The following is a 115343-nucleotide window of genomic DNA, read 5'->3' as shown; positions in this document are numbered from 1 at the left end:
AGACGTTCGGCGAGGGGGTAGAACGTGCCGTCGGCAGAGCGGGTCTCGGTGAGCCCATCCGTGGTCAGCAGCAGCGTCGCACCGGGTGGGAAGGCGAACCAGTCGACGGTCGCGGGTTCGGCGGCGAGTTCGGCGAGACCGAGCGGGACGCCGGAGCCGAGAGCCGGCGTGATGACGGTGGCGTCGTGCAGCAGCTGCGGCGGAATGTGCCCACAGTTAATGACTTGTACCTCTTCGTGCGCGTCGACGTTGACGATGAGCGCTGTGACGAACCGTTCGTCGTCGCCGGTCTGTGCGGCGTAGGAGTTGTGCCGTACGACAGAGGCGTCGAGGGCGTCGACGAGGGCGGTCAGGGTGGGCTCTCGGTGGGCCGTCGCCCGGAAGGCGCCGATGACGGCGAACGCGGCGCCGACCGCGGGCAGGCCCTTGCCCTGGACATCGCCGATCAGAACCCGGGTACCCCACGGAGAGACGACGACGTCGTAGATGTCGCCGCCAACGAGCCGGTCCTCCTGGACGGGCTCGTACACGCCGTCGACCAGGACGTCGTCGGTGAGTAGAGGCAGGGGGCGCAGGATGTGACGCTGCATTGCGGCGGCGGTGGAACGCAGCCGCAGCATCTCGTTCTCGCGGTGGATACGGCTGCGGCACGCGTAGACGGAGGCCGCGCCCAGGGCGAGGGTGAGCAGCATCATGAGGATCCTGTCGAACCACCGCATCTCACCGTGCCGGACCAGCACGGTGACGATGACCACGAACGTGGTCCATGCAGCCACGAACTTCGTCTGGCGTACGGTGCACAGCGCGGACGCCGTCCCCGGCAGGAATACAAGGAGTCCGAGAAGCCACACCGGGGACTCGGACAGGGCACTGAGGGCCACCACCAGGACCGTCACTGACACCACGCCAATCATTACCTCGGCGTCGCGCGGTGGTTCGATGGTCTCGAAGGGATGCGTGAAACTCTTCGGATGCTTACGGGGCACGTGATCTCCCGGGCAGGTGGTGTACTCCCCGTACGGTAGGCAGGCACGGCCGTGGGTGAGCCGCGCCCCGCCGGACGATGTCCCCTGTGCGGTGACCAGCACTACATGCAGGGTCCGCGGCCCGTGGACTCCTTCGACCCGGTCGGATTCGATAACACGGGACCGGCGGACCAGCCGGTCACCGGCCTGGGGAGCGCGGAGTTGCAGCACTCCCTGACGAAGATCAGGCGGCAGGCCTACGCGGTGACCGTCGGCACCGTCTCGCCGGAGACGGCCGGACTGACGGCCCCGATCCGCGACGCGGTGGGCACCGCGGTGGCCGCCGTCGGCGTGGTGACGCCCGTCGAGACGTTCCGGCCGCTGCGGCTCGCGCTATGACGATCCGGGCGAACGGGGCACGATGTGGCTGCGCTTGGCGCCCACCTCGCTGACGGCCACGGACCTGAGCTACTCCGTCCGAGTGGAACCGTCGGCAGGCAGGCTCCGCCCTTCCCTCCGTCAACAACACGACTACGCAAAGGCCGATACTCACCGTTCCTTCTGCGGAACGACCCTCACTATGAGCGCAGGAATCCACGTAGCCATGGGTGAAGTCAGAAGGGGCGGAAAAGCGTTGCCTGTATCGACAACAGGCAAGACGATGCAAACAGACAAGATGACGCATCCGGAACCCAATGCTGAGACAGGGGTGCGCCGCGGGAGCCGAAACCCGGCGAATGCCACCGTCTCACTCTGCCCTGGAAGTGCTTCAAAAAGCTGTCGTGCGTCGTTAGCCCGCTCACGGGCTCGGGGAAGTCTGGAAGGTCAGCGAAATAGTCGGTAAGTCTGACCACGCGAGGGCCCGCTGCCTGAGCTGTCGCAGGGGGTGTCATCCTTCCCTCCGCCTGTCCGAACGCGCTCGCGATAGGCCGCCTGCCGACACGCAGACGAACAGAAGCGGCGAGGACACCCCACCACTTTCTGTGTGAACGGCGGAGAGGAACATCCTGTGCGCTCGCACCGGTGAACTGGTACTTCCGCGACGCCGGCCCACACCTCGGCACAGTGACGAGGGCCGGCGAGCTCCTGGCGCAGAGCGGGACCATACTTCGACGTTCGGAGTCTCTCCAGCAGAGCGGCGACCAGTGCTTGGAGTGTGGCTGCGCCCAGGCCGATTTCGATGGGAACGGTGTAACCCGGGTACGGCCCAAACCGGGGTGCCTCCACCGCCCGCCCCAGAGTCGCCGACCCAATCACGACGACGCGGTTGCACGGCGACCAGTTCCTTGAAGCCGTTTACTACGGTTCCGCTTGAAGTCGGACCCATTCCGAACGAGTGAACCAGAGAACAGAAAGAGCCTGATATCCGTCAGGATACTGAATATGCGAATACATTGAAATGGAGATGTTTGACGGTGGGTGAAGACTTAAGGAGCGAGCATGGCGGCGGCACAACAGGCCAATCCGATCACGCCTCAGGTGGCCATGACCCTGGCCGCCATCGCGGCAACTGGAGCGACTCCGCGTCCGTCGGGGGAGACCTTGCAAGCCCAGACCGAGCGGATCAAGCTCGGCATCACCCGGCAGTTCTCCAACTCCCCCCTGACGAAAAACTGGACACCGACGTGGCTCGCGCTGAGCCCGGAGAACGCGAACATGGCGTACATCGCCAAGAACAACGACGGTTCGAACCAGTTTGCCGTGGTCGTCCGCGGGACAATCGCCAGCGTGACCGACATTCTCGAAGACCTCGACGTCGGCACGGTGGTGCCGTTCACCGCCAGCGGGTCGACGTCCCCCATCTCCGTGTCGAAGGGGGCGATGGACGCCTTCACTCAGGTCGTCGACATGCGTTCGCTCGGCACCAGCTCCAATCTCGTGCAGGCGCTCGCCGGCCTCTTGACGGGGATTGCGCAGCCGACGGTCTACGTGATCGGTCACAGCCTAGGTGGTTGCGTCGCAAACATGGTCGCGCTGTACCTGAAGGCGCAGACCTGGCAGCAAAGCCAGCCGCAGTTCGGGGTGGTCACCTTCGCGGCACCCACCGCCGGTCTCGAGAGCTTCGCCGACTACCTCACCTCCCAGTTCGGGAGCATGAACCAGCGCTACGTCAACGCCTACGACGTGGTGCCGCTGGCCTGGGCCGATCTCCCCACCGCAGAGAGCTGGTACCCGGATCCCGGACCAGCGGCGACCCTCGACGTGAAGGGGCTCCTCGGGACGATCGCAACCCTGCGCGGAAACAATGTCTACGTCCAGCCGGGCACTGCCGTCAGCAAGAACACCGACTACATGATCCGCGACAACAATTTGGTCAAGGCCTCGGTTGGGGATTTCCTCGGCCAGGTCGGATTTCAGCACGCCAACTCCACCTACCTCAGACTGCTGGACGCGCCCGTCCTCTCCGAGCCGCCGACGGTGACCAGCGTGATCCCAAGCTTCGGCGCATCGGGCACACAGGTCACTATCAAGGGCCGCGACTTCAGCAAGGATTGCGACGTCGACTTCGGCCCCGTCCCGTGCCAGAAACCACCCACGTTCAACCCTGACGGCACCATCACTGCCGAGGTGCCCGACGGGACCGGCATCGTCAACGTGTACGTCACCAACCCCCTGGGCACCTCCCCGGCCGTCCCGCTCGGGCAGTTCGCCTACGGCGGGCCCGAACCCGTGGTGGTCACCACCATCACACCGGACAGGGGCAAGGCCAACGACTCGGTCACTATCTCCGGCGCGGGCTTCGCGAAAGGCGCCACCGTGCATTTCGGGAAGAACATCTCGCCATCCGTCCAGGTCGACTCGGACAAGATCGTCGCCAAAGCACCCCCATCGGGCAAGCCCACGAGCACAACCGTGGACATCACCGTGACCGTGAACGGCTACTCGTCCCCCACCGGTCCAGCCGACGAGTTCACCTACACCGGGTGACACCGGAGTCGGTCAGCCCACTGGATGCGGACAGCGATCGCCCCGCGGTCCGGGACCAAATCGCGTCCGTGAGCCCAGTGACCCGAACGCCGCTTCGCCATGAAGACGCACGCGGCCTGGGCCACACGCTCGCCCAGCAACTGGCCGACGCAGGCGAGGACGTGGCCGACGGGCCAGGAGCCGGGCCCGGCTCCTGGCCACCGGAGGAGACCGCAAGTGCACCGGACCGAAGGGCGATTCCCACCATTGGCCTCCACGCCCGCTGCCCCCACCGATCCGCCGCTGCGTTGTCAGCCTGGTGTTCAACCCCCCACCACCCTGGTTACACCGCTCGTTTGACAGACCCGCCTGCGGACGGCCGGGACGCCCTGCGCGGGATCGTTTACGGGCTCTACAAGGGCGCGGGCTGGGCGGATGTGCCCACGGACAGGGTCGGCCGCAGTGGGGTGACGTCCTGGCGACGTCTGCGCGACTGGACGGAGGCCGGTGTCCGGCCCCGTCTGCACGAGGTCCTTCTGGCGGAATTGCGGGCGGCGGGTCTGCCGGACATGGATGACGCGGCCGTGGACGGCTTGCACGTCAGGGCTCTCAGAGGGGGCTCACACCGGACCTTCGCCGGTCGGCCGTGCGCGTCCGGGCCGTACCACCTGATCACCGACCGGCACGGCTCACCCCTCGCGCCTGCTCATTCTCGACGGAGCCGCACCGCATCAGCAGGTGGACGAACCACCAGTCAGGCCCAGCGCGCGTTCGTTCCCGCCTTCACCGACCCCGGCCGGGCCGACGACGAGCTCGAAGTCGCGCAGCATCTGCTGTCCGGGCCAGGCCTGTACGGCGATGCGGGCAGCCCAGGCCGCCAGCCGGGCGACGCGTTAGGCTCATTTTGTAGGCACGCGTTGCGGCCGCGGAGGCGGCCATGGGCCAGAACGTCAAGTACCCGACGCCGTCACAGGCCGAAGGGGAGAGACTGGAAGGGAACACGGATCCCGCCGAGGCCGAGTATCCCGCCATGTGGCGCGCCCGGCCGTCCCAGGCGGAGGGTGAGCGCCTGGCGGGGCATACCGAGAGCTGACAGAGGCGGCGGCATACGGTAGGGATCCTTGCCGGTTCGCCCTGGCAGGGGCTCTGTGCGCCGCCCTGTTTCCCGTGCTCCGCCGCAGCGGAATCCGGTGAAGTCAGCGGCCTGAGAAAGGGGCGCTGCATTGCGCGACAGCGATCGGCACCCCGCCGCCCATGTGCTGTGCGCGGGGGGCCGGCCCGGACTGGCGGCCGTGACCGGCAAGGCCACCGTTCGCCAGGACGGTTCCGAGGCACTCGGGATGTGCCGGCGTTCGGTTGTCCACTTCGCGCGCCCGTACTCGAAGGAGGTGCGCCCGGTATGGATTCGGAACGTGCCGGCCGTTTGGTGTCGGCGCTTCGTGCCCGTGGCGTGATGGCCCATCTGGTAGAGGCGGGCGTCTACGAGTTCGGGATCCGGGTCGTCCTCGACGAGGGAATCGAGGCGCTGTGGGACGTCGACGGGGCCTCGGGACTCGACGCGGAAATCGTCAGCGACGGAGTGCTCATCGGCTTCGTACCTCATGTGTCCGGTTCGGAGAGCTTCACCGAAGAGCAGCTCGTGGAGAGCATCGCCACGACGCAGTACTCGACGGAAGGGCTCCGCCCGCCCAGCGACACGCCCGCCCCGACCCCGCCGCCGACCGGCGAGGCCGCGCCGTCGCACGGTCCAGCGGTCACCCCGCCAGTCGCCCGCTACCAGCGCCGGGCGCACTGGATCCGGCGCGGCAACAAGGACGGTCCTCGGCGCTGACCGGGGCACCTGGCGCATCGTCCGACGCGCCCGCCTGCGACGCGGTCGGCCGCCGTCTCGTCACAGCGGAGCTCACACCTCTTCGGCCGACGGCAGGGCGGGATGGCGCGAGGCGATCAGACCCGGCTGGTCGCTCACGACGCGGCCCGTCCCCGATTCGGCCCTCCTGGATCGCGCAGGTGTCGGATGACGGTGACTCCTCCACCCCGTGAACGGGGTGGAGGAGTCACGCTCTGGTACACGTCGAGCGCTCTGTGCAGCACGGCGCGTGCGTCACTGTCGCGGCCGGCGCCCATGAGCTTCTTGGCCACGGGCACCAGAGAGCGGGCGTAATGCAGTGTGTAGCGGGCCGGATCCGCGTCGGCTGCACGCTGATACGCCGCCGTCACGCGTTCGAGCATGGCCAGCGCCTCTTCATGCCGTTTGGCTCTGGCCAGGCGTTTGGCAGCCGTATTCAGCGCGAGTACATGCGGCCCGACGTACCGGGTGACGTTTCGCTCGGCGAGTTTTCCGTACGCGTCCGCCGCCCGCACGAAGAGGGACAGGGCTTCCTCGTCCCGTCCCGCCGCGGCCAGCGCATGCGCTCTCCTGACCAGTTTCGGGGCCTGCGAGACCAGCTCCGGGTCAGTCGGCGCGGTCAGTGCCTGCCCGTACGCGGTGACGGCTTGCTGATACGAGGTGAGCGCGTCCTCCTCCCGGCCCGCCTCGACATGGTTCTCCGCTTCGGACTCCAGGGCTTGCGCCCGCGCCGCCAGTTCCGGTTCCCGTGCGGCCGCCTCCGTCCGGGCGAAGGACGAGCAGGCTTCCTGATACGTCTGGAGCGCCTCGCGGACGTATCCCAGTCCGGCCTCATGGCGTGCCAGCATCACCAGATTCGTCGCATAGATATCCAGAAAGCTCGCTGGCCTCCTGACGGCGAGTTGCCGGCGCGTGACCATGGCGCTGCGCAGGACCTTCAGCGCGTCTTCACCTCTGCCTGTCTCGGCGTACCACTTGCTGAGCACGGTCAGGGAGTCGGCCAGGCGCAGACCGTACTCAGGCTCCGATCGGGTAGGCGGGCCGGTTTGCCCGGCCCGCCCCCACCACCGGACATGCGGGCCCGCATCCGGCGGTTCGTCCAGCTGATCTCAGGCGAGCTTCAGGCGGGACCACGAGCCCTTGAACGACTTGTAGCCCTGCGCATCCCAATAGGCTTTATTCATAGCGATTTCCAGTGGTTTCAGGTGGGAGGCCCGCCAGTATCGCTTGCGTTGCACTGCAACGCCTTGCTCCTGGTCTCCAAATTCGTAACCGAGCTTCTGGAGCATGGAGTTCTTGCGCTGACTGGTCTTCCACTGCACCCACTGGGCCTGCCGTAGCCTGCGGCGGGTCCAGTGATCAATCTCCTCGAAAACCCGAAGGCTGTCGGAGAGACTGAAGTAGGCCACCCAGCCGACCGAGAAACGGTTGAGTTTGTCCATCCTGTGGGCCATCGATACGCCCCACGTCCGGGAGGTGACTCGCCGAACGGTGGACTTTAGCCGTCTCACGGCCTTCCGGTCCACCCGGATCTTCACCTGCCCTTTGGCGAGGTAGTACCCGAATCCCAGGAGTGACGTCCACCAGATGGGGCACGCCTTCGACTTCTCACGATTCACCCTCAGTTTCAAGGTCTTCTCAATGAAGGCCGTGACCGAGGCGAGGGTCCGCTGCGCCGCTCGCTCGGACCGGACGAAAATCATCACATCGTCCGCGTACCTCACGAACCGGTGTCCGCGTTTGAAGAGTTCGCGGTCAAGGTCGTCCAGCATGATGTTCGACAGCAACGGGGACAAAGGGGAACCCTGCGGGGTCCCTTCCTCGTTCCTCACCATCACGCCGTCGCTCATAATCCCGGCTTCCAGGTACCGCCGAATCAACTTCAGGACCTTTCTGTCCCTCACCCGGCGAGCCACCCGCGCCATAAGCGCATCGTGATTCATTCGGTCGAAGAACTTGTCGAGGTCCAGGTCCACGGCCCAACGGTTTCTGTCCTGGACGGCCCGGCGACCAACCCTTACGGCTTGGTGGGCCGAACGCCCTGGTCGGAACCCGAACGACGCCCCAGAGAAGTGGGGATCGAAGACGGGCACGAGGGCCTGCGCAATTGCCTGCTGGATCAAGCGATCCAGCACCCGTGGGACACCTAGCATCCGCTCCCCACCATTCGGCTTAGGGATGGTCACCCGACGGACAGGAGCGGGCTTATATGTCCCCGCATCGAGCTCAGCCCATACCTTGGGCCAGTTCTGGGCGATCCATGGCCGGAGTTCATCCGTCGTCATCCCATCAACGCCGGGGGCACCCCGGTTTGCTTCGACGCGCCTGAGCGCCGCGAGAAGGTTCTCCTTCGAGAACACCGTCTCCCAGAGGGAGACCTCGCGGTGATTGTTGTCCGCGTGTAGCGCCGGCTGGTCACTGCGCCCCTTGGGCTGGGCGGTCGTATGCACCGACCCCGTCACCCCAGGGTCTGCCGGGGCAGATTTACGGCGGTCATCGTGACCTGCGCGAGCAGAACACCCTTCTTCCAATCCGCTAAACGTTCGGCCCTTCCCGAGTCCTTGTCGGCCTACTGCCTTCCCGTCTCGGTACTATGACCTCTGCTGACTTCTGTCCGGCAAACCAGTGCCATTGCTGGCATCGGTCGTCACAATCCCGGCCGACACACCGTTACAGGTGACACCCGGGCAGACCTCCCCGAATAAGAACAGCAACTTTCCCCGGATCGCCGCCGCATATACTCTGCGTCTTTCTTGGTGAGAACGGGCTTCGATGCAGTCAGCCACCTTGCCCAAGACGCCTAGCCTCAAATGCGGTTCTTGTACATCGGTACCCGGTTTTGCCTCCGGCTTCCTTCGGACCCCACCTCGCGATGACGCCCTTGCCGTTCGGCTAGCGAGTTAGTCTCACCTCTTCTCGTCGGGACTTTCACCCTTTAGCTGCTGCCCATGTCGGGCGTACTGACTCCTCCCCCACCTCAGGGGCGCTGCAAAGTCTCTTGATCTTGTGAGTGCGCCGGTCAGGCGATGCCCAAGAGGTCGAGTGGGCGGGTGAACGGTTCGTAGGAAGCGTGGCGGAGACCGGCGGCGATGTTGCTGTGCCCGGCGTCGCGGAGCGTGTTGATCGCCAAGTTCCGCAGGCTCGCCATGTTGTCGGGCCCGTGGCCGGTCCGAACCTTCGAGGCGTCCTCGCGGAAGGTGGTGTCGCGGACGAAGTGCAGCCGGTTCTCGATGGTCCACTGCGACCTGGCGAGTTGGCCCAGGCGTTGGGGCGAGGCTTGATGCGAGGTCAGGTCGGTGATCGCGTAGACGGTCTGGCGGGTGCACGCGCCGGTCTTGAGGTCGGTGCGGTGGCGCAGGATCCGCACGGCCTGGACGGCGTGGGGGAAGTCGAGTCCGAGGTCGGTGACCGTGAGGACCCTGGTGACGCGGGTCTCCTTGCGTCCGTGGCCCCTCTCGCGGTCGTAGCGGCGTGCGGTGACGTCCTTCCACGGCAGTGACCGCACCTGTCGGTGCAGACCGGGCTGGTTGGCCTTGACCACCAGCAGGTAGTGCGCGTTCTTCTCCTCGACCAGGAAGCGCGCGTGGGCGCGCTGGGTGTGCAGAGCATCGGCCGTGACGGTGACCCCGGTCAGGTCGTAGGGCTCCAGCAGGGCGGCGAAGCAGGTGATCTCGTTGGTCTTGTCGGGCACCCGCAGCTGGGTGACGGTCCGCCCCTGGTCGGTCATCGCGGCCAGGAGATGGGCGGCCGGGCTCTGGTCGTGACGCGACCCGCGGGCGGCCTTGCCGTCCACGGCCACCGACTGTGCGCCTGCGGGATCGGCGCCGGTCAGGTCGGCCAGGCCGCCCGGGCAGACACGGCCGAGGACCCGTCGGATCGTGGCAGCGCTCGGCGGAACGCGCACGCCCAGCGCGCCTACGGTCCGGGCGCCCAACCGGGCCAGCGTGTGCTGCGGGGCGCTGGTGGACCACTGCCCGATCGCCGCGTACGACCGGGCGCCTGCCACCACCGCCGAGGCAGCGACCAGCAGCACCGCCACGAACGGGTGACGCACACCGCGCCGGCGCCGGGGATCAGGCAGCAACCGCAACCGCTCCACCAGCGGAAGCACTGCGACACCCGCCAGGGTGGGCGGCTTGACCAGACAGACGGTGGCAGACTGACGACACATCGAAACTCCGGCGAAGCAGGGCGACTTGGGAAGGTCACCCCGTTCAACCGGAGTTTCGTTGCTTCCGTGACGGGTCACCCTCGACACCCTGCAGCACCATGACCTGCAGACTCACCTGATCATCGGGACTTTGAAACGCCCCTGTCCCCCACCTGAAGGACTCCGTTGGGGAATCCGCAAACTGGCTGTCGTGATCATGGTTAGGCGGCGAGTTCGAGGCGGGCCAGGTGTGAGGTTCTGGTCTGGCCGAGCGGGGTGCCGGTGAGCCAGGCGTCGAGTCGGATGATGTTGATCGCGGTGGCGGCGAACACGTTGCCGAGGTGCGTCTTGGGTAGACCGGTGTAGCGCGTGCGGCGGATGCCGGTGCGGCGGACGGTTTGGGAGATGGTGCCTTCGACACCTGCGCGGACGTCGTAGCGCTTCTTCCACTCCTCGGTCTGCTGTTCCCGGCGGCGCTGGGCCAGGACTTCTTGCTGCTCGCGGGGCAGGAGGGTCAGGCTGCGTCCCCACTTGCCGTTGGTGGCCGTGGTGCACCTGGCCCGCAGCGGACAGGCCGCGCAGTCGGTGACGGCGAAATGGATGCGGGCCAGCGGGGTACCACTGGCCTTGCGCTGGTCGGACCAGCTGACGCTGGTCGCGCCCCGGGGACAGGTGACCTGTCGGCGATCCCAGTCGATGGTGAAGGCGCTCTGGGCGAAGTGCTCTTCGCCTGACCGGTCATGGCAGGTGTCGAGTCCGACCGGGCCCAGCAGGTCGACGCCGTGGTCGTCGCGGGCGGTGACGATGTGGGCGGCGGTGACGTAGCCGGCATCCACCGCGTGCTCGTCCGGCGTCAACTCCCTTGTCGCCAGGCCCTGGTGGATGGAATCGGTCAGCTCGGTGTCTGTGACCGTGGCGTCGGTGGTGGCCACGTGGGTGATCAGGTGCGGGGCGTCGGGCTCACAGGTCTCGCTCAGGTGGGTCTTGTAGCCGCACCAGCCGGAGCCGCGCTTGGTCCCGTAGCGGGCATCGAGGTCGTAGGGCGAGGACAGGCGTTCTCTGCTCGGCGGGAGGTCCCTGCCCTCCCGCCAGCGCACCCCCTTCCCGTCGCGGTGGTACTGCTCGCCCCAGGCACGGCGCAGGACCTGGACGGCGGGGACCTCGCGCAGCCACGTCGGCGCCCCCGGCGCGTCGACGGTGTCCAGCACCGTGAACCCGTCCTGGCCGACCTGCTCGGCCCACTCCCGGCGCACGTTGTCGCCCTTGGGGAAGCGGTAGGAGTCGATCCGCGCGCCATAACGCTTGACCCAGCCGGCCGTGGCCAGCGTGGACAGCCACGCGGGGGCCGCTGCTGCCAGGGCCTCCAGGGCCGCGCGCAGGGTCTCGCCGACGAACTCCATCCGGTTCAGTGTCCGCACGGCGGCCAGGACATGGGTGGAGTCGGTGCGCTGACGGCCACCCGCGCGCAGCAGTCCGAGTGCGGAGATCCGCTCAAGGACCAGGTCCAGGACCTTCTCCTCCAGCCCGTGCTCGATCAGCCGGGCACGGAAGTCGCCCAGGACGGAGAAGTCGAACCCCGGGTCGTCCAGCTCCAGGCCCAGGAGGAACTTCCAGTCCATCCGGGCCCTCACCTGGTCGGCGGCCTGCCGGTCGGTGAGCCCCTCCGCATACTGCAGCACCGACACCAACGCCAACGCCCCGGGCGAGACCGCCGGCCGCCCCCGCTTCGGGAACGCCTCGGCGAAGGACTCGTCCTCGAACAGCGGACCGAGCGCCTCCCGGACCCGGACCGCCAGCACCCCCTTCGGGAACGACGCCCGCACCACCCGCGCCGTCAGCTCCGGCACCCCGCGATCAACCCGCGGCTCCAACGACATCCAGTCCCCGCCCTCGATCGATGAACAGGACGATCATGGCAGTCCAGGCAGCTCGTCATCACCGGTTTGCGGATTCCCCAACGGAGTCCTGAAGGTGGGGGCTTCTCGCTAGGCCGGTTGGGCTTCGCGACGGACCAGCCCGGCCCGTAGAACGTTCAGGGCGCCCACCGTGTCCGCGTGTGCCTGGTGGCCGCACGACACGCAGCGGAACTTCTGTTGTGTGGGCCGGTTCTCCTTGGCGGTGTGCCCGCATACGGGGCACCGCCGGGAGGTGTTGCGGGGGTCCACGGCCATCACTTCCCGTCCGGCGCATTCTGCCTTGGCGGTGAGGATCGTCAGGAACACCCCCCATCCGGCATCAGCGATCGAACGGTTCAGCCCGGCCTTGGCGACGGCCCCGTTGGGCAGGAAGCTGCCCGGCGTGGCGGGGTCCGGCTTCGGAGCCGGGACCTTGCTCATGTTGCGGATCCTGAGGTCTTCGTGCGCGATGAAATCGTGGTCACGCACCAGGTTCAGCGCGGTCTTGTGCGCGTGGTCCAGGCGCTGACGGCGGACCTTGCGGTGCAGCCGCGCCACAACCTCCACGGCCTTGCGTCGGCGCTTCGAGCCGCGCTTGCACCGGGCGAGGGCCTGCTGCGCGGCTTCGAGTTTCGCGGCGGCCTTCGCCCCGTGCCGGGGGTTGGGTACGAACTCGCCGTGGGAGTCGGCGAGGAAGTTCGCTATGCCCAGGTCGATGCCGACCATGCTGCCGGTCGCCGGTAGGGGCGCGGGCTGTTCCTGGTCGGCGGTGAGGATGACGTACCAGCGCCGACCTTCGCGCTTGACGCTGATCGTCTTGACCTTCCCGGCCACCGGCCGGTGCTGGTGCACCTTGACGTGCCCGACGCCCTGGAGGCGGACGCGGGTGACGGGGTCGTGCGGGGTGGCATCCCAGCGGCAGCCGTCGCCGTCCTTCGGGAAGTCCACGGTGTCGAACCGCTTGCCCGAACGAAAGCGCGGATACCCCGGTGCCTCTGCGGCCTTGACCCGACGGAAGAACGCGGTGAACGCCTTGTCCAGCCGTCGCAACGTCGCCTGCTGAGAAGAGAACGACCAACGTCCCTGACGTTCCGGGTCGAAGGCCCGGATGTCCTTGAGCTGGGCGGACTGCTGCCCGTACCGGACCGTCGTCTTCGAGCTGTGCCGGTAGGCATCGCGGCGTTCTTGCAACGCGCCGTTGTAGAGCGAGCAGTGATCCCGCAGCATCTCGGCGAGCGCGCCCTGCTGGCCCACGGTGGGCCGCATCAGGAACTTGTACGCACGGATCATCCGGCCCACCCCCTTCCTGGCCCGCTTCGGAGATCATACTACGCTTGGCGTGTGTCACCACGATGGGAACCAAACCCCGATATTCGTACCGGTCGCCACGTCGTCTCCCACCTCCATGCCCACTTGGTGTTCGTCACCAGGTACCGGCGCGGCGTGTTCGATGACGACATGTTGAAGCGGTGCGAGGAGATCATGCGCGAGGTCTGCGGCACGTTCGAGGCGGAGCTGCGGGAGTTCAACGGCGAAGCCGACCATGTGCACCTGCTGGTGCACTACCCGCCGAAGGTCGCCCTGTCGAAGCTGATCAACAGCCTCAAGGGCGTCAGCTCCAGGTACCTGCGAGCGGAGTACACCGGGCGAATCAACCGGATCGGCATGGGATCGGTGTTCTGGTCCCGCTCCTACTTCGCGGGATCCTGCGGCGGCGCACCGCTGACCATGATCCGCCAGTACATCGAAGAGCAGAAGCGGCCTGCCTGACCATCCCCCAGGCACAGCGAACTCCGGCGCTTCGCGCCTCCGGACCAAGGATGCGTTTCCCTCCCCGACTGAAGCCGGGGATACCCACGCAAGATCAGGGATGGCGGAGCACGGCTTCGGGTGGATTCCCCTGATGTGCTGTGCCGCCGGACTCGCTGTGGGAGCGGCATTCCTCCGCCGCCAGCACGGGGCCGCGAACCCGGTGATCGACATGATGCTGTTCCGCACGCGCCGGTTCAACGTGCCCCTGCTCATCGACGCGCTGGCGACGTTCGGACTGGTCGGCTTCAGCCTGTTCAACTGGCAGTTCATGCAACTCGTCCTGGGCATGGGTCCGTTGGAGTCGGCCGTGTGGTCCTTGCCCACCTTCCTCGTGATGCCCCTGGGTATCGCGCTGGCCACCGCGCTCGCCCCCCGCATCGGTAAACACAACGTGATCGCCGCCGGGCTGCTCGTGGCGACTGTCGGCTACGTCATGCTGGCCCTGCTCCAAGCCGATTCGGGAGTCGTCCACCTCGTCAGCGGCATGACCGTCGTCGCGATCGGCATCGGCGCCGTCTCCGCAGTCGTCACCGAGGTGATCCTGTCCGCCGCACCACCGGAGCGGGCCGGGGCGGCCTCAGCCATGGCCGAGACCTCTGCCGAGTTCGGCGGGGCGCTGGGCATCGCGCTCCTGGGCAGCATCGGCACCGCCGTCTACCGTTCGGAACTGGCGGTCAGTGCTCCTGACGACCTGACGTCCAAGGAGTTGGAGGCGGCCAGGAGCACACTCGGCGGCGCCGTCGAGACCGCCGCCGCCCTCCCGAGGGGCACCGCCGAATCCCTGCGGAACGCGGCCTTCGACGCCTTCGCCCGGGAGGCCAGGATCGCCTCGGTGGTCAGTGCCGTCCTGATGACGGGCGCGGCGGTTCTCATCGCCACCCTGCTCCGCACCGCACGCACACGCCCCGGACCCGAGGCCCCCAATCCGCAGCGGAGCACCATGACGGGGACCGGGCGGGGGACCTGCACTCCCGGGCAACCTCGTCCTGAGCACGGAGGGTGAGCCGTACGCGGGTGGAGACAGGGCTGGTGGTGGAGGTGCCGGCCAGGACGGGCCGCTCAGCCCGACCGGCGGTGTCAGTGGCTGCGGAGGGTTATTGTCTGGGATCCCAGACACTTGCCGGTTCGGGTGGGTGGCTGTGGGGCGGGGGCCTGGCAGAGCCTTGAACCATGACCGGCCGACCCGAAAAGCATTCGGCGGAACCGCGTGGGTCGCGGTTCCGCCGAGTGGTCGTGGTTGCGGGGCTAGTACTGATGGACCGGTTCCCTGTCGGGCTCGGTCCCCTTCGGGGCTTCGAGGGTTTCGGCCTCCGGTGGGCGGTGGCGCATACAGAGGTGGTACGCGCCCGTCATCAGCGCCAGCCAGACCACTCCGACGACGAGGGCGATCCTCGTGCTGTCCGAGAACGCGAGGAGCGCCACCACGCCGGCCATGAACACGATCGCGGCGATCTGCCCGTAGGGCCAGAAGGGTGCCGGGTACTTCAGCGTGGCGACCTCCTGCGGGGTCATCCTGCGGCGGGCGCTGACCTGGGAGAACAGGATCATGAGCCAGACCCAGACGGTGGCGAAGGTCGCGATGGAGGCGATGACGAGGAAGACCCGTTCGGGCATGAGGTAGTTGAGGAGTACGCCGCAGAGGAGTGCGCCGATCATGATGACGACGGTCAGCCACGGCACCCCGTTGCGCGAGAGCCTGCGCATGGCGGCCGGTGCCTGTCCCCGCTCGGCCATGCCGTACATGATGCGTCCGGCGGCGAAGATGTCGCTGTTGATCGCGGACAGTGCGGCGACGATGACGACGACGTTCAGTACGGCGGCCGCGGAGCTGACGCCGAGTCCGGCGAAGATCTCGACGAAGGGGCTGCCGCCCGAGCCGATGTGCTGCCAGGGGTCGAGCGACATGATCACGGCGAGGGTGAGCACGTAGAAGAGCACGATGCGGATGGGGATGGAGTTGACGGCGCTCGGGATCGTCTTCTCGGGGTCCTGCGCCTCGCCGGCGGTGACGCCGATGATCTCGGTGCCGCCGAACGCGAACATCACCACGGCCAGCGACATGACGATGCCCTGGATCCCGTGGGGGAAGAAGCCTCCGTTGCTCCACAGGTTCGAGACGCCCGCGCCGCCGTGGCTGCCGAAGCCGAAGACGATGATCGCGAGTCCGGCGAGGATCATCGCGATGATGGCGACGACCTTGGCGAGCGAGAGCCAGAACTCCAGCTCGCCGAAGACCTTGACGCTGAAGAGGTTCATGGCGCCGATGACGCCCACGGCCGCCAGGAGCCAGATCCAGCGGGGCACGTCGGGGAACCAGAAGCCCATGTAGACGCCGAGTGCCGTGATGTCAGCCAGGCAGACGAAGACCATCTCCAGCGCGTAGGTCCAGCCGGTCAGGAAGCCGGGCAGCGGACCGAGGTACCTGGTCGCGTACTCGCCGAAGGATCCGGCGCACGGCCGGCTCACCGCCATCTCGCCGAGCGAGCGCAGGACGAGGAAGACGGCGGCTCCGCCGATGAGATAGGCGAGCAGTACGGCCGGCCCGGCCGCCTTGATGGATTCCGAGGAACCGTAGAAGAGGCCGGTCCCGATGGCGGAGCCGAGGGCGATGAAGCGTATGTGCCGGGACTTGAGCCCGCGCTGCAGGGACGTCTTGTCAGTGGTCAACATGTCGGTGGTCAACGAATGCCCTCCTTGGGAACGGCGCGTTCCGGGCGAGATGGCGGGGCCGGATCGATGACCGGTGACGGCCTTCGGCACACCCGCACGACGAGGGAACTTGTATATTCCTGTATATACAGGAGCGTCAAGAGGTGGACCAATGGGTGAACGAGAGACGGCGTCGAGCGCCTCACCGGCCGTCGGACGGGCGCTGGACATCCTGCTGCACCTCGCCGGCCGGTCGGGCCCGGTCCAGGCCGCGGCCCTCGCCCGCGAACTGGGCATCCCGCGGTCGTCCGCGTACCACATCCTCTCCGTCCTGGTGGACCGCGGTTTCGTCACCTACCTGCCCAAGGAGCAGGCGTACGGGCTCGGGGTCGCGTCCTTCGAGATCGGCTCGGCCTACCTCCGGCACGAGCCCCTCGAACGGCTCGCGCGCCCCATCCTGCGCAGCGCGTCCAACCGCCTCGGCCAGACCGTCCACCTGGGCATCGTCCACGGCGCGGAGACGGTCTACCTGCTCAAGGAGCGTCCCCGGTCGCGCCCGTCAGGCGACGCCGACATCGCCCTCGTCACGGACATCGGGGTCCGGCTGCCCGCGCATCTGACGGCCAACGGGCGTGCCGTCCTCGCCCATTCCGCTCCGGCGCAGCTACGGGCCCTGTTCCCGCGCCGCGGCGACCTCATCACCCGTACCGGCAAGGGACCGCGCTCGCTGCCGGAACTGCTGTCCCTGCTGGCACAGGACCGTGAACGCGGCTGGTCGGAGGAGGTCGAGCTGGTCTCGGAAGGTTTCCGGTCGATGGGGATCGCGGCCTTCGACCACAACGAGCGGCCCGTCGCCGCACTCAGCAGCACCTGGCACCGGCACTACAGCCGGCACGAGCCCGACCAGGTGCGCGGCGTTCTCGAACAGTCCGCGGCGCGGCTGACCGCCGCGATGTCCGGCCGGCGACCGGCGGCGCAGCTGAGCCGCACCGCCGGACCGGGCGCCCCTGACGGTCACCGACAGGTCGGTGCACATGCAGGCAGGCGCACCGACAGCTCAGTGCGCGGCGAACGTTCCCTCGAGGCGGTACCGGGAGCCCGGGTGCAGCAGACGCGCGACGCTGACGACGGCGTCGCGCGACCAGGTGCGTCGCTGGATCAGCAGGCACGGCTCGGCCGGTGACACGCCGAGGATCTCGCACTCCTCCGCGGAGGGAAGTACCGCCTCGACGATGTGCTCGCCCTTGCCCAGCGGCGCGACCTCCGACAGGAACGTGAACGGTGTGCGTTGCGTGAAGTCCTGGTCGAGATAGCCGGGGGCGAAGTCCGGATGGACGTAACGGTCCTCCAACTGGACCGCCGCCCCGTCCTCGAAGTGCACGACGCGCGAACGGAAGGCGCTGCGCCGCCCGTCGAGGCCGAGCTGTGCGCTGATCTCGGGATCGGGGAGTTCCTCGCGCAGTGACAGCACCCTGGCCTCGTAGCGATGGCCACGGCCCCGGATCTCGTCGGCGATGTTGTGCACCTCGACCAGGGCGGAGCTGCCCTTGCGCCGTGCGACGAAGGTGCCCACTCCCATGACGCGCCGCAGCAGGCCGTCCGCGCTCAGCTCGCGCAGAGCGCGGTTGACCGTCATCCGGGACAGGCCGAGCGACTCGACGAGCTGGTTCTCCGACGGCAGTGCCTCGCCCTCGCGCCAGTGGCCGCTGACGATCTGCCGGGACACGAGGTCCTTGATCCGCTGGTAGGCGGGCGCGGAACCGGGTGTCTGCTCCGCGTAGAGCCTGGCGAGCTCCGAAGCCCCCACGACCAAGCCGTCCACCGTCCTCGTCCCCGTCGGTCGCCGCGCCGCCTGAGGTGCGGTCACGGTCACCCGAATTCTAGGCGAGACGCCTTTCAGGATGCTGGTCACGGCGGCCCCCGCCGTACGGGCCGGGCGCATCCCGTTCTCGGATCCGAGAACTTCGGGGCCCGCCGCTGGTTCCCGCCCGACCGGTCGCCTGTCATGGGGCACGCAGCAACTCCGTTACCCACCAGGAGAAGACCATGATCGGCGTTTCCCCCGCGGCCCGCCACATCCGCGCCCCGCGTGGCACCGAACTGAACTGCCTCGGCTGGCAGCAGGAGGGCGCCCTGCGCATGCTCATGAACAACCTCGACCCCGAGGTCGCCGAGCACCCCGAGAACCTGATCGTCTACGGCGGCACCGGCAAGGCCGCCCGCGACTGGGCCGCGTACGACGCGATCGTGCGCACGCTCAAAACGCTCAAGGACGACGAGACGCTCCTGGTGCAGTCCGGAAAGCCGGTCGGCGTCATGCGCACCAGCGAGTGGGCGCCGCGGGTGCTGCTCGCCAACTCCAACCTGGTCGGCGACTGGGCCAACTGGGAGGAGTTCCGCTCCCTCGAGGCGCGCGGACTGACCATGTACGGCCAGATGACCGCCGGCTCCTGGATCTACATCGGCAGCCAGGGCATCCTCCAGGGCACGTACGAGACCTTCGGAGCGGTCGCGCGCAAGAAGTTCGACGGCACGCTGGCGGGCACCATCACGCTGACCGCCGGACTCGGCGGCATGGGCGGCGCCCAGCCGCTCGCCGTCACCATGAACGACGGCGTCGCGCTCTGCGTCGACGTCGACCCCACCCGCATCGAGCGCCGTATCGCGCACCACTATCTCGACGTCGCGGCCGACGACCTCGACCACGCCCTGAGTCTCGCCATCGAGGCCAAGGAAGCGCGCCGCCCGCTGTCCATCGGCCTCGCGGGCAACGCCGCCGAGGTGTTCCCCCAGCTCCTGGAGATGGGCGCGCCGATCGACATCGTCACCGACCAGACCTCGGCGCACGACCCGCTGGCCTACCTCCCCGTCGGCGTGAGCGTCGAGGAGTGGCACGAGCAGGCCCGCAAGGACCCGGCGGACTTCACCCGCCGCTCCCGCGAGTCGATGGCCCGGCACGTGGAGGCCATGGTCGGGTTCCTCGACGCCGGAGCCGAGGTCTTCGACTACGGCAACTCGATCCGCGACGAGGCCCGCAGGGCCGGCTACCAGCGCGCTTTCGACTTCCCCGGCTTCGTACCCGCCCACATCCGGCCCCTGTTCGAAGAGGGCCTCGGCCCGTTCCGGTGGGCGGCGCTGTCCGGCGACCCCAAGGACATCGAGGCCACCGACCGGGCGATCATGGAGCTCTTCCCCGAGAACGAGCACCTCCACCGCTGGATCAAGATGGCCGGTGAGCGCGTCTCCTTCGAGGGCCTGCCCGCCCGCATCTGCTGGCTCGGCTACGGCGAACGCCACCGTGCGGGCCTGCGGTTCAACGAGATGGTCGCCTCCGGCGAACTGTCCGCGCCGCTCGCCATCGGCCGCGACCACCTGGACTCCGGCTCCGTCGCCTCCCCGTACCGCGAGACCGAGGCCATGCTCGACGGCTCCGACGCCATCGCCGACTGGCCGCTGCTCAACGCCCTGGTGAACACGTCGTCCGGCGCTTCGTGGGTCTCGATCCACCACGGCGGCGGAGTCGGCATGGGCCGCTCCATCCACGCGGGCCAGGTGTGCATCGCCGACGGCACCGAACTCGCCGCGCAGAAGCTGTCCCGCGTCCTGACCAACGACCCCGGCATGGGCGTCATCCGCCACGTCGACGCGGGTTACGAGTACGCCGGCACCGTGGCACGCGACCGCGGGGTACGCATCCCCATGACCGAGGGCGACAGCAAGTGAGCGCGGCGGGCACGATCGAACCCACGGACATGGCTGTCGACTGCGCTGTGGACGCGCCCGTCGACCTCACCGTGGACGTGGCTCCCGAGGCGTGGCATGGCCGGGACGACGGTCCCGGGAACGAACACCTGCGCTGGCACCACGCGATCAGCACCGACCCCGGGCAACCGGGGCCGTGGGACGCGGCGTTCGTCGGCTTCCGCAGCGACGAGGGGGTGCGCCGCAACAAGGGCCGCCAGGGCGCGGCGGGCGGCCCGCGCGAACTGCGTGCCGCCCTGGCGTCCATGGCACTGCCCGCACCCATGACCGTGCTGGACGCCGGAGACGTCGAAGTCCTCGACGGGGACCTGGAGTCGGGGCACTGGCGCCTGGGGCAGGCGGTCGGCGCGCTCGTCGACCGCGGCATTCCGGTGGTGGTGCTGGGCGGCGGTCACGAGGTGGCGTACGGGACCTATCTCGGGCTCGTCGGCACGCGCGCGGTGCGGGCGGGAGGGCGGCTCGGGGTGCTCAACCTCGACGCCCACTTCGACCTCCGGGACGACGTGCGGGCGAGCTCCGGCACCCCGTTCCTCCAGATGGCGCGGAGCGAGGAGCAGCGGGGCCACTGGCTCAACTACCGTGTGATCGGCATCAGTCAGCCGAGCAACACCGAGCATCTCTTCCGCACGGCCGACCGGCTCAAAGTGCGCTATCTGACCGACACCGAGTGCGGGCTCCTCGATCTGCCCGCGGTCGACGCGTTCGTGGACGAGTTCGTCGACGGCAGCGATGTCCTCCACCTCAGCATCGACCTGGACGTCCTGTCGGCCGCCGCCGCTCCCGGGGTCAGCGCCCCGGCCGCCCACGGCGTGCAGATGGAGGTCGTCGAGCGCGTCTGCGCCCGGGTGGCGGCGAGCGGGAAGCCGATCGTGGTCGATGTCGCCGAACTCAACCCGGACCTCGATGTCGACCACCGGACGGCGCGCGCGGGTGCGCGGTTGATTCACCGCGTTCTGACGACGCGTCGGGCGATGGCCGGCGTGGTCGACGCCACCGCGTCCGACTGACGGCGCGCCTGACAGACGGGCCGCCCCTATACCGGTCGCCAGGCCGTGAGAGCACGGACAGCCGCGGTCTGGCGACCATTGATTTTCCGGGGAGAGACGGGCTGCCGGGATTCATTCTCAGCGCCACGGACAGAGGGGCTCCGCAGCCGCGCTGAAATTCCGGGCGCGCGCCCGGGATCATCTGTCGTCCGCTCTCTGCCACGATCACCGACATATCGATAGCGGGCCCTGGGAGCGGCGGCGAACGCGGCACCGACCACGGAGGCCGCCGCTGTCGTCGGCGCCGTCGCCCTCTCCCTCCAGGAGTGGCGGGCGCGGCGCGGCGACCGTATCCGGCGGCAGCGCAGTACCGAGGAGGCACTGCCAGGCCGATGCGTCGTGCTCGGCCCGCCCGGCGACGTCCGGGACGCGGTGGTACAGGCGGCGGCCCGTCCGGCGGCTGCTCGACGTCGACCGACGTGAGCGTTGACTCTCACAAATTATGAGAGGAGACTCTCACGTCATGGACTCCAGTAATCGCCTGGGCGATATCGAGATCACCGACCCGCAAGCGATGCGGGCGCTGGCTCATCCGGTTCGGCTGGCCATCCTTGACCATCTCCAGCGGCACGGGCCGGCGACCGCGACGCAACTCGCGCCCGACGTGGGAGCGACCCCGACGGTGACCAGCTGGCATCTGCGCCACCTGGCAGGCTTCGGACTGGTCCGCGACAGCGAGCCCGGACCGGACCGCCGCCAGCGGCGGTGGGAGGCGGTGGCGCGCGGTTTCCGGTTCGAGGCGCCACAGGACCCGGCGGACGAGGAGGGTCGGTCAGCCGCGCGGGTGCTGTCGCGGCAGATGTTCCTGCACTGTGCAGACCTTCCGAGCCGGTGGGCTGCCGAGATCGAGCCCGAACTCGATCCGGCGTGGCGCAGACTGGCCGGGCTGGCCAACACCCGCGTCGTGGTCTCCGCCGAAGAACTCGCCGCCATCGAGGACGGGATCGAGCGCATTCTCGCGCCGTACGTCACTCGTGACCCGGCCGAGCGGCCTGCCGACGGCCGCGGCGTCCGGCTGATGCGCTACGTCCTGCCGGAAGGTGCCGACAAGCAGACCGGGCAGACGCCATGAACAACCCGGACCGCACCGCTGCGATATCGCTGTGGCGGGATCAACGGTTCCGCCGCTTCTGGGCCGGCCAGTCGGTCTCACAGTTCGGCGACCGGATCACCGAACTGGCCCTGCCCCTGATCGCCATCAGCGCCCTGAACGCTTCGGCCAACCAGGTGGCGTGGCTGACCGCACTCATCTGGACCCCGAACCTGCTCGCAATCTTCCTGGGGGCCTGGGTCGATCACCAAGCCCACAAACGCCGTCTGATGATCCTCGCCGACCTGATACGCGCCGCAGTACTGCTCAGCGTCCCGGCGGCCTACCTGTCAGGGATGGTGACGCTGGGACAATTGTATGCCGTGGCATTACTGATGGGCGCCGCCGGGGTGCTGTTCAACACCGCCTATCCCCCGTTCTTCGTACGCCTCGTGCCGCGCGCGTCCTACGTCGACGCCAACAGCAAACTCAGTGCCAGCCGGTCCGCATCGTATGTCGCCGGCCCGGCCATCGGCGGCGTTCTGGTCCAGGCGCTGACCGCACCCGTCACCATCGCCGTGGACGCCCTGACCTTCCTGGCGTCAGCGTTTCTGGTCGGCCGGGTCTCGGTCCACGAGTTGCCGACCGCATCCGGCAGCACAGCGGCACCCTCGCTGTTGCAACGTGCCCGAGAGGGACTGTCGTTCGTCGTCCGTCACCCAGTACTGCGGGCCACTCTCAGCTGCGCGGCGACCGTCAACTTCTTCACCTTTGTCGCGGGCAGTGGGCTGATCGTGCTGTTCGCCAACCGGAGCCTCGGACTGTCGGCAGGAGTGATCGGCATCGCGTTCGGGATCGGCGCGACCGGTTCCCTCCTTGGCGCGGCGTTCGCCCCGAAAATCTCGCGACGGTTCGGCGTGGGGCGCAGCATCGTCGTGGGCGCGGTGCTGTTTCCGGCGCCGATCGCCATCGCCGCCGCCGCAGACGGCCCGCTCTGGCTCCGTGCCGGAGCCTTGGCCGCGGCCGAGTTCCTGTCCGGCTTCGGCGTCATGCTGTTCGACGTCAACCTCAACTCCCTCCAGGCCGCTGTGATCCCCGATGGCATGCGCAGCCGCGTGGCCGGCGCGTACAGCACGATCAACTACGGCATCCGCCCCGTCGGAGCCATCGTCGGCGGGCTACTCGCTACCGTCATCGGCCTGAGGGCGACCCTCCTCATCGCCGCTGTCGGCGGAGCCCTGTCACTGCTCTGGCTACTGCCCTCACCGATACCCCACATTCGCTCCCTGGCCCCGAACAACACCGCGGATACAACGGGCGGCACGGACGACGACAATCGATCAGTACCTTGTTGACCCACCGGTAACGGTCCGACCCGGATCAGCGAAGGTGCGGGGATCACCGAGAAGGGTGGCGACGACCAGCGCCGCCGGAGCGGTGGCCGGGAAGACACGCTCCTGGTTCAGTAGCAGCCGGTACAGACCGCCCACCGCCCGCACCCGGCGGGCCTGGTCGTCGTCGAGCACACCGAGAAGGAAGTCCGGCGTGTCGGGCACGTTGTGCAGGCCCGTGCAGAAAATGGATGGCCGCGTCACTTGACGATGTCCAGCACCGCCATCATGCCCGCGTCCTCGTGGTTGAGAATATGGCAGTGCAGGACGGTCTTGCCGGTGTAGTCCTTGAAGCGGATCCGGATGACGAACTGGCCCTTGGCGGGAACGCTCGCAACGTCCTGCAAGCCGTGGCCCCGGTGCGGACGTCCGTTGATGCTCATCAGCTGGAAATGGTTGGTGTGCACATGGAAGGAGTGTTCTTCGTTGCTGTCGTTGCGCACGGTCCACTCCTCGACCGTGTTCAGCTTGGCCCGCATGTCCACTCGGTTCGGATCGAACTGCTTGCCATTGATGTAGAACTTGGTGCCGGCCTTGTTCTCGGAGAACACGACGGTGCGCCGCGCGGCGATCGGAGCATCGCTCAAATTCACGGTCGGCGCGAAGGACGAGGTGGGCAGCGTCGCCGGCTGCGCAGCAGGCCCTTCGGAGACCAGGGTGGCCAAGGTCGCCTCCGGGAAGGAATTGCCGCCCGGCCCGGTCTTGTAGGCGAGCGTCTGCAGTTGGGTGCGGCCGCCCGGACCGCCTTGGACGAGCACGTCGAAGCGGGCCCCGGCCGCCAGGAGCAGCGAGTCGGCTGTCCAGATGCGGTCAACGGGGGTGCCGTCATGGGCGATCACATGGAACTTCTGTCCTTTCAGATGGACCTTGTAGTAGATGTTGGCGCTGATGTTGGCCAGCCGCCACAACTGGGTCTCACCTGGCCGGATACGAACGGTCGGGTTCAGCTGGCCGTTGACGGTGCGATGGGTGGGCGCGCCGATGTGGAGATTCTCGGTCCTGATCGCGCCTCCCTGGACCTGGAAGTCCTTGAGCGCGATGACGTGCTCGGTGATGTGGCGCAGGTTCGCCGGAAGGTACTGCTGCAGGCTGTCGACGATGAGGATGCCCGACATGCCCCCGGCGACCTGCGCTGCGGAGGTGTGGTGCGGGTGCGGGTGGTACCAATAGGTACCGGCTCGCAGGGTGTTGGGGAACTGAAAGGAGTAGTGGAACGTCTGCCCTGGATCGATGTGGATGAAGATGTTGTCGGCGTTGCCGCTCGGTGACACGTGGAGTCCGTGGACATGCAGGTTGGTGACCTCGTTCAGCGTATTCTTCAGGTCCAGCTCCAGCTTGTCCCCCGGCCGGATCCGCAGCGTGGGCGGCATGTAACCACCGTTGTAGGTGAGAGCCCAGAACTTGTGGCCACCCAGGTCCACCCGCCTTCTCTCCACAGCGATCTCCGCCCGCAGCAGCCCGTTGTGGCTGACCATCTGGGCCGGTTCCTTGAGCGGAGAACCTTCCGCGAACGAGGGCGCCGGCGACGACGACCGGGACGGGTCGCCGGCGCAGCCGCTCATCAGGGCGCCGATGGACAGGATCAGGAGCATGGCAACGCGCGGCAGCACGAAACGGGATCGCATGACGCCTCCATTGACGGACATCCGCATCACGCGTAGCTGACCACCGGCAAGCACCCGAGCGAAGCCGTGCGCGCGCCGACTGGACCGTTCGAGCGACGAGCTACACCCCGATGCCACCCCTGGCTCACGCACTTTCTCACCGTCTCCGATGTGCCGCGCTCCCGGGCGTTCCACTCCGACGTGCTGGGCGGAACGGTGGTGCTGTGGGCCAGGCGACGGGTCTGCTCAGGGGCGAGCCGGCGCGCACCGACAGCCGTCCCCCCAGGCCCGCCAAGCGGTCGATGATGTGGCGGTCCTCCGGTACAGCGCGTGCCATAGTGCCGGGTCCGTCGTCCCGTACGGTCGCCGCAGCTCGTTGTCCGCGGCTTGCCAGCTGATGTGCACGCGGCTGACCGGGTCTGGTCCCGGGTCCGGTTCGTCCGGCAGGGCAGATACCCCGGATCGCGCCGTCGCCCGCGCGGTTTGGGCGATGTCGGCGGGCAGCAGCCGGTCGGTGCCTTCCTCGGTGCCGGGCGTTCCACAGGGGCTTCCGTCGTCTCCGCCGGAGGACGGCATCCTGAACGATCAGTTCGGCAGTGATCCGCTCCACTGTCGGGGCTCGACGGGCGCGGGGCAGGCGATGCCGCTCGAAGACTTCATCGCCCAGGCCATCGAGGGTCAGGGCGGTGCCGGTGGTGGGGGACGGCTTCAGTTGTGCAGGGGGACGACGGTGGCGCCCGTGCGTAGGCTTCGTTTTCGAGGGTGAGTTGCCTCGGGCCGCCTACGGCGCGGCGGGCCGCACCTGCTCGGCGCTCTCCTGCGGGTCCACCATGCGCATGACCTCGCCGGGCCCGCGCGAGGTGTGTTCCTCGGATCGGGTAGGCGGGCCGGTTTGCCCGGCCCGCCCCCCACACCACCGGACATGCGGGCCCGCATCCGGCGGTTCGTCCAGCTGATCTCAGGCGAGCTTCAGGCGGGACCACGAGCCCTTGAACGACTTGTAGCCCTGCGCATCCCAATAGGCTTTATTCATAGCGATTTCCAGTGGTTTCAGGTGGGAGGCCCGCCAGTATCGCTTGCGTTGCACTGCAACGCCTTGCTCCTGGTCTCCAAATTCGTAACCGAGCTTCTGGAGCATGGAGTTCTTGCGCTGACTGGTCTTCCACTGCACCCACTGGGCCTGCCGTAGCCTGCGGCGGGTCCAGTGATCAATCTCCTCGAAAACCCGAAGGCTGTCGGAGAGACTGAAGTAGGCCACCCAGCCGACCGAGAAACGGTTGAGTTTGTCCATCCTGTGGGCCATCGATACGCCCCACGTCCGGGAGGTGACTCGCCGAACGGTGGACTTTAGCCGTCTCACGGCCTTCCGGTCCACCCGGATCTTCACCTGCCCTTTGGCGAGGTAGTACCCGAATCCCAGGAGTGACGTCCACCAGATGGGGCACGCCTTCGACTTCTCACGATTCACCCTCAGTTTCAAGGTCTTCTCAATGAAGGCCGTGACCGAGGCGAGGGTCCGCTGCGCCGCTCGCTCGGACCGGACGAAAATCATCACATCGTCCGCGTACCTCACGAACCGGTGTCCGCGTTTGAAGAGTTCGCGGTCAAGGTCGTCCAGCATGATGTTCGACAGCAACGGGGACAAGGGGAACCCTGCGGGGTCCCTTCCTCGTTCCTCACCATCACGCCGTCGCTCATAATCCCGGCTTCCAGGTACCGCCGAATCAACTTCAGGACCTTTCTGTCCCTCACCCGGCGAGCCACCCGCGCCATAAGCGCATCGTGATTCATTCGGTCGAAGAACTTGTCGAGGTCCAGGTCCACGGCCCAACGGTTTCTGTCCTGGACGGCCCGGCGACCAACCCTTACGGCTTGGTGGGCCGAACGCCCTGGTCGGAACCCGAACGACGCCCCAGAGAAGTGGGGATCGAAGACGGGCACGAGGGCCTGCGCAATTGCCTGCTGGATCAAGCGATCCAGCACCCGTGGGACACCTAGCATCCGCTCCCCACCATTCGGCTTAGGGATGGTCACCCGACGGACAGGAGCGGGCTTATATGTCCCCGCATCGAGCTCAGCCCATACCTTGGGCCAGTTCTGGGCGATCCATGGCCGGAGTTCATCCGTCGTCATCCCATCAACGCCGGGGGCACCCCGGTTTGCTTCGACGCGCCTGAGCGCCGCGAGAAGGTTCTCCTTCGAGAACACCGTCTCCCAGAGGGAGACCTCGCGGTGATTGTTGTCCGCGTGTAGCGCCGGCTGGTCACTGCGCCCCTTGGGCTGGGCGGTCGTATGCACCGACCCCGTCACCCCAGGGTCTGCCGGGGCAGATTTACGGCGGTCATCGTGACCTGCGCGAGCAGACACCCTTCTTCCAATCCGCTAAACGTTCGGCCCTTCCCGAGTCCTTGTCGGCCTACTGCCTTCCCGTCTCGGTACTATGACCTCTGCTGACTTCTGTCCGGCAAACCAGTGCCATTGCTGGCATCGGTCGTCACAATCCCGGCCGACACACCGTTACAGGTGACACCCGGGCAGACCTCCCCGAATAAGAACAGCAACTTTCCCCGGATCGCCGCCGCATATACTCTGCGTCTTTCTTGGTGAGAACGGGCTTCGATGCAGTCAGCCACCTTGCCCAAGACGCCTAGCCTCAAATGCGGTTCTTGTACATCGGTACCCGGTTTTGCCTCCGGCTTCCTTCGGACCCCACCTCGCGATGACGCCCTTGCCGTTCGGCTAGCGAGTTAGTCTCACCTCTTCTCGTCGGGACTTTCACCCTTTAGCTGCTGCCCATGTCGGGCGTACTGACTCCTCCCCCACCTGAAGGTGGGGGCTTCTCGCTATGCCGGTTGGGCTTCGCGACGGACCAGCCCGGCCCGTAGAACGTTCAGGGCGCCCACCGTGTCCGCGTGTGCCTGGTGGCCGCACGAGACGCAGCGGAACTTCTGTTGTGTGGGCCGGTTCTCCTTGGCGGTGTGCCCGCATACGGGGCACCGCCGGGAGGTGTTGCGGGGGGCCACGGCCATCACTTCCCGTCCGGCGCATTCTGCCTTGGCGGTGAGGATCGTCAGGAACACCCCCCATCCGGCATCAGCGATCGAACGGTTCAGCCCGGCCTTGGCGACGGCCCCGTTGGGCAGGAAGCTGCCCGGCGTGGCGGGGTCCGGCTTCGGAGCCGGGACCTTGCTCATGTTGCGGATCCTGAGGTCTTCGTGCGCGATGAAATCGTGGTCACGCACCAGGTTCAGCGCGGTCTTGTGCGCGTGGTCCAGGCGCTGACGGCGGACCTTGCGGTGCAGCCGCGCCACAACCTCCACGGCCTTGCGTCGGCGCTTCGAGCCGCGCTTGCACCGGGCGAGGGCCTGCTGCGCGGCTTCGAGTTTCGCGGCGGCCTTCGCCCCGTGCCGGGGGTTGGGTACGAACTCGCCGTGGGAGTCGGCGAGGAAGTTCGCTATGCCCAGGTCGATGCCGACCATGCTGCCGGTCGCCGGTAGGGGCTCGGGCTGTTCCTGGTCGGCGGTGAGGATGACGTACCAGCGCCGACCTTCGCGCTTGACGCTGATCGTCTTGACCTTCCCGGCCACCGGCCGGTGCTGGTGCACCTTGACGTGCCCGACGCCCTGGAGGCGGACGCGGGTGACGGGGTCGTGCGGGGTGGCATCCCAGCGGCAGCCGTCGCCGTCCTTCGGGAAGTCCACGGTGTCGAACCGCTTGGCCGAACGAAAGCGCGGATACCCCGGTGCCTCTGCGGCCTTGACCCGACGGAAGAAACCGGTGAACGCCTTGTCCAGCCGTCGCAACGTCGCCTGCTGAGAAGAGAACGACCAACGGCCCTGGCGTTCCGGGTCGAAGTCCCGGATGTCCTTGAGCTGGGCGGACTGCTGCCCGTACCGGACCGTCGTCTTCGAGCTGTGCCGGTAGGCATCGCGGCGTTCTTGCAACGCGCCGTTGTAGAGCGAGCAGTGATCCCGCAGCATCTCGGCGAGCGCGCCCTGCTGGCCCACGGTGGGCCGCATCAGGAACTTGTACGCACGGATCATCCGGCCCACCCCCTTCCTGGCCCGCTTCGGAGATCATACTACGCTTGGCGTGTGTCACCACGATGGGAACCAAACCCCGATATTCGTACCGGTCGCCACGTCGTCTCCCACCTCCATGCCCACTTGGTGTTCGTCACCAGGTACCGGCGCGGCGTGTTCGATGACGACATGTTGAAGCGGTGCGAGGAGATCATGCGCGAGGTCTGCGGCACGTTCGAGGCGGAGCTGCGGGAGTTCAACGGCGAAGCCGACCATGTGCACCTGCTGGTGCACTACCCGCCGAAGGTCGCCCTGTCGAAGCTGATCAACAGCCTCAAGGGCGTCAGCTCCAGGTACCTGCGAGCGGAGTACACCGGGCGAATCAACCGGATCGGCATGGGATCGGTGTTCTGGTCCCGCTCCTACTTCGCGGGATCCTGCGGCGGCGCACCGCTGACCATGATCCGCCAGTACATCGAAGAGCAGAAGCGGCCTGCCTGACCATCCCCCAGGCACAGCGAACTCCGGCGCCTCGCGCCTCCGGACCAAGGATGCGTTTCCCTCCCCGACTGAAGCCGGGGATACCCACGCAAGATCAGGGATGGCGCTGACGTACCCCAGTGGCATCCGCAGTGCTCTGGTCGGCAGCGGTATGTCGAACCTGGCGTCGTGGGTGAGCACACAAACCACAGTCCTGGCGTCGGTCGGTGTCGCGGCGAGGTACCGGTGCGGCCAGTCCACCACTACGTCGTGGGCCGCGGGAAACCACCCCGGTGTGGCGAAGACCGGGCGGGCGTCGCACACGGTCACCCGGTAGCCGAGGAGGGCGCCCACGCGCGTGAGCGCGGCGGCGAAGTCGACGGCGGCGAAGGCAAGCAGCCCGGGCGCCGTCGTTTGCGACTCGACCAGCAGCGTTACGGTCTCGTCGCCGCACAGATGGTGGACGAGGCCCGTAACGCCCGCGCCCAGCAGGGCGCCCGCCTTGTGTGCGGCCCAGCGGTCGAGGCCTCCGCCGTCCAGAGTGCCCGGTGCTTCCCTGCCCTGCCGTACCAGCATGGCCCGTCCGAGCAGGTGGGAGGGGCCGGAGACCACCTGGGTGAGGGCGACGGACTCGCAGGCGACCGTCGCTGCCAGGGCCGCCGCGATCTCCGGCTGCTCGTCGGGTACGACGCGCTGCATAAACACGTCGAGGCGCCGCCGCAGGTGAGCCCGACGGCGAAGGCGTCATCCTCGGTGTACTTGAAGTGTTCCAGGGAGGGGCCGCGCCCAGCCGGCGCCTCCTGGCACAGCTCGTACACCGCGCCCTCGACGCAGCCGCCAGAGACGCTGCCGACCGCTTTGCCAACGGCGTCGACGGCCATGGCCGTGCCAGCCGGACGCGGCGCGCTGCCGCTGGTCGACACCACAGCGGCGACCGCGGAGGGTTCGGCTCGCACGCTTCATCCGGGCAGCGCCTCGGCTGCGATGTCCAGCACCTTTTTCCTCCGGGGCTTGGTGTCTTGTCCGGGCCGTGCCCGGAGCTCACATACGGGGATCCAGGAGTTTTTTGGGCGTGATCGGGAGGTCCCGCACCCGCCGCCCTGTCGCGTCGAACACCGCGTTGGCGACGGCCGCTGCGATACCCGTGGCGGACAGCTCCCCGATTCCCTTGGCGCCGAGCGGCCCGGCATGCGGATCGAACTCGTCGACGAAGGACATGTCGATATGGGATGGGATGTCGGCGTTCACCGGTAGGGGCACCCCGGCGAGGTCCTGAGACAGCCAGTGGCCCAGGTTCGGCTCGAAGTGGCTGGCCTCCATGGCTGCCATGCCCCAGCCCCACACCAGTCCGCCGATCAACTGGGAGCGGGCGGTGCGCTCGTTGACGACCGCGCCGACGCTGTAGACACCGGTCGCGCGGCGCAGCCGCAGCAGGCCGAGGTCCGGGTCGACACCTACCTCGATGAACATGGCGCCGAAGGTGCGCAAGGAGACACCAGGCGCTCCCGCGTCGGCGGATGCGCCGCCGGGCAGCACCATCTCGCCGTTGCCGACCACCTCGTCGAACTCAGCCGCGCGCAGGATGTCGGCGTATGGCCGACGCTGGTCGCGCCAGGTGAGGGCGCCGGAGTCGGCGCGCACCTCATCGGTCGGCCAGGACATCACGTCGGCGAGCTGGCGCAGGACGTCGTTGGCGGCCAGGTGGACAGCGGTGCCCATGGCGATCGTGGTGCCCGACCCGTAGGTAGGACCGGCGTACGGCAGGTCCGTGTCGCCTGAGATCCCCTTGACGGAACTGATGTCGATGCCGAGGGTCTCCGCGGCGATCTGCGGGAAGATCGTGGTGGAGCCCGCGCCGATGTCTGTGTAGCCGGCCTCGACCTTTGCGGTGCCGTCGCCCCGCATCCGCACCCGGGCGTTGGAGGTGAACCGGAACTGGCCCTGCGTGCAGTCGGCCATGCCGCAACCGATGAGCCAGTGCCCGTCGCGGGTGCCGCCCTTGGGCCGGTCCCACCAGCCGAAGCGGCGGGCACCCTCCTCGTACGCTTCCCTGAGCTTCTTCGAGGACCAGGGCGTGCCGTCGGCGGGGTAGCTCTCGGCGTAGTTGACCAGACGCAGCGTCAGCGGGTCCATGGACAGGGTGTGGGCCAGTTCGTCCATCGCGGAGCCGAGCGCCCAGGTGCCGGGGCCGTCGATGGGGGAACGCATGAACGACGACAGGTTGATGTGGCCGCGCCGCACCCGCTGGCTGGTGGAGATGTTCGGGGAGGCGTACAGCGCTTTGGAGGGCACGGAGCCGAACTCGACATAGTCGTCGGTGATGGCGGTGACGTTGTCGACTTCGTGGACGACCGCCTGGAGTTCGCCGCTTTCGTTGGCGCCCAGGGAGACGCGGTGCTCCATCAGCGGCTGGTAGCCGACGATGCTGTACATGTCCTGGCGGGTGAGCACCAGCTTCACCGGCCGGCCGACGGCCCTGGCGGCCTGGGCGGCGAGGATCTCGTGCGGCCAGATGAACGCCTTGGTACCGAAGCCGCCGCCGGTGTGCTGAGCGATCACCCGCACCTTGTCGGAGGCGATGCCGAAGGTCGCGGCCAGGGCGTCTCGCACCGCGTACACGTGCTGGACGGAGTCGTGGACTGTCAGCCGGCCGTCGTGCCACTCGGCGACGATTGCGCTCGGTTCCATCGGGTTGCCGTGCCGGGACGGCTGTGTGTAGGTGCCGGCCGCGCGCACGGGCGCCTCCGCGAACGCGCCGGCCGCGTCGCCCTTACGGAACTCCAGTGCGTCGAGCATGCCGTAGCCGCTCTCCGGCGATGGCGGTACGGCCACGGCCGTGTCTGGGTTGATGAATGGTTCCCGCTCGTACGACACCCGTACCCGCGCCGCCGCGCCCTCTGCCGCTTCCAGGGAATCGGCCAGGACCATGGCCACCGGTTGGCCCCAGTAGTTGACGACATCCCCCTGCATAGGGAGGAAACGGGTCGCGAGCGGAGGGCTCGGCAGGGCGGCGAACGCCTTGTCGACGGTGGGCAGCTCGGTCAGCACGTGGACGACGCCCGGCTCCCGCTGCGCCGCCTCGACGGCGTAGCCGGCGACCCGGCCTGTGGTGATCGTCGCGCCGACCAGGACCGCATACAGCTGGTCGGCGGCGTTGTAGTCGGCCGCGTACATCGCTGCTCCAGTGACCTTGGCGGGGCCGTCCTGCCTGGTCACGCCACGCATGCCGGTCATCCTGCCTCCAGGGCCAGTTCGAGGGCGCGCAGTGCGGTGTTGCGGGCGAGAGGGATCTTGTACGCGTTCGAGGACAGCGGGCGGCTGGCCGAGAATCCGGAGGTCACGGCGTCCATCACCTCGGGGCTACCGGGGCGCAGGCCGACCAGTGCCTGTTCTGCGTCGTACAGGCGCCAGGGACGCAGCGCCACGGAGCCGAGGGCCAGCCGTGCGCGGGAGATCACGCCGTCCTGGACCTCGACGACGGCGGCGGCCGACACGAGGGCGAACTCGTAGCTCTGGCGTTCGCGCACCTTGACGTACGCCGACTTGGGCGCGGGCGCGCCGATCTCAATGCCGGTGATCAGCTCGCTGGGGCGCAGCACGTTGTGCGCCGACGGGTCCTCGGCAGGCAGGGTGTGAAACTCGGTCGCCGGAATCCTGCGTCCGCCGTCCACGTGCTCGGTGATGATCTCCGCGTCCAGGCAGGCGAGAGCGACGGCGGGGTCCGAGGGCTGTACGGCCACGCAGTCCTCGGTCCATCCGAAGATGGCCAGCCGCTCGTTCGCGCCATGCAGAGCCGCGCAACCGGAGCCGGGGACACGCTTGTTGCAGGCCACCGGGCCGTTGGAGCGGAAGTAGGGACACCGGGTGCGCTGCACCGGGTTGCCGCCGATGGTGGCCAGGTTGCGCAGCTGCGCGGAGGCCGCCCTGAGGATGGACTGGGAGAGCACCGGGTACGAAGTCTCGACGCGCGGGTCCTGGGCCACGTCATTGAGCCGGGCCAGCGCGCCGATGTGCAGGCCGTCGCCGGTGGAGGTGATCTCGTGCAGCCGGGGCAGGCGGCCGATGTCGACCAGGTGGCTCGGCGACTCGATGCCGATCCGCGCCCAGTTGAGCAGTTCGGTGCCGCCGGCGAGGAACATGGTGTCCTCGGTACGCGCGCTGTCCAGGGCGCTGGGCAGGGACTCGGCTCGTACGTAGGTGAACGGGTGCATGTCACCGCCCCTTTCCGGCTGCTGCCTCGACGGCGGCGGCGATCTGCGGGTATGCGGAACAGCGGCAGATGTTCCCGCTCATCCATTCACGGATCTCATCGTTCGATCCGGTATGGCCCTCCTGAATACAGCCGACGGCCGACATGATCTGACCAGGTGTGCAGAACCCGCACTGGAGGGCGTCCGCGTCGATGAATGCCTGCTGGACGGGGTGCAGTTCGCCGTCCCGGGCGAGTCCTTCGACGGTTGTCACCTCGGAGCCGTCGGTGCTTGCAGCCAGCACCATGCAGGCGTTGACCCGGCGCCCGTCGAGGTGGACGGTGCAGGCACCGCACTCGCCCCGGTTGCATCCCTTTTTCGCCCCGGTCAACCGAAGCCGCTCGCGGAGAAGATCGAGGAGGGTCGTGCGCGCATCGCACGTCACCTGCGTGGTCGTCCCGTTGACCTGCAAGGTGAGTGTCGTTTCCGGGATGAGACTCTCATTCGGCATTGCATCGCTCCTGGGGAGGGCAGCAGATCTTAGGAAGGAAGCATTTTTCGCAACGAATGAGCAATATGCGCATATTATGACGGACTCGGATGCCGGTGACTCGCTGCCTTGCTGACATGTGGTGGTGTTTCGGCTGACGTGAGAGGACCGTTCTGCGGTTTCGCTGCTGCCACGAAGCCAGCAGACCGCAGCCCGGCCGTCGCGGCCCAGTAGTCACGGGTCCCGGACCGCTGCCCCTGACTTGACCGTACGCACCGGCGACAGTCGCAGGCCGCTCTACGGGGCCTTCGGTGAGGTGCCGACGCGCCCCGAGCTGGAGCGGTTCTTCTTCCTGGATGACGACGACCGCGACCTGATTGTGCTGCGACGGTCCGACGGGCACCGCCTGGAGGTGGCGGCGCAGATCGGCACCGTCCGCTACATCGGCACGTTGTCCCGGGTGCCGGTGAACCGGTTGAACACGCCGGCTCGGTACGGGCAGCTGAGCAAGGCGCAGACGATCGAGCGGGCGCCGGAGCCGCGGAAGACGGCGCTGCTGACGGCGGTGGTGCGCAATCGGGAGGCCCAGGCGGTCGAGGACGCGTTGGACCTGTTCGTGCTGCTGATGGCCACTCAGCCGACCGCCCGGCGCGGCGGGCGTCGGACAAGGAGCGCCTGGCGGTGCTGCCGCAGCTGGAGAAGGCAGCCCGCATCCTGGCGAAGGCGTCGAAGATCCTCGCCGAGGAGCTGGACCTGGTCGCCGAGCATGACGCGAACCTGGATGTCGCGGCGCTGTGGGCGGCGGTGGAGGAGGCCGTGCCGCGCGAGGCCGTGTCCGGCTCGGTGGCTTGGGTCGAGGCCCTGGTACCGGAGGACGACGGGTCGGCCGAGGCGGCGATGCGCGAGGAGCTGGCCCTGCGCTACAACACCGTGCGCCCGTTCGTGTCGCTGTTGGACGAGTCGAATGCGCTGGGCGCCGCCCTGGGCGGCAAGCGCATCCTGAAGGCGGTCCGCCGGCTCCCTGCGCTGTCGCGACGGCGGGTCAAGGAGCACGTTACGCCGAGAGCATCGCGGCAGGAGGCGCCGACGAGCCGCAGGGCGGGGCGCGGCGGAGCGAACTCTCCGAGTTGAGGTGCCGTTGACGAACGGCGAACCAATCGGCATGTGGCTGAACGCGATACTCAGACCGTGTCCTCCATGGCTATGGGCCGTTTTGAGGTGAGAGAACAGCCGGTCGCGAATGTTGGGGTGTACATGATGTCCATTTCCCCTCATCGGGAGCTGATTCGTGTCGGTGTCGTAGGGCTGAGCGCGAGCGGTGGTTGGGCGGCGACCGCGCATGTGCCGGCGCTGGCCGGGCTCGACGGATACGAGTTGCGGGCGCTGAGCGCCAGCAGCGCCGAGTCGGCGCGTGCGGCCGGCGAGAAGTATGCGGTGCCGCTCGCCTTCGGCAGCACAGAGGAGCTCGCCCGCAGTGAGGAGGTCGATCTCGTGGTGGTGACGGTGAAGGTTCCGCATCACCTGGAGCTCATCCGACCCGCGCTGGAAGCGGGGAAGACGGTGTTCAGCGAATGGCCGCTCGGTGCCGACCTCGCGCAGGCCGAGGAACTTGCCGACCTCGCGCATCGCAGGGGCGTGCTCACGGCTGTCGGCCTGCAGGCCCGGTCGGCTCCGCCGCTTCGGTATCTGCGCGACTTGGTCGCCGACGGCTACGCGGGGCGGGTGCTGTCGACCAGCATGCTCGGATCGGGCTGGATCGGGGGCGCCACTTACGACGACAGCCATGCATACGTGCTGGACGTCACGAGCGGCGCCACGCTGATGTCGATCCCCTTCGGGCACTCGGTCGACGCGCTGACCATGGTGCTCGGGGAGTTCCGCGAGGTGTCGGCTCACATCGAGAACCTGCGCCCGGAGGTCACCCACGTCACGAGCGGGGCGGTCGCGGCCAAGAGCGCAGAGGACCAGATCGCCGTCACCGGTGTGCTGGAGTCGGGGGCCGTGGCCACGATGCACATCCGCGGTGGGACGTCACGCGCCACCGCGTTTCATTGGGAGATCAACGGCACCCAGGGCGATCTCGTCGTCAAGGCCGACCAGGCTCTGTGGTTCCAGGGGCGGCTGCGGCTGTACGGCGCCCGAGGAGAGGACGGCGCCTTGGCCGAACTCCCGGTTCCCGCCCGCTATCAGCGGTCGCTGACACAATGGACCGAGCGATCCGCCGAGCCCGCCTGCAACGTCGCCCACGAGTACGCGCTTCTGCGCGACCAGATCACCGGGAGCCTCGCGCCGGACGAGGACGGCGTTCCCGACTTCCGGCACGCCGTCCGGCGACACCGCATGCTGGAGCGGATCCGAGAGGCGGCGCGCACGGGCCGAAAGGTCACACTCACAGAGCAAGGCGCGTAGACCCCGAAGCGAGTCAGGTCGTGAGCTCGACTGTTTCGCCCTCGGCGAGGATGCGGTAGGCCGTGGCGACCGAGGGGTGAGCAACTGTTGGCTTTCGAGGCCGTTCGAGTGTGCGTAACTAAGTTTGGTGAGTGCGTTGTTCAGGGTGTGAATCTGACGGAGTGGGCGAGGGTGCAGGGTGTGCATCCGCAGACGGCGTATCGCTGGTTTCGTGAGGGCACGTTGCCGGTGCCGGCTCAGCGGGTCGGGCCTCGGACGATTCTGGTAAATGTGGAGGCCGTTGCGGTGCCTGGAACGGTCGGCGGTGTCGGGTTGTGTGCCTGTGTCTCCTCGCGCGACCAGACGGGTGATCTCCAGCGCCAGGTGGCTCGGCTGTCGCGGTGGGCCGCGCAGTCGGGTCACCGGGTGGTGCGGGTGGAGTCCGAGATCGGGTCAGGTATGAATGGTTCCCGCGTCAGGGCCCGGCGTTTGCTGGCCGACCCGGACGTGACCACCGTGGTGGTCGAACACCGTGACCGGCTCGGCCGAATGAACACCGAGCTTGTCGAAGCGGCACTCGAAGCCGCGGACCGGCGTCTGGTTGTGCTGGATGACGGGGAGCTCGAAGACGACTTGGTGCGGGACATGGTGGAGGTGCTGACCTCGTTCTGTGCCCGCCTGTACGGGCGCCGTTCGGCGAAGAACCGGGCGAGGAAAGCCTTGGAAGCTGCCGAGCATGGCTGAGTCGAAGAACCAATTGCGCACCATCGCCCCGCCGTTCGTCGCCGTCGGACCCACAGGTGTGGCAATACGTGACCGGCTGGGGCACCTCACATCCCAGGACGGGAGAGTCCTCCGCGCGGTCGGTGAGCACCAAGGCCGTCTGTGTTCGCGTGATCTCAAGGAACGCTGTGCGGACGGCCACGATCACAGCGCTCGGACGTGGGCCACGCGTAAGCGGGACCTGACGCCGCTGTCGTCGTCGCGGATCGCGGGTGCGATCACCAAGGCCACACACGATCAGTGGGCGCTCGCACGCCGTTGCCAGGCAGCACACATCCAGACACTGGAAGCCGGGATCAGAACGCTGCGGCACCGCCTGTCCCTCCCGGTCGGGGCGCCCGGAACGAAGCGGGTCGCGGGCGGCTACCGCTCCCGGAGTGAGTGGTTCCACAAGTCCCGCCGTCTCGCGATGCTGGAAGATCGGCATGCTGCTGCTGTCGCCGAGTGGCAGGCCGGACGGGTTCGTGTGGTGCGGGGCGGCAAACGTCTCCTCAACACCCGCCACCACCTCACCCAGGCCCAGCTCACCGAAGACCAGTGGCGGGAACGCTGGGAGGCGGAGCGCTGGTTCATCGCTGCGGACGGTGAGTCGGGAAAGGGGTTCGGGAACGAGACGATCCGCGTCACCCCGGACGGCGAAGTCAGCATCAGGCTGCCTGCCCCGCTCGCGCACCTGGCCAACGCCGGGCACGGCCGCTACGTCCTCACCTCCACTGTGGCGTTCGCGCACCGGGGCGCGGAGTGGGCCGACCGCATCGCCGCGAACCGGGCCGTCGCCTACCGCATCCACCTCGATACGGAGCGCGGCCGCTGGTACCTCACCGCATCCTGGCAACGCCCCGTCGTGAAGACCATCCCGCTGGCCACCGCCCGCGCCCGGGGCATGATCGGCGTCGACACCAACGCCGACCACTTCGCCGCCTACCACCTGGACCGGCACGGCAATCCAGCCGGTGACCCGCGCCGCTTCCCTTACGACCTGTCCGGGACCGCCAGTCACCGCGACGCGCAGATCCGCCACGCCCTCACTCGGCTCATCCACTGGGCCAAGCGAGTCGGTGTCGCCGCGATCGGCATCGAAGACCTCGACTTCACCACCGAGAAGACCCGCGAGAAACACGGCCGCAGGAAACGGTTCCGGCAGCTCATCTCCGGCATCCCGACCGGGAAACTCAAGGCCCGGCTGGTGTCAATGGCCGCCGAACACGGCCTGAGCATTGTCGCGGTCGACCCGGCCTACACCACTTTGTGGGGTGGTCAGCACTGGCAGAAGCCGCTGGCCACCGCGCATCGAAAGATGTCCCGTCACGATGCCGCGGGCATCGCGATCGGACGACGCGCCCTCGGGCACCCGATCCGGGATGGGGTATCCCCTGCTCGAACGTAGTTGAGAGCTTGGGGAAGGACGGCACCGCCCCCGCACGACCGGAGCGATCGTGCAGGGCATCGGACCGTCCAGACCGATCAAGGTGACCGGGGGCGTGAGGGAACCCGCCCACCCACAACGGACCGGCCCCCTGGAGGGCCGTCGCCGAGCGGGAAGCGAACGCGGGAACCCAGTGCATCCAAAACCGTTCGGGATGCGCCCAGTACGCAGCAGTGGGTCCAGGACTCACTCATGCACACTGGCCAGGAACGGTGCTTGCCCTGGTTCTTGCCCGAGGTGATGACGAGCTGTACCTGGGCCTGGAGGTGTTCGCGAAGGTCGGCTTGTTCAGGCGTGAGTGAGTCCTCGGAGCGATGACCTCAGGTGAGAGGCCGGACCCGACCGCGCGGGCAGGACACCCACCTGCGAGGCCCCCCAGAGTGGACCTCGGCGACGGCACCACGCTGCCGGCCGACGTCGTCCTGGCCCTCGGCGCCGCGCCCGCGACCGGCTGGCTGGAAGGTTCGGGCCTGCGCCTGGAAGACGGAGTGGAGTGCGACGCGTATTGCCGGGCGGCACCCCGGATCTACGCCGCCGGCGACGTCGCCTCCTGGCCCAGTGCACACTTCGGCACCCGCATGCGGCTGGAGCACCGGATGAACGCCACCGAACAGGCCATGGCCGCGGCCGGCAACCTGCTCGGCGACGCAACTCCGTTCGCTCCCGTGCCCTACTTCTGGACCGACCAGTACGACATCAGGATCCAGGCGTACGGGATCTTCCCGCCGGACGCGGAGATGCAGATCGTCTACGGCGACCCGTCGGACGGCCACTTCGCCGCCGCCTACGGTCACCACGGGAGGGTGGTCGGCGTACTCGGCTGGAACGCCCCGCGCCAGGTACGCACGCTGCGCCGCCTGGTCGTCGAACGCGCATCGTGGGCCGCCTTCGCGGCCACACCCGCACTCAGCCCGGCAACCCTGAACTGACCCGCAAGCCGAGGTTCAGCAGGAGAGCGAGCCGATCGAGAGCAGTGGTGATCTGGCTCGTCCAGGCCCAGTGGCGGGCGAGGCCGATGATTGGCCAGCAGGTCGAGCGCGATCTGCACGGCACTGCCCAGACCTTGTTCTGGGCAGTGCCACGTGCGGGGGCAGGTTGCGCAGTCCCGTCGCGCGGGCGGCCAGGATCCGGTTCTAGGGGTGACGATGCTCGTGTTCCGCGATCGGTACCGGGACTGGCAGTCAGCCGCGGTCCCGGAGGCTGGCTTCTTCGAGGTCGAGTTCCCGCAGGATCCGACGCCGGGTGGCGTTGCTGATCTTGTTCGCTTCGTAGAGGCGCTGGAGCTCGGCCGCCTCAACGGCGATGAGTGTCCGACGTATCTCTCGGTAGGCATCGACAGGACGGGCGTCCGGGTCGCTGTAGTGGGCATCTTCAACCTGGTGGATACGCGCTTCCAAATGGCGACGGGCCTGCTTCAGGGCGGCATCGGCGGCTGCACCCAGATCCGCGAGCTGATCCAGATCGCCAAGCTGTTTGAGCTCTTCGAGAGCGGCCTCTGCAAGGTGTCGGCGGGTCCGGGCCTCCTCGCGCGCGGAGTGCTCTGGCTCCAGAGCGATGCCGGAGAGGCGGACGACAGGGGCGAGGGTGAACCCCTGGAAGATGAGAGTGAGCGCGACGGCCCCGGTGGTGAGCACGAGAATGAGGGCCCGGTGCGGCAGCGGCGCCCCTGTGTGGGTGGCCAGGGGGATGGAGAGTGCGGCGGCCAGCGGCATGACGCCTCGGGTGCCTGCCCAGGACAAGACGGCTGGAACGCGCCAGGAGAGGCGACCGTCACCCTCCCTGCGCCGGTATTGGATCAGGGCGGACAGCGGGAAGATCCACAGCAGGCGGATAGCCAGCAGAGCGAAGACGATCACCGGGACCCACAGCGGCCAGCCATGCTCGTCGTGCGCGAGCTGGCGGACCGCGGAGGGGAGCTCGAGGCCGATGAGAGCGAAGACAACGCTCTCCAGCAGGAAGGTCACGGTGTCGTAGACGGCGTGGACCTGGAGGCGGATGGGGGCGTTGCTGAGCTTGTGGCCGGCGCTGCCGAGGACGACCCCGGACACGATGACGGCAGTCACGCCGGAGGTATGCGAATCCTCCGCGATGACGTACGAGGCGTACGGAGTGACCAACGCGATGACGGTCTCCAGCACGGGGTCCTCGGTCCGTCTGCGGATGAGGGTCACCACTCCGGCGACGACTGCGCCGATGAGGGCTCCTCCGCCTGCAAGGATCAGGAACTGCTCGACGGTTCCGGACACGGTGAGGGCGCTGCCGGAAACCGCGGTGGCCACGGCGACCTTGTACAGGACCAGGGACGTGGCATCGTTGAACAGGCTTTCCGCCTGCACCATCACCTGCACGCGCGGTGGGAGAGACAGGCGCCGGCCGAGCGCGGAAACGGCCACGGGGTCGGTGCTGGCCAGGACAGAGCCGAGGATGAACGCGGTTGCGGCGGTGAGCGGTGTGATCGCTTGGGCGACGTACCCGACAGCGATGGCCGACGCGAGGACCAGCCCGAAGACCAGGCCGGTCACAGGCCGCCACACGGTGCGCAGGTCGCGGACAGAGATTTCCCCGGCCGCGGCGAAGAGCAGTGGCGGCAGCACCAGCACGTTGATCACATGAGGCGGCAGGCGAACCTCGGGAACCCAGGGCATCAACCCAACGATCAGACCGGCTATCACCAGGAGCGAAGGGGCGGGCATGCTCCAGCGCCGAGCACCGGTCGTCACGGCTGTGGCCAGGACCACGAGCAGCAGGATGACGGTCAGGCCGGTCACGGAACGCCCCCAGTGGGCTACGACTTGCTCCCTCTCTGACCAGGTGCTTTATCAACGTAACCGACCTCGAGCGGTGATGCAGCCGACATGCAGCCGCGACCGTCCAGAGCGCGGCAGTCGTTCCGGCGGCGCACCCGCCCCTGGTTCAGGCCCCGCTTTGAGGGGCCCGGAACTGTGACCCGTCCGCGGCGCGGTCGTCCAGGACCAGGAGGCCCGCGCAGCGCAGTTCGGTCAGCGCGGCGGAGTCGGGCGCGAGCGCGTCGACGACCTCACGGGTCCTGAAACCGACCAGTACTTTCGAATGCCCTGGTAGAGCACCCGCTCTCGGTGGGGCATGTCAGATCCTTTCGGAGCTGAACCGGTCATCCGATGATGCGCGACATTCACCTATCCCGGTCCTCGGGGCACCGGAAGGGATACGCGGCTGGCGTCGGATGGGCGGTGATCCTGCGAGTCTCCGTGAACGTCTCGAACCGGCTCTTCGAGGCTGCCGTCAGTCAGACTGAAATCCCGACGAAGGTGCCCACGAAGTGGAGTTCCGGTCGTGGCGGGTCCCGGTGCTCGGTTCAGGCGTTTGCTTCGACGTATGACGCCAGGTTGGCCAATGAGGAGGCGATCCCGGCTTCATGGGCCGCCTGGTTGATGCCTGGTGGCACGTCCGCCGCGGTGACCGTCACCTCGGTTCCCTCGCTGGAGGGGGCGAAGTCCCAGGTCATCGTCATGGTGCCCGCGTATGCGGGGTCGTCGGCCTCGAACACCGCCTGTTGCACTACACGCTCCGGTGGTACCAGCTGGGTGAATCTGACGTCGACGATGTCCTCCGCCGCCGAGGTCTTGCCGGGGCTGTCTGCGGGGTCGAGGTAAGTGAGGACCATCCGGAACCCACCACCGGGCCGGGGGTCCCACCGCTCGATGTGCCCGCGCATGCCGTCGGGCGGGAGCCATGCCTCGATGGCCTCCCGGTCGAGGAGGGCTCCGTAGACGGTCGCTGGTGGTGCCGCGAGAACCCGGCTGGCACGGTCAGTCCTGGCCATGGCGCGAGTCTATGGCCAGGAAGGGCCTTCTGCGTGCTCCACGGCGAGGGCGGCGTAGGTGCGCGCTCGCAACCGGATGACTGTCTCGATGCGCACAGAGGTGACCACGACCGCTTCGATAGGCGGTGTGGTGCTGGTGCCCTCGCTCGGTGCCAGAACCGTGGTCGACTATCGGGCGCGGCGGGTGAGGTGAGCGGCGTGGCGGGCTTCATGGTTATCCCTTGAAGACGGCGTACGCCGCCGGCCGGAAGCTCATCCCCCGCACCTCCCACCGGACCCTGTCCAACGTCCAAGATCCGCCGCATCGCTATGAGCGCAGAGTGGAGCCAGATCAACTTCTCATGCCCTGGAGCCACTTCCATTCCGTGCGGTGGAGCCCGAAGGAGGTTCTGGCACACATTCCGTGAAAGATCTTGCTGGTTCTCGCCAGCAGGAGGCGCGCGCGTCATGTGAGCTGCGCGGACCACGCGTCACCGGGGTCCGGTGAGGCCGGACTCGAGATCGCTCACGGAACGTGTGCCAGAACCCCAAAGAAGTGCTTACGAACACGCTGCGCGTCACCAGCATGGGTCACGAGCTGCGGGTCCGTTAGTTGAAGGGAACGGCGTCCGTCGGGGTCGTGTGCCAGTTGGTGACGATCGGGTGATCGACAGTGATGGTGCCGACCGGCAGGGAAACCGGGTTGGGGTCGTCGTCACCGACGGCGACGATGATGCTGTCCAGTTCCTTGCCACCGTTTGCGTTGGTGGTCTTCGGGTTCACCCCGGCGTAGGCGGTGGTGCTCCCGCTCAGCTTGATCTGCTTGCCGGAGGTCTGCTCCGCGGGACCCGCCTCGGTGCCGTCGGATCCGAACGCCACGGTCGGAAGCGCGGCGGGCAGGTAGCAGGTGATCCCCGACTTCGCCTTCGCGATGATCAGGATGTATCCGCCGGCCTGGGTCTCGGACCTGGTGCTCCAGGAGATGTCGTTGGCGCCGCAGCTCTGCCCGACCGGCTCCCGCTCGCCGTTGCCGGTGTCGGCGCCGGACCCGTCCGCAGTTCCCTTGCCCGTCGCGTCGGAGCCCTTGCCGGTGCCCTGGTTGCTGCCCGCGGTCGACGAGCCGGACGGGGTGACCGCGTTGCCGGCCGGAGTGGGGGACGAAGAACCCTGCGCAGCGCCGGTGTCCGTGGCCGCGTCCGAATCCTGGCACGCCGTCATCAGCATGGCGCCGCCGACGAGGACTGCGGAGACGAGAAAGGTCTTGCGACCGTTGCCGGACATGAAATCCCCTTGGTAATCAGTGGTTGAGGCCGAAGCGGTTTCGGCTTCTTGGTGCTTGCTTGATCACTATGAGGGGGTTGGGAGCCGAGGAGACCCGGCGTCTTCGTTCCAGGACATCGCTGTCGCAGACCGGTGACATGATCACGAAGTGGAAGAACCGGGGTCAGTCCAGTGCGGCCCGTTCGGTGGTCCTGGTGACAACACGCCTGCCTTGGTGACAACTATCGTGCTTCGGCTCAATTCTTTTACCTGGGCACTTCAGTTGGCGAGTTGAGTGTTGTGGTCGGCGAGCGAGCTGATGTCGTCCCCGGCACGGGGGCTCTCGCCGCCCGAATCGACCGAGACGCCACAGCCCCACCCACCCGGGGTCATGGCGGATGAGCAGACAGGGCTCACGTGTCGGGGTGTCGTTGAGGCTCCGCGTCAGGACGGGCCGAGGACGCAGAACTCGTGGCCCTCCGGGTCGGCCAGGCACGTCCACGGGACGTCGCCCTGGCCGAGGTCGAGGTCGGTGGCGCCGAGGGCCCGCAGCCGGGCCACCTCCACTGCTTTGTCGTCACCGGGGTACGGCAGCAGGTCAAGATGGACGCGGTCCGGCACGGTCTTCACGCCGGGGGTGCGGAGGAACTCGAGATACGGGCCGACACCCTTGGCGGAGCGCCATACCGCATGATCGTCAGTCACCTCGTGCAGAGTCCAGTCCATCGCCTCACCCCAGAACCGGGCCATGGCCCGCGGATCCACGCAGTCGACCACCACCGCGGCGATCGGCCCGGTGTCCCGGTAGATCTCCCGAGGCTCCAGCACGCAGAACTCGTTACCCTCCGGGTCGGCGAGGACCGTCCACGGCACGTCGCCCTGGCCCACGTGGGCGGGCGTCGCACCGAGAGCCTGAAGGCGCGCGACCAACTCCGCCTGATGGGCCGCAGAGGTGGTGGCGAGATCGAGGTGCACACGGTTCTTTGTTGTCGTCTTGGCTTCCGGGACGGCAACGACGTCGACGCAGACGGCCACCGGGTCCGGCCAAACGAAGCCGCCGCCGGGTTCAACGTTGGTCACGCCGGGTCCCTCGCTGGAAACACTCCAGCCGAGCGCCTCCGCCCAGAACCGGCCGACCGCCGAGTCATCAAGAGCCTTTATGTTCACCTGAACAGGTCGCAGTGCCATGCCGGCGATCCTATGCACCCGGTCTGCAACGACGCAGGAACCGTCGCCAAACAGAGATCAACTCTCTGACCAGCGCAGTGACTCCTCCCCCACCCGAAGGTGGGGGTTTCTCGCTGTGCCGGTTGGGCTTCGCGACGGACCAGCCCGGCCCGTAGAACGTTCAGGGCGCCCACCGTTTCCGCGTGTGCCTGGTGGCCGCACGAGACGCAGTGGAACTTGTCCTGGGTGGGCCGGTTCTCCTTGGCGGTGTGCCCGCATACGGGGCACCGCCGGGAGATGTTGCGGGGGTCCACCGTCATCACTTCCCGTCCGGCGCATGCTGCCTTGGCGGTGAGGATCGCCAGGAACACCCCCATCCGGCATCAGCGATCGAGCGGTTCAGCCCGGCCTTGGCCGCGGCCCCGCCGGGCAGGAAACTGCCCGTCGACGTCGCGGCCTGCTTCCGCCACACCGCCGCCCTGACCCTGCACGTCGGCTGACCCCGGCGGGGCGCCGCCGCTCCCTGCGGCGGCGCCCCGCACCCCGGCCGACAGGAGGGCTGCCTGCCATTGGGCGTGTCCGCCGGCCGTACGCCGCACCTTGGAGGGAAGGCTTCACGGATGCACGCCGTACTGCACGCACTGTCGATCACGGGGTCCATGACCTGGGAGATCACCTGGGCCCTGATCCTGGGTTTCGCCCTGTCCGCCGTCGTCCAAGCCGTGGTCCGCAAGTCCACCATCGTCTCTCTGCTCGGCGACGACCGGCCTCGCACCCTCGCCGTCTCCGCGGGCCTGGGCGTGGCGTCCTCGTCCTGCTCCTACGCCGCAGTGGCGCTGGCCCGATCGCTGTTCCGCAAGGGCGCGAACTTCACCGCCGCGATGGCCTTCGAGATCGCCTCCACCAACCTCGTCGTCGAGCTCGGTGTCATCCTGGCGCTGCTGATGGGCTGGCAGTTCACCGCCGCAGAGTTCACCGGCGGCCCCATCATGATCATTGTGCTGGCCGTCCTGTTCCGGCTGTTCCTGCGCACGGGGCTCCTGCGCCAGGCCCGCGAACAGGCCGAGCGGGGCCTTGCCGGGTCGATGGAGGGCCATGCCGCGATGGACATGTCCGTGCAGCGCAACGGCACCTTCACCCGGCGCCTGTTCTCCCGCGAGGGCTTCACCGCCACCAGCCACGTGTTCGTCATGGAATGGGCGGCGATCCTGCGCGACCTGGTCGTCGGTCTGCTCATCGCCGGCGCCATCGCCGCCTGGGTCCCGGACTCGTTCTGGCGCACCTTCTTCTTCGACGGCCACCCGCTCGCCGCCAAACTGTGGGGGCCCATCGTCGGCCCGCTGGTGGCGATCGCCTCGTTCGTGTGCTCCATCGGGAATGTGCCGCTGGCAGTGGTGCTGTGGAAGGGAGGGATCAGCTTCGGCGGCGTGGTGGCGTTCATCTTCGCCGACCTGCTGATCCTGCCGATCCTCAACATCTACCGGAAGTACTACGGCGCGAAGATGGCCGCCTTCCTCCTCGGCACCTTCTACCTCGCGATGGTCATTGCGGGATACATCGTGGAGTTCGCCTTCGGCGGCCTCGGTCTGATCCCCGACCAGGCCGACGCGAAGGTCCCCATGGAAGGCGTCAGCTGGAACTACACCACCTGGCTCAACATTGCCTTCCTCGTCCTCGCAGCCGTGCTCCTGGTGCGGTTCTTGCGGACCGGCGGGCTGACCATGTTGCACATGATGGGCGGCTCTCCCGACACCGGTCGGGGCCACGGCGACCACATGCAGCACTGACGTAGGGCCGTACGGACCGCTCCGGGTGCTGGCGCGGGGCGGTCTTCGCGGGCTTGGTTCGTAAAGTTCCCACTCCAAGTGGCGCTCGCCCGTGCCGTACCGGTCCTGCCTGGAATTCGAGGACGAAAGCGTCGATGGCCTTCTCCAGCGCCGTGGCGGTGTCGTCGTCCAGCACGTTCGTCTCGCGCAGCGTGTCGAGGATGGGTGTGGTGTGGCGGAGGTGGTCGAGCAGCTGGCGCTCGAAGCGCAGGATGCCCTCGACGGCGATCGAATCGAGCTTGCCGTGGGTTCCGGCCCAGGTGACTCCTCCCCGCCCTAAAGGGCAAGGCCGTGAAGTTATGGGCTGATCGGTGGTTGCAAGATGTTGATGCTGAGGGTGGCCGTGTAGGTGCGTCGGTCGACCCTGAGGCTTTTGTACGCGTATCGGGACAGGGGCCGTTTCACTGTGCGGGGGCTGACGCGGAGGCGGCGGGTGGGCATGAGTTGGTCCAGGACGGCTCGGCCGATCGTTCCGACGAGGTCGATCACGGTGTCGGCGATGATGCCCGCGGCCTGGACGATCTGATCGCGGGCGCATCGGAGCGCGATGCTGAAACTGCCCCGGTCCGGGTCCGCTCCGGGTGTGGTCCCGGTGGCGTCGGCGATCGCGATCCGCAGGACCTGGTAGGCACTCAGCAGGGAGTAAACCTCCTGGGCGATGCCGGCCCAGGTCTTCGAGCGCAGGACCCGTCGGCCCAGCATCGACTTCTTGATCGCGAAGTAGGCGGACTCCACTTCCCATCGCTCGTGATACAGGCTGACCAGGTCGGATGCCGGGTATCGGTGGTGGTCAAGGAGGTTGGTGGCCAGTCGGTAGAGCCCGGTCTGACGGCCCTGGCTGGTGGTGATGGTGATCTCGCACTCGATGATGCGGACCTCGGTGCTGCCGAAGCGGGAGAGGTAGGAGCCGTCGTCGAAGCGGGCCAGGACCGGGGGCTTGCGGGCGGCCGAAACACGAGCCAGGAAGGCGGCCTCGGTGGCGGCGACAGCGGCCAGGAACGTATTGCTGGAGAAGCCCCGGTCCAGCAGGACGATCATTCCGGCGTGAAGGGAGCGCGTCAGTCGCTTGCCGTAGACGGTCTCGCCGCTGGACCGGGGCCCGAAGGCGGCGTCCAGGACCGCCCGGGTGCCGCAGGCCACCAGCGCGGTCAGGCAGATCTGCGGGTAGCCGGAGGCCGCGTACTGGTTGGTGCCCTTGCCCAGGCGGGCCCGGTGCAGCGGACTGTCGGGGACGTCGAGGTAGGTGCCGTCGATCGCGACGGTCAGTAAGCCCTTGAAACGGGCGCCGACGGTACGGATCGCTGTGGCCGGCCCGCGCAGCCGGTCGAACAGGGCCCGCATGGGGCGGACACCGAGACGGGTCCGGGCGTCCCAGAGCGCCGTGCCGGTGACCTTCGCGACCGGTATCGCCTCCAGCGCGGCAGTGAGCTTGCGCCAGACGGCCAGGTAGCCGCAGTCCTCGAACAGGGCTGCGGCCAGCAGCAGGTAGACCACCACCCGGGCGGGGATCTTCCGCAGTCGTTGCTGGACGGCACCGGTCTCGGTGAGGGCCGCATCGACCATCTCGAACGGGACGATCTGGGTGAGTTCCCCCAGGTGCCCGGGGGCGAACAAGCCCTTGGCTACCGTGATTTCACGCGTGATGACACACTGATCGGACAGCGGAGCCTCCGGTGCTGTGAACGGCTGTCTTGGTCGACTGCCAGTTCTACCGGGGCTCCGCTTCTCACGTCAGGACTCACCGCAAATCAGAGCGCGCTTGCCAACGCCCCCAGAGTCATAACTTCACGGCCTTGCCCTAAAGGGACGGGGCTTCTCGCTGAGCCGTGTGGGCGTTGCGACGGACCAGCCCGGCCCGCAGAACATTGAGTGCTCCCACTGTGTCGGCGTGCGCCGTGTGGCCGCACGACTGACAGTGGAAGGTCTCCTGTGTGAACCAATTCTCCTTGGAGACGTGCCCGCATGCGGGGCAGGTCCGGGAGGTGTTGCGGGGGTCCACGGCGATCACTTCCCGTCCGGCGCTTTCGGCCTTGGCGTGCAGGATCGTCAGGAACACCCCCATCCGGCGTCGGCAATGCTGCGCAGCTCGGCCTCCTTGGCTGCGCTGCCCGGCAGCCGCAAGCCCGCAAGCTCCAGCGACCTACGTGTCAGCAAGTAGATCCATGACCACCGCATGAACCTCGATCATCCGCGGGCCGACACCGCTCCCGCAGAGAAATGCTCCAGCTCAGCGGCTCGAACCCGAGTTTTCACGCGGGACACGTTCCAGGCGTGCTGCGTCTGCACCAAGTCGTCAGGGAAGCAGGTCGCACCCATACCGGTATGAGATTGCTTGCTCGAATTCGGTGTCGACTCGGACGCTGCCGATCGTGCTGACCAGCCGTGGTTGTCCAGTGCCGGCGAAGCCCGATCGATTGCCATCGAGCATTGACGATCAGTAGGTTCGTGCCGTCGAAGCTTGAGCGGTATGGCGTTCTGGTGTGCCGGGGGCAGGGGGACTTGCGGATGCGTACGCGGATCTCGGAGCCTTCGACCCGGGCTTTCCGCAAGAGGCCGGACAGGTTCGGTGGTCGCTCGCGGTTTGCTGTGGTGTCCGCCGCTCTGCGCCGCCGCGCTGCCGCGGGCCTGCTCGCCATCGTGGTCGTGGTGGCCGCAGGGGCCGGGTGCGATGTCATCGAGGGCTCGGGCTCGGGTCCGTCCGCATCGGCCGAGGGCGGTGAGGCGACCCGCCGGGCCGAGGCCAGGGCGACGAACCCGCCACCGGGACTGCCCGCGGCCTTCACCGTCGGCCAGCGGCTCGACTGGTCGGCCTGCCCGGCACCGTCCGCGGCGCAGGGTGACGGTGACGTCCCGGGCGACGGCTGGGAGTGCGCCACGATGAAGGCGCCGTTGGACTACCGGCGGCCCGGCCGCGGCACGATCGACGTCGCCATGATCCGGAAAAGGACCACCGGAGGGGAGCGGAAGCGGATCGGGTCGCTCCTCCTCAACTTCGGAGGCCCCGGCCAGTCCGGCGTCATGGGGCTCCCCAAGTACGCGGGCGACTACGCCACGCTGGGCGAGCGCTACGACCTGGTCAGCTTCGATCCGCGAGGTGTCGGCAGGACCGCCCCCGTCAACTGCGGGGAGAAGAAGTTCGAGGGCAGCGACGCCTGCGAGAAGCACTCCGGTGGGCTCCTGCCGTACGTCGGCACCTCGCAGACGGCGCGCGATCTGGACCTGATGCGCTATCTCCTTGGTGACGAGAAGCTGAACTACTTCGGCGTCTCCTACGGCACCGAACTGGGTGGCGTCTACGCCCACCTGTTCCCGAAGAACGTGGGCAGACTCGTGCTCGAAGCCCCCGTCGACCCGACGCAGGATCGCCTGCTGGACAACCTCAGTCAGGTCAAGGCCGTCCAGCTCGCCTTCGACCGCTTCGCGCAACACTGCGCGAGCACTTACGACGACTGCCCCACAGGCAGCGACCCCGGGCAGGCCGGCCAACGCGTCATCGAGGTGCTGGCGAAGCTCGAGAAAGAGCCCGCCCCCACCGACGGCGGCGAGAAACTCGACAAAGATCTCGCCGCTCACGCCATCGCGAACTACCTGGACCTCGGCGAAGAAGGCTGGGGGCCGCTGGTGAAGGCGCTCGGCGAGGTCATGGAGCGGGGCACCGGCAGCAAGCTGCTCCAGAGGGCGTACGACCACGCCCCAGGCGCCCGGGTCCGGCCCTGGGCCGGCGGCAGCGCCCGCAGCGAGACCTCGGGCGGCAACGGCGTGTCCGCCTTCGTCGCGATCACCTGCGCCGACTCCAGCCTGCGCCCCGGATTCACCAGAGCCGAGGAAATGATCAAGCGGACCGAGGCGGCCTCCCCCGTCTTCGGCGAGGCATGGTCCCCGGGCGTCTACCTCTGCTACGACTGGCCGTTCAAAGGCGAGCGCGTCACCCCCGACGTCAGTGCGGACGGCGCTTCCCCGATCCTCGTCGTCGCCAACACCGGCGACCCGACGACGCCGTACACAGGCGCCAAGCGCATGGCGGGCGAACTGGGCAAGGAGGTCGGCGTCCTGCTGACAGTGCGGGCCGAGGGCCACGGGTCCTACCCCCACAACCGCTGCGCGACCAGGGCCGTCAACACGTACCTCCTCGACGGCACGCCCCCCAGGCACGACACGACGTGCTGGTAATACGCCCCCTGGGGCACGAGCGCTTGCCCCGTTCCCCTGCAGGCATGCATCTACGGCATACCTCCCCACCGCGTAAGCACCCACCCGGATCAGCTCGGAGGACCTCTGGTCTGCTCAGGCTCCGGCGGCACGCACTCAAGCTCCGGCGGGGATGCCAGACGCAGGCCGCCTGAGCCCGGACAAGTCGGTCACGACCCGCATGCGGCAGGTGTCCCGTGACAACGGACCTGGACTGTTGCCACCGATCCCCGCCGGCACCGGCCCCCTGGGACGCGCTGATGGAATGGTGAGCCCCGGCTCCGGACGACGCGCCGCACTCGATCATTTCGTCGCAGGTCGAGTACTGCCTGCTGGCCGGCCCTGGCTGGTTCGTTCAGGATCCAGTGCAGTTCCCGTTGCCGAGGGGCCAAGCCTCGATGTCGCGGTAGTGGATCGGTCCACGGCTACGGCCGACGTTGCTGCCGACCAGGTGCAGGCGTTCGGCAGGCCATCGGCGGCCGGTGAATCCGGCGAACCCTTCGGCGATTTCTCCTGCCGAGGACCGGTCTCCCCGGCGGGCACGGGCCAATGTCAGATGTGGGCGCAGGGGCCGATCCTCGAAGGCGACACCGCAGCTCTTGACCGCTGTACGCACATCGGCGGCGAGCCTGTGCAGCTCGTCGAGGTCTCCGTCGATTCCGCTCCACAGCACCCGGTCGTCGAAGTTTCCGCTGCCGCGCAGTGCCAAAAAGAATGGTTGGCGGTCCGCTGCCAGGCCGGCGAGAGGCGGGCGCAGGAGCGGAACTGTCCCGGCCGGCAGCTCCCCGAGGAACGCCAGGGTGATGTGCCAGTCCTCAATGCGGTTCCACCGCATGTGAGGGTGTGTGTCATAGGCGGGGCGCAGCTCCCGGGCCAGTTCCTCTTTCGCGTGATCGGGCGGGGCGAGGGCGATGAACACGCGAACGGTCGCGGGCTGAGTCTGTTCGTTCACACCGGACTTCGTACCGCATCGGGGCAGTGGACACGGCCGCCGGCCCAGTGGGCCGGCGGCGGTCGGGGGGCGGGAACGGTCCCCCTGGGTCTTCAGCTTTCCGGGCCGGTGGTCGCGGGCTCCGAGAGCGGCGCCGCGTCGAGCAGGACGGCCGCGGCGGCGCGGGCGGTGGTGGAGGCCGACGGGTCGCGGTCCATCCGCGCGGAAAGTGCGGCGCCGTCGTAGAGCAGGTGCAGCTGGCGGGCCAGCCCCTCGGGGTCGGCGTACCCGGCCTCGGTGGCCAGTTCGGTGAACAGGCCGCGCACCCAGGCCCGGTAGTCGTCGGCCGCGCGGCTGATCGAGCTGTCGTCCGGCGCCTCGGCGGTGGCCCGTACGAACGCGCAGCCGTTGTACTGGGGGGCGGTGAAAGACTCGCCTTGTGCGTCGAAGACGCCGAGCAGGCGTTCGCGGGGGGTCCTGAAGCGGGTCAGGGTCCGCAGGATCCGGTCCTGGATGCGCGTCTTGCGGGATTCCAGGTAGGCGCAGACCAGGCTTTCCTTGTTCCCGAAGGTGTTGTAGAGGGATGCCTTGGCGACTCCGGCATGCTCGATGATGCGGTCGATGCCGACGGTTTGCACGCCCTCGCTGTAGAAGAGCTCGTTGGCGGCCTCGAGCAGGCGCTCCCGTGCGGACGGCTTCGTTGCGGTCCTGGTCGCCATGACGATCACCCCTTCAGACAGATCAGTCTATTCTAGCCGGAGACGCTTTGCGGCACCCGTGCGGTCTGTGGTGCGGGTGCGGCCTCGGAGATGGGACCGGCTGCCGTCCGGAGCGCTGCCACCGGCTCCGCGCGGCGGCCGCTGAGCAGCAGGCCGACCAGCGCAGCGGCCGTCAGCACGATGACGGCGCTGCCGTACTCCCGGGCGGTCTGCAGCAGCCCGCCTCCGTGCACGACCAGCACGCCGCCGATCACTGCGGGTACGCCCAGGCCCAGGTAGGACACCACGTACAGCAGGGACAGCACGCCGGCCCGCTCGTGCGGCTCCGTGTGCGGCATCACCATCCGGATGCCGCCCTGGAACCCGCTGCCGAAGCCGAAGCCGGCGATCGCGCTGCCCGCGAAGAACCCGGTCGCGGCGGCTGCGCCGCCGGTGCCCGGGCCGATGGACACCAGGGTGATCGCCACACCGGCAATGAGTGCGCCGGCGCCGAGCAGCATCACCGTGCGCGTCGAGGTACCGCGCAGCACCAGGACGGCCAGGCCCGCGGAACCGGCGAGCACGAACAGCGGCAGCCCGCCCCACACGACGGAGGTGGAGTGCACCAGGGTCCGGATGATGGCCGGGCCCAGCGCGCCGTAGAAGCCGGCCAGTGCCCACACCGCGAACAGTACGGGGGCGGCGATCGCCACCGGGGTGCGGACGGCCTTGGGCAGCTTGATCTCGGGGGCCATGCCGGCCAGCGCGCCCGGCTTGCGGCTCACCGTCTCGCGCAGAGCGAGTACACCGAGTGCCTGCAGGACAAATATGCCGAGCAGTACGAAGTAGACGAGGCGGGTGGGCACGGGCAGGTACTGCACGATCAGCCCGGAGACCAGGGCGCCGCCGGCGGTGCCCACCGCGGGCGCGAAGGAGTTCAGGAATCCTCCCCTGCGCGGGTCGATGTCGAGCATGCCGGCGCCGATCGCGCCGAGCGCGGCGCCGGTGCCCACGCCCTGGACGACACGGGCGGCCAGCAGTGCGTCCACCCCGCCGGCGGTGGCGAAGACGACCATTGCCGCGGCCTGCCCGGTCAGCGCCGCCAGCAGGACCGGCCGGCGGCCGACGTGGTCGGAGATCTTGCCGAGGACCAGGAGCGAGACCAGCACAGCGAGCGCGTAGACGCCGAAGACGGTGGTGGTGGTGATCGGCGAGAAGCCCCAGCGCTGCTGGTAGATCGCGTAGAGCGGGGTCGGGGCGCTGGATGCGGCCAGCAGCGACACGACGATCGAGGCGAGCAGGGCAAGGGAGGCAACGGTTCCCGGGCCCCGTCGTCGCCGGTGGGCGGCGTACGCAGGAGACCGTCGTACGGGGCTGTTCGCACGGGCGGCGTAGCGCGCAGTCGGTGTCAGACTCATGGGTCACCCTCAGGTTTAGACAGGTCTGTCTAGTACAGGAAAAAGACTAGACAGATCTGTCTGATCTGGTCAAGCAGAAGGTTCATTCCTCAGGTCACGCGGCTCTACCGAGCGGTCTGATCCTTTTGTTCACACTCCCCTCTTTGCGGCCGCAGGAGGTGTCGGTGGACGGGACGGGCCCGAGCCCCGGGGCACCCGGCGAGCGGGCCGCCGGCCTTGGGCGACGCCGCGAGACGCCGCGTGCGTGGGGCGGGGCCAACGACGCCGCGAGCCCGGGCGGCGGCACACCGGCCCTTTTGCGGCTCTCCTGCCGTATGTGTGGGTCATCCTGGGGCGGGTTGGCGGCCTGGCAGTGTGGGGCCGTCGCCTGCGAGGGTGAGCATGACGAGGGCGATGATGGCGTCGGCGGTGTGGAAGCCGAAGCCGCGTCGGATGATCAGGCGGGTTTTGGTGTCCGGGCGAACCGGCACGCCCAGCTGACGGTGGCCGCCTCCCACCTGCCCTGCCCGGCACGACAGCCGCGATCGGGAAGCCTTCCCTCGCCATCTCGTATGACGACGGAGCGACCTGGCAGCGGCCCGGGCTGGACCGGGACGGCAGCGGATGGCGAACGGCCCTGCACGCGCCGAAGTCCGCCGGCTTCGTCACCCTCCGGGTCACTGCCCGGGACGCTGCCGGCAACAGCGTCTCGCAGACGATCACCCGGGCCTTCGGCCTGCGCTGACGTCACCTGACACAGCACCTGGGTGTATTGCACGAGTGGTGTTGACACTCATGACGAAGGCCTCCGGTGCGGTGGAGATGTCCGGTCTCCACCGCACACGGAGGCCTTCGTGTGTGCCGTCATGCCGCCGGCAGTTCAACGAGCACCACCACCCGCGGGCCGGGTGACACGACGGACAGGAACCACCAGTCGCCGCCCTGGACCTGCAACCCGACGAACTACCGGCCCGCCTCGGCGACACCACAACCCGCCTCGCCGCCGCGTCCGCCGCACCCCCGGTGTCACGGCGCGCCGTGTGGCGCGGCCGGCCCACCGCTGGTCAGGCCAGGGCGAGGAAGAGCTTTTCGAGTTCCTCTTCCGACAGGGGAGGTGCGTCGGCGGCGCTCTCGGCGAGGCACTGTCGCATCCCGCCGGCCACGATCTTGAAGCCGGCCCGGTCCAGTGCCCGGGAGACGGCGGCGAGCTGAGTGACGACGTCCTTGCAGTCGCGTCCGGCCTCGATCATCGCGATGACGCCGGCCAGCTGCCCCTGTGCGCGCCGCAGCCGGTTCAGGACGGGCCCCACGGCCCCTTCTTCCACCTGCACGGGAGTCCTCCTTCGCCCGAACCCGAGCTTCCATAATACCCCAAGGGGTATACGTCAAGGCTTTCCCGCGGTCGCACGACGGCGTGCCTTCGGCTCCGGCCGACCTCGCACGTCCGGCGGCGCCGGCAGTTGCGAGTCGTGCGAGCGATGCCGTGTCCGCAGGTCCCGCCGCACGCGCGCGGCGGCGACGGCGAGCAGCGCGGTGCCGATCCCGGTCCAGGTGGCGGGATGGGTCCAAACAGCCGTGTCGAGCTGCTGGCCGAGGACGAAGAGGCCCATGACGACGACGAACCATCCGAAGGCCTTGCGCAGGGTGTCCTGGGGGATGCGTCCGGCGAACCGGGCGCCGAGGACGCTGCCGGCGACGGCCGCGGCGGTGATGGCCAGCGCGAGGCCCCAGTCGATCTGCACGCCCGAGAGGTGCCCGGCCAGGCCTGCGAAGGACTTCATGACGATGACCAGCAGGGATGTGCCGACCGCGATGCCCATGGGCAGTCCGCCGAGGATCGCGAGCGCGGGCACGACGAGGAATCCGCCGCCGGAACCCACCAGGCCCGTGACGGCGCCCACGATCAGGCCTTCGACGGCGATGTGCTTCAGCGGCAGGTCGAGGCGCTGCGGCTTGGGCCTGTCCTGCCGGCGGGGCTTTCGGAGCATGGCCGCCGCCGTGGCGAGCATCATCAGGGCGAAGGCGACGAGGAGCACGGTGCCGGGGATGTACTCGGCGACACGCCCTCCGCCGTACGCGCCGACCATGCTGAAAGCGCCGAAGAGGAGGCCGGTCCTCCATCGCACCCGGTGGGCGCGGGCGTGGGGGACCAGGGCGGCCAGACTGGTGACGCCGACGACGAACAGGGAGGTGGCGATGGCTTCCTTGGTGTCCTGTCCGGCGAGGTACACAAGGATCGGCACGGTCAGGATCGAACCGCCGCCGCCGAGGATGCCGAGGCTGACGCCGACGAACAGGGACGCCGCGACGACGAGGGCGGTCACGGCTTGCCCCGCAGTTCCGTGATGACGGTACGGATGTCGACGCGCGGCCCCTTGTTGTAGGGGAGCTTGGACAGCAGGACGCCCATGGCGCAGGAGTTGCTGAGGGCCGCGTACGTCAGGCCGGCGCCGACCGCCGTACCGATCAGGTGCGCGCCGGGGACGAAGACGCCTACCAGGCCGGTGGCCAGCACGATCGAACCGGCGACGAGCCGGACCTGACGCTCCATGTCCCACCGGTCGGCGCCGCGGTTCGCGGGTGCGCCCGTCATCTCCCAGGCGTTCATGCCGCCCTGAAGGACGCGGAGGTTCGGCAGGCCGGCTTCGGCGAGTGCCTGTTCCGCCTGGGCGGCGCGGGCTCCCGAGCGGCAGACGAGTACGACGTCCTCGTCGAGGTGGGTCAGCAGCTCGGCCCGGTGCTCGCGCAGGGTGTCGAGGGGCACGTTGTAGGCGCCGGGGATGTGAACTGTGCGGAACTCGCCCGGCGTGCGCACGTCCAGGACGCGAGGTGCACGGTCTTCCTCGACCAGCCGGTGGAGGACGGCCGGGGCGATCGACGAGGTCTGGGCGGCGTTCTCGGTCATGAAGGGATCCAATCGAAAAATACCCTGGGGGGTATATGTGGGTGAGTGAGGGGCCCGGGGCGGCCCGCGGGGGGGGGGGGGCGCCCCTCCCCCGCGGGTATGCCGGGATGCTGTGGAAGGGAAGCGGTCAGGCGTTGGCGGGTTCGGCGGACAGGGCCCAGGCGGCGTAGCCGCCGAGGATGTCGGAGACGTCGGTGAAGCCGCGGTGGCGCAGCAGGCTCGCGGCGATCGAGGAGCGGTGGCCGCCCGCGCAGTGCAGGACGAGGGGCCGGTCGGTGGGGATCTCGTCCAGGCGGGTTGGCAGTTCACTCAGGGCGATGTGTGCGGCACCGTCGACGAATCCGTTCGCCTCGCGTTCGCCGCAGGTGCGGACGTCCACGATCAGCGGCGGGTTGTCTCCCGCCAGGGCGGCCCGCAGCTGCGCGGCCGTGAGTCGGCTCGCGGGGGTGACCTCCTCGGCCGTCTCCGTGAAGGCGTCCTCGGGGTTGCGCAGGTAGCCCGCCACGTGGTCGAAACCGATCCGGGCCAGGCGGGTGACGACCTCCTCCTCCCGGTTCTCCGGCGCGATGACGAGAAGTTCGCCGGAAGGATCGAGGACGGTGCCCGCCTGCTCGGCGAACCGGCCCTCGGCCGGCACGTTGACGGCACCGCGCAGGTGACCGGAGGCGAACTCCTGCGGCGATCGGGCGTCGACCACGACCGCGCCGCCCTTCCGCAGCTCGGCGAATTCCTCCAGCCGCAGCGGCCGAGGAGCGGCAACCCGGTCGTACAGCGGGCGCGCCTTGCGGTTCAGCTCGGCGTCGTAGGCGAAGTAGCCGGGCGCCGCGGCCTGGCCGGCGGTGACCAGGGCGACGAACTCGGCCTCGGTCATGGGGGCGCAGGCGTAGTTGGTGGCGCGCTGCTCGCCGATGGTGGACTGCTTCTCGGTGGAGAGGTTCTTGCCGCAGGCCGATCCGGCCCCGTGGGCGGGGAAGACGCGGACCTCGTCGGGCAGGGCCATCAGCTTGTTCTGGACGCTGTCGTGGAGCATCGCGCCGAGTTCATCCGCGGTCACCCCCACGGAGGCGAGCAGGTCCGGGCGGCCGACGTCCCCGATGAACAGCGCGTCACCGGTCAGCACCCCGTGGGCAACCGTGTCGTCGGCGTGCTCGTAGACCAGCACGCTGATCGACTCCGGCGTATGCCCGGGCGTCTCCAAGATCTCCAGGGTGACGTCGCCCAGGCTGACGCGGTCGCCTTCGGCGAGCTTGCGGATGGGGTACTCGGTCTCGGCGCGGTGACCGTAGCCGATCCAGGCCCCCGTGCGGTCGGCCATCTCCAAATGCCCGGCGACGAAGTCGGCGTGGAAGTGGGTGTTGATCACCCCGACCACGGTGAATCCGCGGGCCTCGGCGTCGGCGAGGTACTCCGAGACGTCCCGGCGCGGGTCCACGACCACGGCCTGCCCCGTCGTCTCGTCGGCGATCATGTACGACGCCTGGGAGAGGCAGTCGAGGTAGTACTGGCTGAAGAACACGGCAAACCCTTCGTTTGACGATGGCGTACCCGGCCGGGTACGGGGAAGATGACCGAAGTCGCAGGTCAGCACCCTGGGGCAGCTGGGGCTTCAGGCGGCTTCAGCCGCCGCGCCGCGGGCGACCGGGCAGCCGGCCCGGGCCCGTGCGGCGGTACCGCCCGCGACCGATACGGCGTCCACGCCGATGGCCTGAAGGTGTTCGGCGGCCCGGCCGCTGCGGTTGCCGCTCGCGCACATCACGTACACCGGCCGGTCGCTGGGCAGATCGTCCGCAACCGCACCGAGCGTGGACAGCGGCGCCAGCCGTGCACCCGGCACATGACCGGCCCGGTACTCGTCGGGCTCCCGGACGTCGATCACGAACGCGCCGTTCGCGAGTTTTGCCGCGAAGACATCCAGATCCACTTCACGCATGGAGACCCCTCGCTTCCAAATACCCCCATGGGTATCGACACCTCCGACCGTAGACAGGTCGGCGACACCAAGTCAAATACCCCCCTGGGTATCCTGGATCACGTCGGAAACCGCGGCTCATTAATACCCGTGGGGGTATGTTGGCCTGCGGATAGTCACACAGATGCGCTCCGGCCCGCAGATTCGCGGCCGATGAGCAGGAGGGATGCCATGGGCCACCGGACCGCTGCGGTCGCACCCGTGCACAGGCCGGTGCGGCTGGGGCTTCGGGAGAATTGGGCGCAGTTCACCCTGCTCGTCGCCGTCACCGTCTGCGTCGGCGCGCTCGTCGGCCTGGAGCGCACCACCGTCCCGCTCATCGGCGCCGAGGTCTTCGGCCTCACGAGCAACCTGGCCGTCTTCTCCTTCATCATCGCCTTCGGCCTCACCAAAGCCCTGACCAACCTTGCAGCCGGAGCGCTCACCGCCCGTTTCCGCCGCCGACAGCTCCTGCTGGCCGGCTGGCTGATCGGCATACCGGTGCCGTTCGTCCTCGCCTGGGGTCCGTCCTGGTGGTGGATCGTGGCCGCGAACGTCCTGCTGGGCGCCAATCAGGGCCTGACCTGGTCGATGACCGTGAACATGAAGATCGACCTCGTGGGGCCGGCCCGCCGGGGCCTGGCCACCGGCCTGAACGAGGCTGCCGGCTACGCAGCCGTCGGCGCAATGGCCCTGTTCACCGGCTACCTGGCCACCGCGCACGGCCTGCGGCCGGCGCCCGAGCTGATCGGCGTCATCTTCGTCGTCGCCGGGTTCGGCCTGTCGCTCCTGGCCCGGGACACCGCCGCCCATGTCGCCCTCGAACTCGCCCAGCACCCCGCCCCGACCGGGGAGGAACGAAAGGCGTCGTTCGCGACCACGTTCGCGCGCACCTCGTGGCGGGACCGTTCCCTGCGCGGCGCGAGCCAGGCGGGTCTGGTCAACAACCTCAACGACGGTCTGACCTGGGGTGTCTTCCCTCTGCTCTTCGCCGACCACGGCCTCGGTATCGCCGCCATCGGCCTGATCAAGGGCCTCTACCCGCTCCTGTGGGGCATCGGCCAGATCCCCGCGGGCCAACTCGCCGACCGGATCGGCCGCAAACCGTTCCTAAACAGTGTCCAGGAGTGAGCCTTGTACCCACGTCCCGGAACTGCGCGCATCCCGAACGGTTTTGGATGCGCTGGTCCCCCGCGTTCTCGTTGTCCCTGTCCGGCGACGCGCATCGTGTGCACGCTCCGCGACGGGGCGGCGGGTTTCCTCACGCCCTCGGTCACCATGATCGGCCTGGAGGGTCCGATGCCCAGCACCATCACTCTGGTGATGCTGGGGCGGTGCCGTCCGTCGCCGGATCGGGTGCCCGAGGGCGCGCCTGCCAATGGCCACCGAGGCGGCGTCATGGCGAGTCATGCTGCGAGTCTTGCTGATCAGGGGCTTGCGCCAGTGCTGGTCGCCCCACATCGAGGTGTATGCCGGGTCGACGGCGACGATCGCGATGCCGTGTTCGGCGGCCATGGAGACGATGCGGGCCTTGAGCTTGCCGGTAGGCATACCGCAGATGAGTTGCCGGAACCGCTTCTTGCGGCCGTGCTTCTCGCGGGTCTTCTCGGCGGCGAAGTCCAGGTTTTCGATGCCGATCGCCTGCGCGCCGGTCTGCTTGGTCCAGTGCAGGAGGCGGGTGAGGGCGTGCCGGATCTGGGCGTCGCGGTGGTCGGCGGTGCCGGACAGGTCGTAGTGGAAGCGGCGCGGGTCGCCGACCGGGTTGCCGTGCCGGTCGAGCCGGTAGGCGGCGAAGTGGTCGGCGTTCGTGTCGACGCCGACCATGCCCTTGGCGCGGGCGGTGGCCGGCGGCATCGTCTGCACGGCGGGCCTGGTCCACGAAGCGGTGAGATACCAGCGGCCCCGCTCAACGTGGTAGTGGATGCGGTAGGCGACGGCACGGTTGGCCTCGGTGCGGTCGCGCCACTCGTCCCCACGGTGCGCGAACGCGACCTTGGAGGCAAGAACGTACCGGCCATGCTTACTGTTGGCCAGGTGGGCGAGCGGGGCGGGCATCTTGATCGACACTTCGCCGTCAGGAGTGACGCGGATCGTCTCGTTCCCGAAGCGTTTTCCGGACTCGCCGTCCGCGGCGAGGAACCAGCGCCCAGCCTCCCAACGCTGACGCCACTCGCGCTCGGTGAGCTGCGCGGCCTGAAGGTTGTGCCGGTTCTTGAGCAGCCGCCGGCCGCCGCGAACGACACGGACATGTCCGGTCTTCCAGTCGTCGCGGGCCACGTCGAGGCGGTGTTCCAGGGTGGCCAGGCGGCGGGACTTGTGGAACCACTCGCCCTTGGACCGGTACCCGCCCGGCCCCCGCTTGCTGCCTTTCTCCCCGATCGGGAGGGACAGGCGGTGTCGCAGCGTGCGGATACCGGCCTCAAGGTTGTGGACATGGGCGAGCAGGCAGCGTCGGGCCAGGCCGTACTGGTCATGCGTAGCCTTCGTGATCGCACCCGCGATACGCGACGACGACTGCTCGGTCAGGTCACGCTTGCGGGACGCCCACGCGTCGTTGTCGTGCTTGTGCCCGGCTTCGCAACGGGCCTTGAGGTCGAGGGAGGCCAGGCGGCCCTGGTGCTCGCCGACCAGACGCAACACCTTCTCGTCCTTTGGTGTGAGGTGCTTGAGGCGGTCGCGTAACGCCACACCGGACGGGCCGACAGCAACGAACGGCAAGTCGATGGTACGGAGCTGCTTCTTCTTGTCAGCCATCGGCAGCCGCCGCTTCCAGTGCCTTCCTGGCACGGTTCTTCGCACCGCGGCGGCCGTACAGGCGAGCACAGAACGAGGTCAGAACCTCCACCATGTCGCGCACCAGGTCGTCTTCGACCTCGCCGTCATCCAGCACAACGAGTCGACGGCCGGTTGCAGCCAGAGCGGCCTCAACGAGTTCGACGTTCATACGGCCCAACCGGTCTTTGCGCTCCACCACTACCGTGGTCACCGCCGGGTCGGCCAGCAGGCGACGGGCCTTGGCGCGGGCGCCGTTCATGCCCGAAGCGATCTCGGATTCGACGCGCACGACCTTATGCCCGGCCTTCGCGGCCCATGCCGACAAGCGTGCGGTCTGCCGCTCCAGATCGGCCTTCTGGTCATGGAAGGAGACGCGGGCGTACAGGCCCACGCCACCGGTCACGGACGGTGAGGTGTTCGCGTCGATGTTCACCAGGATCGTGCGCGGCCCCACTCGCTCCGCAGGGACCGGCAGCGTGCCCTCACGGAACCAGCGGTACGCAGTACGCGGGGCGACCCCCTGTGCGCGTGCCCATTCCGTCAGGTTCATACACCAGATCATACGACACTCCTGACACCTGAAGGACACTCATGGACACTTAGTCGAGAGCAGTTCCTGACCCCTCATCGTCACCGGCATGCTCGTCCAGGCCGCAGGTCTCCTCCTCGCGTTGGCGATCCTCGACCGCCCCCTTCTCGCCGGCATCCTCTCCGCCGTGGCCCTGGGCCTTGGCACCGCGATGGTCTACCCGGCGCTCATCGCCTCCGTCTCCGACCACGCCCACCCCACCTGGCGCGCCAACGCGCTGGGCACCTACCGCTTCTGGCGCGACATCGGCTACGCGGCCGGAGCCCTCGTCGCGGGCCTCCTCGCCGACACGCTCGGCCTGAACGCCACCGTCCTCACCGCCGCCGGCCTCACCGCGGTGTCCGGGGTACTCGCCGCCCGCTGGATCACCGGCCGCCCAGGCCACTGACACCAGCAGGCCCGTCGAATGCAGGGCTCAGAAACAGCTCCTGACGCCGATCTGCCCCCGGGCTGCCTCTTTTCGCTGAGACGCGGCCCGCCGCACCTCGGCCCCGGCGGTCTCGACGGCCCTGCGCCAGATCCTCCGCTCCGCGCGGGTCGAACCATCCGACGGCGGGAGCCTGCACAGACATGGCAGACCGCGCCATCGGCGTCGACGAGCTACTCCCCTGCCTCCGGGTGCGCCTCGCGCCAGGCGGCCACCGCCCGGTTCCAGTCGTCTCCGGTCAACGCGGTGAGCGCGGCGGGGAAGAGCCCGTCCTCCTCCTTGGCGATGTGCCGGTACAGCTCGTCCACGGCGTCGAGAAACCTCCGGCGGTCGTCCGGATCACCGAGGTCGGCCGCGGCCAGCAACTGGTCCAGTTCACGGTGTTCGCGTTCGAGGTTCGCGATGTACGCCGCGTACTCGGCGTCCTGCCGCATCACCGCGAACAGGCCGTTCTCCTCGCCGCGCCAGTGCGCCCGAAGCACTTCGGCCATGCCGCGCAGCAGACCCTGGGCCGCGGCGGTCTCGCCTCGTGCCGGCGCCCGGACCGCGCTCCCCGCGAGGTCGGTCGCCGTCTCGTGCTCGACGATGAGGTCCTTGATCAAGGAGATCTCGCGGCAGCCGCAGTAGTGACACACCCGGAAACCGCCCTTGCTCAGGAGCCGATGCGCCACCACCCAGGACGCAGCGGACGCGGGCCCAGGCGTCACGGCTCGCGGCGGCGGCAGACGATGCCGGGGTGGAACGCTACTGCAGCGGGGCGCTGAACATGTGCACCAGCCGCGTGAAGGACCTGGGACGCCTGGATCGGGGAGAAGCCGGCGATCCGGTCCGGGCCATGGGCCCCCAGGGAACCCTTGGCCCCTGGGGCGGCCGGCAAGCTCGCCCGCCCCAGGGGCCAAGGGCCCGCGACGGGCCGCGTCGCTGTCAGGACTGGGCCAGACGCTGGAACATGGCTTCGATCTGGGCCTGGTTGGCGATCAGGGGCAGAGTGTCGAAGTACAGCTCCCACTCGCCCGCCGGACCGAAGCGCTCCACGATCCCGAAGGGGACGTTCGTGCCCTTCGTACTGGTGACGGTGCCGTGCCACTCCACGAAGGTGTGCGTGCGACCGAACGCGACCTGGCCCGGCTTCAGCCGGACGTCGGCGTGGTCGAAGAGCCGGCGGAGATAGGCCGCCTTGCCGTCGGCGGTCCTGAGGGGCGCGGCGAGGCCGGGTGCGGTCAGGCGGCCGTGTCCGGCGCCGCCGACGAGAGCGTCGACGTCCTCGGTGTTCCAGGCCGCGAGCCGCGCCGTGATGTCCCCGGCGCGGAAGGGGCGCGGCGCGGGACCCCGGCCGGCGTCGGCCGCCGGGCCCGTGTCCGCGTCCGGACCCGTGTCCGCGACACCCTCGAACAGGTTGCGCAGCTCCGGGGCGGCGGAGCGGAACACGGTGTACCGGTCGTATTGACTTCCGCTCCCTGCCCTAATGGGCGGGGGTTCCTACCACGGTCGTCTGACCGTCTCGGTGGGTTCCTGCTTCACCGCGCTGTGCCGGTACGAGTACCGGTCTTACCTGCGCTCCACAGGCTGACACCGCCAGTCTGGCGGCCTTGGCGACGTTGACCGCCGCGTTGATGTCCCGGTCGAGGACAGTCTCGCAGGCCGCGCAGGTCCATACGCGGATGTGCAGGGGCTTGGGGCCGTCCTTGACGCCGCAGGCCGAACAGACCTGAGAGGTGGGCTCGAAGCGTCCGATTCGGAAGAACTGCCGCCCGTGCAGCGCGGCCTTGTACTCCAGCATCGCGACGAAGGCGGACCATCCGGCGTCGTGCACCGACTTGGCCATGCGTGTGCGCGCGAGTCCTCTGACCGCCAGGTCTTCCACTGCCACCGCTTGGTTCTCGCGAATGATCCGTGTGGAGAGCTGGTGGTGAAACTCGCGCCGCGCGTCGGCCACCTGTGAGTGAGCGCGGGCAACCTTGATACGGGCCTTGTCCCGGTTGTTGCTGCCCTTGGTCTTACGGGACAGGCGTCGCTGTTCCCGCTTGAGTTTCCTCTCCGCCCGGCGCAGGAAGCGCGGGGCGGAGATCTTCGTGCCGTCGGAGAGGACCGCGAAGTGTCCAAGACCGAGGTCGATGCCGACGACCGGTTCCACGCCGGGCAGCGTCCGGGGAGCGGTCTCGACGACGAAGGACGCGAAGTACCTGCCGGCCGCGTCCTTGACCACGGTCACCGTGGACGGGACCGAAGGCAGAGCGCGGGACCACTTCACCCGCACATCACCGATCTTCGGCAACGACAGGTCCCCGCCGGGGGCGATCTTCCACCGGGCGTTCGCGGTGAAACGGATCGAGTGCCGGTTGTCCTTGCGGGACTTGAAACGCGGTTCGGCGATCTTCGGCCCCTTGCGGGTGCCGTGCATCGACGCGAAGAAGTTCGAGTACGCGGTGTCCAGGTCCCGGAGGGACTGTTGCAGCACCACGGCGGATACTTCGGCGAGCCATGCCCGCTCGGGGGTCCTCTTCGCCTCGGTGATGACCTGCTTGGACAGGTCCCCGATCTTTGGATACGACCTGCCCTGTTCGTGGGCATCCTTGCGGGCGCGCAACGCGTCGTTGAACACGACGCGGGCGCACCCGAACGCCTGGGCCAGCGCGGCGCGCTGAGGACCGTTCGGATACAGGCGGAAGCTGTACCGAAGCTGCATGTCAATCACCATACATACTTGGGTTATGGCTGACATGCAGAACATCAGGACTGGTCGTCTCTGCACTTTCGCCCTCCACGCGCACTTGGTCTTCGTGACGAAGTACCGGCACAAGGTCTTCACCGACGCACACCTCAAGCGGATGGAGGAGATCATGCGCGCGGTGTGTACGGACTTCGAATGCGAGCTGGCCGACTTCAACGGCGAGAACAACCATGTGCACCTGCTCGTGAACTTCCCGCCCAAGGTTGCCCTGTCCAAACTGGTCAACTCCCTCAAGGGCGTCTCCTCCCGCAGGCTCCGTCAGGAGTACCCCGAACTGGTCCGGCACTACTGGCGGGCACAGCGCCTGTGGTCCGGCTCCTACTTCGCCGGATCAGCCGGCGGAGCTCCGCTGTCAATAGTCCGTCAGTACATCGAGCAGCAGAATCGTCCGCTATGACCTGCGGGTCACAGCACTTCTCAGAATCGCTTCACCACCGGGTTGAAGCCCGATGCACTGCGATCAATCCCGGTAGCAGCGCGATCCCGCTGCCCGGCGGGTCCGGCACCCCCGGACCTGCCGGGCAGCAGCAACGCACCCTGCATCGACGCCGTGACCGCCACCAGCTGCTGATCACCCGGAACGGGGGCCGTCAGATGCGACGGCCCCGGCCTCGAACCGTCAGGGTCCCGGATGGCGTGCCGCGCCCAGCAGCTGCGCTTCCCGGCAACGCCATAGGGGGCGGCGGGCGCTGGGCCGCTGGTACGACATGGCGCTGGTCGCCGATGGCTGGCCCTACCACGTCCGTGCGGCCCGACTCCAGCGATATTGCCTCACCAAAGTGGTCGATTGCCCCATACACATGCGAACCTCTGTCGCATCTGTTTCCTCGGCCGGAATGTCCGCGCGTTGCCGCGGCCGAGGTGAACTTCGCCCCGCCCCCGTTCGATCGATGAGGGAAGTGGTGACCGCCGTGGTCATGGAGCAGAGCAGGTCCACCGGGAGAACGTCTGCTGTGGCACGGTCACGGGCTCGGCTCGGTGCGGCCGTGGCGGTGGTTCTCATCCTGTCGCCTTTTGGAGCGTGGTTGTTGGCGCTCGCGGACCTGGTGCCTGCCGGTGCGTCCGTCGTCTGTGCGCTAACCGGTGGGCTCGCGGGTTTCGTCCTGCTTGCGGAGCTGTGCCAGGAAACCCGGTTGATCCGTTGCTCGATGTCACGCGTGACCGTCCGCACGCTGACCGGGCAGCGATCCGTGGACCTCACGCGTATCAAGGACGTCCGGCTGCTCACCGGTTTCAGCTACGGCAGCGCTTCCCGCACGGTCGTGGTGCGTGACCGGGACGGTGTACGCGTCGGCCTCACCTCAGCCAGGAGCCGGCGAGCCCTTGTGCGTGCGTTGGAAGGGGCACGCGGCGGCCTGGAAGGCGGGCCGCGCGTCAGCCCGGCCGCACGGGCTCATCTCGGCTTCGGGGTTGCCTGGCATCGGACCGTGCACACCGCGCTCAGTTTCCTTGTGCTGGTGACGTCCCTCTCTCTGTACATCGCGGTCGTCCTGAAACTCGCGGGCTTTTAGAACTCCCAGCGAAATGATCTTCGGGGTGATGGGATCACTCCGGGACTGACGATCCAGGGGTGGGGGGTGGGTCGGGCCGAAGCCGTGAGAAGTCGATGACGAGTTGTGGGCGGTGATCGAGCCGCTGCTGCCGAAGGCGAGCGCCGGACCCGGCATCCCGGGCGCAGGCGGTATACGGACCGGCTGGTCTTCCAGGGCATCCTGTTCGTGCTGCATCCCGGGATCGCCTGGAACACCTGCCGCAGGAACTCGGTTCCGGCTCGGGCATGACGTGCTGGCGCCGCCCGGCCGAGTGGAGCGAGGCCGGTGTGTGGCCCCGTCTGCACGAGGTGCTCCTGGCGAAGCTGCGGGGCGCGAACGCCCTGGAGTTCTCCGGGGCGGCGGTCGGCGGCTCCCATGTCCGGGCGTCAAAAGGGGCTCCACGACGGGACGGAGCCCTGTTGACCGGGGCAGGACCGGCAGCAAGCACCCTCTGATCACCGACGCCACCGGCATCCCGCTCGCCGCCACCCTGACCTGCGGCAACCGCAACGACGTCGCCCAGCTCATCCCCCTGCTCGAAGCAGTGCCACCGGTGCGGGGCAAACGCGGCCGGCCCACGCGCCGCCCCGACGCGGTGCTGGGCGACCGCGGCTACGACCACAACAAGTACCGCCGCCTCGTGTGGACAGGTGTGGCACGCCGGGTGTGACACCTCGGGCATGGCGAGGGGCCCGCAGCAGCAGCTGTGAGCATGCAACGGCGGTGACCTGGGCGGGCGATGGGGAACGCTGATCCCGGAGGCAAACTGCTGAGCCACGGCGCAGGTCGCCTCGCAGGGGTCTGCCGCGCCGGACTCCTCACGCTGTTGCCGGTGTCTGCTGGTGAGAAGTGGGGGCCGACGGGTGACGCCTGCTTGCGTCACCGTTTCTGAGCCGGGGCGGGCCTCAGAACGACGCTTCCTCACCCGCCAGCAGTGCCAGTCCGAGCGGGGTCAGGCTGTGCAGGACGGACGGGCCCGTCCGGGCGGTGTCCACCAGTCCGGCGTTCCGCAGAACGGTGGCGTGCTGGCTGGCCGTTGCCAGGGAGATCCCGACACGCTCGGCGAGCTCGGTCGTGGTGGCCGGGACGCGTAGAACGGCGAGCACAGCTGCCCTTGTCCGGCCCAGCAGTGGTCCCAGCACGTCGAACGAGAAGGCCGGCTCCTCGGCGAGAAGCATCGGATGGACCAGGACCGTCGGCTTCTCCGGCCGGTACATCACCAGGGCGCTCACCGCGAACCAGGACGGTACGAGCAGCAGTCCGCGGCCGCACAGTGGGATGTCGTGCCGGGACGTCGACGGGAGGGTCAGTACGGGCGCCTGCCAGCTCCATGTGGGGCTGAGCGTGGTGAGCAGGGCGTCGACCCCGCCGCGTAGCAGCATCTCGGCGCGCACCGCCCGGTCGGCCATGGCGTCGGCCCTCACCCGTGGCCACAGCGGGGCGACCGTTGAGGTGAAGTACGCCTGGAGGTCGCGCTGCAGGGCCCGCCGTGCCGCCGGTAAGCCGTTCGCGAGCTCTCGCGCCCACCGGCTCGGCTGCTCCAGGGAACCGTTCCACCCGGGTGTGTCCGCCAGGCCCAGGTCCAGGGCCAGTTGTTCGGCGGAAGTTGCGGTGACGAGGTCGAGTGCGGTGGCGAAGTCCCGGGCCGTCGGCTGTTGAAGGAAGTCCGGCAGAAATCCGTTGCGGGGAACCAGGTCGAGCAGGACACCGGGCCGGGGGCGGGTCTCCTGCATCGCTTTGTGCCACTGGCTGAGGGCGGGGCGCGTGGGGCCCCCGGTGGCCGTCCCGCCCCGCAGACGTCGCACGCTGAGCGCCGTTTCCAGCAGGGCGTCGGGAGCCTGGGCCACCGTGACCCGGCGCAGGTCGGCGTCGGTGAAGTGTAAGCGGATCACGCCGCCTGATTATCGGCCCGGCCACGCCTTTGCGCGAGGGCCGAAAGGCGTGGCCGGATCACGTATCGGCCAGGCTCCCGTGCGGCACGCCGGTCCACGAACTCCTGGAGGTCCCAACGATGCGCGCCACCTCACGATTCCTCTGTCTCCTCGCTGCCGTCCTCGCGGCCGTCTTCGGCGGTACTCCCGAGCGGGCCGTCGCCCGCCCGCTGCCTCGCACCTACGTCGTCTCCGACACCGTTCCTAACCAGTGTTGCCCGGCGGGGAGGACCGGTTGGACCGGCCACGCCCGCAGCCCGACCGGTCCGACCGGCATCGGGCCCTCATGGCCGCCGCTCCACTGGAATGCGCTGTCGGGCGGACGGGCCCGGACCGTCGGCAACCATGCACCCCCACTGCTCGGCGAAAGCCCCCCAGAGCGTGCGCAGCCGCTTCTCCTCGTGCCCCGCCTCGGCAACGACTCCGCCCGGTTCAAGGCCCAGGGCGTGCAGCGGAGCGACGTCTGCCGCGCCCCAGGTGCGTATGTCGTCGGCCAGCACCTCGGGGTGGAACTGGACACCCCACACGGCCGTGCCGATCCGGTACGCCTGGTGGGTGCAGCGCTCGCTGGTGAGCAGCGGAACGGCGCCCTCGGGCAGGGTGGCCGTCTCCTCCCAGTGCCACTGCACTGCGCGCAACCAGCTGTCCTGGTCAAGGAGTGGCGCGAACAGTGGGTCGGTGAAGGCTGCTTGATGGGGTATCAGGTCGTTGAGTCCGACTTCGGGCAGGGCGGCGTGCCGGACCTCGCCCCCGCAGGCCACTGTCAGCAGTTCCATGCCCAGGCAGATCCCCAGTGTGGGAAGGTCCCGGGTTACGGCCTGCCGCAGCAGTTTGCGCACCTGCGGCAGCCAAGGTGCCTGCTCCTCGTCGTGGGGGCCCATGGATCCGCCGAGGACCAGCAGCCCGTCGTATGCGTCCAGGGTTCGGGGCAGTGTGTCGCCGGCCCAGGGGCGGCAGAGGTCGATCACCAGGCCCTGTTCGGCGAGGCGTTCACCGAACTGGGCCGGGCCCGTGCCGTCCTCGTGCTCCACGACGAGCACCCGCGCGCCGCTCACAGCCGCCCCGCCTCGACGATGCGGCGCAGGAAGGCGCGGGTGCGCTCCTGCTGGGGGTCGCCGAAGATCTGCTCGGGCGGCCCTTCCTCCAGCAGTACGCCCTGATGAAGAAAGCACACCTTGTTCGACACCTCCCGGGCGAAGCCCATCTCATGGGTGGCCAGCAGCATGGTCATGCCGCCCTCGGCCAGTTCGCGGACGATGGCCAGTACTTCGGCGACGAGTTCGGGGTCGAGGGCCGAGGTGATCTCGTCGAGGAGCAGTGCGCGGGGGCCGGTGGCCAGGGCGCGTACGATGGCCACCCGCTGCTGCTGACCGCCGGAGAGCCGGTCGGGCATGCTGTCGGCCTTGTCGGCCAGGCCGACGCGCGCGAGCAGGGCGCGCGCCTGCTCCTCGGCCTCGGCGCGCGGTATCCCGCGCACCTGCATCGGCGCGAGGGCGACATTGCGCACCACGCTCATGTGCGGGAACAGGTTGAAGTGCTGGAAGACCATGCCGACATCGCGTCGCAGCCGGTCCACATCGGTGCCGCGGCCGGAGGCGACATCACCGCCGACCCGGATCTCACCCCCGCTGATCTCCTCCAGGCCGTTGATGCAGCGCAGCAGGGTGGACTTGCCGCTGCCGGAGGCGCCGATCAGGGTCACCACCTGGTGCTGGGCCACGGTCAGGTCGATGCCGCGGAGCACGGGGGTCTGCCCGTAGCTCTTGTGCACCCCGTCGATCTCGATGAAGGCCATGTCAGGCTCCCTTGGCGCGGCGCTGCTCACGTGCCACCAGCCGGTCCACCAACCGGGCCTGCGGGATCGTGATGAGGATGAAGAGCGCCGCGACCACGGTCACCGAGGACAGGTTGAAGTGGTTGGACGCGAAGATCTTCGACTGGTTGAAGGCGTCGATGGTGCCGATGACGTTCACCAGTGCGGTGTCCTTCTGCAGGCTGATGAAGTCGTTGAGCAGCGGTGGTACGACGCGGCGGGTGGCCTGCGGCAGCACCACATGGCGCAGCGTGGCACTGTGCGAGAGGCCGAGTGAACGGGCCGCCGCGCTCTGGCCGGGTGCGATGGACTCGATGCCGGCCCGGAACACTTCGGCGACGTACGCGCCGTAGGTGAGGGTGAGCGCGAGGATCGCGAACCACACCGGGCTGAGCGAGCTGAGTACCGGCACTTCGGCGAGCGGCAGTCCGAAGCCGATCAGATAGATGACGATGATCGCCGGTACGGCGCGGAAACCGTCGATGTACGCCGTGGCGAGCAGTCGCAGCGGGCGGCCGGTACGCCCCGGTGCCATCCGGGCGAGAGCGAGCGCCAGTCCCCAGAGGAGGATCAGGATCTGCGCGGCGCCGGCGATGAAGAGGTTGGTGCCGAACGCGGAGGCGGTCTCCCGCAGGCTGATCCCGATCACTTCGCCGTCGAGGAAAGTGCGCTGCACGGCACGGTCATTGGCGAACAGGAACCAGACCGCGCCGAGCAGGACGAGCGCGGCCAGACACCAGCCCAGTACGGTCCGGGCGTCCTCACGGCCCTCGGACGCGGCCCGCCGGGCGTCGGCCCGCCGGTCCTGGGACCAGGCCGCGGCGGCCGCGCGGCCCGAGCGCACAGCCCGCAGCGCGGGCCTCAGCAGGGTGAGCACGGCGACGGCCACGACGACCGCACCGCCGGCGACCGGCAGGCCAAAGCCGGGCAGGGCCTTGCTCACGGACTGGGCAGTGGCGGCGGTCAGTGTCACGGTGACCAGGACGGCCGCCACTGCGGCGGCCGCGAGCGGCAGCGCCGGCCGGGGCCCGGTGGCCTTCGGCGGCTCGGTCCGCTCGGCCTTCAACACAGTCAACAGGTCGCAGGAAACGGTCATTTGGCGCTCCACATCGCGATCGCCGCCGGGTCCCCGCCGAAGGCCTCGGCCAGGTAGGTGGAGGAGAGTTTGTCGAGCGTGCCGTCCGTCTTCATCGCGTCGATGGCCCCATCGAGGGCGGCGGAGTTCTTGCCGCCCTTGGGGTACAGCGCTCCGTAGGACTCGCCGGTGTCGTACTGTCCGATCACCTTGAGCTTGCCCTTGGACTCCTGGGCCTTGCCGAGCACGATGGCGACATCGGTGAGCGCGGCGTCGATCTGGCCTGCCTGGAGCGCGGCCTGCAATTCGACATCGCCCGCGAACACCTTCGGCCGGCTCTTCGGGTGGAGGCGGTCGCGGACGAAGTCGGCGCCCGTAGTGCCCTGCTTCACGCCGAGCCGCAGGCCCCCGATGTTGTCCTTGGTCACCTTGGACCCGGACTTGACCAGCACGCCGATGTCGGAGGAGAAGTACGGCGATGAGAAGTCCACCACCTTGCGGCGGGCTTCGGTGATGGAGATCTCCGCGAGCGCCATGTCGAAGTCCTGGGCCTTGCCCGCGACGAGCGCGTCGAAGGACACATTGCGCACGGTGAGCTTGGACAGGCCGGCCCGGTAGGCGAGATTCGCGGCCATGCAGTACTCGTATCCGCTGTCGATCTGACGCACGGTGTCGCCGTTCCACCAGCCGGGGCTGGGAAGGTCACCGACCACGGTGAGCGTGCCCTTCTCGACGGTCTTGAGGTGAATCGAGCCGCGGGTGCCGGTCACCTTGCACGTGCCGTAGGCGCGGGACCCCTTGGCATCGGTGGTGTGGGTGGTGGAGTCATCGCTGCCGACCGCGGAACCGCCGCAGGACGTGAGGGCCGCGAGCAACGCGGCGGTGAGTGCGGGCAAGGCAAACGTACGGACGCTGCGCATGGAGCTCCTAGAGGAGAGGTGCCGGGAAGCAGTGGCGCCACATTGCCCAAAACGTTTTTGTACGTCAAGACCTCGAGGTCAGCGAAAGAAAAACGTTTTGGGGTTCGAGGGTGCGGACAGACCGTTCTCTGGCACTCTTGAGGCCGCCGCGCGTTGGAGCTCGGTGGATGACACGGAGGGGCGACCAAAGCATGACCAGCCGGAAATCGACACGGGCCGGGGAGGTCGGCCGGCGGATCGGTATCCGCGACGTGGCGCAGGCCACCGGCCTGTCCATCACCACCGTGTCCCACGCCCTGCACGGCAAGGGCCAGATCGCCCCGGCCACCCGCGAGCGCGTCCGCCGCGCCGCCGAGGAACTCGGCTACCGCCCCGACCCCGTGGCCCGCGGACTGGTCTCCGGACGCACCGGCATCCTCGGACTGGCCGTAGGCCATATGTCGGACCGCCCGTGGGCCGGCACCTACCGCCCGTACTATGCGGCGTTCTCCGCCGGCGCCACCATGACCGCCGTCGAGCGGGACTACGCCCTCGTCGTCGTCCCGAGCGATCCGGCCTCCGGGCTGTGGGCCCGCGTCCCCATGGACGGCCTCATCATCGTCGACCCGGTACGGGAGGACCCGCTGCTCGCGGACTGCGCGCGCCGCCGCATGCCGGTGGTCACCGACGGCCGCCCCATCGACCCGGGATACGAGGATGTACCCACCGTGGAGAGCGACTTGGAACATGGCATGGCCGAAGTCCTCGACCACCTGCGGGACTCCGGCGCCAGACGGGTCGGCCTCCTGTCGGGCCCGGAACCCGACGCGTACACCCAGGATTGCGAGCGCCTCTACCGCGAGTGGTGCGCCGCGGCCGGCCGGCCGGCGCTCGTCGAGACACCGGCTGCCGCCGAGGATCCGGTGGAGGCGGCGCTACGGCTTCTGTCCGGCCCCGACCGCCCGGACGCGGTCCACGGCCTCAACGAGACATACGGCCAGGCCCTGGTGATCGCGGCCCGGAGGCTGAACCTGCGCATCCCCGACGACCTGATGGTCAGCGTGATGCGCGAGAGCGACCAGTCCTGCGGCACCGAGGACTGGGATGTACCGCTGACCGCCCTGAGCCTGGACGCACGCCGCCTGGGCGCCGAATCCGTGACGATGCTGATCGATGTCCTGGACGGAAAAACACCGCGCAATGTGATGGTGCCGTGCACCGTCGTGGTCCGGAGGTCCACACTGCGTACGTCAGCTTCTCGGCCGTAGACGACCGAGCTTGTCGGCTCAGTCGTCTACGCCTTGTCGCGCTCCTGACTGCCCCCTACGACAGGGCGGTCACGGGTCGCATCCACCAGCCAGGGAGGTCAAGCCCTTTGTGGTACGGGTCCGTTGACGAGAACCCACGCCGAGCGTGCGCGGTTGCGCACGTCGACCCCGGCGACGTGACCGGCGGGGCCGGCGAGCCCGCACCGACGACAGGAGCCCGGCCGGCGTGGGCTCGTGCTTGTCCTGCTTGCCTCTCCCCCACATGCCGGCGCTTGTCCTCATCCACCGGATCCGCGAGGAGGCCGGCCACCGCGCCTGCGTACTGTGGCCGCGGTCGGGGACGGGGTCCCGGGCGGGACACGGGTCCGTGCCGGTACGGGGCATCAGCATCAAGACCTGCGGATCGGCGGTTGCCGCGAAGGGCTCCAGCCCGCGGACGAAATCGAGGTGCGCGTGACCTGCGGTGTTGACAAACTGCGCCGGTGAACCGTGAACAGATATCCAGGATCGCCCATGCTGATCACCCGATAAAGTCTCCGCTCGACGACGACTCGGTGCGCCGGCTGCTGGAACGGGGGCTCCCGCGCGGCGACGAGCGTGTACTCGACCTTGGTTGCGGCGGCGGGGAGTGGCTCCTGCGCGCCCTGGCCACGCGCCCGCGCCTGCACGCCGAGGGCGTGGACATCTCCGAGGACGCCCTGGCACAGGCCCGCCGGGCCGCGAGCGACCTCGGCGTCCAAGAGCGCCTGACCCTCCATCACCAGGAGGCCGGGGACTTCGTCTCCTCGCACTCGTTCGACCTGGTGCTCAGCGTCGGGGCCACGCATGCCTTCGGCGGTCTGCTCCCCACCCTCGCGGCGGCCCGCAAGCACCTGGCTCCCGGCGGCCGCGTCCTTATCGGTGAGGGGTTCTGGGACCGTGCCCCTTCCCAGGAGGCCGTCGAGATGCTCGGGGACTTCACCGACCTGGCGACCACCGTCGACCGCGTCGTCGCCGACGGGTGGACTCCTGTCGACGGGCACGTCAGCACACGCCGTGAGCTGGACGACTACGAATGGGCCTGCTGGGGGTCGCTGGCCTCATGGGCCCTGGACCACCCTGCCGATCCGGACAGCTCGCACGCGCTCACGACAGCCACCACCCGCCGCTCCGAATGGCTGCGCGTCTACCGGGACACCTGGGGCTTCGTCTGTCTGGTCCTGCGCCGGGCGTCCGACCGCCCGTGAACCAGCCCCGGTGCTTCAGGGCCCGTCCCGGCAGATCACACCGCTGCGACGCGGCGGCCGGCCCAGCCGCTTGCGCTGCAGGGCCGGTGATCCCGGGGCAGGACGAGGGGACGTGCCAGGACACGACCTGGGCCGCGGGAGCCGTGGCAGCCGGCGGGTGCGGGGCCCTGGTGGCGGTGCGGGGTCAGGCCGTCCCGTCCAGGGCCTGGACGGCCGCCTTGGCCGCCTTCTCCACCAGCTGGACGCCGTCCGCCATGCTGACGCTGCCCCGCGACAGCACGGCCACCAGGCGGTCGTGTCCGTCCACCCGGACCAGACCGATGCTGTTGACGTCCCAGCGGCCTGTCGCGGTCCGCTGCAGCCAGCCGTTCTTCAGGCCGGTGACGGGGCCGGCCGCAGAAACGCCCCAGTCCTGGTCTGCCGCTATGCCGCCCATGAGGCCGCGCAGGTAGGCGCGGGACGCCTGGTCCAGTGGGGAGTCGGTGCCGAAGACGGCGCTCAGCAGGGCGAGCTGATCGGTCGCGGTGGTCTGGGTGAGCCCCCAGTGCCCGTCGCCGCCGCCGGTCGTGCCGGTCAGGCCGAGCCTGCGGTTGGCGGCGTCCAGGCCCGGCGCCTGGCCGATCACGCGCCACAGCGCGTCGGCGGACGCGTTGTCACTGATCCGGATCATGGACGCGGCGGACGCCTTCTCCTGCGCCGTGAGCCCGCGGTGCTGGTCCTGGGCCTTGAGCAGCAGGGCCGCCAGGATGTCGACCTTCACGATGCTCGCCGTGTCGTACGTCGTCCCCGCCCGCACGCCGTACCGTGCCGCGCGGCCGTCAGCCGGATCGAGCACCGCCACCGACAGCGAGGCGGGGGTGGCCGCCACGACCGGCGCGAGCCGCCGGGCCAGCGCCTGGTCAGGAGCCACACCGGGAGCCACACCGGTCCCGGCGGTCCGCAGGGCCGCCGCGGACACCGACGGCGAGTGCGCCACCGTGGCCGGCGCGGACGGCAGCGTGAGGCTCGCGGCCGCCCGGGCGACGCCGGGCGCCGGCTCCGCCATCGGGCCCGGCCGCGAAACGGCCCTGGCCGCGTCGGCCCTGGCCGCGTCGGCGAAGCCGCCCGTCGCCGCCCAGCCGGTCATGACGAGCGCGAGCGCGGCCAGGGCGTAGCGCGAAGAGTGGTGCCGGGCGAACGTGGCGACCAGCGGAGCGAACGAATGGCGAGACATGGCGCGAGGATAAAAAGACCATCCGTGAAATAGCTATGTCCCACGTAACAGCTACGTGACGCAGTTCGTGATTCCGCACACACCCACTCATAAAAGGACCATGAGGAAGTAGCGCTCAATGAGGTCATCAATGACCTTTTCGTGCGGGTCCAGCCGCTCACAGCGACCATGACGGGGTTCACAACTGTTGGGCCGGCACATCGTTTTGGCGAACATGGACACGATGGGGTGATCGGCGCGATGAGCTGCGGGCATGCCCGGCGGGGTGTGGGTCACGTTCTCGGTGCGATCTGGGACGCCGGGTGTGGTGTCAGCAGTCGGGGCCCCCGTGTCACCAGCGAGATGGTTCGGGGCCTCCCCGTCGCCTCCGGCCACACCCATATGGCCGGGTCGTAGGGATTCCGCCCGCCTGGGACGGAGCGCATACGGGATATGCGTCGCCGCCCGGGATGCGAAAGCGGAGGACCAGTGCGCCCAAGACCGTTCGGGGCGTGCCGGTGAGCCAGGACTCACTCCTGCTCACTGCCCAGGAACGGTTCCTCTCCCACGACGGACGGGAATGACGGGAACGGCCGAGGAAGAAGCCCTTTTGCTGCTGCGGCGACTCGGTCGAGAGCGCGCGTTCGGCCGGCACGGACCGTCTCGTCCGGGCAGGACCGGATGCGCTCCTCGCCGGAGGTTCGCCGAGCGGCATGCGACGCTGCGCACCCGGCAGGCCGGCGAGGGCGCGCCGCTCACCGGCGGAATACGAAGACGGGTCTGCCGTCGCTGGTACAACCGACGTCGAACCTCACTCACCCGGCGGCAGGACGGACCCATGGGTTTCAGCGACAGCGGCGCGCACCGGGCCAGGGCAATCGGCCGGTACGGTCTGTGGACCACGGCTCTGCACGCCCCGGACTCGTCCCGCGATACGGAAGTCGCCGAGGCCGCCGCGGAACTGGAGGAACTCGGCTACGGCGCCCTGTGGCTCGGCGGCAGCGGCGTCGAGCACGCGGCCCCGCTGATCGAGGCGACCTCGGCCATCACCGTCGCCACTGGCATCCTCAGCATCTGGCAGTACGAGGCGCAGGACACGGCCGCCCGCTGGTCCGCCCTGGAGGCCGCCCACCCCGGCCGGTTCCTGCTCGGCCTCGGAGTCAGCCACGCCAGGCTCGCCGAGCAGTACAAGCGCCCGTACGCGGCGATGAACGACTATCTGAGCGCACTGGACGCGGCCGGAGTCCCGGCCGGCCGCCGGGTGCTGGCCGCCCTCGGTCCGAAGATGCTCGAGCTCGCCCGCGACCGCGCCGCGGGCGCCCACCCGTACCTGGTCACCCCGGAACACACCGCCCAGGCACGTGAGAAGCTCGGCAAGGGCCCGCTGCTCGCACCGGAGTTCACCGTGGTCCTGGAGGCCGATCCGGACCGCGCACGGGCGACCGCCCGCCGGATGCTGGCGTTCTACCTGCTCCTGCCCAACTACACCAGCAACTGGCTGCGCCTGGGGTTCACCGAGGACGACTTCGCAGGCGGCGGCAGCGACCACTTGATCGACACGCTCTTCGGCTGGGGTGACGAGCAACGGGTGCGCGAGCGGATCGATGCTTTCCTCGACGCGGGCGCCGACCACGTCGCCGTGCAGACGCTGGCCCCGGCCGGCGATCAAGCCGCCCTGCCCCGGGAGCACTGGCGGCGGTTGGCTGCCGCGCTGGAACTTTGAAAGGTGCCGCAGGGGCCCGGCGGGCATTTCCAGGACCAGGCCGCGCCTTTCCCGGGAACGCTGCGGACCGTGAGCTGCGCGTCGATGCCGTGCGGGGTGGCGCGGCGGGCGCTCTTCCGGGTGCCCCCACGCGCGCGCGAATGAGGCGCCGCTACGTGTCGAAGTCGTAGCCGCGATCGGCGAGCAGCCGCCGGGGCCGGTGGCGTGGCCGGCCGCGCCGGCCCCGAGGCCATTGCAGCGGCACTCGGGGCGACCGCGTCCAGTTGGCGGCCCGTCCTGCCCCGGCGTGATCCTCGTACAGGGCCTCCGAGATCCCCGACGGCCCCGTTGGGATCTCACCCGCGCGCCGGGCGAAGTTCCTCACATTCACGGCGTCGCGCAGCCAAGTAGCTGACGGACCATCATCATCCTTTGCGGTCACGGCCGTTCACGGATCGATTACACCCTCTTGCACAGCACACCCGACATGCACATGCTAGTCATCGCGAGTTCTACTCGCATAGATCCGCCGACGGCAACACGGCTTCATCCTGAACGCGCACCCCCCTTTCGCCGGCGCCCCGCCACCACACGGGGCGCCGCACGCTCACAGGAGGAACCTTGAACAGACGTATGACGCGACGCAACGCCCTGGCGCTCACCCTGTGCGCCACGACGGTCGTCGCGCTGGCGGGCGCCGCCGCACCCGCGGCGGGCGCAGCGGCACGGCCGCAGACCCCGGCGGCCGCTTCGTCGTCGACGGTGACCCGCGTCGAGGACCGGACGGCAAAGGCAGTGGCCGCGTCGCTGGCGAACGTTCAGTGGCGGGAGGAACTGCGTTCGGCGGTACTGAAGTCGAACGAGGTCGATCTGCGCGCGGTGACCGCGGGTGCGGCAAGCGCGGCGGGCAAGGGGCTGGCGGGCGCGGTGGCCGGCGCCGACCGGCGGATCGTGACAGCGAAGGGGCTGGACAGCAGTGTGGGTTCACTGCTGCGGCTGCGGCTGGGCACGCAGGCGATGAAGAAGGAACTGACTGCGGGGACAAGCCCGTTGGTGGCGGTGACGACGCAGGATGACGACGCGGCGACGGTGACGGCGTACGACAGCCGGGGCCGGGCGCACACCTTGGACGCGACGAAGGCGCCGCAGCAGGCGGTGTATGTGATCGACCTGGACGTGTCCAAGGCGGTGGCGGCGGGCCTGGACCTGCTGGACAAGGAGCTGGCGAAGGACGGCCTGACCACACCGGCGGCCGACCGGGGGACGGCGGCGAGCGCAACGGCGGCGACCGGCGGTTTCTGGACGACCAAGGTCGACGCGGTGTACCTCAACGACGACGAGGAGCCGTGGACTTCGGGTGACGCGGAGATCTTCTCGCTGGTCAGCGGCTTCGGGCTGGACGGCAAGGTACGGGTGGACTCGGTCGACATGCCCTACCTGGACACGGACCGTCACACGTACTACCCGAACCAGATCCTGGTGAACTGGTCGAACTACAAGTACAACTTGGCCGACGTGGTGATGATGGAGGACGACGGCGACACGAACTACGCCGCGCTCACCAAGGCCATCGCCAACGCGCTGCTGACGATCACCGACCAGGGCGCGTACGTGCCCCTGGTGAACGCGGTCCTGGACGCCATCCCCACGTCCTGGTACACCAACGACCCCGACTATGTGGACTCCTGGTACACACTCGCGGTCAACTCCACCGGCACCCTGCACGGAGCTCGCGGCAACGGCTGGATGCAGGTCTCCAAGTACTGGGTCCAGCAGTTCTGACCTCCCTTTTCAAACCTGCGGCGCCTCCTCGCCGCCACCTCCAGGGCCCGGACTCTCATCGTTCGGGCCCTGGCCCGGCTCAGGACTCATGACGCGGCGGGCGGGACGGGGCACCGCTTTGATGAAACGCTGCCCCGTCCGGCCGGAATTGCTCCCGCCGGGGTGTTCGTCACCGTTCCTGGGCAGTGAGCAGGAGTGAGTCCTGGCTCACCGGCACGCCCCGAACGGTCTCGGGCGCACTGGTTCTCCGCTTTCGCATCCCGGGCGGCGACGCATATCCCGTATGCGCTCCGTTCCAGGCGGGCGGAATCCCTACGACCTGGCCATATGGGTGTGGCCGGAGGCGACGGGGAGGCCCGAACCATCTCGCTGGTGACACGGGGACCCGACCGCTGACACCACACCCGGCGTCCCAGATCGCACCGAGAACGTCACCCACACCCCGCCGGGCATGCCCGCAGCTCATCGCGCCGATCACCCCATCGTGCCCATGCTCGCCAAAACGGTGTGTCTGCCCAGCAGTTGTGAACCCCCACCGCGGACCCGGGGCCGTTCGACGCAATGGCCGAGCAGCCCCGGTCGGTCACGTGACCTGCCGGGGTGAGCCCGGCAGGGGGTGAACCGTACGCCAGGCGTCCTCGTAGCCAGCGCCTGTGAGTCTTCGCCGGCCCCGGGGCATGACCCCGTGACGTGCCGCTCGTCGCGGCAGTCGGGCCCTGGTGTGCGCACCTTCGGCCCCTCGGGATGCGTACGCCCGGGCTCTTGGACCAGGGCCCAGCAGCATTTCCAGGGGCAGGACAAGCGGCGAGAACCCGGCGGCCGCCGGCATACGAGAGCGGCGTGCCACCGCCCTGTGCGGGTGGTGGCACGCCGACTCGGAAGGGCGGCACGCCGGGGTCAGAAGGTGCGCCCTTGGTCAGTGGCGGTGCAGGGGCCGGTCAGCGGCGGTAGCCCCAGGACTGGGTGTCCACGGTGTGGCCGTGGTCGTCGCGCAGGGTGGCCTTGTCGGCGTAGTTGCCCCAGATGTAGTCCCAGCTGCCCTGGTAGACATCCCGACGGGTGTCGTAGCCGCGCCCGGTGTGGACGCGGACCGTGGCGTGGCCGGGCAGGCGCAGGTCGTCGAAGCGGTAGCGGTTGCCGTCGCGGTCCGAGAGCGTCCATCCGTCCAGGTCGACCGCGCGGCGGCCGGTGTTGGTGACCTCCACCCACTCCCGGTTCAGGGACCGGTTCGACCAGTCGTCGCGGCCGGGGCTGTTGTACTGGATGTCGCCGAGGACAACCGTGGAGTACGACTCGTGGCGGCCGTGCCCGTATCCGTGGCCGTGGCCGCTGTCGGCGGATGCCGGCATCGCCGCCGCGGCGACGACGGAGCCGGCCGCCAGGGCGGTAGCGGCAATGCGGCGGACGGTACGAGAAACAGACATTGATGTCCCCTCAAGCAGGTAAGGGCGCCCAGGGCCCGGTCAAGGGCCATGCTGCGCGGTGCGGGTCCCGGCCTCTCAGGCCGAGAACCCACAGCCTGGAGCACCTCCCCCGCCACCGGCAGCGACTCCGGTTCGTGTTACTTAATGCGGACATTTCCGTAACTCGCGATTGCATTGTTCACACATCCCGCCCGGGCGTGCCCCTGACATCGGCTGCCGGATCCACGCATCCGCCCCGAGGCCGGAAGGAAGCCTCTCCGGCCCCTCAGGCACCCCGACCGCACCGGCCCGCACGCCGCCCGTCCAGCAGCACGCCCATCGGTAACAGCCACAATGCCGCGCAATTCAGACACCCGTCGTGTGGCCGAACATCCGCCCGCCAAGTGCGGGGTTCGAGGCCGGCGGGCTCGCATGTCCGGATGAGGAGCGGGGGGCGTTCGCGGGGCCCGATCCCCACCGGTCGTACGGATCGCCCGTGCGTCAACCACTCGGCCGTAAACGACCGAGCATGCCGACTCGGTTCGATACGGCTCTGCTCATGCCGCCGACTGCCCCCTACGACAGGGCGGCCACGGGTCACATCCACCGCTCCCGGCTCGGGCCGGGAGCGGATCGGGCATGTTGACGAATACCCGGGCCGAGCGTGCGCGGTTGCGCACGTCGACCCCGGCGACGTGGTCGGCCGGCCCGGCGAGGACGCACCGACGACAAGAGAAATGATCACGCGGAGGGCGGTTGTTTCGGTAGCGCCACCGCTACGGCGGGCGGATGGGTGGTTCAGCCGACGACCCGTCAGGAGCCGGCTTCATCGACGCGAGCGCGTGGTCCGCCCGGGACGGCTTCCAACGGGTGCAGGCGGATGACATCGGGGATGGTCTGCGCGACGAGGGAGGGATTCTCCAGCGGCACCACATGGTGACGCCCGGGAGAATTACCCGCTCGGCATGGGCGAGACGCTCGGCCGGTGCACGGTTCCGCGCGCGGCGGGCACTGTCGGAGCCGGTGCCGGGCGCGGTCCGGGTTGCCCGGCCCGGGCCGGGCCGGGCACGCAAGAAGCCGGACAGTCCTCCTCGGCACGGCCGCAGCCGCAGCCGTCATGGTCCGGCTCCGCGCATGATCGGCCGGTCAGGACCTGGAACGGCACGGACATTCTTTTCCGGGAGTTCTTCGTGCGCCCGGCCTGCCGGGTCTTTCAGGGGATCGGGAATATCCTGAACAGTAATCTCTTGACCGGTTATGCCTTTCGGGAATTCCGTTCCCTGGAACAGCCGTACGAGCCTTGGTTTCGGCCGGCATGGGACCGGTCTCATGCCTCCCCCGTCCCTTTGCCCTGCAACGGAGAGATCCATGAACACGATGCGTGTCGCCCAGGTCAGCGCCGCGGGCGAGAAGTTCGAAATCGTCGAGCGGGAGCTGCCGCAGCCCGGCCCCGGCCACGTCCGGATCACCGTCGAGGCGTCGGGCATCTGTCACACCGATGCGGGCTTCGTCTACGCCGGCCTTCCCGGCGTGCAGTTCCCGCTGGTCACCGGCCACGAGGTCGCCGGGCGGATCGACGCCCTCGGCGAAGGGGTGACTGGATGGCAGGTCGGCGAGCGTGTCGAGGTCGGCTGGTTCGGTGGCCAGTGCGGCCACTGCCTGCCCTGCCGTGAGGGCGACTTCATCGACTGCCAGAACCTTCAGGTTCCCGGCTGGGCCTATCCCGGCGGCTTCGCCGACGCCATGGTGGCCCCCGATACCGCGCTCTCGCGCATTCCTGACGGATTGCCGGCCGTCCTGGCCGCGCCGCTCGGCTGCGCCGGCGTCACCACGTTCAACGCTCTGCGGCACAGCTCTGCCCGGCCTGGTGACCTCGTGGCGATCCTCGGCGTCGGCGGTCTGGGACACCTCGGAGTCCAGTACGCCAACCAGTTCGGCTTCGACACCGTCGCCATCGCCCGCGGCCGGGACAAGGAGCCGCTGGCCCGAGAGCTCGGCGCCCGGCACTACATCGACAGCAGCGCCGCCAACGTCGCCGAAGCCCTCCAAGCGCTGGGGGGCGCCCGCGTCGTGCTCGCCACGGCAGCCAACTCCGACGCGATGTCTGCCACCGTCGACGGCCTGCGTCACCGCGGGCAGCTGATCGTCCTCGGTGTTACCCCCGAGCCGCTGCAGATCAGCCCGCTGCAGCTGATCGGAAAAAGCCGCTCCGTCCACGGCCACCCGTCCGGCACCGCCCAGGACGTCCAGGACACTCTGGCGTTCAGCGCGCAGACCGGGGTGAAGCCGATGGTGGAGACGGTGCCGCTGGAGGAAGTCGACGACGCCTTCCAGCGGATGCTCAGCGGCGCAGCCCGTTTCCGCATGGTGCTCACCACCGGCAACTGACCGCCGGCTGCAACCGGGTGCGTGGAGCGGATCGGCGAGCCTTCCCTTGCCGCATCGCATCCCCTTCTCCCCTGACCGGGATGGCGGACGGCACGGGTTCTGCGGGGGTAACCGGCGGCGCAACCGGTATCGGCCGATCCGGGCGGGTGGCAGCAGGCCGATCTCGTCGTAGTGCCGCGGTATCCGGACCGTCACGCCCGGCATCCGGGCAACCTCCGCGATCGGCCAGGTCATCGCCGCCCCCTCACGAGTGCTTCAGCGGGCCGGCAGGTAAGGACGGTGGAAGCTGCCGCAGCAAACGTTTCAAGCCCGGCACCCGGAATCTGCGCCCCGCCGGGCCCTTCGTGTGCGTGCACCGCCCCGCCGGCCGGCGCCGTCGGCCCCCTGTGCGGTCCGACCTGCGTCTACCGCCCGTGGCAGCGGTATGCGGCTGGGGTGGGTGCGCCGGGACGCGTCACCACCAGGGGGGCATCCACCGCACAGTCCGCCGCCTTCCTCGGGCCGGTGACCGATCGTGGCGCCCTCGGCGTTGCAGCGCACCTCCTCGCGCAACCGCGACGGCCGTGGGCGCAGGCCGGGCGGCGTCGAGCGGCGGGTTCAGGCGTCCCTCGGGTCCTGCGGGTTCAGCCGAGGGCGCGGTCGAGGTTGAATGCGGCGCTGATGAGGGAGAGGTGGGTGAAGGCCTGCGGGAAGTTGCCGAGTTGTTCTCCCGTCGGTCCGATTTCCTCTGCGTACAGGCCGAGATGGTTGGAGTAGGTGAGCATTTTCTCGAAGGCCAGGCGGGCCTCCTCCAGGCGGCCGGCCCGGGTGAGGGCTTCGATGTACCAAAATGAGCAGATCGAAAAAGTGCCCTCCGTGCCCGGCAGGCCGTCCGGGCTGGCTCCCGTGTCGTAGCGGTAGACGAGCGAGTCGGCGACCAGCTTCGTGCCAAGGGCGTCCAGCGTCGCGAGCCATTTCGGGTCGACCGGGGAGACGAACTTGACCAGGGGCATCATCAGCACGGAGGCGTCCAGGACGTCGCCGTCCAGTTGCTGGACGAAGGCACCGGCCTCGGCCGACCAGCCGCGTCTCATGATCTGCCGGTAGATCGCGTCACGGCTCTGCCCCCAGCGGACCAGATCGGCCGGCAGGCCGCGCCGGGTCGCCATGCGCATGGCCCGCTCGATCGCCACCCAGCACATCAGGCGCGAGTACAAGAAGTCCCGTCGTCCCCCGCGGATCTCCCACACGCCTTCGTCGGGCTGGTCCCAGTGGTCGCAGACCCAGTCCACCACGGCGCCGACCTCGTCCCAGCGGTGGCTGCTGATGGGCTGCCCCCACTTGTCGTACAGGTAGATGGAGTCGATGAGCGCTCCGTAGATGTCCAGCTGGAGCTGGGTCGCGGCGGCGTTTCCCACCCGCACCGGGGACGATCCCAAGTAGCCCTCGAAATGCGATAGTTCGTGTTCGGGCAGCTCGCGGCGTCCGTCGATGCCGTACATGATCTGCAGCGGTCCGGTGGTCTCGTCCTCGCACATGATGCAGGAGGACAGAAAGCCCATGAATGCTTCGGCCTCCGAGGTGAAGCCCAGCCTGAGCATGGCGTAGATGCAGAAGGCGGCGTCCCTGACCCACGTGTACCGGTAGTCCCAGTTACGCCCGCATCCGATCTCCTCGGGCAGGCTCGTCGTCGGCGCAGCCACGATCGCGCCGGTCGGTGCGTAGACGAGCAGCTTCAGGGTCAGCGCGGAGCGGTGCACCATCTCCCGCCACCGTCCGTGGTAGCGCGAGGCGCTCAGCCAGTGCCGCCAGAAGCGGACCGTGGCCTGGAACTCGTCCTCCGCCTCGCGCCGGGCACACCCCCGCAGAGCGACCTCGGCCCCGATCCGGTCGAGGGCGAAGACCGCGGACTCACCCTCCAGCAGCTTGAAGTGCGACCAGGCGTCCGTGCCGTCGCATTCGAGCGGCACGGTGGCCGTCAGCGCCAGGGACAGGTTCCTGGATTCGAAGTACGCCCTGTCGCCCTCCAGGCGTGCGCTGTGCGGCTCGGTCCCGTATCCGAAGCGGGGAGCCACCCGCGCGGTGAACGGTAGCGAGCCCCGGACGCAGAGCACGCGTCTGATCAGCCGGTGCCGGTGGACCTCGCCCGATTCGTCGCCGATGGGCATGAAGTCCTGGATCTCGCCCACCCCGTCCGGGGCGAAGAACCGTGTGATCAGCACATTGGTGTCGGGAAAGTAGAACTGGCGGGTCCGCGCGGGCACGTCGGCAGCCAGCTGAAACGATCCGCCCCGGTCCGCGTCCAGGATGGAGCCGAACACACTGGGTGCGTCGAATCGCGGGCAGCAGTACCAGTCGATCGTGCCGTCGGTGCCCACGAGCGCGACGGTACGGAGGTCACCGATCAGGCCGTGGTCGGCGATCGGCAGGTAGCGCGGGGAGCCTGCCCCTTGCCCGTCTCCACTGCATCCGGCACTCTCGAACGCCATGCCAGGCCTCCCTGCCAACGCGACGCCACCGCCACGAAGCCGAAAACAACCCTGATAACAGTTTAAATCGCCACGTATTTGTTCCTGCGTTCTGCCGCTTCAGCCGCCACCGCCGTGTGGCGTGCCGTGACTGCGTCGGCGGTTCGCCGGCCTCGCAGAGCCGGCACAATCACCGGCCGTGCGTTCATGCGGCGGGCGGCGTGGGCCGGCGCAGGTGGGCCAGATCGTCGGGTGGCGGGGTGTCGGGCCGGTGGAAGAGGGGGGTCTGGTCGACGGCGGCCGCCGGGGCGTCGGCCAGCTGGAAGCGCTCGCGCAGCCGGTGGTAGAACTCCAGCGGTGCCAGACGGGCCAGGCGCAGCCGGTACGGTGCGCGGTAGGTTGCCACCCAGTCCCCCGGCTCCAGTACTCCGCGCGTCTGCCCGTCGATGCTCACGGCCACCCGGCCGGAATGCGGCAGCACGTGTACCACGACCGCCTCGTCGGCTGCGGCTATCACGGTGCGGTCGAAGGCCATGTGCGGAGCGACCGGGGTGAAGACGATGGCGTCGGCGGCGGGGTCCAGAACCGGCCCTCCCGCGGCGAAGTTGTAGGCGGTCGAGCCGGTGGGGGTGGCCACGATCACCGCGTCGGCCGAGTAGGAGGCGAGCAGCTGCCCGGCCAGGTACACGGCCACGCTCGCCTGCCGGTCGCGGGCGAGTTTTTCCAGGACCACGTCATTGACGGCGGTGACGTCCAGGGCGACACCCCAGCCGACCGGCTGCGCCCCGGCGGGGCGCACGGCCGGGGCGGGCAGCGCGGGACCGCGCCCGTAGCACAGCACCGTGTCCAGGCCGACGGGCGTCCGAAGCGGGCGCGACGCGCGCAGCGTGAGCACCATCCGCTCCTCGATCACCGCCTGATCGCGGTGGAGAACGTCCAGGGCGTCCTCCACCTGGTCGGTGGTGATCTCGGTCAGGAAGCCGAGCCGGCCCACGTTCACGCCCAGCACCGCCGCCCCGTCCTTGGCGGCGATCCGCGCCCCGCGCAAAAACGTGCCGTCACCGCCGAACGTGATGATCAGCTCGGGATGGCCCGCTGCCTCGGCCTCCTCCTGGCCTCCGTGCCGCGGTTCCCCGTCCCGCCACACGTCGATGTCGGTGCAGGCGACGCCGCGCGCGGCACACCACATGCGGGCGGCCCGCGCCGCCGCGACGGCGGCGGGCCGGCCTTGGTGGACAACCAGACCCAGCCGATTCAAAGGCATCACTTCTCACCGTAGACCGCCCCCACCCGCCGCGCAGATCGCAACAGATCCTCCCCGGGGCGCACCCTTGTCCCCGGCGTGCCACCGCCCGGTGCGGGTGGTGGCACGCCGGGGACAAGGGTGCGCCTGATCAGGGGCGGGGCGGGGGTCGGGCGCAGGAGTCCTCGCCCACTGAGCCGGTCCGCAAGGGGGCGGCGGACCGGTCCGCGAGGGTGCGGCGGGCTGGCTCGTTGCGCACTGTGGCCGCCGGGTTTCCCATGGGGGGTTGCTGCCGGCCCCGGCCGGGCCGGCTTCGAGGGCTGCCGGCCGGTCCTGTGCCGGCCGTTTCGGCAAGGTCAGGCCTGCTGCCACGATGCTCATGTGCGGCCTCGCCGACCCCGTATGAAGAGCGGAATCGGGTGTACGCACGGCGGGCCACCGCCAACCGTGTTCGAGCCGCCGGTCGTGGCCGTCCCGCCGGTGCGATCCCGGTGCTCCCCGCGCCTGCGCCGTCGCCGTCCGGACAGCGCCCGAGGGCCGAGGTGAACGAGTCCGCCGGGCTCGTCGCGCCACCAGGAATTCGTCCTGGGGCAGCGCTCGGGCCTTCACAGTCCGATGTTCTCCGCTGCTTCGAACACCCGGATGTCGGCACCAAATCGTGCGGCCTCGCCCGCAAGAAACTTCCCGACCGGGGCCATTTCGGTCTCCGAGACGTAGGCGTCGTGCATGGGGTAGGCGTGGTCCGGGGCGATTTCTCTTCGCCGCCGGGCGTCGCCGCTGTGACACCACGGTGGCGGAACCGCTTTGTGGTCGCTCGCTCGCTGTGCGGTTTCTCGCCGTCCCCCGTCAACGAAGACAGTGGGGACCGGCGGGTACTGCGGCCTGTGTTTCAGGCAGCCGGGCGCCAGTGCGGGTCGCGTCCGACGAAGGCCGGCAGCGTGTTTGCCCGGTCGCCGCCCCGCGCCTGCTGCAGGGCCGGGGCGAAGACACCGAAGGAGTCGAGGAGCCGGTCGACGAGCTGATCCGCCGCAGCCCACAGCCCCTCGGCCAACTCCTGCTCCAGGGGCAGGTCCTGGCCGGTCGCGACCGCGATGACCCCAGGCGTGTATACCGGCGTCCAACGCTGCTGCCACAGCCCCGAGCCAGACGGGCAGCGGGCCCAGCGGCGTCGGCACGCAGGCGGCGTCCGCCGGCAGCCGGGCGAACGCGTCGGACACCGCCGCCAGAGCGCCGGGGCGAACGGCTCCCACAATGGCCCGACGCCGTCCGCCAGGACGACCTGCCCAGCCTCCACGCTCTCGCGGCAGGCATCGATCAAGACCGCGACGCGGTCGTCGCCGGTCTCACCCTGCCTTGGAACTCCGGCGTCGTCGAAGGGCACGTCAATCGCATCAAGATGCTCAAGAGACAGATGTCCGGCCGGGCCGGCTTCGCTCTCTTACGCAAGCGAGTCCTGTTGGCTCACTGATCGATGTCAGATGCGCGCTGTAACTTCCCCGCATGGGTGTGTACCTGGTGAGCGTCGGCGCGGAGGAATGGTTCGGTGAGGAGGAAGAGGGATGGGGCGAAGTTGCTTCGGCTCTCAACGCTGAACTCAGGCGGCGGGGCCTGCCGCCCTACCAGGACGTACCCCCAGAGACGGACTTCGCAGCTGGCTCAGGGCAAGCCTTCGAGGAGAAGCTGGCCTCTTCCATGACCGGGTTCCTCGCCTTGTGCCAGACGCACCTGTCACGAGAGGAATGGGAGATCCTCTGCGGCTGGACCGTGCTCGTGCCCTTCTCGCTCGATGAGGAGATCTGGTTGCCCATCGACTCCGGCGACTACGAGTCCATGGTCGCCGGCGCTCCCCGGGTACTACCGCTCGCCGAGAAGCTGGCGGCAGTCATCGATCTGCCACCCGAAACCCCGGCGACATGCGACAACCTCGACTTGAGCATGTGGTTCAGGCACCAGGCAAAGGAACTGGCCACTACTCGAACAGGATTGTGGAGCAAGGACCTGGACACAGCCTTCTACGTCGCACTGTTCCTGCGCGCTGCCCAGCACTCGATCCGGCGTGGCTGCCCCATCATCTGCACCTGAGACCCATCGTCGGTCCCACCGGTCTCCCAGTGGAGATCACTCACCGTGCACGCGTCACGGAAAGCGAGCCAGAACGCGTTCTCGTGAACAGAGCCGCCTTGGCAATGTGCCCGCACCGAGGACACCGCCGGGAGGCGTTGCAGGGGGCCACGGCCATCACTTCCCGTCCGGCGCATGCTGCCTTGGCGGTGAGGATCGTCAGGAACACCCCCATCCGGCATCAGCGATCGAGCGGTTCAGTCCGGCCTTGGCCGCGGCCCCGCTGGGCAGGAAGCTGCCCGGCGTGGCGGGGCCCGGCTCCGGGGCCGGCGCCTTGCTCATGGTGCGGATCTGGAGGTCTTCGTGCGCGATGAAATCGTGTTCGCCTACGAGGTTCAGCGCGGTCTCGTGCGCGTGGTCCAGGCGCTGAGGGCGGACCCTTGCGGTGCAGCCGCGCCACCGTCTCCACGGCCTTGCGCCGACACTTGCTGCCCCGCTTGCACCCGGGCGAGGGCCCGCTGGGCCTCTTCCAGCCTGGCGGCGGCCTTCGCTCCGTGACGGAGGTTGGGCACGAACTCGCCGCCCGAGTCGGCGAGAAAGTTCGCTGTCCCCATGCCGATGCCGGCCACGGAACCGGTCCGGGGAAGCGGCTCAGGCGCGGTCTGCCCGGCGGTCAGGATGACGTACCAGCGCCGCCCTTCACGCTTGACGCTGATCGTCTTGACGTTGCCGGCCACCGGTCGGTGCTGGTGCAACCTGACGTGCCCGACGCCCTGGAGGCGGACACGGGTGACGGGGTCGTGCGGGGCGCTCGGTGAACGCCGGGCAGGGCGTAGCGGGTGCGGGGGGGTCCGGGGGTGCGCCGAGGGATACCCCCGCATGCCGGAAACCCCGGCCCGATTCCGACGGGCCGGGGTTTCCATGTCATGCAGACCCTGCTCTACCACCGGTCGTAGTGGTCTCCTACCACTCCCTGTCGTAGTGGTCCCGGACGACCCGGAAGCTGCCCACGACACCGTTCTTGACGAACACGCCGCCACGGATGTGGTGACGGGTGAAGACACCGTTGCTGGTGCTCCAGGGACCGACCGTCGCAACCGGGGAACCGTTGTCGCAGGTTGCCCCACGGAAGAACTCAACAGTGCGGCGGCTGTCGTTACGGACGTTGAAGCTCCGGGCGCCCAGACCGCTGACCACCGTGATGCAGCCGTCCTCACCGCGAGCCGAGTAGGAGCGCTCGTTGATGAAGATCCGGCCCTCCTCCTTGTGGCGGAAACCACCACGCTCGTTGCCGCCACGCTCGTTGCCGCCACGGTTGCCGCCACCGTAGCCGCCCTCGTTCCCCTTGCCACCGTTGCCCCCGTTGCCACCGCCTTCACCACCGAGCGGAGCCGCGTCGGGGGCGACCTGCTGAGCAGCCGGGGCGGCTTGCTGGACGGACGGGGCAGCAGCCGGGGTGGATCCGGCGGCCGAAGCATAGGTGATGCCGGTAGTGGCGATGACCGCGGCGCCCACTGCGGCGGCGGTCACGGCGACGGTACGCGTCTTCATGTCACTTCTCCCTTGTCTCTGAGGGTCGGCCGGGCAACCGGCCTGTGACGAACGTACTTATGGCGCCTTTAACTGGCATCTCGGACGTATCACCAGAGGGCCGACCGGGTGTACGCACGCCCCGCGCCGCGCATCGATCAGCACATGACATACCGTCAATACATATGAAAGTAAGCTTATTTGGCACACGATTAGGCCTTCTGGGCGACTTGATGACGCCCGATCACCCTGTCGGCAGCATGTCGCCCGGCCCCGCACACCGAAAAACCTCACCCCACCGCCCTGAACAGCCGTCACCGGCACCCACCCCACCACCCCGACCGACCACAGCGCGTGCGACCGGATGCGGGCCTGCCCTTGTCGGCGCGGTGGACGACCGTGGCGGCGCCGGGCGGGGTGACGGCGGCGGCCGTCGTCGCGATCATCCGGTTCGGTCCGGTGCCTCGGAGCCGTGGGCGCCGCGGTTGAACGTTTGCACGCGTGGAATGCCCGCACGGCACCGATTCCCTTCTGCGCGGATGGCGCCTGTCCCGTCTCATCGGAGTCTTTTGCTCCTGAAGCGACGGCCCGGCCTTGCTGAGGACAACGACACTTTGGCCCCGCTCGACCGGCCCGCAGGCCTAAGAGGCCTCCGGCCCGCCGATCCGCCTGCCGGTGCGCTGGAGCATGGCCGTGGAAGCATCGGCCCATGCGGCTCAGGTCGCCACGTCGACGGACCCCGCCCCCTCCTGGCCGCAGGCGCGGGGGCTTCGACCGCAACGCCGCGGCACCGGCCGGCCTTCGGTCAGACCGGTCAAGGACCGGCGCGACAGGACACCCGGCCCCGGCCGGAGGTGACACCGGCACTCATCCAACAACCCCGGGTGGCGCGCAGTGACGCAGGCAGTCGCACCTGCGGTCCGAGCCGTGACAGGTCACCGCCCCTTGACCGCACGCCGGAGACAGGTCCCGATCCGGAACCGATGGGCGAACCGTTCCTGGGCAGTGAGCAGGAGTGAGTCCTGGCTCACCGGCACGCCCCGAACGGTCTTGGGCGCACTGGTCCTCCGCTTTCGCATCCCGGGCGGCGACGCATATCCCGTATGCGCTCCGTCCCAGGCGGGCGGAATCCCTACGACCCGGCCATATGGGTGTGGCCAGAGGCGACGGGGAGGCCCCGAACCATCTCGCTGGTGACACGGGGGCCCCGACTGCTGACACCACACCCGGCGTCCCAGATCGCACCGAGAACGTCACCCACACCCCGCCGGGCATACCCGCAGCTCATCGCGCCGATCACCCCATCGTGCCCATGCTCGCCAAAACGATGTGCCGGCCCAACAGTTGTGAACCCCTCGAACGCGGCGCGCACCAGAAGATCGCGGCCCTGTGCTCCTCTGCATCGTCGAGGCCGTTCTCCGTCTCCTGCCCGTCACGCCGGCGCGGATCACGTAACAAATAGTCTGCTGTACTGATCATCGGCGCGTCGCGACGGAGTCTGATGCCCGACCGGCTGCGCGCGGTTCAAGCTCCTCCTTGACTTCGGATTTGGAATTCCCGAAACGATCGAACCAAGGAGCACTCACATGCGTCCTGCCAACAGGACACGGGCCCAGATGAGATCCCAGCCCCGACGAGGCCGATGGGTGGCCGGCGGCACGATCGCCGCACTCACGCTGGTCCTGACTACCGGGGTGAGCAGCACGGCTGCGGCGGCGGCCCGGGCCCCTGGTGCACCCACGATCGCCTCCGGCCCGGGGGACGGCGGAGGCGACAACTGCAAGCACAGGCCGCATGACGGCAAAGGCAAGGACCGCTGCCAGAGGGGTCCGACCGGCCCTACGGGCCCCCCAGGCCCGCAGGGTGAGCCGGGTCCGGCCGGACCAGAGGGACCGCAGGGCGAGCAGGGCACACCCGGTGCACAAGGCAAGCAGGGCCAGCAGGGCGAGCCCGGCGCACAAGGCAAGCAGGGCGAGCAGGGCACACCCGGTGAGCAGGGCCAGCAGGGCGAGCAGGGCACACCTGGTGAGCAGGGCCAGCAGGGCCAGCCTGGACCAGAAGGGCCGAAGGGCGAGCAGGGCACACCCGGTGAGCAGGGCAAGCAGGGCGAGCCCGGACCAGAGGGACCGAAGGGCGAGCAGGGCACACCCGGTGCGCAGGGCGAGCAGGGCAAGCAGGGCAAGCCCGGCGCACAAGGCAAGCAGGGCGAGCAGGGCGAGCCCGGCGCACAAGGCAAGCAGGGCGAGCAGGGCACACCCGGTGAGCAGGGCAAGCAGGGCGAGCCCGGACCAGAGGGACCGAAGGGCGAGCAGGGCACACCCGGTGCGCAGGGCGAGCAGGGCAAGCAAGGCGAGCAGGGCAAGCAAGGCGAGCAGGGCAAGCAGGGTGAGCAGGGCCCTAGCGGTATCGCCAGCCTCACCCAATGGCAGGGACCCCTCGTAAATGTGCCTGCGGGCGGGATTCATGTGGAGAGTACGGCCGTCTGCCCTGCGGGCCAGACGGCTGTCTCCGGCGGGTGGGGCTCGGGCTACGGAGTTGTTCCGGGTGCCTCTCTGCAGACCACCACCAATACCTTCGGCGACAGCTGGACTGTCGCCTTCGACAATCCCACCGATGACGTCCTTGGCGCAGTGGCGTTCGCGTACTGCTCTGCCTGATGACGTAGCGATACGCAGCACAGTTTCCGGTGTGCGTGCGGGCTGCAGCGAGGGCCGGGCCACCTCAGTCCTCGCTGCTCCCCTTTCTCCTTGCGTGCGGTACCCCGCCAGCCGGCGGTCTTGGGCTGACATCGCCTTCGCGTGGCCGGCTCCGTCGGGTCCGGCTCGAACGGTGTGCGTGCACAACCGATCCCTGGCCCGCTGATGCTCACGGTCGGACCGCCGAACTCCTGCAGGAAGCTCTCCGCAGCGTCGTGCGTGGCGGGGCCGGTCCTTTCGAACAGGGATCGCCGGCGGCTCGTGTCCCTCTTTGGTCCGGGCGCCCGCCCCGAGCCAGGACCTCACGTACCTGTGGCAACCAGCTGCTCATCCTGGGCCCCGGTTCCTCGTCGAGGGGTGAAAACCGATCATCTCGGCACGGCCGGCGCCGGCGGGCAGTGCGTGACCGCTCCACAGGGACTGAGCCAGACCGAAAGTCGTGAACAATCCGATGCCGCGTCAGCGGTGAGTGACTCCCGGACCGCTGCCGAGGTGCTGCTCGATCTCGTGGCCGGAGCCAGGTGCACCGGGCCGGCAGCTCCTCAGCCCCGGGGCCTGCGGTGGCCCCGCCGGGGCGGGACGGCCATCGCCTGGCGGGTGCGGGGGCCGTGCCCGCCTAGGAGGAGCTCACAAAAGGGGAGTCCGATCAGCTCGCGGCGTCCGGTGCGTGCGATCACAACGCGCTGGAAGGTCCTCGGACGGGGTCTCCCCTGCTCGAGCGAAGCCGAGAGCTCGGGGAAAGAGCTACCAGGGCATTTCGGCAACGCAGCGAGCGTGCGTGCCAGGCGTCGCGAGCCGGGCGCCCATTGTGTGAGCTCCTCCAAGACGGGAGGTGTGCCGATGCCGGCGGTGGCCCGGGTGACCACTGGCGGTGCTCGTCGGGTCCACCCGCCGCCCGGGCCGGCTTTCGGTGGTGCAGGTCCAGGCGGCGGCGCGAACAGTTGACGCAACCGCACGGGCCACCGCAGCCCCCAGGCCGTGCGGCACACCGATATCCGCCCGCCCCCTCCCACCCGGGCTTCGCAGGCCTCCCCCGGCCAAGCCCGTTCACACGGCCACGCGACACCGGATCAGCCCTGTTGTTAGGGGGCGGCACGCGATCGGTCACACGCCGGCCGCCCGATCAGGATTCCCCTCGGATTCGCGCCGATAACCGCCACACCACCATCAATACAGTGCGTTTATCCGGAATTACGGGGAGCGAATACGGTGTCCTTTATATGACGCAGGTCACGTGACCCACGCCACCCTTGTGCCGATTTGAGGCATTTGCCGTGTGGAGTGGGCCACGTGACGGCCGTCACTCCGAAGCCGAATAGTAGAGCCACTGGGACCCTGTCCGCAGCCTTGACGGCGCTTCTCCCGATCATTTCCGGCACCCAGTACGAATCCGGTTAGTAAAGGGGGGTCATTGACCGGGGATTTGTCCTCGATTAACAATTCTTGGCATCACCCCCCGACGGAAGAGGAATTACCGAATGCAGTTCACCGCGATGTCCACGAAGTTCGCCCGCATGACCAAGACCAAGAAGATCTCGATGGGCATGCTCGCCGCCGGTGCCGCAGTCGTGGCCGGCACCGTCGCAGGCGCCCCGGCCGCCTCGGCCGCCACCCCCGCCCAGTCCGGCGGCGGCAACGTCGACACCTGGATCAACGAGTCGCTCAAGGTCATGCACGCGAAGGGCATCCCGGGAACCTACGAAGGCATCCGCAAAAACCTGATGCGCGAGTCCTCCGGCAACCCCAACGCCATCAACAACTGGGACTCCAACGCCACCAAGGGCATCCCGTCCAAGGGCCTGCTCCAGGTCATCGACCCCACGTTCAACTCGTACCACGTCAGCGGCACCTCCAAGAACATCTACGACCCGGTCGCCAACATCACCGCCGCAGCCAACTACGCCGCCCACCGCTACGGCTCCATCGACAACGTCAACTCGGCCTACTGACAATCGGCCTACTGACAAGACGTGCCGATTGCACAGCCGAACCCGGTCAGGACCTGTCCGGGCCCGGCCATGCGGACCCGCCCCCAGTTGCCCAGTCAGACCTGGGCGGTCGGCCCTCGAAGCAGGCCGACCGGGCGGACCACTGCAGGCGCAGTGTTCGTGACCGGCCTGCCGGTGGCAGCGTTCCCGCATCCACCGGCGGCACATCCTGCCCTGTGCGGCGCGCAGACGCATCGTGGCCGCGGTCGAGGCGGCCCGGCCCCGCGCCGCTTCCGGGAAGAGCTGTGCCGAGGTACCAACGCCGCCCACCGGGCGCTGCCCGGTGCTGTTGCGGTGGAGGCCGCGGATGGTGGTGCCAAAGCGCCCCACGAGCAGGCCGAGCGGCAGGCTGCGCAGGTGTGTCCGGGCCGGACGCCGAGACGTGCCGGTGTACTGCACCGATGCCGCCCCGGCGCTTTCGCAGCCCTTCTTGACCACCGCCCGCGGTCACTGCGCCGGCCTTCGCCGTGACCGCACTCGCACTGCCGCCCCGCAGGAAGGCGCTCAGCGCGACCGCCTGACACACCAGACCAGTCGGCCCCGGCAACCGCGGAGGCCGGCTTCGCTGTTCCTCAACCGCCCCGCCCGGCCGCCGCGTCCACGCGGTCCCGGTGTGCACGGCGGTCATGCGCCGGGCACGGCGTCATCCGAGGGCGTTTTTACGCCGCTTCCCCAGGGACGCAGACGGCTGCCGCTGGGATGCCGCCGCGCACGATCCGGTCACCGGTATGCGCATCCAGGGGGTCGGGCACGTCAAGGTGCACCAGCACCGGCCGGTGGCCGGCAAGGTCAAGGGCCGGTGGCCGGCAAGGTCAAGACGGTCTCGGTCACGCGCGAGGGCTGTAAGTGGTTCGTCGTGCTGACCGCCGAACAGGCCGCACCCGATCCGCTGCCCGCGACCGGCAGCGTGGTCGGCATCGACCTGGGCATAGCCAACTTCCTCGCCGACTCGGACGGCGGGTTCGTCGAGAACCCGCGTCACGGCCGCAAGGCCGCGGAGAAAGTCGCCGCCCTGCATCGCAAGGTCCGCCGCCGGCGCCTTGACCACGCGCACAAAACCGCGCTCGACCTCGTACGCGAACACGACTTCATCGCGCACGAAGACCTCAAGATCCGCAACATGAGCCGGGCCCCCGCACCGAAGCCCGACCCTGATCAGCCGGGCAGCTTCCTGCCCAGCAAAGCCGCGGGCAGAGCCGGGCTGAACCGTTGGATCAACGATGCCGGTTGGGGGTGTTCCTCGCGATCTGGACCGCCATGGCTGAAAGCGCCGGACGGGACGTGATGACCGTGGACCCCCGCAGCACCTCCCGGCAGTGCCCCGCATGCCGGCACACCGCCAAGGAGAACCGGCCCGCCCAGGACACGTTCCACTGCACCGTGTGCGGCCACACCGCGCACGCCGACACAGTGGGCGCCCTGAACGTTGTACGGGCCGGCCCGTCGCGAAGCCCAACCGGCATAACGAGACCCCCCTTCAAGGGGTGGAGGAGTCACGCGGGGGCTGATCTCAGCGAGTGTCTGCGGTCGCTGCCCGCGGCTATGGGCGAGCGCCCGGCAGCTGACCGTGGCTGCCCCGTTCAGCTCACGCCCAGGCCCCGCCGGCGCCGCCGGGGTCTGTCGTCACACGTCCCCTCCATCGGTGTGCTGCAAGGGTGGTGACGGCCGTTCGGCAAAGTTCGGAGGTCTGGTCGCAGCAGGGGGCGGGCGTGGGCCACTGCTGCGAGCGGCCCACGGCCAAGGGCGTCGGGCAGCGGTTGGTGCGTCATTGCCACCAAGCCGGGCTGGAGCTGATGTCATGACAGGCGTCTGCCGTACGAAGGAAAGGCACATGGCTGTGCGATCCATCGGAGCCCGCGCGACCCGCCGGACAGTCCTGGCCGCCCTGGCCGCCGGGGCCGGTGCCGGGGCGGCTCCGGCCGCCGTATCCCCGCCGCCCCCCCGCGCCCACCGCCTTCGCCGCGCCCGGCGCGGCGGCCCACGTCACCGGGCAGTTGCGCGCCCTGGAGCGGGAGCACTTTGCCCGGCTCGGCGCGTACGCCCATGACACCGCCACACACCGCACGGTGGTGTACCGGGCGGACGAGCGCTTCCCGATGTGCTCTCTGTTCAAGACCATCGGCGCGGCTGCGGTCCTTCGCGATCTGGACCGCAGCGGCGAGTTCCTGGCCCGCCGTATCCACTACACCGCGCAGTACGTGAGGGCCTGCGGCCACTCGCCGATCACCGGCACGTCCGAGAACCTCTCGCGCGCGATGACGGTCGCCGACCTGTGCAGGTACTCCATCACGCACAGCGACAACACCGCGGCCAACCTCCTGCTCCGGGAGCTGGGCGGCCCCGCCGCCGTCACCCGCCTGTGCCGCTTTGCCGGCGACCCGGTCACCCGCCTCGACCGGTGGGAGCCCGAGCTGAACTCGGCGGAGCCATGGCGCAAGACGGACACCACGACACCTCGTGCGATCGGGCAAACCTACGCCCGCCTCGTCCTGGGCGACGTGCTCGTCCCCCGCGACCGCCGGCTGCTGACCGGCTGGCTGCTCGCCAACACCACCAGCGGTGAACGCTTCCGCGCCGGGATTCCCGCCGGCTGGAGCGTCGCCGACAAGACCGGCGGCGGCAGCTACGGCGGCAACAACGACGCCGGCGTCGCCTGGCCCCCCGGCCGGCCGCCGGTCGTCCTGGCCGTCATAACCACCAAGCCCGACCGGGACGCCCCCGCCGACAATCCGCTGGTCGCCAAGGCGGCCGGGGCTCTGGCTGCGGCCCTGAGCTGACCACCGGCAGCAGCATCCGGGGACAGGCCGGCCGGCGCGATGTGCCCGAGCGATACGGTTCCCGGACCGGCCCGCGCCCGTCAGCCGGGCACCCCGCCGTATCCGGCCCGCCGTATCCGGGCCGCGGTCGTCCCGGCCGGGACGTGACCGCGCCGGTGGTCCCGGACCGTGAGCAAGGGCCGGGGCCGTGGGGCCGGGGAGCCCTGAACGGTGGCAGGGGTGGCAGGAATCGAACCTGCGGCATCCGGTTTTGGAGACCGGCGCTCTGGCCATCTGAGCTACACCCCTTCGGTGTGCGTCAGCCTGTCATGCCCGGCGAGCCCGGCTCCACACAATTTTTCGCGGTCGCTCGCCGGGCGCGAACAGGAGGACGGTTTCGGCCGCACCGACCGCGTCGAGTGCGGGGGCGGTCCACGGGGGCCTGCACGCCAACCTGACGCATCGCCCGGTGCCCGGCTCACACGCCGGAGCAATCGCAGGAGGCCGCAGCCCCTTTCCGTCCGGGCCGTGCACGCGCAGCGCATCACCCACATATGCGGCCTGGCGCGAGACCCCGGTCCGGCACACACCAACCAGGAAGTGGCCCCGGCATCCCGGCTCTTGAGCGCGCCCGCAGCTCCACAGCGCCCGCAAGGTCCGCGGAGGCAGGACGAAGCCGCGGCAAGGCAACCCCCCTTCTTTTCCGGCTCTCCTGTCGCTTCCGTGGGTCGTTGACCAGGGCTGATACGCAGAACACGCCGTACCCGGGGTACGTTTCGACTGCTGAAGGTACGAAACGAATAAACCTGGATACGGCGTGCAAATTAAGAGGATATGGGTTCGGTTGCTCGGTGTCGAAAAGACGCTGATCGAGCAGGTCGAGGCCGAGGAGGCGGACCCCGAGGGCGGTGTCCGGGGTGAGCTGGTGATCGTGGCGCATGTCCGACCGGCGAAGGGCCACAGGGAGCGGTGCGGGATCTGTCGGCGCAAGGTGGCGAAGTACGACGCCGGTGAGGGACGCCGCCGCTGGCGGGCCCTGGACCTGGGCGTCATCCAGGCATTCCTCGAGGCCGACGCGCCCCGGGTCTCCTGCCCCGAGCACGGCATAGTGGTCGCCTCGGTTCCCTGGGCGAGGCACGGCGCCGGACATACCCTGGCGTTCGACGCGCAGGTGGCCTGGCTGGCGACCTGCTGTTCCAAGACGTCCGTCACCCAGCTCATGCGGACCGGTTGGCGCACGGTGGGCAACATCGTCGCCCGGGTCTGGGCGGACGTCGAGAAGTCGGTGGACCTGTTCGCCGGGCTACGACGGATCGGTATTGACGAGATCAGCTACAAGAAGCGCCACAAGTACCTGACCGTCGTGGTGGATCACGACTCCGGGCGTCTGGTCTGGGCTGAGGCCGGCCGGGACAAGGCCACCCTGCGTAAGTTCTTCGACGCCCTGGGGAACGAGCGCGCCGCGAAGCTCACCCACGTGTCCGCGGATGCGGCCGACTGGATCTCCACGGTGGTCGCCGAGCGCTGCCCGCAGGCGGTACGGGTGATGGACCCGTTTCACGTCGTTCAGTGGACCACCGACGCCCTGGACGTCGTGCGCCGTCAGGTGTGGAACGCCGAGCGCGGAGGCAAGGGCAGATCCACCCGAGGCTCGAAGTCCCTGAAGAAGGCCCGCTTCGCGCTGTGGAAGAACCCCGAGGACCTCACGGCCGGGCAGCGGGCCCAACTGCTCTTCATCGCCAACGCTCACCCGCTGCTCCACCGGGCGTACTTGCTCAAGGAAGGTCTGCGCACCGCCCTCAAACAGGGCCCCGACACCACCGAGGCGCTGTGGGACTGGGTGCTCTGGGCCCGCCGCTCACGAATAGCCGCCTTCGTCGAGCTGCAGCGCAGCATCGTCAGACACTTCGACGCCATCACCGCCGCCGCCGAGCACGGGCTGAGCAACGGCCTGGTCGAGTCCATGAACACCAAAATCCGACTGATCACCCGCATCGCCTTCGGCTTCAAGGACCCCAAGTCCCTCATCGCCCTCGCGATGCTCAGCCTCGGCGGCCACCGACCCCAGCTACCAGGCCGTCAACTCACGAACTGACCACCCACGGAAGCGACAGGAGAGCCTCTTTTCCTTCTTTTCCTTCTTTTCCTTTCACCGGGCACCGGTGCGGCGGTGAGGGCAGAAGGTGCGGGCCGGTCCGGCGGCGGCCATCACCGCGGGACGGGCCCTGAGAGCACCGCCGGCGGTGCTCTCAGGGGCGGCGCGTGCGGTGACGGCCCGGCCGCCGGACCTCATCGGTGCCGCCCGGCCGGCCGGTCGTGCTCGCGCCCGCACCGTGCGCCGGCAGGCCATCGCGGCCCTGCGCGGCGGCCGCCGCGCACGCAGGCGCGCTGCACAACGGCGGCCCGCCCGGTCGACGTGCGAAGGGCTCCCGGGCGGGCTTCCGCTTCCATGCTGCCCCCGAGCCCTGCCGCTCGGGTGCGGCCGCGCGGCAGACGGGGCCGAATGAGGTCGCAGCTGCCGCACAGTCGGGTGACACCGAAGGCCGTCAAGCCTCCAGTCCGGCGGTCTCGACGGTGGGCCGGGACGCGGCCCGAAGGAGGTGGCCGCCCGCGCCCCCCGCGTACCGGCAGCAGGCCCCCGGGGCCGGGGGAAGCCGCTGGGCGAGATCCTGGCCGGCTCCGGGCGTCGGGCCGGGTCCGGCGGTGACCGCGACGGGTGAGGTCGCCGCGCGGTGTTCGCAGGCACCGGGCCGGGCCCCGGGCAGCGCCCCGGCCGGCGGGAGGCGTCCTTCCTGACAGGGAGGCGTCCTTCCTGACAGGGGGCGTGTTCCGGGCTGCGGCGGGCCCGACTCCCCTGGCCGGGCGGACACCACCGCGGCCGGGGGTGTCGGGCAGGGGCCGCAGGAAGGCCAAGGGGACCCGGGGAGGCCAGGGGGACCCGGGGAGGGGCTGGGGGACCCGGGGAGGGGCTGGGGCGGACGCGGAGGCAACCGCCGACGAGGCGGCCGGGGGTGCAGGCGATCCGAAGCTGTCAGCCGGGGTCTGTCTGCTGATGTTCCTGGTCCTGCCGCCGTCCCCCGCTCGTGCCGGCGGCCTGCGTCCGCAGGTCCACGAAGGCACCCGGCTGCCGCGGGGTGACTGCGGGGCCTTGCGGGCCGGCAGCAGGGGTGCCGCAGGCTCTGCCGTGTGCCGGTGGCTTTTGTGCACCGGCCCGTCCCCGGGCGAAGTCAACGCCTCCGCGCGCCTGACCCGATGCCTATGGTGAGTTGTGATCAACCAGGACACGGACCGTCAGCGGAGCACTGTACGGCCCGGATATCTGGCCGCGGCGGGTGTGTTCGCGGTCGGGATGATGGGCACGACCCTGCCGACACCGCTGTACGGGCTCTACCGTGAGCAGATCGGTTTTTCCGAACTGATCGTCACCGTGGTTTTCGCCGTCTACGCCATCGGTGTGATCGCCGCCCTGCTCCTGGCCGGCGGCTTCTCCGATGTTCTCGGCCGCCGCCCGGTCCTGCTGGGCGCGCTGGCACTGGCCGCGCTGAGCGCGGTGTGCTTCCTGCTGGCGGACGGACTGCCGCTGCTGTTCACGGGCCGTGTCCTTTCAGGGCTGTCGGCCGGACTGCTCAGCGGTACGGGCACGGCCGCTGTGCTGGAACTGGCACCCGCCGGACGCAGTGCCCGGGCAGGATTCGCGGCGACCGCGGCCAACATGGGCGGCCTGGGACTCGGCCCCCTGGTCGCGGGGACCCTGGCCCAGTACGCGCCATGGCCGCTGCGGCTGCCGTTCTTGACCCATCTGGCGCTCCTGGCGGCCGCGGTGGCTGTCACCTCGCTGCTGCCCGAGACCGTGCACCGCAGCGGCGCCAGGCCCCCGCTACGGCCACAGGGCATGGTCGTCCCCACCGAGGTACGCGGTGTGTTCGCGCCCTGCGCACTCGCCGCCTTCGCCGGATTCTCGCTGCTGGGCCTGTTCACCGCGGTCGCGCCGGCCTTCCTCACCCAGACCCTGGGCGTGCACGACCTGGCCGTGTCCGGCGCCGTCGTCTTCTGCGTCTTCTGCGCCTCGGCCTGCGGGCAGTTACTGATGGGCCCCGTCGGCACACGCAACGCCCTGCCCGTCGGCTGCCTGATGCTGGTGGCCGGGCTGCTCGTGGTGGGGGCATCGCTGCTGCTGGCGTCGTTGCCGGTCCTCCTCCTGGGTGCCGCGACCGGCGGCACCGGCCAGGGCCTGGCCTTCCGGGCCGGATTGAGCGTGGTGAGCACAGCGGCTCCCGACACCCACAAGGGCGCCACCATCTCGGCGTTCTTCGTCCTCGCGTACGCGGGAATCTCGGTGCCCGTCATCGGGATCGGCGCACTCGCCGCGGCACTGGGACTACGCACTGCAGGCCTGGTCTTCGCCGGCTGCGTGATACTGCTCGCCGCCACGGCAGGCGGCTACCTATGGCGGCACCCACCCACACACACCTGAGCGCCCCCAACCGCCCAACACCCCCGCCCAGCACCCCCGCCCGACACCCCCGCCCGACACCCCCGCCGGCGGGGGCAGGCACCACCCAGACCCGAGTGCGCCGCACCCGCCCCCGCCCGCACCCGCACCCGTGCGACGGTCCGGGACGGATGTGATCCTGGAACCAGGACAAGCGGGCACGGGTACCAGCCATGGGCCCTGAGGAGAACACCGGCAGTGCCACAGCCCGGGCACATCAAAGCCCCGGCCCCACGCTGCGCCGGGCTACCACCGCACTGCGGCACGGCACCGGCACCACGGCCCGCACGGCCCGGCGGGCCGCCCGGGTCACCCTCGCAGCCGCCGCCTTCTACACCGGCCTGTACGGCCTGCACGATCCCGTCACCGCCACATACGCGCTGTTCGCAGCGGTGGCGATGGCCGGCCTGTCCCGCATCCCCGGCACCGGGCACCAGCACGCCGCCGTCGTGGCCCAGGTGCTCCCTGCCGGCTGGATCCTCGTGACGGCCGGAACCCTGCTCGCGGTACACACCCGGGCCGCGGTAGCGGGAATGCTGCTGATCGGGTTCCTGCTCTCGACGGAACCGGAACCCGGCACCCCGCCCACGGAACCCGGCACCCCGGCCACGGACGCGGAACCGGCAGCAGTGGCATGGACCGCGAGTATCTGCGCCCACAGCGCTACCTCAAGGCCCAGCTCGCCGAACAGGTTCGGCAACGACGAGGAGACGCTGCCGGCGCACCCGCAGGACCCTGGCCGGTACCGAACGGCCGCACAAGGTGGTCTCCTGGCTGTCGCGCGAGATCGTCACCAACCCGCTGGTCCCGCTCGTGCACTGCCGCAAGCCAGACCACCAGCACCTCCACGACCCGCCCGGAACACCCACGACCCGCTACCCGCGACCTGCCATGCCCACGACCTGTCATGCCCGCGATCTGCTGGTCACCGCGGGCGTCGTGCCCCTGCGCGACGAGTACCTCAAAGCCCTCCCCGATGAGCGGACCCCGTGTTCAGGCAGGCGCCCGCCCGCCACCGGCCGGTCCCCGCACCCTGCGCCCACGGGGGTCACCCGTCAAAGACCGGCCAACGCCCGTGCCCCGGGAGATAGAAGCACAGGAGCAGGAAGCTACAACGGCGCGTCAGGGACGGCCCCCACCCGGACGAAGGCGGCAACGGAAGCGCTCACCCCCGGATGACGCGCAAGCAGCAGACCCCACGGGCGCGGCAAACGAGCACAGCAGGCACAGCAGCGCAGCAGGCGGGAACGGGTGCAGCGAGCACAGCAGCCGCGGCAAACGAGCAGGCAGCAGACCCCACGGGCGCGGCAAACGAGCACAGCAGGCACAGCGGACACGCAGGCAGCGGACGAGCGCAGCAGGCGCGGCAGGCGCAGCGGGCACAGCGGGCACAGCGGGCACAGCGGGCGAGCGCAGCAGGCGCGGCGGACACGCAGGCAGCGCAGCGAGCGAGCAGGCGGCGGGGCGGACACGCAGGCAGCGGACGGGCACAGCAGGCGCGGCGAGCGAGCGCAGCAGGCGCGGCGGGCGAGCGCGGCGGGCGGGCAGGCGGCGGACGGGCACAGCAGGCAGGGCGAACGCGCAGGCAGCAGAACCCACGGGCGCGGCGGGCGAGCACAGCAGACACAGCAGGCACAGCAGGCACAGCAGGCACAGCAGGCACAGCAGGCACAGCAGGCACAGCAGGCACAGCAGGCAGGGCGGACGCGCAGGCGGCGGACGAGCACAGCAGGCAGGGCGAACGCGCAGGCAGCGGGGCGGACACGCAGGCGCGGCGAACGAGCACAGCAGGCGCGGCAAGCACGGCAGGCGAGCGCAGCGGGCGCGGCGGGCGGCGGGCGGCGGACGAGCGCGGCAGGCGGGGCGGACACGCAGGCGCGGCGGGCGGGCGGGCGCGGTTTGTGAAACCCGGTGCCCGGGCCGTCAAGGACGGTCCGGGTCCGCGCAGGCACGTCGCCGCATTGCGGGTGCCTTCGGCCGCCACGAAGGGATCAGACCGCTTCCCCGCACGCCGGCCGGGGACCGGACACGACCGCGGGTCCCGGCAGGACGATGACCCCGGCCCCGGGCGAGCCCGGCAGGCTCACCAAAACAGTCGACACGGGGTACCGCACCGGCCGCGCCGGATGCCCAGGAGCAGACCACCAGGGCCGGTGACGCAGGTTTCGCCCCACGGCCGCAGCGCCGCAGGAAAAGGGACCGCAGATCCAAGCCCTTGCCGCCAGGGCGATCCCCCGCGCCGGGCCCGGCCGCCCTGCCCCCTGATACGGAAGAAACTGCGCGCTCTTGACCGTGAGCGCGTCCCTTGCGGCCGCCCGGCCGCCACCGGGACGACCCCGCCACAACCACCGGGCACCTCGGCCCGCGGACCCTGGAACAAAGCCCGCAGGACCATGGCCGACCGGGTCCACCCAGCGCGACACGCGGGGGACTCGGCAAACACTTAGTATGGCCTAGCAGGTGTTATGGGACACCGGGCGTGAGCCGCACACATGGTGCGGCCGCCCGGGACCGGGCACCCGCCGCGACGCCCCCCATGCCGGAAACCCCGGCCCGATTCCGACGGGCCGGGATTTCCATGCGCAGGAGGCCCGGCTACCACCTGTCGCGGTAGTTGTCGACAACCCGGAAGCTCCCCACGACACCGTGCTTGACCCACACGCCCCCGCGGACGAAACGAGTGAAGACACCGTTACTGGTGCTCCAGGGACCGACCGTCGCGACCGGGGACCCGTCGTCGCAGGTGACCCCGCTGAAGACCTCAACGGTCTTGCGACTGTCGTTACGGACGTTGAAGCTCCGCGAGCCCAGACCGCTGACCACGGTGATACAGCCGTCCGTGTGAGCGGAATACGTCCGCTCGTTGAATTGGATCCGTCCCTCCCTGTAGCCATAGTCGTCGTCGTAGTCACCCCCACGGCCATCACCCCGGCCATTGCCACCGCCGTAACCACGGCCATCACCCCGGCCGCTGTCACCGCCGTCACCCCGGCCGTTGTCACCGCCGTCACCCCGGCCGTTGTCACCGCCGTAACCACGGCCGTTGTCACCGCCGTTGTCACGGCCATTACCCCGGCCGTTGTCACGGCCGTTGTCACGGCCCTCGTTCCCCCTGCCATTCCCGCCGCCCTCATCACCAAAGGCAACCGCGGCGGGAGCAGCCTGCTGGACGAACGGGGCGACCTGGGTGGACCCGGCCGCCGAAGCATAGGTAATGCCGGTGGTGGCGAGGACCGCTGCGCCTACTGCCGCGGCGGCCACGGCCACGGTACGCGTGGTCATGTCACTTCTTCCTGTCTCAGAGACGCCGTCGACCGGACAGCCGACCTGAGACGAACGTACTGACGACCCCAATAGCTGTCATATCGGAAATACCGAAAGTGTGACCCCAGAGAGCCGACCGGGTGTACACACAGCACCCACCACACACCCCACCACTACCTGACAGACCATCAAAAAGTAGGACAGTAAGCATGCCTGGCACATCATTAGGCCCACCGGGCGACACACTGACACCCAGTCACCCTGTCGGCAGCAGACCACCGAATCCAACACACCAAAAACCACAACCACCCCCACCACCCCCAACACCCCCCACGAACACCCCCCACACACCCTGAACAACCACCACCGAAACACCCCCACCCAAACCCCACCCACCACCAGACACCGACCCCGACCCCGACCTGAATCCTCGTCACCGCAGCCGACCATGAACCGCCTTGACCACTCCAACAACCGACCGCACCCACGTGGAACACGATGACAGCACCGGCAAGCCGGACACCCCCCGCCCGGACCTCTCACCACCCGACCTGCCACAGCACGCTCACCCGCCCTACCCGCCAGCACAACCCCCGCCCGGCCCGCAGCAAAGCACCCGGCAGATCACTCACACGTCACACCAGGCGCACCCAGGGACCGCCGACCGCACGGCACTCTTCCGGGGCGACCGGTACGGCTCTCCCCCCACCCCGGTTGACCTGGTGCAGGGCGAGCTGCGCGTCCGGCTGCAGCGACATCCACACCACCCCCGCAGCCGAACGAAAGGGCAGCGGCCGCACACACGATCATCCCGCCCCAAGTCCCCAGAGCATCATCACGAACATGGTGCCGGTGACCGCGGCCAGCAGCCACCCAAGGGCGCGGGTGGCGCGCAGGCCGTAGCCGGACACGGCCCAGTACTCGTTGAGGAGGCCGCGCTCGGCCCAGTCGGTGCCGGTGTCGGCTCTGCGCATCTCTATCTCGCCGTAGTAGAAGTCGGCGGTGCCGGGTTCGTTTCTGGAATCCTCATAGGACTTGCGTATCGCCCGGTACACCGCCGTCAGCGCCCGCGGCCCGACGACGTCGACTCCGGACGGAGCAGCCGCCCGCGCTGCGGGACCTGAACCGCCTGGAGCTGGCTGGGGAGTCGGTTCGCGCGGCGCTGGAGGCACTGGTCGTGGTCGCCCCGTCCTGGCCGGCCGGGGCCGTGGCCGTACCTGAGCTCGCCCTGCGCTCCAGGGAGCGCGTCAACAGCTGGAAGCTGCCGTCCTCACAGGCCAAGCGGGACCGGCGGGCCACCGTGTTCGGGCAGGACCCCGTCGCCCTGCTGAGGGCGGTGTAGGCGCCTGGCGCCCCGGAGGCGCTGCTTACCCTGGAGCCGGTCGCGCTCCTGCGGCGGATCACGGTGCAGACCCACTTGGTCGCCACCGACTCCCGGGGAGGGGAGGTGATCCGCATGCGGGAGGCCGAGCAGGGCGGCGTCCCACCCGGCCATCTGCGCCTTGCCTCCCCGTACGGCCCGGAAGCGCGCTGGGCGGCGAAAGGCGAGGACCTGTTCTGGTGCGGCGTCCGATCATGCGGCCGAGCGCTCACCGTGCGGGCGTCGACGCAGAGTCGAGACGAGAACGGCGGGTGGCTGGTAGGCCATATCGAGGGTGCCGACGTCGGTGCCCGGCGGCACGATCTTGTCGATCTGGTCCAGGACGTCGTCGCCAACGGCGGCCTCGACGCCGGCGAGCAGGTCATCGAGTTGCTCCATTGTCCGCGGACCAATAAGTGCGGAGGTGACCCCCGGGTGGGTGAGGACGAACGCCATCGCCAGGTGGGTCAGCGGCAGTCCCACCTCGTCGGCGAGCGGGATCAGCTGCTCCACGACATCGAGGCGTTGGTCGTCCTTGAGGTGCTGGAAACCGTACCGCGACCGATGCGTGGCAGCCTGCTCTCCCTTGCGGTACCGACCGGTGAGCATCCCGCCACCGAGCGGGGACCAGACCAGTGTGCCCATGCCGAACTCCTGCGCGACCGGGAGCACCTCGCGCTCGATCCCGCGGTTGAGGATCGAGTAGACCGGCTGCTCGGTGCGCAGCCGTGCCAGACCGCGCCGTTCGGACACCCAGTGGGCCCGGACGATCTCCGAGGCGGGCAGTGAGGAGGTCCCGAACGCGCGGATCTTGCCGGCGCGCTGCAGGTCGGTGAGTGCTGAGAGCGTCTCCTCGATGTCGGTGTCGGGGTCGGGCCGGTGAATCTGGTACAGGTCGACGTAGTCGGTCCCCATGCGGCGCAGCGAGTCCTCCAGCGCGCGCATCAGCCAGCGTCTGGACGCGCCCTGGTGGTTGGGCTCGTCACTCATCGGCATCCGTGCCTTTGTGGCGAGTACGACGTCCGCGCGGCGACCCCGGAGCGCTTTGCCGAGGATCTCCTCCGACTCGCCGTGGGAGTACATGTCGGCGGTGTCTACGAAGTTGATCCCGGCGTCGAGCGCCTTGTGGATGATCCGTATGGACTCGTCGTGGTCGGGGTTGCCAAGGGCGCCGAACATCATCGCACCCAGAGCGTAGGGGCTGACATTGATGCCGGTCCGACCGAGGCTGCGGTAGCGCATGGGGCTCCTTCTATCCGTCAGTGTCGCGTGATGCCTCCAGCCTGCGTCCCCAGCGGCGTACTATGAATACTTGTCCATTCGGATTTCTTGCGCGAAAGTACGAACATGGCAGTTGATCGGCTATCGCAGGTTTTCGACTTGGTCCAGGTGCGCAGCGTCCTGACCGGTGGCGTCGCGGCGCGCGGTGGCTGGTGGTCGCGCGGACCAATCGTGGACCCGGTGAAGTTCTTCGCGATGGTGAGCGGCCGAGCCCGGCTCACGACAGACGGTGTCGACCGCCCGGTCGAGCTCGAGCCCGGCGACGTGGCGATCCTGATAGGGCGGTCCTATGTGGCCTTCGAGGCGGGTGACGAACCTCGCCATGAGGTCCAGCCGGAGTCCGATTTCTCCGCGGCCCAGTTCGTCGGCGCCAATCACCACACCGACGACGTACTCATCGGCGGCTGCGTCGATGTCAACGAGGCCGGCCGGGCACTGCTGCTCGCCGCTCTCCCGCCGGTGGCGCACGTGCGCGCATCCGTCTCCGACGCCGAGCCGTTGCGGGCCGACCTACTGCGGCTCTTCGACGAGGCGACCAGTGACCGGATCGGCTCGGCGTTCGCGATCCGACAGTACGGTCAACTGTTGCTGCTCGAGGCGCTGCGCGCATACGTCGGCCAGGCCGATCTGCCGCCGGGGTGGCTGCGACTGCTCACCGACGAGCGGCTCCGGCCCGCTTTGGACCTGATCCGCGCAGAGCCAGGAAGGGCGTGGGGCTTGGCCGAGCTCGCGCGCGCGGCAGCCATGTCGCGGACGTCGTTCGCCGAGCGCTTCCGGGAGGTGGCCGGAATGCCGCCCCTCACCTATCTCAGCCACTGGCGGATGCTGCTGGCGCAGCGCGCGCTCCGGGAGGACGACGTCCGCATCGCGACGCTTGCCGCCGAGCTGGGCTACGGCTCGGAGAGCGCCTTCAGTACCGCCTTCAAACGGGTCGTTGGCGAGGCGCCGCGGCGCTACCGGCTGCGCGTTCGTGAGGAAGCCGTCGCGGCAGGCTGATCAGCCCGGGCTTGCCGTTCCGCCCAACGTGGTAGCGGTAGCGCTGGTCGTGTCAGCGGCCGCACTCTCGGTAGCGGACGGGGCCGTGGAAGGAGTCCGAGTCGAACAGCCGGGCAGTACCGGGCCACCGACCGAGCGCAGCGCGTCCTCGCAGAAGTTCGAGATCTGGCATGCCAAGTACGCCTTGCGGGCCGGGATCGAGGACACCGTCAACCAGGCCCGGAGTGGCGCGCACGCACGGGGTTGGTGGCCGGGATGCTTACCCGTGTGAGGTCTCGGCTACGTCGACCGTTTCGGATCCTTCGCGACGCATCCGCTCAACCCCCCAGGCGCCGAGCGGCCCGAGCGCTTGATTAAGCGTGCGCCCGTGCTCAGTCAGGGAGTACTCCACCCGCGGCGGCACCTCGGCATAAACCTCTCGGTGCACGAGACCGTCCTCCTCCATCTCACGCAGGTGCTGCGCCAGCATCTTCTCGCTCACTCCCGGCAGACCGCGACGGAGCTCAGCGAAGCGCCGTACGCGATGGGCGTCAAGTTCCCAGAGGATCAGTCCCTTCCACTTGCCGCTCACCACGTCGAGCGCAGCGTCGATGCCGCAGATGTAAGGCCCGCATCTCGGTGCCTTGGCCATCACTGATCCCCCTTACGAAAAGGTAAGTACCGCAGAAAATAGTAGGTACTTCCGAGAGTAGTGACACTCCCCGAGCATGGAGGGGTGAACGAACAACAGAACCACACCACCAGGCAAGACAGCACTGTCACCGTGATCGGGCTTGGCCCGATGGGCCAGGCGATGACCCGCACCCTCCTCACCGCCGGCCACCCGGTCACCGTCTGGAACCGCACCGCCAGTCGGGCCGACGGCGTCGTTACCGACGGAGCAACGCTCGCGGCGACACCCAGCGAAGCGGTCGAAGCGAGTGACCTCGTAATCCTCAGCCTCACCGACTACCAGGCGATGTACGACATCCTCGACAGCGTCACCGCATCGCTCGCCGGCCGGACGCTGGTCAACCTGAGCTCTGACACTCCCGACCGCTCACGCGAGGCAGCAACCTGGGCAGCGGGCCACGACGCCGCCTTCCTCACCGGAGGTGTCATGGTCCCCGCGCCGATGGTCGGCACGGAGGCAGCCTATGTCTACTACAGCGGCCGCGACAAAGTGACGGAGGGCCACCTGGCGACGTTGACACTGCTGGGAACACCAAAGTATCTGGGCGAAGACCCGGGCCTCGCCCAGATGATGTATCAAGCCCAACTCACGGTGTTCCTCACCACCTTGTCCGGACTGATGCACGCCACCGCGATGCTAGGTACCGCAGGAATGAAGGCCAAGGAAGCGCTGTCAGAGTTGCTCTCCTCCGCAGACTCGATTGGCGACATCCTGAGGGCTGGTGAAGAGAACCCCGGCACCGCGCTTGATGCTGGAGAACATCCCGGCGGCCTCAGCACGGTCACCATGATGGGCGCGACGTCCGACCACATCGTCGAGACCAGCACCTCACTCGGCCTCGACCTCGCGCTCCCCCTGGCCGTGCAGGCCCACTACCGGCGCGCGATCGAGAACGGACACGGCAGCGACAACTGGACCCGCATCATCGACAGCATCCGAGAACCGCGCTGACCAAATGCGGGACCGATGAACACACGCCCAGCCGCGACTGGGCCCAGGCCCCACCGCCTACTTGCGCCCTCGGCGGACCGTGCCCCGGCACCTGACCCGGCTCGGAGTGGGGCTACGCCGACTCCACGACCCCACCCTTCATGCACTCAGCGATCGACGAGTTCTCACAACTGGCCTACACCTGCGTAGAGTCCTTGCTCGAACCGCGCGGTAGTTCGCGGATTCCCCCGCCATGCGAGTGACTGACGGCACTACTCGTGCATAAGACCAGCCCGCGGGGCGCCGGATACATTGAGTGCCATCACGTCGTTTCCTTGCACGAGGCTGGCGAGGGGCGGACAAAGCCCAGTGATCTCGCTCCATCTGTGCCAACTGTCACCAGACGATCCACCGCCGTGCGCCGTGGCCCACGCCCGGCAAGCTCCGGAACCTTATCCAGGAGACAACGGACCGGGGCGGGCCGGCGTAAGGAACCATGATCACTCGCGCCGAAGCAGCTCCCTGCTAAAACAGGGCATACACCAACCATGCCCACAGTGCAGCCGACACCACCCCAAGAGCGACGTAAACGATCCTTGACCACTGCTCAGTGCTCACCAAGCTCCCCCTCCGTGGACAACCAGCCCGATAACTCTATGGCCGTGTCACCCCAAAAAGGCGGGCACCTCACAATAGAAGAAACGACGTGAGGCTTCCGCCAGGCCGTCTCTGGGCCGACCGAGGGCACCCAGCAGCGGCCACGGACGACCAATGACGACCAGTCCACAGGACGCCGGAACCGGTCGGACCAGCGAAAGCCCAGGTCATCAAGATCGGCAGCGAGACCCAGGGCATCCCTGCCACCGCTCCACGCCCCAGAGGGACAGATGCCGACCCGACCGTGGACCCCTGAGCCGGGCCGGTGGCTGCAGTTCGACTGGGGTGAAGGCCCGCGCATCGCGGGGCGTCGGACCTGGCCGTTCTGCGCTTTGCTGTCCTGGTCGCGGTTCCGGGTCCTGATCCCGGTCTGGGACTGCACTCTCGGCACGTGGGTGGCCTGCCTGGACACCACGTTGCGCCGGATCGGCGGGGCAACCGACACATGTACTGACCGACAACGCGAAGACGGTCACCGTCGAGCACATCGCCGGGATCCCGGTGCGGCACCCGCAGATGGTCGCCGCCGGCCGGCATTACGGCTGCCAGGTGGTCAGTTGCGTGCCCTACGACCCCGAATCGAAGGGCGGCGCGGAAGCCACAGTCCATATCGCGCAGGCCGATCTGGTGCCCACGCCCGCGAACCTGCTGCCCGCCTACGACTCGTTCGCCGCACTCGCCAACGCCTGCCGCACTTGGTGCGAGCAGGTGAACTCCCCCCAGTACCGGCGACCGGGCAGATACCCGCCGACCGCCTGGACATCGAACGCACCACGCCGCACGTCCTGCCCATTGAGCCGCTCGCGCTCGCGCTGGGCGAGGAACGGCTGGTCGGCTCGGACGGCATCGTCAGCCTCAACTCGGTGCGCTACTCAACCCCGCCCGGCTATACCGGCGTGAGGGTGTGGTGCCGGGTGGTCGGCGAGGAACTGTCCATCACCGCCGGCACCAATTCCGGGGATCTGTCGGACATCTGATGCCACCAGCTGTCCACCCCCGGGGTCCCGCAGATCATCAATGCGCACTACCCCAACCACCCCGACGGACGCAGCGTCGACCAGCCGAGGCTACAGCCGCGCTCGGAAGCCGAGATCGCGTTCGTGGGCATCGGCCCCGGAGCGGGCCGCTGGTTCAAGGAAGTCGGACCCGCCGGCGCCCTCCGCATCCGCGCAAAGATGGCCCGCGCGGTCGAGCTGGCGACCGTCCTGGGCAACGACCGAGTCGACCAGGCCCTGGGACTTGCGGCCACGGCCGGGCCCTTCGCCGACGGCGACCTGCTCTCGATCCTGGAACACATCACGGACAGCAAGCCCGCCGGCGAGGTCGTCCGCGCGGACGAGGCCCACTCCGTCCAGAACGGAACCATCGGCTGGCAGGCCCTGGGCCAGTAGGAAACGACACCAGGGGAACTGACGCACGACCCTGCGGTCAGTCGCCGACAAACCATAGATACCGGTGTGACCCCTGCTCGACGACCTGGCACAACTCGCGGGCCTGCCCGACCCAGTCACCGCCACAAGCAGCCGGAAGCCGGTCGAGTTCCGCCAGCAGCAGCGACACCTGCCGATGGTTGAAGACCACATCCCCATACGGAATCAGGCCCCAGAGCATCGGGAACAGCCCCGGATCCAAATTACCGAAAGCGGAAGTCCACTGCACCCCGCCCCCGGCGCGGGCCACGACGTCGCCACTGTCACCACGCACCTGCATATCGATCACTTGTTGAGCCTATCGGCGCCCACCCAGACCGACGAAGGAATTTACAACCATGACGATTCCCCTCGACTTTCGACGTTTCCGTTGATCGTCGTTGGGGTCGCTCGGGTGGGTGATGGGGGCCTGATCTGGCGGTGCGGGGCGGGACAGCAGAGAAGCATCGGCGGTGCTTGCGTCGCCTGCTGAGAGGGACCCGCCGATGCTTCCGGACACGACCGTACCCGCTTCGCTGCTGGCGGTGCTGACGTTCCTGCGGGGCTGTTTCACCACACCGACCTTCACCACCTTCGCCGCGCTGGTCACGGGCTTGATCGCGCAGACCGGCCGGGGCACGGTGACCGGCATGGTGACGGGCGCGGGATTGACGCGCGCCTGGTCCCACGACCGTGCCCACGCCTTCTTCTCCCGCGCGAGCTGGAACCCCGACCTGCTGGGCATCTCCCTCTCCCATCTGGTTGTGCGCCAACTCCTGCCAGCAGATGGGGTGTTGACAGTGGCGGTGGACGACACGCTGTTCAAGCGGCGCGGGAAGAAAGTCTTCGGCGCGGCCTGGCAGCACGACGGCGCGGCCCGGGGTCCGAAGCCGGTCGGGCGCGGGACCTGCTTCGTGGTGGTCGGCATCGTGGTCCAACTGCCGTTCCTGGCAAGGCCGGTGTGCCTGCCGGTGATGGCCCGGCTGTGGCGCCCGAAGCAGGAGCAGTCCAAGGTCGGCCTCGCCGCGTCCATGATCCGCCTGCTGGCCGCCTGCCACCACGGGCGGCGCATCCACGTCGTCGCGGACGCCGCCTACCACGGCAAGGCGCTCCGCGACCTGCCCGCGACCTGCACGTTCACCACCCGCCTGCCCGCGAGCGCGGTGCTGTACGACCTGGCCCCGCCGCCCACCGGGCGCCGCGGCCGACCCGCCCTCAAGGGCGAACGCCTTGGCACACCCAAGGACCTGGCCACCACCGCCGCCTTCACCAGGACCGAGGTCAAGCGGTATCAGCGGACCGACACCGTGCACCTGGCCGAGACCACCTGCCTGTGGTACGGCTCCTTCCACACCCGCACCGTCCGCGTGATCCTCCTGCGCGACGACACCACCGACACCGGCTACGACCTGGCGCTGGTCACCACCGACCTCACCACCCGCGCGGCCGGCCTGATCGCCCGCTACGCGTCACGCTGGTCGATCGAGGTCACCTTCGCCGAGGCCCGCGACCTGCTCGGCGTCGGTCAGGCCCAAAACCGCACCCGCTCGGCCGTCGAGCGCACCGTCCCGTTCGGTCTGTACTGCTACACGATCACCGTGGCCTGGTACGCGCTGCACGGCCACCACCCCCGCGACGTCGTCGAGCGCCGCGAGCGGGCCCCGTGGTACACCACCAAGGCCGAGCCGGCCCTGTCCGACATGGCCGCCAAGCTCCGCCGGGTGATCATCGCCGCCCGATTTACGCCCACCCGCCCAGGCCGGCCCACGGATGAGGAAATCCGCGCCGTCCAACAGGCGTGGGCCGCAGCCGGCGCAGCCTGATCACCCAAACCTGTCAGAACATCGAAAGTCGAGATTCCCCAGGCCCCTGCCGTACCCGAGGGAC

General features: G+C 69.1%; 97 protein-coding genes, 1 tRNA gene and 14 pseudogenes (1 of these 112 cut by a window edge). 49 read left to right on the top strand and 63 right to left on the bottom strand.

All coding sequences use genetic code 11. The features are described from left to right. On the bottom strand, window positions 1-986 hold the 5' portion of the coding sequence (locus tag OG395_RS53080) for a PP2C family protein-serine/threonine phosphatase (protein WP_327249232.1). It extends 133 nt beyond the left edge of the window; 986 of the gene's 1119 nt are visible here — the first part of the coding sequence; its start codon is at window positions 984-986; its stop codon lies beyond the left edge, outside the window. 123 nt (window positions 987-1109) lie between these two features. Between OG395_RS53080 and OG395_RS53075 the strand changes: the two genes are divergently transcribed. The 5 genes and pseudogenes from OG395_RS53075 to OG395_RS53055 all read left to right on the top strand — a co-directional run bounded on the left by OG395_RS53075 (window position 1110) and on the right by OG395_RS53055 (window position 5703). Continuing rightward, window positions 1110-1364: an IclR family transcriptional regulator domain-containing protein gene (locus tag OG395_RS53075; protein ID WP_327241359.1), complete on the top strand. Its 255-nt coding sequence runs from the start codon at window positions 1110-1112 to the stop codon at window positions 1362-1364. A 1041-nt stretch (window positions 1365-2405) separates the two neighbouring features. Beyond that, the gene (locus OG395_RS53070; RefSeq protein ID WP_327241360.1) at window positions 2406-3893 is read left to right on the top strand and encodes a lipase family protein; all 1488 of its coding nucleotides are present in this window, start codon (window positions 2406-2408) and stop codon (window positions 3891-3893) included. Then, window positions 3890-4387 (top strand): annotated as a pseudogene (locus OG395_RS58890) (transposase); the annotation flags it as partial. The gene OG395_RS53070 and the pseudogene OG395_RS58890, both read left to right, overlap by 4 nt. A 422-nt stretch (window positions 4388-4809) precedes the next feature. After that, window positions 4810-4965 carry a hypothetical protein gene (locus OG395_RS53060; RefSeq protein ID WP_327241361.1) on the top strand — a complete coding sequence of 52 codons (156 nt, stop codon included), beginning with the start codon at window positions 4810-4812 and terminating at the stop codon, window positions 4963-4965. Between the two features lie 306 nt (window positions 4966-5271). Then, window positions 5272-5703, top strand: a complete 432-nt coding sequence (locus OG395_RS53055; protein ID WP_327241362.1) for a hypothetical protein — start codon at window positions 5272-5274, stop codon at window positions 5701-5703. Window positions 5704-5837: 134 nt separating this feature from the next. On the opposite strand, the gene OG395_RS53050 is transcribed toward OG395_RS53055, so the two are convergent. The 5 genes from OG395_RS53050 to OG395_RS53030 all read right to left on the bottom strand — a co-directional run bounded on the left by OG395_RS53050 (window position 5838) and on the right by OG395_RS53030 (window position 13056). Next, a complete protein-coding gene (locus tag OG395_RS53050; RefSeq protein WP_327249740.1) occupies window positions 5838-6713 on the bottom strand; it encodes a tetratricopeptide repeat protein in 876 nt (291 codons plus the stop codon). Window positions 6714-6830: 117 nt separating this feature from the next. After that, the gene (gene ltrA, locus OG395_RS53045; protein WP_327241363.1) at window positions 6831-8171 is read right to left on the bottom strand and encodes a group II intron reverse transcriptase/maturase; all 1341 of its coding nucleotides are present in this window, start codon (window positions 8169-8171) and stop codon (window positions 6831-6833) included. Window positions 8172-8740: 569 nt separating this feature from the next. Next, complete coding sequence (locus tag OG395_RS53040) at window positions 8741-9892, bottom strand: ISAs1 family transposase (RefSeq protein WP_327241110.1); 1152 nt, start codon at window positions 9890-9892, stop codon at window positions 8741-8743. Between the two features lie 200 nt (window positions 9893-10092). Then, entirely contained in the window at window positions 10093-11748 is a 1656-nt protein-coding gene (locus OG395_RS53035; protein WP_327241364.1) for an IS1182 family transposase, read from the bottom strand. A gap of 108 nt (window positions 11749-11856) precedes the next feature. Next, a complete protein-coding gene (locus tag OG395_RS53030) occupies window positions 11857-13056 on the bottom strand; it encodes an RNA-guided endonuclease InsQ/TnpB family protein (protein ID WP_327241365.1) in 1200 nt (399 codons plus the stop codon). Window positions 13057-13107: 51 nt separating this feature from the next. Here OG395_RS53030 and tnpA (OG395_RS53025) point away from each other — a divergent pair, with 51 nt between their 5' ends. Beyond that, window positions 13108-13536: an IS200/IS605 family transposase gene (tnpA, locus tag OG395_RS53025; protein ID WP_327241366.1), complete on the top strand. Its 429-nt coding sequence runs from the start codon at window positions 13108-13110 to the stop codon at window positions 13534-13536. 100 nt (window positions 13537-13636) lie between these two features. After that, the gene (locus OG395_RS53020; protein WP_327241367.1) at window positions 13637-14581 is read left to right on the top strand and encodes an MFS transporter; all 945 of its coding nucleotides are present in this window, start codon (window positions 13637-13639) and stop codon (window positions 14579-14581) included. A 242-nt stretch (window positions 14582-14823) separates the two neighbouring features. Here the strand turns inward: OG395_RS53020 and OG395_RS53015 are convergent, their stop codons facing one another. Continuing rightward, complete coding sequence (locus tag OG395_RS53015; RefSeq protein ID WP_327241368.1) at window positions 14824-16260, bottom strand: amino acid permease; 1437 nt, start codon at window positions 16258-16260, stop codon at window positions 14824-14826. Window positions 16261-16399: 139 nt separating this feature from the next. Here OG395_RS53015 and OG395_RS53010 point away from each other — a divergent pair. Beyond that, window positions 16400-17152 (top strand): annotated as a pseudogene (locus tag OG395_RS53010) (IclR family transcriptional regulator); the annotation flags it as partial. Window positions 17153-17284: 132 nt separating this feature from the next. Here OG395_RS53010 and hutC read toward each other — a convergent pair. Beyond that, a complete protein-coding gene (gene hutC, locus OG395_RS53005; protein WP_327241370.1) occupies window positions 17285-18034 on the bottom strand; it encodes a histidine utilization repressor in 750 nt (249 codons plus the stop codon). A gap of 239 nt (window positions 18035-18273) precedes the next feature. Between hutC and hutU the strand changes: the two genes are divergently transcribed. The 4 genes from hutU (at window position 18274) to OG395_RS52985 (ending at window position 23420) form a co-directional block, all read left to right on the top strand. Next, a complete protein-coding gene (hutU, locus tag OG395_RS53000) occupies window positions 18274-19950 on the top strand; it encodes a urocanate hydratase (RefSeq protein ID WP_327241371.1) in 1677 nt (558 codons plus the stop codon). Window positions 19951-19979: 29 nt separating this feature from the next. Continuing rightward, window positions 19980-20996 carry a formimidoylglutamase gene (hutG, locus tag OG395_RS52995; protein ID WP_327241372.1) on the top strand — a complete coding sequence of 339 codons (1017 nt, stop codon included), beginning with the start codon at window positions 19980-19982 and terminating at the stop codon, window positions 20994-20996. Window positions 20997-21498: 502 nt separating this feature from the next. Then, on the top strand, window positions 21499-22107 hold the full coding sequence (locus OG395_RS52990) for an ArsR/SmtB family transcription factor (protein WP_327241373.1): 609 nt from the start codon (window positions 21499-21501) through the stop codon (window positions 22105-22107). Further along, window positions 22104-23420, top strand: coding sequence for an MFS transporter (locus OG395_RS52985; protein ID WP_327241374.1), 1317 nt, complete (start codon window positions 22104-22106; stop codon window positions 23418-23420). The genes OG395_RS52990 and OG395_RS52985 overlap by 4 nt, the downstream gene beginning before the upstream one ends. On the opposite strand, the gene OG395_RS52980 is transcribed toward OG395_RS52985, so the two are convergent. The 5 genes and pseudogenes from OG395_RS52980 to OG395_RS52960 form a co-directional block, all read right to left on the bottom strand. Then, window positions 23406-23621 carry a hypothetical protein gene (locus OG395_RS52980; protein ID WP_327249200.1) on the bottom strand — a complete coding sequence of 72 codons (216 nt, stop codon included), beginning with the start codon at window positions 23619-23621 and terminating at the stop codon, window positions 23406-23408. The two genes, OG395_RS52985 and OG395_RS52980, sit on opposite strands and share 15 nt — an antisense overlap. Window positions 23622-23656: 35 nt before the next feature. Beyond that, a complete protein-coding gene (locus OG395_RS52975; RefSeq protein WP_327241376.1) occupies window positions 23657-25081 on the bottom strand; it encodes a multicopper oxidase family protein in 1425 nt (474 codons plus the stop codon). 937 nt (window positions 25082-26018) lie between these two features. Further along, a complete protein-coding gene (locus OG395_RS52970) occupies window positions 26019-26420 on the bottom strand; it encodes a group II intron maturase-specific domain-containing protein (protein WP_327249739.1) in 402 nt (133 codons plus the stop codon). 141 nt (window positions 26421-26561) lie between these two features. Then, a pseudogene (locus tag OG395_RS52965) lies at window positions 26562-27061 on the bottom strand (reverse transcriptase domain-containing protein); the annotation flags it as partial. Window positions 27062-27903: 842 nt separating this feature from the next. Further along, window positions 27904-29103 carry an RNA-guided endonuclease InsQ/TnpB family protein gene (locus OG395_RS52960; protein WP_327241378.1) on the bottom strand — a complete coding sequence of 400 codons (1200 nt, stop codon included), beginning with the start codon at window positions 29101-29103 and terminating at the stop codon, window positions 27904-27906. A 51-nt stretch (window positions 29104-29154) separates the two neighbouring features. Here OG395_RS52960 and tnpA (OG395_RS52955) point away from each other — a divergent pair, with 51 nt between their 5' ends. Beyond that, window positions 29155-29583 carry an IS200/IS605 family transposase gene (gene tnpA / locus OG395_RS52955; protein ID WP_327241366.1) on the top strand — a complete coding sequence of 143 codons (429 nt, stop codon included), beginning with the start codon at window positions 29155-29157 and terminating at the stop codon, window positions 29581-29583. A gap of 159 nt (window positions 29584-29742) precedes the next feature. Here tnpA (OG395_RS52955) and OG395_RS52950 read toward each other — a convergent pair. From OG395_RS52950 to OG395_RS52930, 5 genes and pseudogenes are all read right to left on the bottom strand, one after another. Further along, window positions 29743-29916 (bottom strand): annotated as a pseudogene (locus OG395_RS52950) (XshC-Cox1 family protein); the annotation flags it as partial. An 80-nt stretch (window positions 29917-29996) separates the two neighbouring features. Then, window positions 29997-30485, bottom strand: a complete 489-nt coding sequence (locus OG395_RS52945; protein ID WP_327249738.1) for an XdhC family protein — start codon at window positions 30483-30485, stop codon at window positions 29997-29999. A 118-nt stretch (window positions 30486-30603) separates the two neighbouring features. Then, complete coding sequence (locus OG395_RS52940; RefSeq protein WP_327241380.1) at window positions 30604-32796, bottom strand: xanthine dehydrogenase family protein molybdopterin-binding subunit; 2193 nt, start codon at window positions 32794-32796, stop codon at window positions 30604-30606. Then, a complete protein-coding gene (locus OG395_RS52935) occupies window positions 32793-33773 on the bottom strand; it encodes an FAD binding domain-containing protein (RefSeq protein ID WP_327241381.1) in 981 nt (326 codons plus the stop codon). The genes OG395_RS52940 and OG395_RS52935 overlap by 4 nt, the downstream gene beginning before the upstream one ends. A 1-nt stretch (window position 33774) precedes the next feature. Further along, window positions 33775-34263, bottom strand: a complete 489-nt coding sequence (locus OG395_RS52930) for a (2Fe-2S)-binding protein (RefSeq protein WP_327241382.1) — start codon at window positions 34261-34263, stop codon at window positions 33775-33777. 295 nt (window positions 34264-34558) lie between these two features. On the opposite strand from OG395_RS52930, the pseudogene OG395_RS58885 reads away from it, so the two are divergent. The 6 genes and pseudogenes from OG395_RS58885 to OG395_RS52900 all read left to right on the top strand — a co-directional run. Continuing rightward, window positions 34559-34639, top strand: a pseudogene (locus OG395_RS58885) (hypothetical protein); the annotation flags it as partial. A gap of 54 nt (window positions 34640-34693) precedes the next feature. Beyond that, a pseudogene (locus tag OG395_RS58880) lies at window positions 34694-35286 on the top strand (Tn3 family transposase); the annotation flags it as partial. A gap of 210 nt (window positions 35287-35496) precedes the next feature. Then, the gene (locus tag OG395_RS52915) at window positions 35497-36651 is read left to right on the top strand and encodes a Gfo/Idh/MocA family oxidoreductase (protein WP_327241385.1); all 1155 of its coding nucleotides are present in this window, start codon (window positions 35497-35499) and stop codon (window positions 36649-36651) included. Window positions 36652-36798: 147 nt separating this feature from the next. Next, entirely contained in the window at window positions 36799-37374 is a 576-nt protein-coding gene (locus OG395_RS52910) for an IS607 family transposase (protein ID WP_327249234.1), read from the top strand. Continuing rightward, a pseudogene (locus OG395_RS52905) lies at window positions 37367-39040 on the top strand (IS200/IS605 family accessory protein TnpB-related protein); the annotation flags it as partial. The gene OG395_RS52910 and the pseudogene OG395_RS52905, both read left to right, overlap by 8 nt. Window positions 39041-39219: 179 nt before the next feature. Then, window positions 39220-39768: an oxidoreductase C-terminal domain-containing protein gene (locus OG395_RS52900; RefSeq protein WP_327241386.1), complete on the top strand. Its 549-nt coding sequence runs from the start codon at window positions 39220-39222 to the stop codon at window positions 39766-39768. Here the strand turns inward: OG395_RS52900 and OG395_RS58875 are convergent. From OG395_RS58875 to OG395_RS52875, 6 genes and pseudogenes are all read right to left on the bottom strand, one after another. Next, window positions 39746-39972: pseudogene (locus OG395_RS58875) on the bottom strand (hypothetical protein); the annotation flags it as partial. The gene OG395_RS52900 and the pseudogene OG395_RS58875 overlap by 23 nt on opposite strands. A 48-nt stretch (window positions 39973-40020) precedes the next feature. Further along, complete coding sequence (locus tag OG395_RS52895; RefSeq protein WP_327241387.1) at window positions 40021-41607, bottom strand: Na+/H+ antiporter; 1587 nt, start codon at window positions 41605-41607, stop codon at window positions 40021-40023. A gap of 566 nt (window positions 41608-42173) precedes the next feature. Beyond that, the gene (locus tag OG395_RS52890) at window positions 42174-42641 is read right to left on the bottom strand and encodes an SRPBCC family protein (protein ID WP_327241388.1); all 468 of its coding nucleotides are present in this window, start codon (window positions 42639-42641) and stop codon (window positions 42174-42176) included. Window positions 42642-43229: 588 nt separating this feature from the next. Next, window positions 43230-43901, bottom strand: a complete 672-nt coding sequence (locus OG395_RS52885; RefSeq protein WP_327241389.1) for a DUF4232 domain-containing protein — start codon at window positions 43899-43901, stop codon at window positions 43230-43232. Between the two features lie 423 nt (window positions 43902-44324). Then, window positions 44325-45068: a VOC family protein gene (locus tag OG395_RS52880; protein ID WP_327241390.1), complete on the bottom strand. Its 744-nt coding sequence runs from the start codon at window positions 45066-45068 to the stop codon at window positions 44325-44327. A 137-nt stretch (window positions 45069-45205) separates the two neighbouring features. Continuing rightward, window positions 45206-45489 (bottom strand): annotated as a pseudogene (locus OG395_RS52875) (zinc ribbon domain-containing protein); the annotation flags it as partial. Window positions 45490-45667: 178 nt separating this feature from the next. On the opposite strand from OG395_RS52875, the gene OG395_RS52870 reads away from it, so the two are divergent. Together OG395_RS52870 and OG395_RS52865 are read left to right on the top strand one after the other, a co-directional pair. Beyond that, window positions 45668-46834 carry a permease gene (locus tag OG395_RS52870; RefSeq protein WP_327241391.1) on the top strand — a complete coding sequence of 389 codons (1167 nt, stop codon included), beginning with the start codon at window positions 45668-45670 and terminating at the stop codon, window positions 46832-46834. Window positions 46835-46925: 91 nt separating this feature from the next. Continuing rightward, entirely contained in the window at window positions 46926-47153 is a 228-nt protein-coding gene (locus OG395_RS52865) for a hypothetical protein (protein WP_327241392.1), read from the top strand. Between the two features lie 17 nt (window positions 47154-47170). Here OG395_RS52865 and OG395_RS52860 read toward each other — a convergent pair whose 3' ends face one another. Continuing rightward, window positions 47171-48487 (bottom strand): IS4 family transposase, encoded by a 1317-nt coding sequence (locus OG395_RS52860; RefSeq protein ID WP_327241393.1) that lies wholly within the window; start codon window positions 48485-48487, stop codon window positions 47171-47173. Window positions 48488-48671: 184 nt separating this feature from the next. Next, a pseudogene (locus OG395_RS52855) lies at window positions 48672-49006 on the bottom strand (RNA-guided endonuclease InsQ/TnpB family protein); the annotation flags it as partial. 456 nt (window positions 49007-49462) lie between these two features. Here OG395_RS52855 and OG395_RS52850 point away from each other — a divergent pair. Then, a complete protein-coding gene (locus OG395_RS52850; protein ID WP_327241394.1) occupies window positions 49463-51043 on the top strand; it encodes an alpha/beta hydrolase in 1581 nt (526 codons plus the stop codon). 373 nt (window positions 51044-51416) lie between these two features. Here the strand turns inward: OG395_RS52850 and thpR are convergent, their stop codons facing one another. The 9 genes from thpR to OG395_RS52805 form a co-directional block, all read right to left on the bottom strand. Further along, window positions 51417-52013 (bottom strand): RNA 2',3'-cyclic phosphodiesterase, encoded by a 597-nt coding sequence (thpR, locus tag OG395_RS52845; RefSeq protein WP_327241395.1) that lies wholly within the window; start codon window positions 52011-52013, stop codon window positions 51417-51419. Window positions 52014-52105: 92 nt separating this feature from the next. Then, window positions 52106-52711, bottom strand: a complete 606-nt coding sequence (locus OG395_RS52840) for a TetR/AcrR family transcriptional regulator (protein WP_327241396.1) — start codon at window positions 52709-52711, stop codon at window positions 52106-52108. A gap of 32 nt (window positions 52712-52743) precedes the next feature. Next, window positions 52744-54108: an MFS transporter gene (locus OG395_RS52835; RefSeq protein ID WP_327241397.1), complete on the bottom strand. Its 1365-nt coding sequence runs from the start codon at window positions 54106-54108 to the stop codon at window positions 52744-52746. A gap of 323 nt (window positions 54109-54431) precedes the next feature. Next, window positions 54432-54578, bottom strand: a complete 147-nt coding sequence (locus OG395_RS52830) for a hypothetical protein (protein WP_327241398.1) — start codon at window positions 54576-54578, stop codon at window positions 54432-54434. Between the two features lie 573 nt (window positions 54579-55151). Next, window positions 55152-55418 carry a metal-sensitive transcriptional regulator gene (locus OG395_RS52825; protein WP_327241399.1) on the bottom strand — a complete coding sequence of 89 codons (267 nt, stop codon included), beginning with the start codon at window positions 55416-55418 and terminating at the stop codon, window positions 55152-55154. 54 nt (window positions 55419-55472) lie between these two features. Next, window positions 55473-56411, bottom strand: coding sequence for a sulfite exporter TauE/SafE family protein (locus OG395_RS52820; RefSeq protein WP_327241400.1), 939 nt, complete (start codon window positions 56409-56411; stop codon window positions 55473-55475). Then, on the bottom strand, window positions 56408-56992 hold the full coding sequence (locus tag OG395_RS52815; protein WP_327241401.1) for a rhodanese-like domain-containing protein: 585 nt from the start codon (window positions 56990-56992) through the stop codon (window positions 56408-56410). The genes OG395_RS52820 and OG395_RS52815 overlap by 4 nt, the downstream gene beginning before the upstream one ends. Before the next feature lie 127 nt (window positions 56993-57119). Then, window positions 57120-58508, bottom strand: a complete 1389-nt coding sequence (locus tag OG395_RS52810) for an MBL fold metallo-hydrolase (protein WP_327241402.1) — start codon at window positions 58506-58508, stop codon at window positions 57120-57122. A gap of 90 nt (window positions 58509-58598) precedes the next feature. After that, window positions 58599-58922, bottom strand: a complete 324-nt coding sequence (locus OG395_RS52805; RefSeq protein WP_327241403.1) for a rhodanese-like domain-containing protein — start codon at window positions 58920-58922, stop codon at window positions 58599-58601. Between the two features lie 210 nt (window positions 58923-59132). Here OG395_RS52805 and OG395_RS52800 point away from each other — a divergent pair, with 210 nt between their 5' ends. Next, the gene (locus OG395_RS52800; RefSeq protein WP_327241404.1) at window positions 59133-60071 is read left to right on the top strand and encodes an MFS transporter; all 939 of its coding nucleotides are present in this window, start codon (window positions 59133-59135) and stop codon (window positions 60069-60071) included. Here OG395_RS52800 and OG395_RS52795 read toward each other — a convergent pair. Further along, complete coding sequence (locus OG395_RS52795; protein ID WP_327241405.1) at window positions 60051-61694, bottom strand: transposase; 1644 nt, start codon at window positions 61692-61694, stop codon at window positions 60051-60053. The two genes, OG395_RS52800 and OG395_RS52795, sit on opposite strands and share 21 nt — an antisense overlap. Next, complete coding sequence (locus tag OG395_RS52790) at window positions 61687-62265, bottom strand: IS607 family transposase (RefSeq protein WP_327241406.1); 579 nt, start codon at window positions 62263-62265, stop codon at window positions 61687-61689. Before OG395_RS52790 ends, OG395_RS52795 begins: the two co-directional genes overlap by 8 nt. 76 nt (window positions 62266-62341) lie before the next feature. Here OG395_RS52790 and OG395_RS52785 point away from each other — a divergent pair, with 76 nt between their 5' ends. Then, the gene (locus tag OG395_RS52785) at window positions 62342-62692 is read left to right on the top strand and encodes an MFS transporter (RefSeq protein ID WP_327249235.1); all 351 of its coding nucleotides are present in this window, start codon (window positions 62342-62344) and stop codon (window positions 62690-62692) included. A 212-nt stretch (window positions 62693-62904) separates the two neighbouring features. Here OG395_RS52785 and OG395_RS52780 read toward each other — a convergent pair whose 3' ends face one another. The 3 genes from OG395_RS52780 to OG395_RS52770 all read right to left on the bottom strand — a co-directional run bounded on the left by OG395_RS52780 (window position 62905) and on the right by OG395_RS52770 (window position 65417). After that, window positions 62905-63402 carry a hemerythrin domain-containing protein gene (locus tag OG395_RS52780; protein ID WP_327241407.1) on the bottom strand — a complete coding sequence of 166 codons (498 nt, stop codon included), beginning with the start codon at window positions 63400-63402 and terminating at the stop codon, window positions 62905-62907. 253 nt (window positions 63403-63655) lie between these two features. Beyond that, the gene (locus OG395_RS52775) at window positions 63656-64159 is read right to left on the bottom strand and encodes a hypothetical protein (RefSeq protein ID WP_327241408.1); all 504 of its coding nucleotides are present in this window, start codon (window positions 64157-64159) and stop codon (window positions 63656-63658) included. A gap of 34 nt (window positions 64160-64193) precedes the next feature. Next, complete coding sequence (locus OG395_RS52770; protein WP_327241409.1) at window positions 64194-65417, bottom strand: RNA-guided endonuclease InsQ/TnpB family protein; 1224 nt, start codon at window positions 65415-65417, stop codon at window positions 64194-64196. 25 nt (window positions 65418-65442) lie between these two features. Between OG395_RS52770 and tnpA (OG395_RS52765) the strand changes: the two genes are divergently transcribed. The 3 genes and pseudogenes from tnpA (OG395_RS52765) to OG395_RS52755 form a co-directional block, all read left to right on the top strand. Further along, window positions 65443-65859, top strand: a complete 417-nt coding sequence (gene tnpA, locus OG395_RS52765) for an IS200/IS605 family transposase (RefSeq protein WP_327241410.1) — start codon at window positions 65443-65445, stop codon at window positions 65857-65859. A 760-nt stretch (window positions 65860-66619) separates the two neighbouring features. Beyond that, window positions 66620-66973 (top strand): hypothetical protein, encoded by a 354-nt coding sequence (locus OG395_RS52760; RefSeq protein ID WP_327241411.1) that lies wholly within the window; start codon window positions 66620-66622, stop codon window positions 66971-66973. 103 nt (window positions 66974-67076) lie between these two features. Then, window positions 67077-67631 (top strand): annotated as a pseudogene (locus OG395_RS52755) (IS5 family transposase); the annotation flags it as partial. Window positions 67632-67899: 268 nt separating this feature from the next. Here the strand turns inward: OG395_RS52755 and OG395_RS52750 are convergent. The 5 genes from OG395_RS52750 to OG395_RS52730 all read right to left on the bottom strand — a co-directional run bounded on the left by OG395_RS52750 (window position 67900) and on the right by OG395_RS52730 (window position 72733). Beyond that, window positions 67900-68886: a winged helix-turn-helix domain-containing protein gene (locus tag OG395_RS52750; protein WP_327241412.1), complete on the bottom strand. Its 987-nt coding sequence runs from the start codon at window positions 68884-68886 to the stop codon at window positions 67900-67902. Window positions 68887-69209: 323 nt separating this feature from the next. Next, the gene (locus OG395_RS52745) at window positions 69210-69980 is read right to left on the bottom strand and encodes a type 1 glutamine amidotransferase (protein ID WP_327241413.1); all 771 of its coding nucleotides are present in this window, start codon (window positions 69978-69980) and stop codon (window positions 69210-69212) included. Further along, window positions 69977-70720, bottom strand: coding sequence for an amino acid ABC transporter ATP-binding protein (locus OG395_RS52740; protein ID WP_327241414.1), 744 nt, complete (start codon window positions 70718-70720; stop codon window positions 69977-69979). Before OG395_RS52740 ends, OG395_RS52745 begins: the two co-directional genes overlap by 4 nt. A 1-nt stretch (window position 70721) precedes the next feature. After that, entirely contained in the window at window positions 70722-71834 is a 1113-nt protein-coding gene (locus OG395_RS52735) for an amino acid ABC transporter permease (RefSeq protein WP_327241415.1), read from the bottom strand. Beyond that, the gene (locus OG395_RS52730) at window positions 71831-72733 is read right to left on the bottom strand and encodes an ABC transporter substrate-binding protein (RefSeq protein ID WP_327241416.1); all 903 of its coding nucleotides are present in this window, start codon (window positions 72731-72733) and stop codon (window positions 71831-71833) included. The genes OG395_RS52735 and OG395_RS52730 overlap by 4 nt, the downstream gene beginning before the upstream one ends. 191 nt (window positions 72734-72924) lie before the next feature. Between OG395_RS52730 and OG395_RS52725 the strand changes: the two genes are divergently transcribed. Both OG395_RS52725 and OG395_RS52720 read left to right on the top strand, forming a co-directional pair. Then, window positions 72925-73980: a LacI family DNA-binding transcriptional regulator gene (locus OG395_RS52725; RefSeq protein ID WP_327241417.1), complete on the top strand. Its 1056-nt coding sequence runs from the start codon at window positions 72925-72927 to the stop codon at window positions 73978-73980. A gap of 482 nt (window positions 73981-74462) precedes the next feature. Beyond that, entirely contained in the window at window positions 74463-75206 is a 744-nt protein-coding gene (locus tag OG395_RS52720; protein WP_327241418.1) for an SAM-dependent methyltransferase, read from the top strand. Between the two features lie 184 nt (window positions 75207-75390). Here the strand turns inward: OG395_RS52720 and OG395_RS52715 are convergent, their stop codons facing one another. After that, window positions 75391-76419 carry a serine hydrolase gene (locus tag OG395_RS52715; RefSeq protein ID WP_327241419.1) on the bottom strand — a complete coding sequence of 343 codons (1029 nt, stop codon included), beginning with the start codon at window positions 76417-76419 and terminating at the stop codon, window positions 75391-75393. A gap of 817 nt (window positions 76420-77236) precedes the next feature. On the opposite strand from OG395_RS52715, the gene OG395_RS52710 reads away from it, so the two are divergent. Together OG395_RS52710 and OG395_RS52705 are read left to right on the top strand one after the other, a co-directional pair. Continuing rightward, a complete protein-coding gene (locus tag OG395_RS52710) occupies window positions 77237-78121 on the top strand; it encodes an LLM class F420-dependent oxidoreductase (RefSeq protein WP_327241420.1) in 885 nt (294 codons plus the stop codon). A 600-nt stretch (window positions 78122-78721) separates the two neighbouring features. Next, on the top strand, window positions 78722-79882 hold the full coding sequence (locus OG395_RS52705; RefSeq protein WP_327241421.1) for a DUF3103 family protein: 1161 nt from the start codon (window positions 78722-78724) through the stop codon (window positions 79880-79882). 938 nt (window positions 79883-80820) lie between these two features. Here OG395_RS52705 and OG395_RS52700 read toward each other — a convergent pair. Beyond that, window positions 80821-81306 (bottom strand): lamin tail domain-containing protein, encoded by a 486-nt coding sequence (locus OG395_RS52700; RefSeq protein ID WP_327241422.1) that lies wholly within the window; start codon window positions 81304-81306, stop codon window positions 80821-80823. A 1347-nt stretch (window positions 81307-82653) separates the two neighbouring features. Between OG395_RS52700 and OG395_RS52695 the strand changes: the two genes are divergently transcribed. Continuing rightward, entirely contained in the window at window positions 82654-83673 is a 1020-nt protein-coding gene (locus OG395_RS52695) for an alcohol dehydrogenase (RefSeq protein ID WP_327241423.1), read from the top strand. Window positions 83674-83805: 132 nt separating this feature from the next. Here the strand turns inward: OG395_RS52695 and OG395_RS52690 are convergent. The 3 genes and pseudogenes from OG395_RS52690 to OG395_RS52680 all read right to left on the bottom strand — a co-directional run. After that, a pseudogene (locus OG395_RS52690) lies at window positions 83806-83907 on the bottom strand (MerR family DNA-binding transcriptional regulator); the annotation flags it as partial. A gap of 389 nt (window positions 83908-84296) precedes the next feature. Next, complete coding sequence (locus OG395_RS52685) at window positions 84297-86141, bottom strand: glycoside hydrolase family 15 protein (RefSeq protein ID WP_327241424.1); 1845 nt, start codon at window positions 86139-86141, stop codon at window positions 84297-84299. A 184-nt stretch (window positions 86142-86325) separates the two neighbouring features. Next, window positions 86326-87384 (bottom strand): NAD(+)/NADH kinase, encoded by a 1059-nt coding sequence (locus tag OG395_RS52680; RefSeq protein ID WP_327241425.1) that lies wholly within the window; start codon window positions 87382-87384, stop codon window positions 86326-86328. Window positions 87385-87660: 276 nt separating this feature from the next. Between OG395_RS52680 and OG395_RS58870 the strand changes: the two are divergent. After that, window positions 87661-87763: pseudogene (locus tag OG395_RS58870) on the top strand (RidA family protein); the annotation flags it as partial. A gap of 205 nt (window positions 87764-87968) precedes the next feature. Here OG395_RS58870 and OG395_RS52675 read toward each other — a convergent pair. Together OG395_RS52675 and OG395_RS52670 are read right to left on the bottom strand one after the other, a co-directional pair. Beyond that, window positions 87969-88091 carry a hypothetical protein gene (locus tag OG395_RS52675; protein ID WP_327241426.1) on the bottom strand — a complete coding sequence of 41 codons (123 nt, stop codon included), beginning with the start codon at window positions 88089-88091 and terminating at the stop codon, window positions 87969-87971. Window positions 88092-88252: 161 nt separating this feature from the next. Continuing rightward, window positions 88253-88744, bottom strand: coding sequence for a hypothetical protein (locus OG395_RS52670; protein WP_327249753.1), 492 nt, complete (start codon window positions 88742-88744; stop codon window positions 88253-88255). Between the two features lie 119 nt (window positions 88745-88863). Between OG395_RS52670 and OG395_RS52660 the strand changes: the two genes are divergently transcribed. Continuing rightward, on the top strand, window positions 88864-89445 hold the full coding sequence (locus OG395_RS52660) for a hypothetical protein (RefSeq protein ID WP_327241427.1): 582 nt from the start codon (window positions 88864-88866) through the stop codon (window positions 89443-89445). A gap of 40 nt (window positions 89446-89485) precedes the next feature. Here the strand turns inward: OG395_RS52660 and OG395_RS52655 are convergent, their stop codons facing one another. The 4 genes from OG395_RS52655 to OG395_RS52640 all read right to left on the bottom strand — a co-directional run bounded on the left by OG395_RS52655 (window position 89486) and on the right by OG395_RS52640 (window position 90975). Next, entirely contained in the window at window positions 89486-89602 is a 117-nt protein-coding gene (locus tag OG395_RS52655) for a hypothetical protein (protein WP_327249737.1), read from the bottom strand. A 41-nt stretch (window positions 89603-89643) separates the two neighbouring features. Then, entirely contained in the window at window positions 89644-89766 is a 123-nt protein-coding gene (locus OG395_RS52650; RefSeq protein ID WP_327249754.1) for a hypothetical protein, read from the bottom strand. A gap of 53 nt (window positions 89767-89819) precedes the next feature. After that, complete coding sequence (locus tag OG395_RS52645; RefSeq protein ID WP_327241429.1) at window positions 89820-90161, bottom strand: hypothetical protein; 342 nt, start codon at window positions 90159-90161, stop codon at window positions 89820-89822. Window positions 90162-90387: 226 nt separating this feature from the next. Beyond that, window positions 90388-90975, bottom strand: coding sequence for a hypothetical protein (locus OG395_RS52640; RefSeq protein ID WP_327241430.1), 588 nt, complete (start codon window positions 90973-90975; stop codon window positions 90388-90390). A 1595-nt stretch (window positions 90976-92570) separates the two neighbouring features. Here OG395_RS52640 and OG395_RS52635 point away from each other — a divergent pair. From OG395_RS52635 to bla, 5 genes are all read left to right on the top strand, one after another. After that, window positions 92571-93611, top strand: coding sequence for a hypothetical protein (locus OG395_RS52635; protein WP_327241431.1), 1041 nt, complete (start codon window positions 92571-92573; stop codon window positions 93609-93611). Between the two features lie 1517 nt (window positions 93612-95128). Next, window positions 95129-95599: a transglycosylase SLT domain-containing protein gene (locus OG395_RS52630; RefSeq protein WP_327241432.1), complete on the top strand. Its 471-nt coding sequence runs from the start codon at window positions 95129-95131 to the stop codon at window positions 95597-95599. A gap of 838 nt (window positions 95600-96437) precedes the next feature. Then, window positions 96438-96923: an RNA-guided endonuclease InsQ/TnpB family protein gene (locus tag OG395_RS58865; protein ID WP_442818500.1), complete on the top strand. Its 486-nt coding sequence runs from the start codon at window positions 96438-96440 to the stop codon at window positions 96921-96923. Continuing rightward, window positions 96896-97300, top strand: a complete 405-nt coding sequence (locus tag OG395_RS58860) for a zinc ribbon domain-containing protein (RefSeq protein WP_442818716.1) — start codon at window positions 96896-96898, stop codon at window positions 97298-97300. The genes OG395_RS58865 and OG395_RS58860 overlap by 28 nt, the downstream gene beginning before the upstream one ends. Window positions 97301-97539: 239 nt before the next feature. Next, window positions 97540-98415, top strand: coding sequence for a class A beta-lactamase (gene bla, locus OG395_RS52620; RefSeq protein WP_327241433.1), 876 nt, complete (start codon window positions 97540-97542; stop codon window positions 98413-98415). 211 nt (window positions 98416-98626) lie between these two features. Here bla and OG395_RS52615 read toward each other — a convergent pair. Beyond that, window positions 98627-98703: transfer RNA gene (locus tag OG395_RS52615), tRNA-Trp, on the bottom strand. Between the two features lie 508 nt (window positions 98704-99211). Between OG395_RS52615 and OG395_RS52610 the strand changes: the two genes are divergently transcribed. From OG395_RS52610 to OG395_RS52600, 3 genes are all read left to right on the top strand, one after another. Further along, a complete protein-coding gene (locus OG395_RS52610) occupies window positions 99212-100489 on the top strand; it encodes an ISL3 family transposase (protein WP_327241434.1) in 1278 nt (425 codons plus the stop codon). Between the two features lie 1173 nt (window positions 100490-101662). Beyond that, the gene (locus tag OG395_RS52605) at window positions 101663-102868 is read left to right on the top strand and encodes an MFS transporter (RefSeq protein WP_327241435.1); all 1206 of its coding nucleotides are present in this window, start codon (window positions 101663-101665) and stop codon (window positions 102866-102868) included. A 191-nt stretch (window positions 102869-103059) separates the two neighbouring features. Further along, window positions 103060-103866, top strand: coding sequence for a hypothetical protein (locus OG395_RS52600; RefSeq protein ID WP_327241436.1), 807 nt, complete (start codon window positions 103060-103062; stop codon window positions 103864-103866). A gap of 1615 nt (window positions 103867-105481) precedes the next feature. Here OG395_RS52600 and OG395_RS52595 read toward each other — a convergent pair. The 3 genes from OG395_RS52595 to OG395_RS52585 all read right to left on the bottom strand — a co-directional run bounded on the left by OG395_RS52595 (window position 105482) and on the right by OG395_RS52585 (window position 107205). After that, window positions 105482-106168, bottom strand: coding sequence for a hypothetical protein (locus OG395_RS52595; RefSeq protein WP_327249199.1), 687 nt, complete (start codon window positions 106166-106168; stop codon window positions 105482-105484). A 617-nt stretch (window positions 106169-106785) separates the two neighbouring features. After that, window positions 106786-106908, bottom strand: coding sequence for a hypothetical protein (locus OG395_RS52590; protein WP_327249198.1), 123 nt, complete (start codon window positions 106906-106908; stop codon window positions 106786-106788). Between the two features lie 48 nt (window positions 106909-106956). Further along, window positions 106957-107205: a hypothetical protein gene (locus tag OG395_RS52585; RefSeq protein ID WP_327249197.1), complete on the bottom strand. Its 249-nt coding sequence runs from the start codon at window positions 107203-107205 to the stop codon at window positions 106957-106959. Window positions 107206-107327: 122 nt separating this feature from the next. Between OG395_RS52585 and OG395_RS52580 the strand changes: the two genes are divergently transcribed. Then, on the top strand, window positions 107328-107492 hold the full coding sequence (locus tag OG395_RS52580; protein ID WP_327241439.1) for a hypothetical protein: 165 nt from the start codon (window positions 107328-107330) through the stop codon (window positions 107490-107492). Window positions 107493-107723: 231 nt separating this feature from the next. Here the strand turns inward: OG395_RS52580 and OG395_RS52575 are convergent, their stop codons facing one another. Then, window positions 107724-108752 (bottom strand): aldo/keto reductase, encoded by a 1029-nt coding sequence (locus OG395_RS52575; protein ID WP_327249196.1) that lies wholly within the window; start codon window positions 108750-108752, stop codon window positions 107724-107726. A 105-nt stretch (window positions 108753-108857) separates the two neighbouring features. Here OG395_RS52575 and OG395_RS52570 point away from each other — a divergent pair, with 105 nt between their 5' ends. Then, complete coding sequence (locus OG395_RS52570) at window positions 108858-109787, top strand: helix-turn-helix transcriptional regulator (RefSeq protein WP_327249195.1); 930 nt, start codon at window positions 108858-108860, stop codon at window positions 109785-109787. A gap of 259 nt (window positions 109788-110046) precedes the next feature. Here the strand turns inward: OG395_RS52570 and OG395_RS52565 are convergent, their stop codons facing one another. After that, window positions 110047-110418: a winged helix-turn-helix transcriptional regulator gene (locus tag OG395_RS52565; RefSeq protein WP_327249194.1), complete on the bottom strand. Its 372-nt coding sequence runs from the start codon at window positions 110416-110418 to the stop codon at window positions 110047-110049. A gap of 84 nt (window positions 110419-110502) precedes the next feature. On the opposite strand from OG395_RS52565, the gene OG395_RS52560 reads away from it, so the two are divergent. The 4 genes and pseudogenes from OG395_RS52560 (at window position 110503) to OG395_RS52545 (ending at window position 113438) form a co-directional block, all read left to right on the top strand. Then, window positions 110503-111411, top strand: coding sequence for an NAD(P)-dependent oxidoreductase (locus OG395_RS52560; protein WP_327249193.1), 909 nt, complete (start codon window positions 110503-110505; stop codon window positions 111409-111411). A gap of 275 nt (window positions 111412-111686) precedes the next feature. Continuing rightward, a pseudogene (locus OG395_RS52555) lies at window positions 111687-111880 on the top strand (HNH endonuclease); the annotation flags it as partial. Window positions 111881-112745: 865 nt separating this feature from the next. Further along, the gene (locus OG395_RS52550; RefSeq protein ID WP_442818812.1) at window positions 112746-113024 is read left to right on the top strand and encodes a Mu transposase domain-containing protein; all 279 of its coding nucleotides are present in this window, start codon (window positions 112746-112748) and stop codon (window positions 113022-113024) included. A 123-nt stretch (window positions 113025-113147) separates the two neighbouring features. Then, a complete protein-coding gene (locus tag OG395_RS52545; RefSeq protein WP_327249191.1) occupies window positions 113148-113438 on the top strand; it encodes a hypothetical protein in 291 nt (96 codons plus the stop codon). A gap of 37 nt (window positions 113439-113475) precedes the next feature. On the opposite strand, the gene OG395_RS52540 is transcribed toward OG395_RS52545, so the two are convergent. Further along, window positions 113476-113757, bottom strand: coding sequence for a hypothetical protein (locus tag OG395_RS52540; protein WP_327249736.1), 282 nt, complete (start codon window positions 113755-113757; stop codon window positions 113476-113478). A 205-nt stretch (window positions 113758-113962) separates the two neighbouring features. Here OG395_RS52540 and OG395_RS52535 point away from each other — a divergent pair, with 205 nt between their 5' ends. After that, window positions 113963-115279 carry an IS701 family transposase gene (locus OG395_RS52535; RefSeq protein WP_327243471.1) on the top strand — a complete coding sequence of 439 codons (1317 nt, stop codon included), beginning with the start codon at window positions 113963-113965 and terminating at the stop codon, window positions 115277-115279. Window positions 115280-115343 lie beyond the last annotated feature (64 nt).

Source organism: Streptomyces sp. NBC_01320, assembly GCF_035974375.1.
GTDB lineage: Bacteria > Actinomycetota > Actinomycetes > Streptomycetales > Streptomycetaceae > Streptomyces > Streptomyces yanii.
The sequence above is the reverse complement of the archived record's forward strand: the minus strand, read 5'-3'. Positions and strand labels throughout refer to the sequence as shown.

What these genes read in the sequence shown, in the direction of transcription:
- OG395_RS53070 (WP_327241360.1), top strand. Translation starts at nt 2,406, where the DNA reads ATGGCGGCGGCACAACAGGCCAATCCGATCACGCCTCAGGTGGCCATG.
- OG395_RS53060 (WP_327241361.1), top strand. Translation starts at nt 4,810, where the DNA reads ATGGGCCAGAACGTCAAGTACCCGACGCCGTCACAGGCCGAAGGGGAG.
- OG395_RS53055 (WP_327241362.1), top strand. Translation starts at nt 5,272, where the DNA reads ATGGATTCGGAACGTGCCGGCCGTTTGGTGTCGGCGCTTCGTGCCCGT.
- OG395_RS53040 (WP_327241110.1), bottom strand. Translation starts at nt 9,892, where the DNA reads ATGTGTCGTCAGTCTGCCACCGTCTGTCTGGTCAAGCCGCCCACCCTG.
- OG395_RS53035 (WP_327241364.1), bottom strand. Translation starts at nt 11,748, where the DNA reads ATGTCGTTGGAGCCGCGGGTTGATCGCGGGGTGCCGGAGCTGACGGCG.
- OG395_RS53030 (WP_327241365.1), bottom strand. Translation starts at nt 13,056, where the DNA reads ATGATCCGTGCGTACAAGTTCCTGATGCGGCCCACCGTGGGCCAGCAG.
- OG395_RS53020 (WP_327241367.1), top strand. Translation starts at nt 13,637, where the DNA reads ATGGCGGAGCACGGCTTCGGGTGGATTCCCCTGATGTGCTGTGCCGCC.
- hutU (WP_327241371.1), top strand. Translation starts at nt 18,274, where the DNA reads ATGATCGGCGTTTCCCCCGCGGCCCGCCACATCCGCGCCCCGCGTGGC.
- hutG (WP_327241372.1), top strand. Translation starts at nt 19,980, where the DNA reads ATGGCTGTCGACTGCGCTGTGGACGCGCCCGTCGACCTCACCGTGGAC.
- OG395_RS52990 (WP_327241373.1), top strand. Translation starts at nt 21,499, where the DNA reads ATGGACTCCAGTAATCGCCTGGGCGATATCGAGATCACCGACCCGCAA.
- OG395_RS52985 (WP_327241374.1), top strand. Translation starts at nt 22,104, where the DNA reads ATGAACAACCCGGACCGCACCGCTGCGATATCGCTGTGGCGGGATCAA.
- OG395_RS52975 (WP_327241376.1), bottom strand. Translation starts at nt 25,081, where the DNA reads ATGCGATCCCGTTTCGTGCTGCCGCGCGTTGCCATGCTCCTGATCCTG.
- OG395_RS52960 (WP_327241378.1), bottom strand. Translation starts at nt 29,103, where the DNA reads ATGATCCGTGCGTACAAGTTCCTGATGCGGCCCACCGTGGGCCAGCAG.
- OG395_RS52940 (WP_327241380.1), bottom strand. Translation starts at nt 32,796, where the DNA reads ATGACCGGCATGCGTGGCGTGACCAGGCAGGACGGCCCCGCCAAGGTC.
- OG395_RS52935 (WP_327241381.1), bottom strand. Translation starts at nt 33,773, where the DNA reads ATGCACCCGTTCACCTACGTACGAGCCGAGTCCCTGCCCAGCGCCCTG.
- OG395_RS52930 (WP_327241382.1), bottom strand. Translation starts at nt 34,263, where the DNA reads ATGCCGAATGAGAGTCTCATCCCGGAAACGACACTCACCTTGCAGGTC.
- OG395_RS52915 (WP_327241385.1), top strand. Translation starts at nt 35,497, where the DNA reads ATGATGTCCATTTCCCCTCATCGGGAGCTGATTCGTGTCGGTGTCGTA.
- OG395_RS52890 (WP_327241388.1), bottom strand. Translation starts at nt 42,641, where the DNA reads ATGGCCAGGACTGACCGTGCCAGCCGGGTTCTCGCGGCACCACCAGCG.
- OG395_RS52885 (WP_327241389.1), bottom strand. Translation starts at nt 43,901, where the DNA reads ATGTCCGGCAACGGTCGCAAGACCTTTCTCGTCTCCGCAGTCCTCGTC.
- OG395_RS52880 (WP_327241390.1), bottom strand. Translation starts at nt 45,068, where the DNA reads ATGGCACTGCGACCTGTTCAGGTGAACATAAAGGCTCTTGATGACTCG.
- OG395_RS52870 (WP_327241391.1), top strand. Translation starts at nt 45,668, where the DNA reads ATGCACGCCGTACTGCACGCACTGTCGATCACGGGGTCCATGACCTGG.
- OG395_RS52840 (WP_327241396.1), bottom strand. Translation starts at nt 52,711, where the DNA reads ATGGCGACCAGGACCGCAACGAAGCCGTCCGCACGGGAGCGCCTGCTC.
- OG395_RS52835 (WP_327241397.1), bottom strand. Translation starts at nt 54,108, where the DNA reads ATGAGTCTGACACCGACTGCGCGCTACGCCGCCCGTGCGAACAGCCCC.
- OG395_RS52815 (WP_327241401.1), bottom strand. Translation starts at nt 56,992, where the DNA reads ATGACCGAGAACGCCGCCCAGACCTCGTCGATCGCCCCGGCCGTCCTC.
- OG395_RS52805 (WP_327241403.1), bottom strand. Translation starts at nt 58,922, where the DNA reads ATGCGTGAAGTGGATCTGGATGTCTTCGCGGCAAAACTCGCGAACGGC.
- OG395_RS52800 (WP_327241404.1), top strand. Translation starts at nt 59,133, where the DNA reads ATGGGCCACCGGACCGCTGCGGTCGCACCCGTGCACAGGCCGGTGCGG.
- OG395_RS52795 (WP_327241405.1), bottom strand. Translation starts at nt 61,694, where the DNA reads ATGGCTGACAAGAAGAAGCAGCTCCGTACCATCGACTTGCCGTTCGTT.
- OG395_RS52790 (WP_327241406.1), bottom strand. Translation starts at nt 62,265, where the DNA reads ATGAACCTGACGGAATGGGCACGCGCACAGGGGGTCGCCCCGCGTACT.
- OG395_RS52770 (WP_327241409.1), bottom strand. Translation starts at nt 65,417, where the DNA reads ATGCAGCTTCGGTACAGCTTCCGCCTGTATCCGAACGGTCCTCAGCGC.
- tnpA (WP_327241410.1), top strand. Translation starts at nt 65,443, where the DNA reads ATGGCTGACATGCAGAACATCAGGACTGGTCGTCTCTGCACTTTCGCC.
- OG395_RS52740 (WP_327241414.1), bottom strand. Translation starts at nt 70,720, where the DNA reads ATGGCCTTCATCGAGATCGACGGGGTGCACAAGAGCTACGGGCAGACC.
- OG395_RS52735 (WP_327241415.1), bottom strand. Translation starts at nt 71,834, where the DNA reads ATGACCGTTTCCTGCGACCTGTTGACTGTGTTGAAGGCCGAGCGGACC.
- OG395_RS52730 (WP_327241416.1), bottom strand. Translation starts at nt 72,733, where the DNA reads ATGCGCAGCGTCCGTACGTTTGCCTTGCCCGCACTCACCGCCGCGTTG.
- OG395_RS52725 (WP_327241417.1), top strand. Translation starts at nt 72,925, where the DNA reads ATGACCAGCCGGAAATCGACACGGGCCGGGGAGGTCGGCCGGCGGATC.
- OG395_RS52715 (WP_327241419.1), bottom strand. Translation starts at nt 76,419, where the DNA reads ATGTCTCGCCATTCGTTCGCTCCGCTGGTCGCCACGTTCGCCCGGCAC.
- OG395_RS52710 (WP_327241420.1), top strand. Translation starts at nt 77,237, where the DNA reads ATGGGTTTCAGCGACAGCGGCGCGCACCGGGCCAGGGCAATCGGCCGG.
- OG395_RS52700 (WP_327241422.1), bottom strand. Translation starts at nt 81,306, where the DNA reads ATGTCTGTTTCTCGTACCGTCCGCCGCATTGCCGCTACCGCCCTGGCG.
- OG395_RS52695 (WP_327241423.1), top strand. Translation starts at nt 82,654, where the DNA reads ATGAACACGATGCGTGTCGCCCAGGTCAGCGCCGCGGGCGAGAAGTTC.
- OG395_RS52685 (WP_327241424.1), bottom strand. Translation starts at nt 86,141, where the DNA reads ATGGCGTTCGAGAGTGCCGGATGCAGTGGAGACGGGCAAGGGGCAGGC.
- OG395_RS52680 (WP_327241425.1), bottom strand. Translation starts at nt 87,384, where the DNA reads ATGCCTTTGAATCGGCTGGGTCTGGTTGTCCACCAAGGCCGGCCCGCC.
- OG395_RS52675 (WP_327241426.1), bottom strand. Translation starts at nt 88,091, where the DNA reads ATGCACGACGCCTACGTCTCGGAGACCGAAATGGCCCCGGTCGGGAAG.
- OG395_RS52660 (WP_327241427.1), top strand. Translation starts at nt 88,864, where the DNA reads ATGGGTGTGTACCTGGTGAGCGTCGGCGCGGAGGAATGGTTCGGTGAG.
- OG395_RS52655 (WP_327249737.1), bottom strand. Translation starts at nt 89,602, where the DNA reads ATGGCCGTGGCCCCCTGCAACGCCTCCCGGCGGTGTCCTCGGTGCGGG.
- OG395_RS52650 (WP_327249754.1), bottom strand. Translation starts at nt 89,766, where the DNA reads ATGAGCAAGGCGCCGGCCCCGGAGCCGGGCCCCGCCACGCCGGGCAGC.
- OG395_RS52640 (WP_327241430.1), bottom strand. Translation starts at nt 90,975, where the DNA reads ATGAAGACGCGTACCGTCGCCGTGACCGCCGCCGCAGTGGGCGCCGCG.
- OG395_RS52635 (WP_327241431.1), top strand. Translation starts at nt 92,571, where the DNA reads ATGAGATCCCAGCCCCGACGAGGCCGATGGGTGGCCGGCGGCACGATC.
- OG395_RS52630 (WP_327241432.1), top strand. Translation starts at nt 95,129, where the DNA reads ATGCAGTTCACCGCGATGTCCACGAAGTTCGCCCGCATGACCAAGACC.
- OG395_RS58860 (WP_442818716.1), top strand. Translation starts at nt 96,896, where the DNA reads ATGGCTGAAAGCGCCGGACGGGACGTGATGACCGTGGACCCCCGCAGC.
- OG395_RS52600 (WP_327241436.1), top strand. Translation starts at nt 103,060, where the DNA reads ATGGGCCCTGAGGAGAACACCGGCAGTGCCACAGCCCGGGCACATCAA.
- OG395_RS52595 (WP_327249199.1), bottom strand. Translation starts at nt 106,168, where the DNA reads ATGACCACGCGTACCGTGGCCGTGGCCGCCGCGGCAGTAGGCGCAGCG.
- OG395_RS52590 (WP_327249198.1), bottom strand. Translation starts at nt 106,908, where the DNA reads ATGTCGCTGCAGCCGGACGCGCAGCTCGCCCTGCACCAGGTCAACCGG.
- OG395_RS52575 (WP_327249196.1), bottom strand. Translation starts at nt 108,752, where the DNA reads ATGCGCTACCGCAGCCTCGGTCGGACCGGCATCAATGTCAGCCCCTAC.
- OG395_RS52570 (WP_327249195.1), top strand. Translation starts at nt 108,858, where the DNA reads ATGGCAGTTGATCGGCTATCGCAGGTTTTCGACTTGGTCCAGGTGCGC.
- OG395_RS52565 (WP_327249194.1), bottom strand. Translation starts at nt 110,418, where the DNA reads ATGGCCAAGGCACCGAGATGCGGGCCTTACATCTGCGGCATCGACGCT.
- OG395_RS52540 (WP_327249736.1), bottom strand. Translation starts at nt 113,757, where the DNA reads ATGCAGGTGCGTGGTGACAGTGGCGACGTCGTGGCCCGCGCCGGGGGC.
- OG395_RS52535 (WP_327243471.1), top strand. Translation starts at nt 113,963, where the DNA reads ATGCTTCCGGACACGACCGTACCCGCTTCGCTGCTGGCGGTGCTGACG.